Raw genomic sequence first — 115,343 nt, 5'->3', positions numbered from 1 at the left:
CTTTTCCCGTCTACAATTTAAAAAAGCTGCCTAACGCACACGATAACTTACTTGCGCAAGACAGCTTTTTCTTATGAATATTTTTTCTCGTCTACAAGTTTAAAAAGCATGTGTGCCAAATGTTGGCGTTCCTCTTCATTACCCACATTCCATAGCTCTTGAAGCAGTTTTTCCTCCCGGTTCCTGGGTTCCACTTTGTCTGAAAGATAGTCTGCGACCTTCTGCGCGATTTTTGTGAGCTGTTCTTCATTTAAACCAATGTTCTGGGCTACATCCAGCCTTCTGTGTAAATACTTTTTAAAGATTTCAAAATTCGATACAATATCCTCTACTCTTCCAGGATCGATTTTGCTTAGAGCTTCATCAACATTCCCGATATTTACATGCCCGTCTTTATGGACAACATGCTCTCTTTCAGCCATGATGGATCCTCCTTTTTATTGATAAGAATCTCCGCCACTTTTCTTAAACAGGAGTTGTTACAATAAATCCTTCCACTTCTGCGGATAGCTAAACCTGTTTGTAGAAAAAATGAGATATTATTATTTCTTACCCAAAGATGGGGAACCATTCGTCGCGAAATGATATTTATGCGTTCAAGGTAAATATATACCACCATCTGCTATATATTAGAATCTCATAGAAAAATGATTGGAAACGAAGAAGCATTTTGCCTGATAACAAATCCTAACCTACCTATTAAGCAAGAACAGAACAACAAAAAAAACATCCCTGCCGCTCTGTTGTGGGTCGGCAAGGATTAGTTATTGGTTATCATCTTGCATGGTTTACATTTTTAATTAACACCCGTGAGGCAGCCGAGTATAGAAGTATCACTACAACTGAGGATAGAACGAAGCTTGCTAACATATATGTTCCATTATATAAAAGAGAAAAAATGGCTACATGCTGCCCTTTCGGCGCTGATGAAGCGAAAAAAACGATGCCCGAAGCATAATGGCAAATAAAACGCAGGAAGCTTCCAACAAACATGCCAAGAATCCCGTAAACCGCTCCTTTACCTTTATTTCCTTCGCTATAGCTTTCTATTACCCGTTTTGCGAATAGCCCGGCAAATCCAACAACTGTAAAGGCTAGGAAATAATCAATAAATCCTTGTACAGGATGCCCAATCCAAGCTGTGCCACTTACTACCTGCAGCAGTCCAAGCAAAAATCCCGTTGCAAGGCCACCTTTGATTCCCCAGCGATAAGCCATCAGAAACACAGGGACCATGGCAATCGATACAGAGCCTCCCTGCGGCCAGATTCTCGAAAAGATGAAATTAGAAACAAGGTCAAGCAGAAAAGCAAGGGCCGCAAAAATGGCTACCTCTACTACAAATAATGTCTTCTTATTCATTTGTCCTTCTCCCTTCTCCACATTCGGGGAAAGCAATTAAGAGAACACCCGTGATTTGCCTTTTAACGAAAAAAGCAATGCCAGGGCGGTAATGGATACACCCTGGCATTGCATAATCCAAAACCACATCCCTACGCTAGCATTAACTAACAGGTTCATAGGGTCAGAACTCAATTCGTTCACTCTCAGCCAATGATATGGCTCCCCTTGTGGACGTATTTTTTTTTATTCCTCGGTTAGAATATACTACTAGTTTAACGGTAATTCAAGCAGAAAAAAAACATAAAGAACGACCTTCATACAAAAAAAGTACCCGTTTTTTAGCTTGAACCAACTTCTTTACCTTAACACAATAACAGTGAAAATGCCCAATAAACATGCAGTTATACGACATTTTTTCTGTAGACTTACCCAACTTTGGTTTGTTATCTTTATTTAGTCTTACTATTCAACGGAGGTAAAAGAATGTTGCGGGAAAATAAAATCAGCCCTGCTGAAAAGGGTGCTTATCTCAGCATAGCTGCTTACATATTCATGGCGACTTTAAAATTATCTATCGGCCATTTTGGTAATTCAAGAGGGTTATGGGCCGATGGTTTAAATAATGCCACGGATATCATTGCCTCAGTAGCTGTTTTGATCGGATTAAAGATTTCCAAGAGACCTCCGGATGAAAATCACTTATATGGCCATATGCGTGCCGAAACTATTTCCTCGCTCGTTGCTGCTTTCATTATGATTACAGTCGGTGTACAGGTTATCTTCAGCGCATTTGAAGCATTTATTGGCGGCACCCAGGAAGATCCGAGCATGCTTACAGCCTATACTGCTTTGTTTTCAGCGCTATTTATGTTTGGGGTTTACCGGTATAACCTGCGGCTAAGCAAACGTCTTAACAGCGCATCTGTGAATGCAGTCGCACAGGACAATAAATCCGATGCCCTGGTCAGTATTGGCGCGTTTGTAGGAATTATTGGGACAAAGTTCGGAGCAGGCTGGCTTGATTCTATTGCCGCCATAGTAGTGGGCCTTATCATCTGCAGAACGGCATGGGAAATTTTCCGGGACGCTTCTCATACGCTTACGGATGGGTTTGATGAAGAATTGCTGCAGCAAATCCACGAGACTATCGGATCTGCACTCCGAGTCAAGGATACAAGTGACTTAAAAGCGCGGATGCATGGAAATGAAATTTTCCTGGAAGCGACCATCCATGTGGATCCTCTTTTAACGGTGAATGAAGGGCATGATATCACAGAGGAAATTGAAAGACTTCTTCATAATAAACATGATATAAAAAATGCGATTATCCATGTTGAGCCATATTATCCCTCCAAGGAATCATGACAACAGCAAAAAAATACAGAAACAACGCCTGGATCAAAAAAATCCAGGCGTTGTTTTTAACTCCTTCCCGAGGTTTACAATCTTCGTTGCCGCCTTCTCTCCTGTTCTGCCACAATTACTGCACAGGCCGCGTCCTCGGTAATATTCATTGCTGTTCTAGCCATGTCAAGAATACGGTCGATCCCCAGAATCAGCCCGATTCCTTCAACCGGCAACCCGACAGATGAAAGGACCATCGCCAGCATAATCAAGCCTACTCCAGGAACACCGGCTGTGCCTATAGAAGCCAATTCAGCAGTTAGAACAACGGTTGCCATTTTACCTATAGCCTGAAATCAACCGAATGATAATTTTTTTAGTTAGCTTCATGACTTGTCTCCCAGAATTAAAAAATTCTAACTTGCTAACTTATTTAGCCTATTAACACCCTTTCGTAAACATGTGCTCAACATAAACACCCTTCTAATAAATTAACATCAAAAAAGCCTTGCCGCCTCTTGCAGCAAAGCCAATTCACCAGAAAACTGGTTATTTCGTTTTTATTTTCGTATGTACAGTGACAATTGGCGGTGTATGCTTCCTTCGCCAAATATAATAAAGAACGGCCATAACAAAAGCTAGGATTACAACCGGGATAATATATGGCTCTGAAATGCCCTTGATCTCCCTCCAGTTACCTCCTAACATCTTCCCTAAAACAAGGAAAAAAATGGTCCATGGAACGATGGCTGCGATTGTGAACATGGTAAATTTAACAACTGACATTTTCGCAATTCCGGCGGGTATCGATATCGCATGACGGACAACCGGGATAAATCTGGCCGTAAAAATGACCCCGGTTCCGTACTTTTGAAACCATTGTTCCGCGACATCTATATGCCTCTCTGTAATGAAAATATATTTTCCATACTTTATTAAGAACGGCCGCCCTCCATAGTAGCCTGCCCAATAAAGAATTAATTGAGCAAGTGTCCCACCGACGACACCCGCTAAAAAGGCACCAAAAAAATGAATCCTGCCGCTCGAGATTAAAAAACCGCCATAGCCAAGCACAAGCTCGCTTGGAATAATTTCAATCATCAATCCAAGGGCAATCCCAGCATAACCTAAATTTGCTAATAATTCGAGAATATTTATTATATAATCCATCTTCGTCGTTCTCCTTAAAAATATTTTGCCTGTCTTTCATCTCTATATCTTATTAAGGAGAATTGTTTTATATTACGGTTTGTCCGGCCACCCCGACCGCATAAAAAAAGCACACCAACAAAGGGGTATGCCATATGTATATTAAAACTCATTCATTTTTTGTTCATCGATTTGCATCATTAACCTATCTGTTTTAGCTACAGTCTGGAGGCCAAGTAACGAAGGATCGGACTCATACAGGCTTGAAAAAACCTCATGCCGTGACTTTGTTTTTTCAATCTTGATTCCTTTATTTCTAAACTTTATAATCGCCTCATTATCCAACTTACTCACCTCTGAAAAATTAATTTGTTCATACATTATATTCCCAATATTTTACGATTCAAAACACCAAAGCAAAGTTTTTGTTACATGGTTTTGACTGAAGTAAGCGACGTAAGTACCCCTACAATAATAATGGTCATACTTGAATAAAAGAAAACAGGCAACCCTACGATTCCAATCCCTGAAAGGATGATACATCCATCAATTATGAAGATTAGAATTCCTACGTTAATGGTAGTATTCCTGGAAATTATCTGGGCGATTAGATCGGTCCCCCCTGTACTTGTATCATATCTCAGCATCAGCCCCACTCCTAAACCGATGATGATTCCGCCAAGAATAGCGCTTGCAAGAACTGGCAATTCCCAATCTGTCTCGATATTTGCAAAAAGGTCGATGCAAAACGAGGAAAAAAGCAAACCGTGTATGCTATGGAAGAAAAACTTTCTTTCAAAAAACCATACATATATGTAAAGTGGAATACTGATCAACATTGTGGTCAGACCGATGGGGAACCCAAAGTAATAATGTATGAGAAGTGCAATTCCTATCAGCCCCCCGTCCAAAAGCTGATATGGTGCCAAAAAGAAATTTACCCCGATGCCGACCGATAAGCTGCCAATCAAGATTGCCATCATTTTTTCAAAAATTTCGGTGCACCCCCTTGTCCCATTCCATAGTAATAACCTATGGGAATATTCCTTTTTTAGTATCGAAATTTTAACAATTTATATGTTTTAGAAAATTCAGTAAATTTATTGCCAGTTTTAGTTTGAAATTCGCTACTATTCGGGAATTATCAACCATATACTTGTAATAATCAACGCTTTTGGCACCATAAACGGATTTGACTGAATTATTTACTTTTTCTATAATGAACTTATTTACTTATTTTTTATCAAGAGGTGATAGCATGGGGTATTGAATTTGGTCCGTATAAGTGAACATAAACTTCCGGCCCGGGCTTTGTGCTATAAACATATATCATTAGTTCCGCTAACCATACATGAGGGAAACCGGCTGCTCCAGAAGTTTATGACCTGATGCGAATATAGATTTATAGAATAAAAGGATTATGCATGATAGACTTTATTACCTTAGGAGGTGGACTCCTTATTTGCCATTCAGGTGAGTAAGGATGATATTTGGACATAATAAACTTGGTTTTTATAGCCATTTTAATTGCTTTGACAGCATTTTTTGTAGCTTCGGAGTTTGCGATCGTCAAAGTGAGGAGTTCAAGGATTGACCAATTAATCGAAGAGGGACGCTCGAATGCAGTCTCGGCAAAAAGTGTGATCTCAGCTCTGGATGAGTACCTTTCAGCCTGCCAGCTTGGAATTACAATTACGGCACTAGGCCTTGGGTGGCTGGGGGAACCGACTATTGACCGGATACTTCACCCATTGCTGCTTGATTTAAATATCCCGGAGGCTGCTTCGAGCATCTTGTCCTTCGGTTTGGCATTCGCGTTCATCACCTTCATTCATGTGGTGATCGGAGAATTGGCACCAAAGACACTTGCCATTCAAAAAGCCGAAACGGTTACCCTTTTGGTGGCCAAACCGCTGATTTTCTTCTATAAGATTATGTTTCCTTTTATTTGGGTATTAAATGGTTCGGCGCGTCTCCTTACCAGAATGGTCGGGTTGAAGCCTGCTTCCGAGCATGAATTAGCCCATACGGAGGAAGAACTTCGCATTATTTTATCCGAAAGCTATAAAAGTGGTGAAATAAACCAGTCCGAGTTTAAATATGTAAATAAAATTTTCGAATTTGACGACCGTATTGCCAAGGAAATCATGGTTCCCCGTACAGAAATCGTAACCCTTAGCCAAGAGGATACGGTAGAAGATTTCCTTGCGGTAGTGACAGAAGAAAAATTCACCCGATATCCGGTGATTGACGGGGATAAGGACCATGTAATTGGGATGGTAAACGTCAAAGAACTTTTTACAGAAATGGTTTCTAACGAAACAAAATCCGGGCAGTCCATCGCAAGTTATATCCGCCCCATCATTCGTGTGATCGACAACATTCCCATTCACGACCTGCTGCTGAAAATGCAAAAGGAACGGATTCATATGGCCATCCTGATGGATGAGTATGGCGGAACCAGCGGGCTAGTGACAGTCGAAGATATCCTTGAAGAAATCGTGGGCGATATTCGTGATGAATTCGATATGGATGAAGTCCCAATGGTCCAAAAAGTGAAAGAAGACCATTTCGTCGTCGAATCAAAAGTGCTTGTAAGCGAAGTCAACGATTTGTTAGATATTGAAATATCCGATGAAGATATCGATACAATCGGGGGATGGATTCTTACTGAAAATTACGAAGCACAAGAAGGAGATGTGCTGCGGCATGGATCCTACTGCTTCAAAATCATTGAAATGGAAGATCACCATATCCGATATATTGAAATTTATAAAACCGTCCAGGAAGTGGAAGATGTGAAACAAGTCCCTCTTCCACAGACTGAAATTGTCTCTTAATACAGCACAGACTTCTGAACTGCAGCATCAAAAACAGCCGGCACTTTTGAGTCGGCTGTTTTTATCCACAAAAGAAAAAGTTATTTATACACGTAGAATGTGTCGTATCGTCATTTTATGCATGATTGCATATAATAAATTGATAGAGATACACTTTCCTATTCAACTGATCGTGTCCCCAAAGGATCACCGCAATGCCAAGCAGGCAAGATAAACATCCAAATCCAATTGAAAAAATGGGATCATTTTTTCTTAACTTACCCATCCCCAATGAAGCGATAATACGTAAACCACCCCTCAAATGCAGTAAAGACTCTTACAAACGAAGGAAACAAATAAAAACTAGGAATTATTCCATAGTCGTTCAAGAAATCTTAGCCCCTGTCATAGTAAACCAGAATGTCAAATATCCGTTCAACATTCGTGCTACTTTTATAGCAATCCATTGAAAACAATAATGTAATCGAGTGAACCGTTTTAGTCACTTCTTGTCCTGCAACTAACGAGAAGCACCCTCTAAGACTTTTTGTTTAGTGTTTGGTACAGTAAAGTAAGAAACAATCAGAATTTTCAGGTCAAGGATTTTACTACTTTCCGACAGCAGTCTCTTTCCTCTCTATTCTCCAACTTAATAAAATACTCGTTTGATCAAAACGTATCTTCTCTGGCATGTCAGGGAACTCTTATAAAAAGGAGGCGATTTATAGTGAAGGTGGTCAATATATGCAGGCATTGCAAAGGAAGAGGGCGAGTGCCCTTCCTCCAATTTTTCTCCCGCTTCTGCACACAATGTAATGGGCTTGGTAAAACAACAAGACATATAAAAGAAATGAAAAAAGGCGAAGGAACATTTTTATAAGATGCCCTTTGCCTTTTTCATTTATATTTGAATATTTCTTTTAATGACGCCCGCTTTTTTTAAAGTTTCATAAATAATCACCAATGCTGGGCCTAAAAATAGTCCAACAAAGCCAAGAATTTTAAAGCCCAGGTACAAGCTGACTAAAGCCGCTAATGGAGTCAAACCAAGGCTTGCCGAATAAACCTTTGGCTCGACGATCCTCCTGATGATCGTGATGACTATGAACATGATAATTAAACCGATGCCTAGATGCTGGTTCCCTTGCAGCATGGCGACAATCGCCCATGGAACCAAAACTGAACCGGTTCCTAAAATCGGCAGAATATCAACAACTACAATTAAAATGGACAATAACAACGTATATGGGACATTAAGAATCCATAGACCTATGTAGGCCATCGTGAATGTTATCAGGCTTAAGAAAAGCTGTGCTCTTAAGAAGCCGATTCCTGCTTTGTTTAAATCCTCGAATACCAAAGATAGCTTCTGATAGGTTGACTCCTGCAGGAAATTCCGCACTTTCCGTTTTATGCGCGGGAACTCGAGGCAAAATAAGAACAAAGCGATCAAGTAAATTAAAAATTCAATTAAAAATCCCGGCACGATCGCAACAAGCTGCACAGAACCTTCAACCAGATTCCTAGCAAAGGTCTCCAACGAGGAAATTCCTCTTTCGAGCGCATTTTCGACAGAGCTAATCACATCTGTAGGAAGAGACTGGGAATAATTTTCCCACTTCCTGATAAAAGGCAACACTGCAGTATTGTATAAATCCTTAACCACTCCCGGGAGTTTTTGGGAAAGGGTAATGACCTGCTTGGTCAAAACAGAAACGATAATGAATACCGCACCCAGTAAACCTCCAACATACACAATAAAAGCAATCAAAACGGACCAGAGCCGGTTAAGTTTGAACGTTTTGCTGATGGAATGGATAAATCCCTCAAGCAGCATCGCCGTCACAAACGCGAAAATCAATGTCCACGAATACGGGACTATGTATAATAATGCAAGTAGGAGGACAACCCTCCAAAACCACCGTAAAAGCATAAAGCCTGTTCATTCCCATCCATTCGCGATTTTATCCACGGCGGCTCTTTAGAAAAAGGCCTGCCAATTTATTAGGTGTAAACCTCCCTTACATCAAACTGTAAGTATCAAAAAAAATGTATCTTTACAGCCGAAGTTTACATTTTAGCAATAAAGTTTCCTTTAGAGCTTATGTAAACCCAAACTACATAGGACGAGGAAAAATAAGCTTCTCTAGCCCTGTGCAGTTTGACCAACCTTACGTGCTGCAATATTGTCCTCATTTCAATTTAATATAATATATATCATAGCTTATTTATACAATCTATTTCAAATTGATTTTTTGCGATTTTCAGCAATTAATCTTTTCGGTTGGCCACCGTTCTTTTCAGTTCTTTTTAGGAAGGAAGCATATACTTATCGGCTTGTGTCTATTTTCCCCTATAGAAGAGTTATACGTGTGGTTCCCCATCTTCTTCCATTTGTCTCTTCTTTTCCAATTCATTCTTAAATTTATCTTCTATTTCCTTTCCATTGCCATACAGGAAAATCTGATCCCCCGCGCGAATGACACTGTCATACAATTCTCGCCGAATCTGCATCTTCCCGCGTTTTATAAAAAGAATGCTTATGTCATCCTTTTTCGAAATGACATCCTCTATTTGCTTGCCAGCTAGATTAGACCCTTCAGTAACGACAATATCAGTAACCAAATCGTCTTTTCCTAAATAAAGGACATCTTTAATAGGCCGCTCATACATTTGGTAATGCTGCTCCATTTCCTCCTCCATTTCTTTTGTGGCACGATTCTTTACCCATGGTGTATATAGAACCCCGATACAAAGTATAAGACCTGCACAAATAAACGACAGCTCCTTGATACGCAGATCATCTGCAAGTATGTTACTTATGGAAGAGATAATCACAGCCAGTGAAAATGCCCCGAATAAAATGAGGAATGCCGCAATTTTTCGGCGGACGGGGTGGTCAATGATTACCTTTGATTCATCTGTAGTGAACCCTGTACCCGTTAACATTGAAATAACCTGGAATCTCGAAACTTTGTTTTTCATACCTGTAAAATTAAAAAGAATGACAGATATTTCAATGACGAGAGCAATGATTAAAAAATATAAGAAAATAAACAAGAAATCCACTGTAAATCCCACCTTTTCATGAACACCTCACTTTAAATTACCCTTTTGAGAGGGTGATAAAAACCATCATAATCTGTCAGTTTTAGTATTCCTTTTTCAGTTTCCGCTAAAAAGAGTGTCATGATTAACACCCTGTTGCAAATACAAGGCATACTAAACACACGTTTTACTTTAGTCCCCAAAGGGAAAGTAGGTAAAAAAGGAAAACGGAGGGATTATCATGAAAAACTCTGAAAAGGATCAGATCCTGAGAGAAAGAAACGACAATTCTAAAGCATTCAGGGAAAACTGGAAGGATCAAAAGGAGAGGGACCAGGTTGTTATGCCAGTTGATGATCTGCCACTTGAAGACATAGATATGGAGTACGAGGAAGAAAGAGATAAGGATGATACAAAAGATCGGTCTTCCAGCGAAAGGCTATAATTGAAAGAATAATCGCCCTGCATAAAGGAATCATAACTTAATTCAGCTCATCCTGTGGCAATACCAATACAGTATGTCAATTACTTTGAAAATTAAGGCATCAATCATACGTTGATTTTCTTAATTTTAACAAACAAAATGCCCTCTCAGAGAGCAGGGCATTTTTATGTCATTTAACAATCATTACAGGACAATGAACACGCTTCGCCACTTTATGGCTGACACTTCCAAGTACCATTTCTTGAAGGGAATTCAATCCTCTGCTGCCGACCACTACAAGGTCATACCCATTTTGGTTCGCATATTCGACAATGGCAGGACCGGGATCACCTTTTAATATCTTAATATCGTATTCTACATCTTCTTCTGCTAATAGATTTTCAATGGGAGATAACCTCTGCTTCCGTCTCTCATTAACCGCTCCCCTATCCCCTTCTAAAAGCACATCGTTTTTGGATGTGGAACTATCGACAACGTACAGCACTGTAATCCTGGCTTTCTTCCAAGTTGCCATTTCAGCAGCCTTTTCCGCGGCACGAAAGGCATGCTCTGACCCGTCGGCAGCCAATAAAATTTTCCGGAACATAAAATCAGTCCCCCTTTCTCATCATTTTTACTCCAATAGTACCACTAAAAGGCAAGTATTATTGATCAAATTTCTGCATTTCCAGCTAGAAAATAATCTATATAAGATATTTGGAGTAAAACAAAGATTAATTTAGAAACAGTGAGTTTTATACGCTTTCATGAAGAGTACAATTTCATAGAGAAACATGTTATAATCGATAGCATTGAAAACGGCCCCGGCTTTCATGAGAGTTGAAAGCCATCTTAAAAAACGATGACTCTGCGATCGTTAAGAAAAAAACTAGAAGGGGTGTTCTATTGAATTTACAAACAATAAAACAGGATTGGTTTGGCAATGTTAGAGGAGATATATTATCTGGCATTGTTGTTGCTTTAGCTTTGATTCCCGAGGCAATTGCTTTTTCCATTATTGCAGGTGTGGATCCGATGGTCGGCTTGTACGCTTCTTTTTGTATTGCCGTTGTGATTTCCTTTGTTGGCGGAAGACCGGGAATGATCTCTGCTGCTACCGGGGCGATGGCATTGGTAATGGCTGACCTGGTGAAAGGCCACGGGTTGCAATATTTATTGGCGGCCACTATTTTGACAGGTGTTATCCAAATCATTCTCGGTGTTCTTCAGATCGGGCGGCTCATGAAATTCATTCCACGCTCCGTTATGATTGGGTTCGTCAACTCGCTGGCAATTTTAATATTTACAGCCCAACTGCCGCATTTTATCGGCGAATCATGGGAAATGTATGCAATGACTGCAGGGGCTTTGGCAATTATTTATCTTTTTCCACGGGTAACGAAAGCAATCCCCTCCCCGTTGGTTGCAATTATTATCATCACAATCATTTCAATTGCAGCGGGAGCTTCCGTCCGTACAGTCGGTGACATGGGAGAGCTAAAACAGGCACTGCCAATGTTCATGCTGCCGAATATCCCTCTCAATTGGGAGACGCTATCGATTATTTTGCCATATTCGATTGCCTTGGCATTTGTAGGACTGCTTGAATCATTATTAACAGCACAAATTGTAGATGATTTAACAGATACCGATAGCAATAAGAATAAAGAGGCACGTGGTCAGGGAATTGCGAATATCGTGGCCGGCTTCTTTGGCGGAATGGCTGGATGTGCCATGATCGGCCAATCTGGTATCAATATTAAATCCGGGGGCCGTGGAAGGTTATCAACATTGGTAGCCGGTGTTTTCCTGATGATTTTGATTGTTGTTTTAAATGATTTGCTGATTAAAATCCCAATGGCTGCGCTCGTTGGCGTAATGATCATGGTTTCAGTTGGAACGTTTGACTGGTCATCCCTTACCAAACTGCATTTGGTGCCAAAAACAGATACGATCGTGATGCTTGTAACCGTAGCAACTGTAGTCTACACACATGACTTATCAAAAGGTGTATTTGCAGGTGTTTTCCTTAGCATGATTTTCTTTGCAGTTAAAATGTCCAAAGTGTATGTTCAAAAGACTGAGAACGGAAAAACAAGCACATATCATATAAAAGGACAATTATTTTTTGCCTCGGTAAATGACTTTATCTCAAGGTTTGACTTCAAAGAAAAAGCTGAAACGATCGTTATTGATTTTTCTAACTCCCATGTTTGGGACGATTCTGCTGTAGGCGCAATCGATAAAGTAGTCTTAAAATACAATGAAAATGGAAAGACCGTGCAGATATTTGGACTTAACAAGGACAGCTCGGCACTTATTGAAAAACTTGCAGTTTATAATAAACCAGGGGATAAAATGGTGAACCATTAAGAGTTAGGAAGTCTGTTTTATTAAGGACTATTCTAATCATTTAATCAGGAAAGCTCACCACTGGATAACATATATAAAAAAGCGTGGACTCATTAGCTGAGCCACGCTTTTTTATATAAATTGTAAGAATAACCATCTCCGAAAAGGAAAAAGTATAACAAAGGAGTGATGAATATGAAAACTGACAACTCATACACCTCTGCGGACTTGTCAGCTAGCTTAGTAAATGAGATTAAATCTCTTGAAAATAAGCTAAGCGAGCAAACCGATAAAGATGTTGTAGTGATTGCTTATGAAAAAGATAGCGATAATGCTTGAAAACAAATAAATCCAATTATCAAAATAATGAACTGCAACAGTAATATTATTTAGATGATAGATGCCTTTTTTGACATACTCTTTCTTACTGCCATTGATGCCAATGTGTTCCACATCGTTATTAGCCGAATACAATTTATCTGAGTGATGAGCATCAGAAATAAGCACCCGATTTCTTTGAGCAGAAATCGCGGCAATATACGAAGGTCAATCATACCGATAATGGATTTGATGATTTATAAACAGATCAGCTAACTCATTCATTAATTAAGTTAAAGTTATAAGCTTAAACCAGACTCAGTTTATTTTAGCCAAATAGAAATGTAAAAAAGGCTGCCTGTAAGGAGGAATCTCCTTGAGGGCAGCCTTTTTTACTGAATAAATTTTAAAATAAGAAAATATCCGGCTGCCGCAGCCAAAATCCCTGTAATTACGGTGGATACTATATAAAATAATGCAATCTTATATTTTTTCTTTTCAATCAACGCCATATTTTCTGTACCAAAAGTAGAGAAAGTGGTATAAGCTCCACAGAACCCAATTCCAAACAAATTCCACAACCATGGTGCCAACGACTGCGACACATACAGCCCGGTAAGCATTCCTAAAAGCAGTGAACCTGTGATATTAATCAGCCATGTACCGGCAGGAAACTCCCCTTTCCCTCTTGACTTTAAGAAAGCACCTAATAAGTATCTGGCAGCTGCGCCAATTGCTCCCCCTGCCCCGATTAACCAGATCATGCGGAATCACCATGTTTTGTAAGTAATAAGTCAGCCAATGCTTTCCCTGCGAATGCAAAGCTAAGCCCCAAGAGGACACTTAAAAGGACATATGAAGCAGCCAATATAACATGCCCCCTCTCTACAAGAATGAATGTTTCCACAGAGAAGGTAGAAAATGTTGTAAAAGAACCCGTAAACCCGGTTCCTAAAAATAATACGATTTGTTGATTCATGTGTTTTTTCTTAGCAAAATAGGTTAACAGCCATCCGAGAAAGAAACAGCCCACCACATTGATAAGGAACGTGCCAATAGGAAATCCTGCATTCTGATGCTTGACCCATTCCCCGGTGTAAAAACGGAATATGCTACCTAGGAATCCCCCAAGGATTATTGACACAATGTTGATAATAACACCCCTCTTTATCACTTACATGAACGCTTATGTACCAAGTATGTTCTTATTCAATAAAAAAAGACCCCCTGAGGAGTCTTTTTCAGCGTTCAATTATTTTTGAACGTTAGCTGCTTGTGGTCCACGAGCACCTTGCTCGATTTCGAAAGTAACTTCTTGACCTTCTTCAAGAGTTTTGAAGCCGTCACCTTGGATAGCAGAGAAGTGTACGAATACGTCGTCTTGACCTTCTACTTCGATGAAACCGAAACCTTTTTCAGCGTTGAACCATTTAACTTTACCTTGAACCATGTATAGTTCCTCCTGTTTGGAAAAAAATCCTTTTTATTACTATTCTTGATTTAGGATAATGTTTCAAGAGGAAACCTAAGATGGATCGCTCTTTTAAACTTATTCCGCACAAAAATAATTGTCTTTAGTATAACTGTTCTACTTTAAAAAAACAAGATTACCGCCAAAAAAATTAACGACAAGTTTTACCACAATTCTACATTTTTCTTCGGAACCCTTCCTCTCTCAAATAGCGCGTCGCTTCTACTGGTGATTCAAAGCACTCCTCAAGGTTTATACCGGAATATACGTTCCAAAGCAAATCCTCATTGGCTACGATGAGCTCCTGTCTACCCGGTCCGACCCATATGCCCTCTACATCTTGGTAAGTATTTTCTTCCCCGCCTGTTTCCTGCACGGGGAGGATAGAAAGATACGAAATGCTATCCTTCACTATTTGTCGAAGTTTACTCTCAGAGTATTCCCTGATATTAACGAACCCCTTGTTATACTTTTCCTTTTTAGGCAAATGGCCTGCGTAGACAAACCCATTCCCATTGGGATGCAAATGCTGGACTACAAGCTTTTTCTCGTGAACACTCCCTGCAAAATGAAAGTTGACCCTTCCAAGAGAAACATCTTTTCGTTCAAGTTCCGGGAATGATTCAATAATTTTTATTTTTTCTTCAAAAGTCAGCACAAAAAGCCCTCTTTTCTTCGTATAATTTTATTGAAAGGAATATAAAACAGAGCTGCCGAATTCAATCCTTTATAAGATGCACCAGCATTAGCATGGCAAAGGAGATCAACACCATCATTCCAACCCACATCCAGGCGGTTTCCATGTCCCCTGAATCCATCGCAACATATATTGCTGTGGGTATTGTTTGCGTTTTCTCCGGAATATTGCCCGCAAACATCAGGGTGGCCCCGAATTCCCCAAGAGCTCTCGCAAAGCTTAGAATGGCCCCGGCAACGATTGATTTAGCAGCCAAAGGAAGCGCTACTCCTATAAACACTTTCCATTCATTCGCCCCATCTACTCGGGCCGCATTCTCAATATCACTGTCAATCCCCTCAAATCCTGTTTTTGCGGATTGATACATCAAAGGGAAAGCAACCACTACCGAGGCAATGACTGCAGCCCACCACGTAAACATGACAGGCTGATGGAACAACCATTCAATACTGCGGCCTCCAGGACTATTTTTACCAAAGATTACAATCAACAAAAAACCAACCACTGATGGCGGCAGGACAAGCGGCAATATGATTAACGTCTCAATAAAAAGCTGTCCTCTGAATTTCTTTCGTGCCAGCAGCCTTGCTATGAGCGTGCCAAATATGAAAACGATAATCCCGGATAAAATTGCCACCCTGACCGACAAGCCAACCGGCGACCAAAAATCTTCAGCCATGTCAATCTAAGACCTTAAATCCGTATTTTTCGAAAATATCCATTGCCTTTTCTCCTTGCAAATATTGATAAAATTCTTGGCTTTCCGTAAGATGGTTGGAATTTTTTATAATACCCATTGGATAAATAATTTCTTGATGACTTCCTGGAGGGGCCTCTGCCACAATCTCAGCTTTTTTAGATCGTATTGCATCCGTCCGATAAACAATGCCGGCATCAGCATTTCCAGTTTCAACATAGGTCAAGACCTGCCTCACATCTTTTGCATAAACAATGTTTGGTTCTACCTTATCCCACAGCGCAATGGTCTTTAACGTTTCGCGCGCATACTCCCCTGCAGGTACGACTTCGGGAGTGCCGATTGCTATTTTTGAAACATTCCTAAGATCATCAAAGGAATGAGTCTTTAACTTTGATTGTTTTGGGATAACCAAAACAATCTCATTCCCTAATAGATTCCGCTCGGTTTCTATTATTCCATCTTTTACTAATGCATTGAATTTGTCCTGTGCAGCTGAGAAAAATAAATCCACAGGCGCCCCCTGACTGATTTGCTGCTGCAAAGTACCTGAAGCCCCGAAGTTAAAGTGGATGTCAATTCGTTCGTTTTCTTTTTCATATTCATCCCTGATTTCCTCTAGGGCATCTTTTAAACTAGCTGCTGCGGAGACGGTGAGTTCTATATCTTTTGTTGCAGCACCCCGTGTGCCAGCGTTACATCCGCTTATTACAAAAAATAGCATCAGTGTACATAAAAGCATGTGATACTTCTTCATCAAAGCACTTCCTTTTTTCATCCCGCCTATGAAGTTTGGTATAACCTGATTATTCGCAAGGTATAGCTTGGAAAAATGAAAATGTCTAGAAAAAAATACTTTCCTGACATTTAGCTGACACATTTTAAAGATAAAGTAAGAGTATCACAAAAAACAAATAAAATAACAAACTAAAATCTCTAAAATAATAGCATTTAAAACAAAAGGAGTCGATTCGATTGGTTACCATTTATACAACTCCAAGCAGCCTCGCTTGCAGAAAAGCAAAAGCATGGCTTCAAAAAAACGACATCCCATACAACGAAAGAAATATATATGCAGAGCCTCTGTCAGTGGACGAGATAAAGGAAATACTGAGGAAAACAGAAGGCGGAACAGATGAGATCATTTCGACACGCTCCAAAAAATTCAAAAACCTAAAACTGGACATTAATAACACACCGTTAAATGAGTTATGCAAAATCATCCAGGAAAATCCTGACCTGCTGCGGCGCCCCATTGTCTTTGACCATAAAAATTTACACGCCGGTTACAATGAAGAAGAAATGGGCCGGTTCCTTCCCAGAAGGGTTCGCAATATCCAATTGTGGAGAGCAATTAGCCTGATCAATTAATTTTATTCTTTAAATAAGGTTGTCCCTAACCCGGGACAACCTTATTTAGTTTAGCTTTTCAACTGATTATATGGAGTTTCCGCCTTGTGGACCAAGGATATAGTAAACGTGGTCCCGGAATCACTGCTTTCCTTAAGGACGAGGTCCCCTTTTTGCGCTTTAGCCAACATTCTGCTAAAAGGAAGCCCGAGTCCGAGCCCTCGAACTTGGAGCTTTTTCTTTTCTCCCCTGTAGAACGGTTCAAAAATATACCCTTGTTCTTCCGCCGGTATTCCTCTGCCGCGGTCAGTTACATCAATATTTATTCGATTGTTAAAGCTTTTGTAAAGGGATATTTCGATTTTTCTGTCCTCTGCCAGTGCTTGCTTCGCATTATTCAATAAATTAATGAGTATTTCCTGCAATCGCAAGGAATCTACCATACCAAAGAGCAGCTTCTCTGGTACATTGATATTTAATTCGAAATTCTGGTCCTCCTGTGTTACCTTCCATTGATAAGCGATTTCTTTAATGAGCTCATTTAAATTCTCCTGCTTTACCTTAATTGTAAATGCTCCCGATGAAATGGCATTGAAGTCAAGAAGGTCTTCAATCATTCTTTGCAGCCTTTTTATTTCTTTTAACGAAATATCGAGGAATTCCTTGCTTTCTTCCCCTGTCACCACATCATCCTTAACAGCTTGCACCAGACCGCTGATTGAGGTAACCGGTGTCTTTAAATCATGGGTTACGCCAGCAAACAGTTCGGCCCTTAACTTTTCAAGTTGAGTCAGCCGGTTCGTCATCTGCTTAAAGGATTGAACCAGTTCGTATATTTCTTCCTCCCGGGCATCTTCGTGCAAATCGATATCATAGTTACCCTCCCGAATTTGTGCTGCAGCCCTGGCCACTTTTTGAATTGGCCGGGACACCCGCCGGGAAAGTACATAAATTACTGCTAAACCTAAAATCCCCAGGCTCACCAGCATGAATGCAAGCAATCCATGGTCTTGGTTAACCTCTTTTAGCGAGCTTTCATCCTGGACGATAAAGACCCAGCCATATAGTTTTTCCGAAAATTCTATTGGGGACTTTACCACAAATACCTTGTTCCCATTATTCAATTTCACCTTTTGAACGCTATTCTTACTATGGAGAATCGGTTTTTGAATTCGATCTTCTCCTTCTTTTATATAGATTTGCGGATTTGTGAAGATAATCAGTCCATCCGGATCCGTTATATAAATGATTGGCTCTTTATTCAGATGCAGAATTTTTTCCCGTTCATTGATAATGCCGGATAAAATAGGCCCACTGACTACTTTGCCATTATCCTTAATCGCCCGATCGGCCGTCTCATCCGATAAATATTTCAATAAATTGAGACGGTATTCAAGGGCAGTCTGCTGCATCCACCACATCGAAAAGACCCCTAAAAATAGCAAGCCTACAAAAAGGGTCAGGACATATCTTGTTGTCCAATACCTTAGAAGCGTTGTCCGTTTCTTAGTTCTCATTAACACACAGCTGATACCCCAATCCTCGTAGAGTTTTAATTTCTCCGTCCCTGTCAGGCCAATTTTCTAAGGCTTTTCGAATGCGTTTAATGGCCAGGTCCACGGCACGGTCGCTGCCGTCATAATCCAATCCCCATACCTGTTCAATCAACTGTTCCCTCGTAAAGATTTGGTTCGGGTTTTTTGCAAAAAAAACAAAAAGTGATAGATCCCTTGGTGTCAAACTCACTTCATTCCCATTCACCTGGATGCTGTAGGAATCCAAATCGACCTTGAGGCTTCCAAACTGCCTTACATTTTCCTCAGCAAGGATACCCGGAGAACGCCTCAACACCGCATGCACACGCGCTACCACTTCCTCTGCCACAAAAGGCTTTGAGATATAATCATCCGCACCGGTCTTGAACCCTTCTAATTTATAATCAATATCCCCAAGGGCTGTTAGCATAATAACAGGGCACGTGCCTTTGTGGCGGATTTCCTTCAAAATCTCCCACCCGTCTTTTCCTGGGAGCATCACATCAAGCAAAACAAGGTCCGGGCTATTATCAGCAAAAACATTCATAGCTTCTTCACCATCAAACACTTGAAGGACCTGGAAGCCTTCCCGCTGGAGATATGCTTTCAGAACCATTGAAATGGGTTTTTCATCCTCCGCTATCATAATGGTTTTCACGGGAACTCCCTCCCTCTATTTCCGTTATATAAGTCACAATCTAATAATAAAGTCGTAGTCAAATAAGAGTATAGCACATGAATATGTCAGGAAGATGTTAGGCAACGCATGCCAAAATAAGGATAAATTGAAACAGTAAAAATCGTCTATTTTCATATTTTTGTTTCAGATTTTTCCGAGCTTTGTTTTTCCAATCTGCTCTCCTGTTATAAATGCTGAATGATTTATGATGGAAGAATTGCCTGATTATGAAAAACAGCGAACCTTCGATGGTTCGCCTTTTTTGTTCTATTTATAATAGGGGAAGCATGAGTTTCGTTTAACTGCATGACATGATCTTATATATGAATGAATCTCCCATTTAATCATGAATAAGGCCCATATATATTGCAACATGAGTTTAATAGAATGTGTGCTAAAACACCATTTGCTGGCCTCATCAACGTTAGAGAATTAATTACAAGAATCATGAGGATTTGGACAGCCATCCTCTTCTCGTTCCACTTGTATGGTACTATGCTCAATACCAAATTTGTCATGAAGCAAGGTTTGCGCTTCTGATAGAACCAGGTCATGGGTTGCCTGGGGGCCGATTACAACATGACAGCTAAGTGTCGGGAAGCCTGAAGTAATCGTCCAGATGTGCAAATCATGTACACCGGTTACTTTCGGTAATTCGAGCAAGGAAGCCTTTACTTCCTTCATATCTATTTGCTCAGGCACTCCCTCCATCAAAATATGGAACGATTCCTTTGTTACCCTCCAGCCGCTTATAACAATCAAAACCGCCACAATTACGCTAGCGACGGGGTCAGCTATCTCCCAGTTAAAGAAATATATCAATAACGCTGCAACAATGGCACCTGCAGACCCAAGCATATCCCCGATCACATGTAAAAACGCGCTTCTAACATTCAGGTTTTCATCCTTATCGCCTCGCATTAATATCCAGGCAGCGACGATATTAACTACAAGCCCAATAATAGAGATTGAAAGCATTCCCATGCTCTCAACTTCAGGCGGATTCATAAATCTTTGTACCGCCTCAAATACGATATAGATGGAAATAACAAGCAGCGTAACCCCATTAATGGATGCGGCGATTATTTCAAAACGCTTGTAGCCAAAAGTCTTGGCATTGGTTGCCTTCCGCTCGCCAAGGCGTATCGCCAAATAACTTAACCCCAGTGCAGCTGCGTCACTTAACATATGTCCCGCATCAGAAATGAGTGCCAGGCTGTTTGTAAGAACCCCCCCTATTACTTCAACGACCATAAAAAGAGAGATTAATATAAACGCAGAAAGAAGTGCCTTTTTATTGGATGAGTGATGATGGTGATGATGGCCATGTCCATGCGAGTGTCCGTGATGGTGACCCATTCTGAGCCCTCCTCGTTAAACAATAATAGAAGCTACAAATATAGTATGGAATAGATCTTTACATGTTTCAATATTTTTGTTGCTATCCTTGATATTTCAGGCCTTCTATTAATATTGGCAGGGTGGCTACTGCACCGCGGAAAGAAAAAGCCCACTCCCATGGAATATTCAAATACAAGAACAAAAGCTGACAGGTAATATAGTGCCCGTCAGCTTTCTCTTTGTATATACTTTAATATATATTGGCCATGTGAAATACCTGGTGTAATCATGCAATGGTTGAAATCTATATAAAGTACATTTAGGAGAAAAGCTTCTTATTCCTCCCGGGATGTATCATCCACAATAGCCCATAATTCCTTATTGAAAAGCTCATTGTTGCAGACTAGGCTATGGTTGCCTTCTTGATCTCTTAGGTTTTGGGTATCACTGGAAGCATGAACATCGTCTACTAAATAGTCTGCTTGTCCATTAACCTGCTTTTCCTGGTCTTTCATATTCATTCCTCCCTTTTTCTTCTATGTTCCCCTAAAAGGGGTTATTTAACCTCTTTTACGAACCATTGAAAATATAAAAAAATCAGCCTGCAAGATTTTACAGGCTGTTTGATCAAGCTACTATTTAACCAACAATGTTAAAGGCCAACATAAATGCCATATAAAGGGCAATGATTAAACAACAGCCCAAAACGACTGCTAAAAGCGGGAGCTTCCGCCTATGGCTGATAATCATAAATAGTAGGATTATTATAGAAATTAACAGAAACATGAACGAAAGGATCGATGGCGAAAGACCGGCCTGGAATGGAGATGTTACTTCTTTATTTAAAAGCAGTTCCACCCATTTCGCCGATCCTTCTGTACGGACTGTAAGGTCTACCTCATGTGGAGGAGAAAGAGTTCCCATTACTCCGGTGAAAAAAAACACGAACATTAGTAGAATAGTTTCAGCCTTAATCCAAGGAAGCGGATCATAGGAAGAATCCTTCACCTTTTTTGCAAGAATGCCGTTAATACACGCAAACACAATGACCGGAATGATGCTTATGTGCTTGAGTAATAGCATTTGTCCATATGGCAGAACCCAAGCCTTTAGGTATTCATCCGGTTCAACTATTAGAAACATAACAAGTAAGCCGCTTATGATGATCATAACTACAGAAACCACTGCAAACGGTGTAAACCACTTTAAAAAGCGCTCCCAGTTGTTGCTGTTGCTTGAAAACCAACCAACATTGAGAAGGATCCCCACCCAGATTACCGCCACTGCAAAGTGAATGCTATGATTAATAAGGCCATACCAAAACGAAAGACTAGAGATATGGCTTGCGTATCCGATTGCGAGGATCATGAGAAGTAACCAAAACGACAACATATATTTTGATCCTTGTACGTATATTGTCAAGTATAAAAAAGTAGCCATAAACCCAATAAAAATCCACGCTTTTCCAACTTGAAATTCTGTCAGGAAAGATAATGCCGCTGGACCCAGTGCAAGGCTTCCTTCAAAGTACAAGATGACTTGCAAAACAGGGATAAATGTAAAAAATATAATCCCAAGACAGGAAAGCAATAAAACTGGTTTCGGTATAAACACTCCCGGCTTACTTTTTTCCGGTACAAACTGAAGCACAACATGGCCAACAAGAACGGAAAACGACAAATATGTGAAAAATTCAGCAACCGGAGTCAGAACGACCATCCTTTTAACGCTTCTTTCTCAGTATTAAAAATAAACCGGCTACCAAAATAAGAACGAGAATGGAAGCAACAACAGTGATTAGTGTACTTCGGGTAGTATCAGATTCTTTTGGAGATGCACTTTTCTCATGCTCAATTCCAGTAGGCTGTTTTTTTTCCGTTGCCTCACTTTTGTCTGGTTCCTCAATACTTTCCTGTTCATTTTCCATATTATCTTGCAACTGAACTGTAAAAGATATATTCCCCGTTATCGGATGTCCGTCGGCTCCAACAATTTTCCATTCGACTACGTAAGGTCCGTTTCTTAAAGATTCAGATAATGTCCCAATCAAGCGGTTTTCCTCGACCTTAATTTGTTGGAATGGGATTTCAGTTCCGTCCTTTATTAGTTTCATCGTACTTAATGTTTCTATTTTTGTCTCATATGTAAGAGTTATTTCTTTTAAATCTTCGATAACCACCTGTCCATCTTTTGGATTGGACGATGACAGTCCAGTATGAGCGCTGGTAATGCCAGGTACCAAAAAGAACACCGCAAAAAATAACAATAGTTTCTTCAAGTTGCTGCTCCTTTCTTTGTGCAATGTTTTTTTCAAATTAACCACTTTATATTAACATTTCACCCGATAGTTCGCACTTTTACCTTTTAATTTAGAAAAAGAGAGAGCCAACGGGCCCTCCCTTTTTCTATTCTTCCAAAGAGGCAATGTCTAACCTTTCTTAACCGTTTTCTTAACCAATTCTGTTATTTCAGACCAATTGGTAAAACGGGGCAGTCCAAGATTTTGATTGTAGGATTGGTCTTTTACGAATAATTGAGCACGTTCGTTCGAAAGTGTTTCTAGCACCGCAGGTTTATCGTCAAAATAAAAATCTAAATCCAGATTCTGAATGATTTTTACTTTTTCTTCATCTTTCATTCCGAAAAAAAACCGGCCTTCCTGAACTGGGAATCCGTTTTCTATTAACCATTTTTTCGTGCGCTCGCCATGCTCCTTTGGCCTAGCGGTTATATAATATATTTCATGACCTTGTTCATCCAGCTCGTGCAGAAATTCTACAGCACCCGGATATAAGGGACATGTCGTATAATAGATTTCTTCCAGGGAACTGTTCCACATCTCTTTCCCTTGTTCATCCGATAGCCCAAATGCCTCATGGATTTCAACCCTTTTCAGGGCATGGAATACATCAAGAGCAACATTTTGGTTCAGCTTGTTATTGTAAATGTGAAACGCATGCTGCCTTAGGTTGATTAAGGTATCATCTATATCAAAACCAAATTTCATTTCTTTGTCCCTCTTGTAATTGTTTAGTTTTGTACTTTGGATAGCCAACGAACTTAAAGTCTTTCCCTATGCTTTCTACCGTCATATCGGCAAGTTCAACCGCATCAGCCATTTTATCGATGCCCATGCCTTCCAGGAAAGTAGGAGCAGCTTTGCCGCCAGCCAATTTAGGCGCTATATAAATCATCACTTTATCAACCAATTGATTTTCAAGAAAAGAGGCGTTGATGGTTCCGCCGCCCTCCACCAAAACAGAGGAAATGGAATATTTCCCGAGGACCTGCAACACCTCAAATGGATTTACTCTCTTAGGGTCCTTCGTTACAAAGACCTTCACACCCACTTCCTCTAACCGTTCCTTCTTGTCAGGATCATGTGATCCGCTCGTAAAAATCCACGTATCAGCTAAGTTATCTGTAACTACTTTTGACTCCAGGGGAATTTTTAAAGTAGAATCCAGAACTACGCGGATTGGATTGCGTCCATTAGGAATTCTTGCGGTGAGCTCTGGATTATCGTGAATTACGGTACCTGCCCCGACAAGGATTGCCTGGTTCGTACTTCTTTCCTTGTGGACATCATATCTAGCGTCTTCAGACGTAATCCATTTGCTGTCTGATGAAGCAGTCGCAATTTTCCCATCAAGTGTAATCCCCGCCTTCACCGTAACAAACGGCATCTGACTTACGATAAATTTATTAAATACTTCATTCATTTTCCGTGATTCTTCTTCCAGGACGCCAACGATGACCTCAATTCCTGCATCTTCGAGAATTTTCACGCCTCTTCCTGATACAAGCGGGTTTGGATCTAAAGTCGCAATTACCACTCGCTTAATGCCTGCTTCTACAATCGCTACCGCACATGGCCCCGTTCGGCCGTGATGTGAACATGGTTCAAGCGTAACGTAAATCGTTCCTCCCTTTGCTTTTTCGCCAGCTATCCGGAGAGCATGAATTTCCGCATGAGGTTCCCCTGCTTTTAAGTGCGCACCAATACCTACTACCCTGTTGTCATTTACTATAACCGAACCAACTAATGGATTTGGGTCTGTTTGCCCTTTCATTGCCTGCGCATTTTTCAGGGCCAGGTCCATATAAAATTCATGGTTAGTCATGTACAGGCATTCCTTCCTGTTCCAGATGGCCGGAGCGGTTTATCTTCGTCTGCAAATATTTTTCATTAAATTCTGAGATGTCACCCCATAAAGGTGTTCTGCCTTCCACGAGCATGCCTGCGTCTTCGAGGGCACGCAATTTCTTTGGATTATTTGTGATAAGTGTAACAGGCTTTGTACGCAATGCTTTTAGAACTTTAATTGCGTCATCATAGTTTCGGGAATCATCCACAAAACCTAAATTTATATTAGCATCAACCGTATCATAGCCATTTTCCTGTAGGACATAGGCCATCGCCTTGCTGAATAGCCCGATTCCCCGGCCTTCATGGTTGGCTAAATAAAATAAAGCCCCTGTTCCATGCTCTTTAATCATTCTCATGGATTGCTTTAGCTGGAAACCGCAATCGCAGCGCTTGCTTCCGAAAATGTCACCTGTATGGCAAATGGAATGCATACGGATCAAGGCATGATCGGCAAATTCAAAATCTCCATAAACAAGTACACTAGATTGTTGGTATTGCGCCAGATTTTCAGATGCTAACTTCTCGATAATCCGTTCATAGTCCGCTGTTGCCTCATCACAATTCAGCCAGCAATACCACTTAAATGTAACCGTTTCTCCATCAAGATTTACGGGCAGTCGTATAGGCCCAACCAGATAAATGGCACCGGAATCTTTTTTGATTAACTGGATTTTATCTTCTAATACAGATATAATTTCTTTTTGTATTTTTGTATCGTTCATTGTTTTATTCACCTTTTTGTTTTATTTTGCAATTCAGTTAGAGTCTTTATCCGAACTTCAAACTTACTTTATGTAAGTAAGTTTAAATACGTAACAAAAAGTCGTCAAGCTTTTTGTCTGCCTTTAGTACTAGCAAAGAAGGAGTTCGTCAAAGCGATTTTATTTATTATGTGGTTTAAGTAATCCGTTTAACCTACTCCCTCATGTCATTATGCAAATTTGCAATTATAGTCTGCAATCAATATTGTATAAAGCATATTGCTAAGTACACAAGTAAAACCTTATATAAAGAAAAAAAAGACTCTCAGTAAGTTTCTAACACCCAAACCTGAAACCGTGCATACATTTTTAAGGAAGTTGGTTTTAGGATTTCGGATGTCACTTATTCGGTACACTCTCATCTCAGAAATGTTGCTTTCCATATCAGTATTTTTGGAACAATCCAGGTTGTTACTTGCGCGATCAGTAAAATACACAGTAACATACACGTTTACTTGGGTAGTATACTAAAATTTACAGCAATACTTCCCAGCTTTTAAGTTAACATCGGGTACATGATGGACACAATTTCTGTATGTCTTTCATTTCATGCGGGACATGATGGACAAAACTTCAAAAATCAGGCAAGTAAAATGTCCTTCCTCCTGGACATGAAAGACAAATTTCGAATAGTAGGCAAGTAAATGTCCCTCCTGGGAATTAAAAAAGACTGCCAAAATACAGCAGCCTCCTCACAAATATTTTCGATGAATTCCTTTCCCATCATACGAGAACAGAATTTCCTTATTTTCCATCATTGATTCAAGATGAATGGGTCGGCCCCATAACTGAAAAATGTACGGCAGTACTTTTTCCAAATATTTCACATCCAGTTCAATACCTTCAAACCAATGTTTTAAATATAATTCACCATTTCGGAGATAATCACCATCATTTACAGTTAGATAAGGGAAGCCTCCATTTACACGCATGCTGACGAGTTGATCCCGTACTTGTTCCCAGTCCTTGTCGACGATCTTGTAATCCTTGCCCTGCTTCTGGAATAGATACATATCCTCACGGGTAACCAGATCCTTTGTTAGGTAATTTCGCAGAAAAGAGATGTCGCTCTCGATTTCGCGCACTTCGAACATTTTCTCCCTGCCAGTTCCAGGTTGAACGCCGTACTGTTTCATTTCATCATTCGGATTATCATACCGCTCTTCAATATCTTCAAATATTTTCAAGCCCAAGTAATAAGGATTGATGCTGGTTCGCGATGGCTGTACAACTCCAGCATTTAGCTTTGCGAATTCAATCGCTTCATCTGAAGTTAAATCCAGCTCACGGAGAATCCGTTGATGCCAGTATGAAGCCCAGCCTTCGTTCATAATTTTTGTCTCAAGCTGCGGCCAGAAATAAAGCATTTCCTCCCTCATCATTGTGAGAATATCTCGCTGCCATGCTGTGAGCTCTCTGCTGTATTGCTCAATGAACAGAAGAAGATCTTTTTCAGGCTGCGGAGGGAATTTCTTTTTCTTTTTCACAGTATTTGGACGGGGTTTCTCCTTCTTATCAAGTCCCCATAAATCGTCATATGGAGTGGCAGAAGGTTTTGGAGTATCCTCTTCTTCTTCCGTATCATCCAACGTCCAGGACAGTTTCGGGCGGAGAAGCGAGGGATCGATATGCTCTTCTATCGACAATACGGCATCCAGGAAGGTCTCGACCTCCTTCTTTCCGTATTGGATCTCATATCGCCGGATCCGTTCGGCGGTGGCCGCCATGCTCTCTACCATATCGCGCTTCGTATTTTGGAATCGAACATTGTTTTTAAAAAAGTCGCAGTGGGCCAGTACATGCGCTACGATAAGTTTATTTTGGATTAATGTGTTGGAATCAAGCAAAAATGCATAACACGGATCAGAGTTAATCACCAATTCATAAATCTTGCTAAGCCCAAAATCGTAATGCAGCTTCATTTTATGGAATTGTTTCCCAAAGCTCCAGTGGGAAAAACGAGTAGGCATACCGTAAGCACCAAATGTATAAATGATTTCAGAAGGGCAGATTTCATAGCGCATAGGATAAAAGTCGAGGCCGAATCCTTTTGCAATCTCCGTTATCTCATCGATGGATTTTTCCAGGGCTTTTTGTTCGGCAATATTCATAAGCGTCCCCCCATTTTCCTCTCTTACCACAATGTATGATTAAATTAGGGGAAAATGACGGCTAGGTAGATATTTTCAACTAGCGTAAAGAATAGAAAAACGCCTGGGAATGAACTGCACCCCAAGCGTTTCTTTTCTACTGACTTCAGCCGTAATTTATCGTGGTATTTGGCCACTTGTTTCTTCCACAGTCAGATTTAACAATTTATTATTGATTGTGCTATGTTTCACCTTAACGAGTGGCTTTACCCTTTTTCCGTTTTCATTTACCGTAAAAAGAAATGAATCCTCTACAAGTCCGGTTCCAACATTTTTACGGCCCATGTATTGATAATCTGTGACAGCTTCTCCAGGATAGTCTGCCTGTACCGCGGCAATTGCAATTTTTCCATACTTTTCATAATCCGGTTGTTGTGCGCTGACCATGCCTGAATGGCAAATAAATATCAGAGCGAAGAGAATTGCAGGCACTTTTTTCATAGGTGCTCCTCCCATACTTATTTATATACCTTTAATATGTGCTATGTTCCTTCGCTTATACTTTTTAACGGTTCGTATGGCAAGCAAGTTAATAAGCAAGAACATTTAATATTTTTCCTATATTTCCTTCAAATCCGAATCCATTTTTTCATATGTATAAGTATGCTTGGTGTAGAAAGAGCTCAAAATTTATTCATCTTTCTGGTTTGTCCAGCTAACTTCTATCCAGGTAAATTAAAACAGACACGAATTCGCCGTATCTCCACTTTTTGCATGAGATTTTTCTGAGATTTGAGAGAAAAATACAAGTAACTCCTTTAAGGAGGAGAGATGCCAATGAATAAAACAGATTATGATCGCGCCCTGTTTTACACACATCGGTCAGAATGGGATAACCTGCTCATCTTAATGGTGCGGACAAAAGACAATATTTTATCCAAGAGGATTGAACATTTTCTTCACGCTTACAATTTTGAAGATGACTACAGCATTATCGAATCAAAGCTTTATGGCCTCCTCCGTTACCTTGACCATGCCGCAGAAATGTCTTTACATGACATACGCTTATATGGCTAAGGGGATGGAAAAAATAAAAAGTATATTTTGGCACAGAATCTAATACCGAGGGATACTTGGCTGGTACCCGATTAGCGAAGCAAAAAGAGGCTGATGTCAATCATCAGCCTCTTCTTTTCATACAGAAAAGGTCATTTACGCATGCTTATTTCATACCTGTTTTGTATTCTATCCTATAAACGTCATTGCGCCTGTCCTTTAGCTGGCGGACGGTCCCCGATTGCCGCTGCCGGCGCAAAATCTCAAGGTCAACATCCCCGATCACAACCATTTCAATATTGGGGTTAGTTTCCCCCACAATCCCATCCCGGGCAAATTCAAAATCAGAAGGCGCAAAAATCGCTGATTGGGCATATTGGATATCCATGTTTTCCGTTTGTGGCAAATTCCCAACCGTACCGGATATCACGGTGTAAATTTGGTTTTCTACAGCGCGTGCCTGGGCGCAATAACGTACCCTTAAGTACCCCTGTCTGTCTTCCGTATTAAAAGGCGTGAAAATAATTTTGGCACCCATCTCCGTAGCAATTCGCGCCAGCTCCGGAAATTCAATATCGTAACAAATCTGGATGGCAATGCGCCCGCAGTCCGTATCAAAAACCTGCACCCGATCTCCCGGACTTAATCCCCACCATTTACGTTCATTAGGTGTGATATGGATTTTATACTGCTTTTCGATCGTTCCATCTCTTCGGAATAAGTAGGCAATATTATAGATATTATCATCGTCTTCCTTTACAACATGGGACCCGCCGATGATATTCACGTTATAACGGATTGCAAGTGTCGTAAACAGCTCGATATATTGCTCGGTGAAATCAGTCAGCTTTCTTATAGCCAGGCTCGGAGATTTCTCATTCAAAAAGGACATTAGCTGGGTTGTAAAAAGTTCCGGAAAAACTGCAAAGTCTGCGTGGGCATCTGAGGCCACATCGGTGAAATATTCTACCTGGTTTGCAAAATCCTCAAATGTGTTGATTTGCCGCATCATATATTGTACAACACATATCCGTACGGGCTCAGACGTTTTATAATGCCTTCTTGTTTTTGGATGATAATCGACATTATTCCACTCCATTAAAGTCGCATATTTATTGGACGCCTTATCATCCGGAAGATAATTCGGATTGATGCGCATCAGGCTAAACCCATTCAGCAGCTGGAAGGAAAGAACAGGATCATAAATTTTGTGAAGCTGCACTTCCCTGACATATTCCCTTGGCGATAGTTCATCAGCGTATTTATGGTAGTTCGGGATCCGGCCCCCTATAATGATACTTTTTAAATTTAATTGGGCCGCAAGTTCTTTTCGCGCTTCATATAATCGCTGTCCTATTTTCATCCTGCGGAAATCCGGGTGAACCATTACTTCTATTCCGTATAAATTATAGCCATTCGGGTCGTGATTGGTGATATATCCATTATCTGTAACATCGTCCCATGAATGGCGGTCATCATATTCATCAAAATTGATGATTAAGCTCGAACACGAACCGATGACTTTTCCGTCGTATTCTGCACAGAATTGACCTTCCGGAAAAATTTCAAGATGGCTTTCAAGCTGTTCCCGCTTCCAGGGAATCATGCCAGGAAAACAGACTGCCTGCATGGATATAATCCCATCTATATCACTATGTTTCATGTTCCGTATTTCCATTTTCTTTTCAAACTTATGCAAATCAAGTTTTGTCATGGTAGCCTTGCACTCCTTTTAACACATATAACCGCACAGGAAATTCTTCCCGGTATCAATTATCCGGTTATGTATTTCCTGTATTTTTACCCTTTTAAAGAAATACTCAAACGGATTCAACCCTGTTGCCTCCCATCAGGTTCTTTCTTGTTCATATATATTTATCAGTCCCTTTTCTTAGGCCGTTTATTACTAGTAATTTTGGAAATAGAAAAATTGCTTTCCAAAAATGCCCGTCCTCGGAACTATATATTTTACAGCCTAAAGGAATACATAATATAATTTGATAGAAATTATAAATAGGTGGAGTTCGGATGAAGAAAACGAAAGGCAATCAGGAAAACATTCTTTTTATCGCATGGGCCGCTGCCATTGTTGCGATGTCGGGGAGCTTGTTCTTCTCTGAAATTAAGCAATATGAACCGTGCGAGCTTTGCTGGTACCAAAGGATCATCATGTATCCTTTCACTGTGATACTGGGTGTTGCCATCGTCAAAAAAGATTACGGAATAAGCCTTTACACTATGGTTCTTTCAGCAATCGGGGCTAGTATATCTATATACCATTATTTAATTCAAAAGGTATCGTTTTTATCGGAACATGCCCCTGCGTGCGGAAGGGTTCCTTGCACAGGGCAATATATCAACTGGGCTGGCTTTATAACGATTCCTTTCCTGGCGTTGACCGCCTTTGCCATTATTTTCATCTGCAGTTATATCGTTTGGAAAAATACCAGGGAGGCAACATCATGAAGAAGATAGTTATATTCTTAGCCATTATCATTGTTTTATTTGCCGTTATTGCCATCATTACCAATGTTCAAAAAGAAGAGCAGTCCCAGGGAAATCCTTATGGGAAGGACAACCTCAAGCCTTCGACGATTGATCAGCTTGATGATCCAAATTACCAAAACTTAATCCTTCCTGAGGAGCTTGAAAAGAAGCTCACAGAAAACGAGGAAGTAACAGTCTATTTCTACAGCCCTGAATGTCCTCACTGTCAAAAGACCACACCGATTGTAGCCCCATTGGCTGAAAAAATGGGCATCGATTTGGTCCAGTACAACCTGTTAGAATTCGAACAGGGGTGGGATAAATACAAGCTTGAGTCTACACCAACCATCGTCCATTATAAAGATGGTAAAGAGCAGGCTCGTATCGTAGGATATAATGAAGAAGCCACTTTCAAAAAATGGTTTGAGACACATGGTGTTAACTAGAAATGCAAAGGCAGCTCCTAATGGCTGTTTTACTTAACAATCAAAACGAGGCAGCCTCTATATAGGGTGCCTCGTTTTGATTGTTAAGTTTGAAGATATGTAGGATATCTTAGACAAGGTATTGATTAGCAGCTTCCACATACAAAAGATATGAATTTTCACTTTTTTCTTTTTTTATAGAGGTGAAGTGCTCAAAATTAAGAGGGAAGAATATCCCATAATCATTAAGAATCCTTATGTTGTTTTCAAATAAATCTTCAAATTTTTGTTCAAGGGGTTGGTTGCTATTTTCTTTCTTCTCTAATATTGAGATGATAACCTGTAGGCAAGTCATGACCTGATAGGCATCCTTAAGTGTCCCAAAATATGGAATGTTGTTAGCCGGAGTTTGCAATACCCCAATCTGCTCAAATTGAAGAATTTCTTCATTAGTAAAATACCGGGGAAAAATGGACCCGTAAAAGATCGAGACTAGATTTCCGATTTCCTGCTCCTGTTCAGATGTTGAAGAAAAGACAATCTTCACCGAAATAACCCACCTTTTAAGTCACAAAGACCGTTCTATCTTTGATTTTGCATACTTTTGTTTAGAATAACATATGAACCACAAAAAAAGGGTGGTAATTATACCCACTCACCATTATTCTTATAGGAATATAGTTACTGATTTTTTCCTATTGATGTCATTTTATAGCAAAATTTATATCGTTTCAACACTGACTATGTCGAAAGTAGGGAGAAAATTGATTGAATCTGTCAAACAAGGTAAATTCTTGGTCGTGACCATACCTGATGATTGGAAGCATTATACTATCGAAGGCATTTTTAAGGATTATTGGAAAGTTCCGAAAAAAATGATCCACGAATGGCGAATGGGGAAAGCGGTAACCGTCAATGATCAAAAAATCCCCTGGACCTCCCTGTTAAAACCCGGTGACAGGCTCGCGGTACCGGTATTTGAAGATACTGATGATTTAGTAGCCGCTACCGATTTACAAATATCCATTTTATATGAAGATGAACATCTATTGATTGTAAATAAGCCGCCAGGAATGGACACCCACCCCAATTCTGCCGGTCAGGCTGATACGTTAATGAATGGTGTCGCTCACTATCTGCTTTCCACGGAACAGCCTACAATGGCAAAACATATTCACCGGTTGGATAAGGACACCTCCGGAGCAGTCCTTTTTGCAAAGAATCGCCTATCCGGCGTCATGCTTGATAAAATGCTCGAGGAAAGAAAAATCCATCGGACATATTTAGCTATTGTGCACGGCTTACTATCAAAAGCAAAAGGGACAATCAATGAAAAAATCGGCCGGGATAGACATCACCCAACTAGAAGAAGGGTTTCACCGACGGGGCAGACTGCTATCACTCATTTTCGGGTGCTAGAGCGTGACCCTAAAAAAAAGTTAACGATTGTAAAGTGTTCTCTTGAAAGCGGCCGTACGCATCAAATTCGTGTACACTTCAGCCATATCGGACATCCGCTTGCTGGTGACGTTTTGTATGGAGGCAAAGCTGTTTTTCCGCGTCAAGCGCTACATGCATATAAAATCAGTTTCATCCATCCGGTAACAGAGGAACCCATTGAATGCATTGCTCCGTTTTTAGATTCTGTGCCTATTTTTCCTGATTTCCCACTTCCATAAAAAGCTGGGCCTATTCCAAACACTATCGTTTATTTTTTGTATGCTTAATTCGGCTATAATATGCCACTTAATCCATCCGTGACTGCAAAAAAACCTTCCCGATAAGGGAAGGTTTGCGGCTCTTGAAAACCATTTTTATTAAGATGTTTTACGCATGCCTTTGAAGATAAGGCTTAGTACAAAGACTAATACAATGGCTCCGATTAGAGCAGGGATAATGGCAAAGTCACCAACAACAGGACCCCAGTCTCCAAGGATTAGAGAACCTAACCAAGCCCCAATGAAACCAGCAATAATGTTACCGATAATACCAAATGGTACATCTCGTCCAACAATCATGCCAGCTAACCAACCAATAATCCCTCCAATAATTAATGACCATAGAAATTCCATGTTTAATTTCCTCCTTAGTTTGTGATATTCTGAATTCTACAATTTAGAGTTAAAGAAGAAGGCTTTATAACCTTACTTCTGCTCTTACGGCATTACATACGGCTTGCTTTTTGATAAACAACCATCAATGGCCTTTTTAAATTATTTTATATAATTCCTGATCCAAACCTAGGCTTATTCTTGGTTGTTATGAAAAGGCTACAACATATGGGTTATTATCTGTCAGTGATCCATTTTTCATACATATATGTTTTTCAAATCATTGGCGAACCTTTTCACCCATAATACCCTGCAGCCAGTAAGCAAAGCCTTATCGGACCAACAGCTTTTACTTCCAAAGCTTCACCTCCCGTACGCTTTTTACTTAGCTGTGTATCCTTGCCGCTGTACTCAATGTTTTCCCCGCTGACAAAATTCCAAACCTAAATAACGAATAAAAAAACGTATAAAAAATGACGATTATCTTATAAAAAACAGGGTAAATTAATAATTTATAAATCCCCATTTAAATAAATATACATAAATATACATCTTTGATTCAAAAAAAGGAAAAGGCACTGTGGCCTTTTCCCTTGTAGAGAAGGATTTAAAAATTAAAATTATCTGGGTCTGCCCCATATCTTTCATTAAGATTCAGAGCATCAATTTTACTCATTTCATCCAGGCTTAATTCAAAATCAAAGACCTGTGCATTTTCTTCAATGCGTGATGGTGTGACGGATTTTGGAATGACAACGATTCCATGCTGCAAGTGCCATCTGATTAGTACTTGGGCTGTTGTCTTTCCGTGCTTTTCGGCTATGTGTTTCAAGGTAGGCTCATCAATCAGATTCCCTTGCCCAAGAGGGCCCCAAGCTTCGACTTTGATATCGTGCTTTTCGCAGAACTCCCTAAGTTCTGGTTGGGCTAATCTAGGGTGCAGTTCCACCTGGTCAATCACAGGTTTAAGTTCACTGTTTGCAAATAAATCTTCCAGGTGATGGATATGGAAATTGCTCACCCCGATGGACCGTACCCTTCCGTCCTTGTAAAGCTTCTCTAATGCCTTCCATGTTTCATTGTACTTTCCTTTTACAGGCCAATGAATCAAATAAAGATCCAAGTACTCCAATCCCAGCCGTTTTAAACTGTCATCATATGCTTTTAATGTAGATTCATAGCCCTGGTCGCTATTCCATACCTTCGATGTGATAAACAATTCCGCACGGGGTATGCCACTTTCCCTTATTGCCTTACCTACGCCTTCTTCGTTTTTATAAACGGCTGCCGTGTCAATGGAACGATATCCGATTTCCAATGCTTTTTTTACGGATTCCACTGTTTGGCTTCCCTCTTCAACCTTAAACACCCCAAACCCAAGCTGGGGCATACTGACTCCGTTATGTAAAGTTATGGTGTCCTTGATATTTTTGATCATGGAAAAACCTCCTTTTCTTTTTTACTAATTGTAGCATTTTACCAATTGTACTTCCTAATGATTAGTCTTTTACCAATTTAAAAACTTAATCATATATTTTCACTAACAGGTTTTTATTTATTCGATGCGTAGTGCCCAACCTGTAGGGTATAAAAGAGGGAGAAATATTTTGTTAAGTTCGTTTAGGACTTTTCTAAAAATTTCGTATTTACAATGTTAAGATTTTGTAAATTTTATTCGAAAGGACTTTCGCAATTTGTCGAATTTCGGATACAATTGTTTAGCTTATACTATGCGTAAGTTATATTCCTGGATGAAGTAATCATGCATAAATAATGCAAAAAATTGGGGGTTTTTTTATATGGTTTTCAAGAAAAAGGATAAGTTTGCAATTCTTCTTACAAGCATCGCCCAAAATTTAAAAGAGGCCGCAGATGCGTTCGCTGATTACAAGCTGAACAATGTCAGCGATTTAAAAGTATTCGCGGACAATATGAAGGATTTTGAGCATAAAGGCGATGACATGGTCCACGAAGTTATTAAAGAGCTTAATAATGCCTTTATCACTCCTATTGAGCGCGAAGATATCCTCGCGCTGACCATGAGCATGGATGATGTTCTTGACGGCCTTGAGCATACGGCAGCATTGTTTGAAATGTACTCTATCATGAATGCGGATGAATATATGCTGAAGTTTGTAGACGCAATCAAAGAATGTACTTATGAAATTGTTAAGTCAGTTGAACTACTGTCATCAAAGAGTAAATTGCCAAGCATTCGCCAGCATGCAATAAAAATAAAGGATCTTGAATCAGTTTGTGATGGCATCCAGCGTCAATCGATCAAGAACTTGTTTGCAGTTGAGAAGGATCCGATCCGAATCATTCAATATAAAGAGATTTATGAAGATCTCGAGGAAATTGCAGACAGCTGCCAAACAGTCGCCAATACGCTTGAAACTATCATCATGAAAAATGCTTAAGGAGTCCTCCATACATGGATACTTTATTTATTATAACAATTCTTATAGTAATCGGAGCATTGGCATTTGACTTCATCAATGGGTTTCATGATACAGCAAATGCGATTGCCACATCCGTTTCAACAAAGGCATTGAAACCAAGGCATGCGATTATTTTGGCCGCCGTCATGAACTTTCTCGGTGCCATGACATTCACCGGAGTTGCAAAAACCATCACAAAGGATATCGTAGATCCATTCACCTTAAACAATGGTGCCCTAGTGATTCTTGCCGCCTTGATAGCCGCTATTGCCTGGAACTTAATCACTTGGTACTACGGGATACCAAGCAGTTCCTCCCACGCAATTATCGGTTCAATAGCTGGAGCAGCTATTGGCGCAGCCGGGTTCGGGGCTTTGAACTGGACCGGATTTCTTAAAATCCTTCAAGCGTTGATCATTTCCCCGCTATTGGCTTTTGGTGTGGGTTACCTGGTTTACAGCCTTTTTAAAATCATATTTAAAAATAATAACCTAACGAAAACAAATAGGGGTTTTCGTTATTTCCAAATACTCACAGCAGCACTTCAAGCCTATACACATGGTACGAATGATGCCCAGAAAGCCATGGGAATCATCGTAATGGCGTTAATTGCCAACGGCCAACTTTCAACCACTGATATCCCGTTCTGGGTACAGGTTTCCTGTGCCCTGGCAATGGGACTCGGAACATCTGTCGGCGGTTGGAAAATCATTAAAACTGTCGGCGGTGGAATCATGAAAATCCGTCCAGTAAATGGTGTTGCAGCTGACTTGACGGGTGCGTCTATTATTTTCGGCGCTACTTTTATCCACTTGCCAGTCAGCACGACACATGTTATTTCATCCTCAATCCTTGGAGTGGGTGCCGCCCACCGTGTTAAGGGGGTAAAATGGGGAACTGCACAGCGTATGATCATTACTTGGTTCATTACGTTGCCAATTTCAGGTACGCTCGCGGCCCTCATTTACTTCTTATTAAACCTATTGTTCTAAGGGTTCCGCTGGTTGGTCCATAAAAAAAATCCTTTCCGTCCGGAAAGGATTTTTTTATAGAACTGCATGATCTGCATGCCTCTTTTTCGCTTGGTCCTGAGCTGGATTATAATTTTACTGCTGATATTTTGTTAAGATTATAATAATATTTGATTAAAGACACTATGGAACTTTCAAGGGGTTTTTGTATGGATGTATCCGGCGGAAAAAAAGACATTTTTAAAGGTATTTTCGGGGATCTGATGGAATTTGCGGATCGTGTCAGTTCCGTATTGGGCTGCCCGGTTACGATTGAGGACGGCAATCATCGCGTACTCGCATACAGTATGCACGATGACACCACCGACCAGGCCAGAATTTCAACAATCATAAGCCGCAGGGTTCCCGAAAAAGTGATTAACAGTCTTTGGAGAGAAGGAATACTGCCAGCTATCATAAGCAGCGATAAGCCTGTTCAAGTGCCGTCTATCAATGAAGTGGGCCTAGGAAAGCGTGCAGCGATTTCCATCCGCAAAAACAATGAAGTCCTTGGGTTCATATGGGCTTTAGAAGTGAATAAACCATTTTCCAAAGAAGACATGGACTTTTTGGAACTCGCAGCCAAAGAAGCAAAAAACCAGCTTTTGCAGCTGCAGATCCGAAAAAAAAGAAAAGAAGAAAGCCATCAGGAATTCTTTTGGCAGCTTCTGACAGCCCATTTCCAGGATGAGCAGGACATCGCCAGAAGGCTTGCACAATTTTCCTTGCCTAAACCCGCATGTTTCACAGTACTGGTCTTCGAATTTCCAGAGGAAATAACACAGGAAGTTGAACGTAATATATCCTATATGCTAACAACCACCCAAAAAGTTAAGCCCTTTTTTTTCACGACAGATCAAAGGAAATTGATATTACTTGTTGGTTCTAAACAAAAAGATGGGTTCGAGACCTCGATTAAAGAGTTCATTCCTTATTTCATCAATCAGATGTCGACGAGGTTCAGTGTCAACGACATATTAGGCACATGCGGCGGCATCTATCGTTCTTTAATTCAAGGAACCGATAGCTATGAGGAAGCTTTGTTCACTTTAAAAATAAAACGGGCATTTCCAAAGGAGACAAAGGACCTGACTGAATATCAGGAACTTGGGATCTTCCAATCACTCGATACCCTTGTAAAAAGCCGATATTCCTTGACGGAGCATATACCCATTCAAGCCTTAAATTCATATGATAATAAAAACCAAACAAACCTGATACATACGTTACAGGTATATTTAGAAAAAGACTGCAACCCTGCTGAGACGGCAAAGCAGCTTCATATCCATATAAATACATTAACCTACCGGTTAAAGCGAATAGCGGATATAGGAAGAATCAACTTAAAAGACCCCTTACAAAAAGTTACTTTATACCTTGATTTTAAAATGAAGCAGTACCAAGAGTTTTTACAAAAAAAATGAACATGTCAGCTATTCCTCTATGGAGATTACTGAAAAGGGATGAAGGAATTGATTATGCTAGAATCTAAAGAAACATTGCGGATGTACTTGGAACAGGTAGAGAAGTGGGAAAAGGACCAAAAGGGGTTATGGTTCTGGGAAAAGATCGGCAGGCTGCCTTTTAAATTGCTGGATAAAATCACACCTGCATTCATCCAAAAGAAAATAGGTGCCCTTCTAGATGAGCTGGGCAGCTTTGTACAGTCAGGAGGCAGCTATTTATCGAAAGAGAAAAATATACTGAATAAATTGCAGGTACAGGCTCCTGAATTAATTGTTTCCAAAATTGAGGATGTTGAAAATGTTCCTTTAGCAATCATGGATGCTGTGTGTGAAGAAATACAAAAGACGAACAGCCAGATAGCAACACTCCAGGGTGCCACAACTGGTGTTGGAGGTATTTTTACACTGGCTGTGGACATTCCTGCCCTGCTGGGTCTTTCCTTAAAGACGCTTCAGGATATAGCGGTGGTATATGGATACGATCCGAGCAATAAGGAAGAACGGATTTTCATTATTAAATGCCTTCAATTTGCAACTTCCGATATCGTAGGAAAAGAGGCTATCCTGAATGAATTGTCTTCCTTTTACACAAGACAGGGAGACAATTCAAAAGAAGTGATGTCCCAATTACAGGGCTGGCGCGAGGTTATTTATACGTACCGTGACCAATTCGGCTGGAAGAAGCTCCTACAATTGGTGCCGGTCGCGGGGATGATTTTTGGGGCATTTACGAACCGTTCCATGATACAGGACATAGCAGAAGCGGGCCATATGCTCTACAGAAAACGGCGGATTCTTCAAAGAATGAACCAGCTAGAACGGCCGCCTGTTCAAACTGAACTTATATAAATTCTTTTGGGGTCTTACCCCTATTGCTTTAATCGTTAATAAGCAATGGAGACTAGTCCTCAGGAAGGAGCGTTTGTGAAATTACACAAACGCTCCTTTTTATTTTTTCTTTTTTTCACAATTATCTTTTTTTCTATTAAGACTATAATTTTCTTAAGAAGGTAAAGTTTTCTGTGGGAGGTATTTGATATGAGAATCGGTGTACCGAAGGAAATCAAAAACAATGAAAATCGTGTAGCCATCACTCCTGCCGGTGTAGTAGCGTTAGTAAATGCAGGCCATGAGGTATTCATAGAAAATGACGCAGGTACCGGAAGCGGCTTCCCAAATGACTCCTATCTGACAGCAGGGGCTATTATCGTTGAAAGTGCTTCGGATGTTTGGTCAGAAGCTGAAATGATTTTAAAAGTAAAAGAACCAATTCAAGCAGAATATAAATTTTTCCGCAAAGGGTTGATTTTATTTACTTACCTCCACCTTGCAGCAGATCCTGAATTAACAAAGGCCTTAAAAGATAGCGGCGTATTGGCTATTGCGTACGAAACCGTGGCCTTGAACAATACACTTCCACTTTTGACTCCGATGAGCGAAGTCGCAGGGCGAATGGCGGCTCAAATCGGTGCACAGATCCTGGAAAAGCCAAAAGGCGGAAAAGGAATCCTCCTTGGCGGGGTACCTGGCGTAAAACGAGGAAAGGTTACAATCATCGGCGGTGGCGTTGTCGGAACTAATGCAGCCAAAATTGCGGTCGGACTTGGAGCAGATGTAACAATCATCGACTTAAATCCTGACCGGTTACGGCAATTGGATGACATTTTCGGAAAACAAATTACGACGCTGATTTCAAATCCATATAATGTTGCCCAAGCTGTTGCTGAATCTGACCTCGTCATCGGTGCTGTGTTGATTCCAGGGGCTAAAGCTCCTAAACTGGTTACAGAAGAAATGGTCAAGTCTATGCCATCTGGCTCTGTCATTGTTGATGTTGCCATTGATCAAGGCGGAATTTTCGAAACAGTTGACAAAATTACCACACATGATAATCCTACTTATCTAAAGCATGGCGTCGTCCATTATGCGGTAGCGAATATGCCTGGAGCTGTTCCGCAAACCTCCACGATTGCGTTGACGAATGTTACCATACCTTATGCATTGCAAATAGCAAATTTTGGAGCTGTCCAAACAATCCGCCAGAATTCCGCACTTGCAAAAGGCGTAAATGTTGCGGGTGGCGAAATTACCTTTGAAGCAGTGGCTCGGGACCTTGGATATACCTATGTAAATGTAGAAACAGCTTTAAACAATGAGAATGTTAGTGCTTAATCATAGAATAGAATTTGCTCTAGCTAAGACCTGTTCACAAAGCTGAATAGGTCTGTTTACTTGTAGAGCTTTTCAATTGACGTGTTTCTAGTTCCATTAGCGATATAAAAATTCCCGGGCTAACCTCTATCTCCTTCACATGGGTGAATCCAAAGCTGTGATACAAAGACTTTGCCGGAAAATTTTTGGAACCAGTACTAACCATTACTTTATGATTGTAGTTGGCTACATGGCCAACTATAAAGCCTAACAGTTTTTTCGCGATGCCTTTTCTGAAATGACCGGGGTGCACCACAAGCCTGCAAATCTCTATTTCTGAATCCTGCACAATATACGATATAAAGCCTGCCAATTCTCCTTCAACCATATAACCAATGAATGTTTCATCACTTTTCATGATTTCGTCTATGGTATCTTTCAATTGTGGGATTCCATCAAAGTTAATAAGCTTGGCTTCGACTTTATATGCCGGAATTTGTATTTTTAATATATTTTCAGCATCTTCCTTTTCAGTGGGACTTAATTTTACTATCACTGATTTTCCCCCGGAAAAATATTTTTTGTTTCTCCCTTTAATGCAAGAGATAGAGAAACAGATATTCTCTTATCTCCCTCTCCTTCTAGTTAACCAGCGATATTTTTTGTTAGCATTACAAAGACCATTCATGTGGCCGTTGCCACTGCTCGCTGTTTAGCTGTCTTTTTTGGAGAGCATTTTGTTTTTATTAGTGCATGCTTTCATAGCTTGTAGTACTGCCGACCGAAATTGATTTGCTTCCAATTCAGCAACCGCTTCTATGGTAGAACCGCCGGGAGTACAGACAGCATCCTTCAATTCCCCTGGATGGGTGCCTGTTTCTAGCACCATTTTTGCTGCACCAAGCACAGCCTGTGCTGCCATTTTGTATGCCTTGTCCCTTGGAATGCCATCCCTGACGCCTCCGTCGGCTAAAGCTTCTATGAACATATATACATAAGCTGGCGATGAACCACTGATGGCCGGAACGGCAGCCATTAGCTCCTCCCCGACTAATTCAGTCTTCCCAAAGCTATTCAGCAATGTTAAGATCTCTTGTAAGTCTTCCCTAGAAACAGCTGAATTCACCGAAACTGCAGTCATGCCTTCTCTAACCAAAGATGGTGTATTCGGCATCGTCCTCACTACCTTGACTGGTATTCCAAAATCCTGTTCAACGGCCTGTGCTGTAATTCCAGCAGCGATAGTGACAATCACTACATCCTCTTTTATATCATCCTTGATTTCCTTTATCACTTGGCTATGCAAATTCGGCTTAACTGCCAAAAAAAGAAAATCGGCAAATCGGGCTACATCTTTGTTGTTTAATGTTCCTTTAACCTCCAGCTTCTTTTCGATCGCAGCCAAAGTTTCCGATCGGCTTGTGCTAAATATGATTTGGTCACGCTGTACCGTTTCGGAACCAAGCATTCCTTCAATCATTGCCTGTCCCATTTTCCCGCAGCCGATAAATCCAATATTTTTCATTCTCTTTTCACATCCCGAGCTTATTTTTCACGATTATAGAGGAAAAGTAAAAAAGTACAAAACCAGCAACGTTTGTAGACGTTTTAATTGGGATATACGATTATTGTAATATCGTTATAGTTATTTCCAATAGATAAAAAGGACAAACAGCTTATTTATTTTATCTCGGAGAATCGATTAATTAATTTTTATCAGAAAATACCTATATCTTGGAAACGGCTAAATCATATTGATTAGGACTCACAATCAGCGATTGGACAAATTTATCCCTAGTTTAACACATTCGTCACACCCGGAGGTTTATGCTAATGATAAACGAGAGCGCTAATATCGGTATGCCTCAACCAAAAGAATTTTACCAGGTGCCAACATTGGACCTTGCACGTGCTCTTCTCGGATGCATCCTCGTAAAAGAAACTCCAGAAGGGATAGCTTCGGGTTATATTGTGGAAACTGAAGCCTACATCGGTCCAGGAGACAAAGCGGCCCACAGCTTTGGCAATCGACGCACTAAGCGGACAGAGGTGATGTTTGGGGAAGCCGGCCTGATCTATACATATGTTATGCATACACATACACTGGTAAATGTAGTAAGCGCAGAAAAAGAAAAACCCGAAGCGATACTCATTAGGGCTGTTGAGCCTTGCCATGGCATACCACTCATGCAGGAAAGAAGGGGCACTCTTGATCTACGAAAACTGACAAGTGGTCCTGGCAAGCTTACGAAAGCGCTTGGTATCTCGATGGCTGATTATGGACATTCATTTACTGAGCCGCCGCTGTGGATTACAAAGGGGAAAAAGCCGGAGAAAATAGTTTCCGGCCCCCGTATCGGCATACATAATTCCGGAGAAGCAAGAGACTACCCATGGAGGTTTTGGGTGCCGGACAACCCTTTTGTCTCCCGTTAGTAACATGAACTGGGACACTACAAAGGGTTCAGGATTTCCTTTCCTTCATTTCTAGCATTATTAACGAATGTAGAAATAGGGTATGCAAGCATTTCTGTTGGTTTATACGGAACCAATAACCCGTTTAACTCAGGTACTGACAACTCAGCTTCATCCAACCAAGCTTCCTCAGATTCTCTTGTTAGGATAACCGGCATCCGATGGTGAATATCCTTCATCAGCTCATTGGCCTGTGTCGTAATAATGGTACATGTTTGAACGATTTGCCCTTGATGTTCCCATTCATCCCATAGCCCTGCAAAACCGAAGGGCTCCTGATTCTTCAAGTGAATATGATACGGCTGTTTGCCCTTCTCCTCTTTTTTCCATTCGTAAAAACCGTCTGCTACGATAAGGCATCGTTTTCGATTTAAAAGTCTCTTAAAGGTGGACTTTTCGTGTAAAGTTTCTGCCCGTGCATTAATCATTTTATAACCAATTTTAGAATCCTTTGCCCAGGCAGGAATCAATCCCCAACGAAGCAAGGATGCATAATTCCCATTTTCACCACACCGGACGGCCATAATATCCTCGCCTGGGGCAATGTTGTAGCGAGGGACCAATTCTAGAACTTCACTGTTCATCACCTGGAATCTTTCAGCTATCGTCTTTAATTCGGAAAAAAGATTATACCTTCCACACATTTCATTCCCTCCACTCTTTTTAGCCAATTCTACATAATTTCCTACAAGATTTCATGGATTAGCATTATTTGAAAAACTAATCGAGTGAAAATCACCGTTAAATAATCGAATCATTTGTAAAAGAAAGTAAAACGTGTAAAATTTAATAGTCAAGAAAATTTATTAGAAAGAGATGAGAAAATAGTGCGAAAAAAAATTATGGTATTTTTTAGCCTTTTGGTTATTATTGCGCTTGTTACCGGATGTGCCGGTAATGAAGAGCCAAAAGAAGAAGGAAGCACAGGCAAAAAAACCGATGAAGTTTTTAAAATTGGTGCGTTGCCTGACCAGAATGCAGCTGATTTAAGCAGAAGCATGGACGTGCTTGCAAAACACTTAGAAAAAGAAACAGGGCTCAAAGTTGAATATGTACCGTCAGTCGATTACGCTGCGCTTGTAACCGCATTTGAACGCGGTGAAATGGACATGGCATGGTTTGGAGGATTAACCGGCGTCCAGGCTCGCAATCTGGTTCCTGAAGCAGAAGCATTTGCCCAACGCCCGCGTGACAAGGAATTCCATTCAATCTTTATCGCGCAATCCGATGTGAAAGCAGAAAAATTAGAGGACTTAAAAGGCGTCAATTTTACATTTGGAAGTGAAAGCTCTACATCCGGCCATCTAATGCCGCGCTATTTTTTAAATCAGGCCGGTGTTGACCCTGAAAAGGACTTCGACGGAAAGCCGAACTATTCCGGTTCGCACGATAAAACCTATAAGCTTGTAGAATCAGGTGCTTTTAAGGCCGGCGTCTTGAATGAAGCCGTCTGGGAAGCAGCCGTCGCTGAGAAAAAAGTTGATGTAAACAAAGTTAAAGTAGTCTATGAGACACCTTCCTACTATGATTACCATTGGCTCATTAATGACGTGGATAACAAGTTTGGACAAGGGACTAAGGACAGTATGAAAAAGGCAATTCTTGATATAAATAAAGATGATGCAGATCTTAAAGAATTCCTAAGCTTGTTCCAGACAGATTCTTTCATCGAAACAAAAAATGAGAATTATGATACGATCGAACAAGTTGCCAAAGATCTGGGCATCATCAAATAGCAGGTGATAGCTAGATGGAGATTATAAAAGTAAATCAAATATCAAAAGAATTCGACCGGAAGATAGCATTATCTTCCCTTTCTTTTGGTATAAAGAAAGGCGAAACAGTCGCTCTTATCGGCCCGAGCGGTGCAGGAAAATCCACGCTCCTGAATATACTGGCAGGATCAACTAGCCCTGAAAAAGGAAACTACCTTTTGGACGGAATGCCGATCCAGCAATATAGAAGCCGTAAAGAGCTGGCCAAAAAAATCGGTGTCATCCGCCAGCAATTTGACCTGGTTCCTGCTCTTCCCGCTATCCATAACGTGCTGGCAGGCAGATTGGGAGATTGGAACTTTTTCAAATCCATGCTCTCTTTATTTATACCGCAGGATAAACATATTGCTGCTAAAGCGTTACAGCGAGTCGGACTTCTCGACAAGATGTATGACCAAACATCAAGGCTGTCAGGTGGTGAACAGCAGCGAGTCGCCATGGCCCGTCTTCTTGTACAAAATCCGGAAGTGATTCTGGCTGATGAACCTGTAGCTTCATTGGACCCTGCCCGAGCAGAGGACATATTAGCAATGCTCATCAAGCTTGTTGCGGAGGAAAAACAAACCTTGGTAATGAGCCTCCATTCGGTGGAATATGCGAAAAAGTATTTTTCAAGAATTATTGCAGTCCGAAATGGAGAAATCTTTTTTGATTTGCCTACAAAGGAAATCACAGAAGAGCATCTTTCCGGACTCTATTCATTAAAGGGGTTGAATGGGGAATGAAACAACTCCTTGCTCCGCTTTATGCACATAATAGATCTATTCTTACTCTCCTGTTGCTGGCCGCATTTATATGGAGCCTGTTTTCTGTATCCTGGAGCAAAGACCTGATCCACGCAGGTGGATGGGCCACAACCGTTCAAATATTTGAGGGATTAATAAAACCAGATCTCTCCCCCGAGATCCTTGCGCTTGCAATCGAATCATCATGGGTTACGGTAGCTTACGCAGTAACAGGCATGACCGTTGCGCTTATCATTGCATTGATTTTTGGCATTTTAGGTTCTGGCGTGTTATTTTCTTCACCATCTTTACGAATCTTTGCTGTTGGCATTTTTAGAGGGATTTTGGCGACTATTAGGGCCATCCATGAGCTTGTTTGGGCTCTGTTGTTTGTTGCAGTGATCGGGTTATCCCCTTATGCGGCCATTTTTGCCCTCGGTATTCCATATGGAGGGATTCTCGGCAGGATACTTGCTGATATGATCAATGATGTTCCTGAAGAACCTATCAATGCGTTGCGGGCTGCCGGTGCCTCAAGGCTCCAATGCTTGATTTATGGCTACCTGCCACTGGTGCGTGCCAATATGATCAGCTATACGATGTACCGTTTTGAGTGCTCGGTCCGCTCATCAGCGATCATGAGCTTCGTTGGCCTTGGAGGGCTCGGTTACCAAATTCAGCTTTCGCTCTCAGACCTTAATTATGATGAGGTTTGGACCTTTCTGTTCTTCCTGATTGCAATTGTCGTGTTGATTGATGCCTGGAGCAATTCTTTACGAAAGCGGCTGGTGCTGTGATGAAAAATGATATCCAAATCCCGCGTAAAAAACGAAGACTTTCATTTATTACCTTTTCGATCCTATTGTTAATTGCCCTTCTTGCTGGATCCTGGGGACATATTTTCTACGGAGAAAGAGCGGGATTTTTTGATCTGTTCAACGAACGAAATCTTGAATATGGCAAGAAGTTTTTCTCGGGCCTTTTCGGGCTGCAAGAGGAACATCCAGCTTTTACTGATAAGGAGAGCTGGAAGAATGCCTTGCTGCTCACGTATGAAACATTGCAGATGAGTGTGATGGCACTGGGATTTGCAACAATTGTCGCAATGTTGACCGTAATCCCAGCCTCCAGGACGATCGCCGATGGAACGTTAACTGTTTCTAAACGATGGTATCGCTGGATTTTGTTCGGAATTATTCGTGGACTCTATATTTTTTCCCGTGCGGTTCCAGAGCTAGTGTTCGCAATGGTCATCGTTTTTATTTTCAAACCTGGCATTTTACCCGGTGCGATTGCTCTTGCCCTTCATAATTTCGGGATCATCGGAAAGCTTTGTGCGGAAGTAATCGAGGATACAGATGCCAGACCGATCCGGAATCTTGTTTCTGCAGGAGCTTCAAACGCCCAGATTCTGTTCTATGGAATCATTCCAGCCGTGATGCCAAAATTCCTCACATACATTCTCTACCGTGGTGAGGTGATCATGAGAACCTCCATTGTTGTAGGGTTTGTAGGTGCAGGAGGGCTTGGGCAGCAATTCAAGCTGAGCATGAGTTATTTTCATTACACAGAAATCACCCTTCTGCTGATTTGTTATATCATATTAGTATTCATTGCGGATTTTATCTCGGAAGGCTTCCGAAAAGCGGCGCGTTAAGAGAGCGTTTAGTAAACTCGAAAACAGGATCTGCGTGTGCCTTCCAACTAAGAGGCACACGGGAAGACCTAATGACGAGCCTCTCTCATCTTGTGTTCTGCTTAAAAAAAATTCATATAATCGGTTAAAACAGCACCGGATTGGTGCTGTTTTCATATTAAATGAAACCATCTGACATTTGTTATACCCGGCTTACGGTAGCAAAGTACCCACTTCTGCTAAATTACATTCCCTAGTAATCTTACAATTTTATGGAATATAATTTCTACACTCATTATGAAAAAGTTACTTACGAAAAAGTTGAAGCTGGGACCTTTCTATTATTAAATAGGAGATAGCAAGGAGGGAAAGTTATGATTTCTAATAACAAAATCATGCTTTTGAATGTACAAATTTACTCAGAAAAGGGCATTCTTGATAAGGGTTTTTTACGAATAGAAAACGGTCGAATAAAAGACTTTGGCCCGATGGAAAATATGTCAGCAGAAAGTGGGTACAAGGAAATTTCCGTTCCTTCTACACATAAAGTGATTCCCGGCTTCATCGATATCCATGTACATGGGGTTAGTGGTGCGGATACAATGGACGCATCGGTTGATGCACTTGATACAATGGCTTCTAGTCTCCTAAAAGAAGGTATTACAAGCTTCCTGGCAACAACCATTACCCAGGACAGCGAGACAATTGAGAAGGCGCTCTTGAATGCGGGCATTTATATCAGCCAAAGACAATCTCCAGGAAAAGCAGAAATCATTGGGATTCATCTTGAAGGCCCCTTTATAAATCGTAAGAAGGCCGGAGCGCAGCCAGTCGAGCATATTACTGACCCTAATATTGAGATATTCCAAAAGTGGGAAACACTGTCGGGGAATTCAATCAAACTGGTTACATTAGCTCCGGAACTGCCTGGCGGAATGGAAATGATCCGCTATCTAAAGAAGAAAGGGATCATTGCCTCCATCGGGCACTCCGCAGCGTCCTATGGACAGGTTGCCACAGCGATAAAAGCGGGAGCCTCGCATATAACCCATCTTTACAATGGCATGACAGGACTCCACCACCGTGAACCGGGAGTCGCCGGAGCAGCGCTTTTGATAGATGAAGTGAAAGCGGAAATCATTGTGGATGGCCTCCATGTTAGTCCGAAAATGGTTAAGCTTGCGTATAGACAAAAAGGCAAGCACGGTTTGGTATTGATTACAGATGCCATGCGGGCTAAATGCTTGCCAGAATCATGTTACAAGTTTGGCGGACAAGACGTGACCGTAAAGGATGGTAAAGCCCTCCTTAATGATGGTACACTGGCCGGCAGCCTCTTACCAATGGATCAGGCTGTAAGGAATATGATGGCCTATACGAATTGTTCACTGGAAGAGGCCATTCTAATGGCTTCGGAAAACCCTGCAAGACAATTAAATATTTTCCATAGAAAGGGAAGCATTGGGATAGGAAAAGACGCGGATCTTGTCATTTTAGATAAGAATAACCAAGTATATATGACCATTTGCAAAGGGCATATCGTTTAAAAAGAACTGTTCCCGCTGTTTTTTATTTGGTTACCGCTGCCTGTGACTGTCCCCCCATGATATGGTCCAAGATTTCCTCCACATAATGAGCAAACGCCGGATGTGTCCGTTGCCTTGGACGCGAAAGGTGGATGGCCTTATTCAAAACAATCTTTCCATCCTCAATTAGTATGACCCTGTCAGCGATTGCGACTGCTTCCTCGACGTCATGGGTAACTAAAAGGGAAGTGAATTTTTTTTCCTCCCATATCCTTTCAATCAATGCCTGCATTTCAATTCTTGTTAGGGCATCAAGGGCCCCTAATGGTTCATCCAATAGAAGGATATCCGGCTTATGGACCAGGGCGCGTGCTAAAGCAACCCGCTGTTTCTGCCCTCCTGAAAGTTTTCCTGGCCAATCATTGCAGCGTTCCTTAAGACCCACATTCTCTAACGCCTGCAAAGCCTCTGTTTTCCACTTTCCCTTTAGCCCGAGCCCCACATTATCTAGCACCCGCTTCCAGGGCAGCAGCCTTCCATCCTGAAACATGATCCTTGCCTCTTTATTCAATTCGTTTAGCTGTTTAGAGTTTACTGATATGGAGCCACCATCATAAGGTTCAAGACCTGCAACCAGCCGGAGAAGCGTACTTTTACCACAGCCGCTTTTGCCGACAATCGCTACGAATTCACCAAACCTGATATTCAGGTCGATCCCTTTCAAAACTACCCGGCCATTATAACTCTTTTGAACACCGTCCAGCAAAATATGAACCTTTGGAATATGAGATATCATCTAATTCGGTCTCTCCTTCCATAAAACTTCATGAATTCCATTGAAGCCATTTTCCTTCAATCATCCTTGCAATAACATCGGACAGCTTTCCGAATAACGCATAAAGCACAATACTTAGGACAATTACATCCATTTGCATGAACTCTCGTGCATTCATTGCCATGTATCCAATCCCTGAATGGGCAGAAATCGTTTCAGCCACAATTAAAGTCATCCACATCACCCCTAAGGAGAATCGAATCCCCACCAGGATCGATGAAAATGCGCCAGGAAAAATGATCATCCAAAATAACGAAATTCCTGAAAGGCCGTAAGCCCTCCCCATCTCAATCAGCCCTTTATCTACTGATTTAATCCCATGATAGGTATTTATATATACCGGAAACAAAACACCAAGTGCCACAAGAAAGATCTTCGATGTTTCATCAATTCCAAACCATAAAATCACTAGTGGAATCAACGCGAGATGCGGGATATTGCGCAGCATTTGAATGGATGTATCAAACAGCAATTCCGAGATTCGAGAGATGCCGTTAAATAATCCAAGTAAGAATCCTATAATCCCTCCAATCAAAAATCCTGTTACGGCCCTGCCCAGACTAACAGAAATATGGTCAAGCAATTCCCCGGTTTTCAATAGCTCCACTGCAGCAAGAAGCACATCGAACGGGGAAGGGAGAACACGGGCTGGAATTGCTCCTAATGATGAAAACACTTGCCAGCTGACCAGGAGAAGGAGCGGGAACGCCCATGGAATGAAATGTTTTACACCTCGACTTATGCTCGATTTCAAGAGTGTCAGTCCCCTCTTTTTACTTTTTCACCATTCGTTCTTTATCCATCGCATTCAGCACATTGATTTTTTTCGGAATGATCTTCATTTCGAAGTATGTGTCCGCAATTTCTTGTTGTTCTTTCACAATGTCCTCTGTCAATGGGTCTACCCCATACAACCGTCGTTGAGCAGACATTAATAGGGATTGCTCATCAATTTTTAATAGCGGCGACATCATCTTTACTAAATCCTGGTGATTGGAATTTGCCCAATCGGATGACTTCTTTATTTCTTCTACAATAATATCCACTGCCTCACCGTGATTCTTTGTAAATTCAATGTTCGCCAAAAAAAAATCTCGATCAGTGGTCAGCCCTTCTCCGTTTACAAGCATACGGGCCTTTGAATGAATTTGTGTATCAGCAGTGAACGGATCCCATATAACCCACGCATCGATATTCCCTTTTTCAAATGCAACCCGTGCATCCCCAGGCTGTAAAAAAGATGGTTTGATATCCTCATAAGATATGCTGGCTTTTTTAAGTGCCTTCACCAACAGGAAATGTGAACTCGACCCTTTCGCAAAACCAATTTTTTTCCCTCGTAAATCTTCTAGCGATTTAATTTCAGAATCCTTGGGAACTAAAATCCCACTACCCTCGACTTTTGTTTTTCCGGCTGCTACATACACAAATGGAGCGTCAGCCGCCTGGGCAAAAATAGGTGGAGAATCACCTGTTCTTCCAAAATCGATGCTTCCCACATTCAGGGCCTCCAAAAGAGCCGGACCCGCAGTGAATTCCTTCCATTCTACATGATATCCCATTGGTTCGAGGCGTTTCTCCAACGATCCAAGGGATTTTAAAATGACAAGCGGCCCATTTTTTTGATAGCCAATCTTGATCGTTTTATCCTCTGAAATGCTTTTTTTCTGTGCCGATTCGTCTTCTTTTTTGTTTACCGTTCCCTCGCTACAGCCAGCAAGCAGAAAGCACGTTATGCAAATAAAACTGAAAATCGAAAACAATAGGGAAACACATTTTTTTCTCCTCATAAGTTTCATTCCTTATCGTTTAGTCTTTTGCTTTTCTAGCCTATGTTTGAAAAAAATCCTAGGTTCCTGTCCGGGAAAAAAAAACCTGTACATAAATTAATGTACAAGAGCAAAAATAGAAAAAGACAAATTAAGGAGGGATGAAAGTTATGGGCATTTTAAGTGGCAACCCAAAAGAAGAACCATTACATTCAGGGGAAGTATTTCATTTGTGGACCCATTTACATGGAACGAAGGAACTCTTGGTTACCCTCGAAGTATTAATCAACCATACAGGAGACAATGATTTAAAGATTTTGTTAGGAGATCTAAAAGATAACTGTATTAAGCAGGAAGAACAGCAAGTAGAGGCTTTATTAAAAGAAAGTGGAATACGCCTACCTCCAGCGCCGCCTGAGCGTCCAAATGTGGAGGTACAGGATATTCCTGCCGGGGCAAGGTTTAACGACCCAGAGATAGCGAGCATGGTCTCTAAAGAAATCACTGCTGGAATGGTAGTAGCCACCACAATAATGGGCATGTCCATCCGGGAAGATATCGCGGAAATGTTTGGAGAATTCCATACACAAAAGGCAGAATATGCAGGGAAATTATTGCGGATCAATAAGGAAAAAGGCTGGATCGTTCCACCACCATTAATGGCCAAGTAAGCCCTTCGGCGTCAGTCATGGGAAAAAATTTTATATAAAGGATGTGTACAGATAAGTGGCGTCCCAAAATAAAGGTATGACGATAGCAGCCATCGGATCAATCCCGCTGATTATGACACTTGGGAATTCGATGTTGATTCCAATCCTGCCTGCGATGCAATCGGAATTGAAGCTGTCACCGTTGCAGGTTAGTTTAACGATTACAGTATTTTCATTCGCAGCTGCCATTTTAATCCCCGTTCTCGGTTACCTTTCCGACCGTTATTCAAGAAAAGCGGTTATCATTCCAGCACTGATTTTATATGCAGTCGGCGGGGTATTGGCTGGTTTTGCCGCTTCCTCATTATCCTCACCATATCCTTGGATATTGGTTGGGCGCGTTCTCCAGGGGATAGGCGCAGCGGGCACAGCACCAATTGCAATGGCCCTAGCAGGCGATCTATTCAAAGGTGGTGAACAAAGCCGGGTCCTTGGGGTGGTAGAAGCATCTAATGGATTAGGAAAAGTATTATCACCTATTCTAGGTTCCCTGCTAGCAATCATGGTGTGGTATGCACCTTTTTATGCGTTCCCTATTTTTTGTATTATTTCCATTTTGTTAACATGGTTTTTTGTTAAAGAAAAAAGCCATAAGCAGGCTCCGCCTCCGTTTAAAAAATATGTATTGGGTATTAAGCATGCGTTTAGACAAAATGGCCGATGGCTTGCAGCTACCTATTTAGCAGGCGCCACTTGTTTATTTGCATTGTTTGGCATCCTCTTTTATTTATCAGATGTATTAGAGAAGCAGTACAAAATTGATGGGGTTCAGAAAGGGCTCATCTTGGCTATTCCATTGCTGGTGATGTGTACAACATCTTACATCACAGGAGCAAAGATAGGAAAAAACCTGGAATTAATGAAGAAATTGATTATCATTGGCTTCGCCGCAATGACTGTATCTTATGCTTTATTGGCTTTCTTTGAAAAACTTGTTCCTTTTTTGTTTATATTGGTCATCAGCAGTTTTGGTACCGGACTTGTACTGCCATGCGTAAATACATTGATTACAGGCTCAGTAGGCAAAGAAATTCGAGGCTTTATCACCTCTTTATACAGCTCGGTACGTTTTTTAGGAGTCGCGATTGGCCCCCCTGTGTTTACAAGACTGATCGCTTGGTCTCGCCCAGGCATGTTTATTTCCATCGCTACTTTAACCCTTATGGTCGGATTGTTTGCTTTCACAATGATTCACGTAAAAGGAAAAGATGGGGAGAAAAAGAAGAACACACCAGTAAGGTATCGATATATCTAAAAGATTGTTAATCGAGCATTCCCTCTTGGTGAATGACACTAAGTACAGGGATATTTCAAAAGCGGTAATTTCACCCGTTATTTTTTCCTCCAACCAATGGAGTAGCTTTGATAGAAGCCAACTTTACAAATGAAATCGACAATGATCGTGGATATCCATTGGCTGATAACAGCTTGAACGATGATTTCCCATTTTATAATGGAAGCTGTCAGGATAAAGATACAACCATTTATGAAAAAAAGCGGTTTACCAGGTAAAATACTTCTTGTATTAGAGATAATCAAGGCAATTACTCCTACTCCCCCATTGGAGACGCCTTCCCTGAGCAAAAGGCCCACACCGGCACCCAAAAATACGGAGCCAAGGAATAAGTCAACCCAAACGTTTCCTTTAGGGATAAGAAACGTTGCTTGAAAGGCAAATATAGCGAAAGAAGTAACGGTCATGGACATCATTGTCCACAAAGTCGCCCGGTTCCCGAGATACTTCATCGCGAGCATCAGCATTGAAAAGTTCACAAGCCATAGGGCAAGTCCGATATTTATATAAAAAAAATGGTTCAGTAGAACAGCGAGGCCACCTGCTCCGCCTGAAGGGACGGCATGGGGAAATAAAAACATCCCCATCCCGAATCCCTGAATGCTCCCCCCGGCCATCACCAGACTACATTTCCTCCAAAATCTCCACATATAACCCTTCCTATCTAGTAAAAATCCAGTGTAATATCCATTGATGGGGTCCAAGCCTTCCATCATAAGCATATTCAAAATTGTACTGCTATATGATTTATAAAAATGCACCCCAAAGGTTATTAGTCTAAATTATCGGGTACAGTTACTCTCCTGTTTCTCTTCAATTACACTGTGGTTTCCGGAAATTCAATATATGCAAAAATTTTTTTCTTCAACGAAAATAACCTTACACTTCAGTAACTCAATACTTGTTTTCCTTTTAGAAACGTTTTAGGTTTAGCAAAATAAAATAAGAAGCTTTTAAAAAGGAAAAAACGGGTATTAGAATGATGATCGATAAAAATTAAACGGAGGGATAAGGCTATGAACATGAACAAATCCACAATGAGACTTATATTGGGCTCCCTACTTTCCGTCGGCGGTACCGCATTAGCGATTTCAGGTTATAAAACAAGACAGAAACAGTCATTTAGTGTGCTGGCAGATACCGATATGAGGAATACCGTAAAACTGGACCACAAAGAAAGTGTAGATGCGGAAAAAGATCCCGCAGAAAGAGGGCTTACGCAATATGATTCCACTTTAAGATCTGAGTGGGTAGCAAATGGTTTTCCGCAGACAAATGAGGATATACCAGTATCAGAAAAAAAACCAGAAATAGAATCTGTATCTGTACGAACTTAATTTTTATGCCAACTAATTTGTCCGGAATGAATACTTAATTCAAAACAGGCCGAGTATTATCGGTCTGTTTCTTTAGGTTATAATTATTACTAACAAATACAAATAGGATTAAAGTACAAAATATAGTTACGTAAAAATTCCCGACAGGTATAGGTCCTGTCGGGGTAATTTCAGGCATATTGCTTTTTCTCCTCATTTTTAAAAAAGCTTTTCATTGCATGGAATACATCAGCTTTTTGCTTTAAGATATAGTAACGGAATTTCTCATTGGTGATGTTTTTATAGGCGCTCATGAGTGTGGAATGTCGATTATACTGATTGACTTGTTAACCCTATACACATAATGTGATATATGTTAGCCCCCTTCTAAATTTAGTGGTTACTCCATTAATTCTTCAAATACAACTTCGTAAGCTTTGTTTTCTGCTAGATCAGCTTTGGATGTAACAATTACATAACGTGAACCAGTTTCATAAGTAACTGTAGCACAACTACGTTACCAGTAGCTTTTTCTTTTAATTTTACCGTTTCACCAATAATTTTTGAAGCATCTACATTTGCACTAAATTGAACTTCGAATTTAAATGCAAAGTTTCCCACCAGAAGCAGTGATTTTAGGATATACATTAGTACCACCGTTTGCAGGAGAGAACGTCACAGTAACCGGAGTAAGTCCGTAGAAGAATTTAGCAAACGTGGCAGTAAATTTGTTACCTGCCAAGTCAGCAATCTCGTTAATCTCAGTTCCTAGCTCTAAACGGAATTCATGATTAGCAACCAAAGTTGGTGTTCCTACAGTGAATTCACTAACTGTCACAGATGATAATGTAACAGGTACATACTTACTGTCAGTATCATCGAATAATTTAACATTCGATGTATTAATTGTGTTCACATCGATATCTTTGTTAAATGTAGAAACAATCGATTCTGTTGAACTATCTACAACAGCACCATTTACATCAGTAGTACCATTTATACTGTCTGTATACTTGGCAGCACAACGATAGGATTATTAGCAACAGTAAATGTTGTTGTTGATTTGGTAACAGCTGTTTCTTCAGCGTTCTGTTAAAACATAGTCTTTGCCAGCTTCAAAAAGACCAGAATTTAGCTTCACTGTAGCTACTTTCTTAGTAACATCGTAAGAAACTGTCGCTAATTGTTTAACGTCATTCTTAGTTAAAGATACTGTACCAGTAGTAACAGTGGTTTTATCAACTTCGCCAGAGAATTTAACCGCGAAAGAAGAGTTTGCAGGAACATTATATTTAGCTGCCGCAACGCCATCAACGTTAATCGCACTTACACTTAATCAACAATCCTTTTATCCATGTGATTTTTCCCCCTATACTGCTAAGCTCTGATATGACTTACCTTTCCCCTAAGTAAAAATTATGATTAATCTCATTAGACTTGTTAAAATAAAGATAAATTAAAACAAGTAACTTTAAAGAGAGTTTACACAAAAAAAGACCTAACAGGCACGTTAGGAACTTGAGAGATAAATCTTTTATAATAAAAAACTGACCTAATACAAAATTTGATTAGTTCAGTCTTAACTATATCTTTTTTATTAGTAAACTTTAAAAACATTATTCTATGTATTTTATTTTAAACGAGGATATTTGGAGATTCTGGAATCTCCTCTGGAATCCAACCTTTTGTTAATATCTCTTGTAATGAAACAATAGCAGTCTCATAATCCACATACTTCGACAAGAACTCTCTTGTGTTTGTTTTATAATCAAATTCAAAAACCGCACTGTTAATAATATCCTCCAGCGCTTCTATAGGCTTATAGCCAGTTTGACAAGAATGCGTTTTATGTCCAGCTCTTCGTGTTTCAATAATTTTGCCAACAAGAGAAGATAATTCTTCTTCGTTTAAAAGACCACTTTGATAAATCTTATGTATATCGTAAATATGCCGTGACTTTCGATCATAGTCCTTATCATGATGGTAGTCACATAAAGCAAATAACTTGTCCACGAAAGTTCTATCAATAGATTGAATATTCATATAAAAAGGCTGCAAGTCAAATTCTTTAATCAATTCTGGCTGTTCTTTTTCTAGGAACTTTGTTATGTAATTACTGACAAGTTTTTTCTCGCAAGGATAGGGTTTATATGTAAGGGTTGTTTCGACAAGAATATGATCAAGCATGTGTATTTCACCCTCACCTTGATAGATTCGATTGTACCCAGCCTTATATTTATTAAAACTCCTTTTAGAATATACAGGTTCTGTTTGTTCGTCATTTAAGAAACTAAAGTCTAACTTTACGATTGTATCTTTAATCGCTGCAATCAATGGTTCTTGGCTTTTCCTTAAAGCCCCAGTGGTCAACTTATCTTCTTCAAAGTAAATTGTTAAATCAATATCTTCTGAAAAGCGATCAATCACGTTATAGCATTTAGAAAGAGAGGTTCCACCTTTAAATATGATATTAGATGCAACCTCTTGTAAGTTCTTTAAAAATAATGAAACATAATAATCTTTTTCAACTTGGAACGGTTGTAAGTTGAATTCAGAGGACGCTGCTTCAACTATTTCTTGAAATACATCTTTATTATTATGCAAATTCACTATATAGCTCCGTTTCTAGTACACGTACCATTGTTTTTTGTGGATAGCTACTTATATATTCGTTAAATTCTTGTTTAGTTATATTAACATCAACTAGATACTTCTTAATTAGATTAACAGCATTGATTAAAGGAATCTCACTTAAACGATCATATTCATTCAATAAATCTAATATTTGTAAGAGTTTATAGTTTCTCTCAGTAATGCGAGTTTTCGGCTTTTTTAGCTTAACAACTTTTTTACCAAATGTTACTTCACGTTCAGGTCTTTTAGTCTCATTAGTAACAATCGTTGTGACACTAGCCGTTTGAGATGTTATGCCAAGTTGATTTGCAAAATTAATCCCAGCAGTATAGCCTATTACATCTTTAGAGTTTGGTCTAATATACCTTCTTGTTACAACTTTATCAATATTTACACGCGGCTTCTTTAAAACACTGTTGGCTCTTGGTACATAATAAATACCTTGTTTCACCTTAATTAAAATTCCTTTATCAGCTAATCGTTTCAAATTTTGGCGTAACGCTTCATCGGACATATCTACTCGATTTTTTAAATCTTTAGTAAATACAGGTTCATCATACCCAAATTCATTTATAATGACCTCGTAAACCTTATTCACCTTATATCCCTCCTAACTTTATTATATCATCGAACACGATAAAGTGTAACGAATTTAAACTACATTATTCCCCAAACGTGACATTTTTAAAAGTAGTAAATAAAACAGCGATATATTGTAACATATTTAATTCAATTATATGCAATAAAAAAGTCCAGTATAATTATGTTTAGATTTAATTCCTACATTTCACGTAGCATTATCATATTCCACCTTTTTAAAAAAAGACTGCTAGTTCAAACTAACAGTCTTTTAGCTCAATCCCAATTTCTATATACCTGTTTTTGGCAAGCTAAATTCTACAGGATCTCTCTTCATCACATTTTAAATAAGCTGCGATTTAGTAGAAAGTTCTAAAGACATTATTTACCACTATCAGTTAATACCAGAGAAAAAGTTCATATACCTCAGTCCTTCCCTTGATACAATCATGGGAAAAGGTTGGGTAAAAAAATGCTATGGTGATGCCCGTACTATTTTAGAAAAAGTTCATCCAGAAGACTTAGAAATTCTATATAAAAACTTTTGGTGTTGCAGATTACAATAAACCTATTCTTCAACGCCTGTTGTATTCGAGGGGGAATACTGTCTGGTTTGAAGAATATTCTACCCCCGTCTATCGAGATGGCGTGTTCGTAGCTATTGAAGGGATTATGAGAAATATTAGTGAAAAGGTAACCTGACAGAAAAAGTTAGAATATCAGATTTCACATGATGCGTTAACAGATATCTTCAATCGAGAATATTTTGAACAAAATAAGGATAAATATAACCGGTGTATCGACGTACCGATTGGTATTATTTTATGTGACTTAGATGAACTTAAATATAATAATGATAATTTTGGTCATGAAAGAGGTGACTTGTTAATAATAGAAACCGCTAAACTATTAAACCGCTATCCTCCGAACATGTAATTGTGACGAGAATTGGTGGAGATGAATTTGCTATTTTGATGACAAATGTAAGTAACGTTGATGTTATGAACCTTTTTAATAAATCTCAGAAGACTTTTCGCAATTTAATAAAGACAGTAAGGATATAAAAATTAAATTGTCTAAAGGATATGCATACCGTGATTCCTCGATTGGAATGATGGACGAATTATTTAACGAAGCTGACCAGAAAATGTATACGGAAAAAAATTCAGGAGGAATAAAAATTTAAATTAGCGATCTTATTAACCACGGTGCCAAAAACACTCAGAGCCTGATAATCTGAGTGTTTTTATTTTTGTTTCTCAATTATAGTGTCGTTAGATTGGTGTATTATTAATTTTATTATACTTCGTCGTGCATCTCCTTAAATCTTTTACTAGGTTTTATTCCAGTATATTTATAGTAATTAGGAAGTACTACAGATGTCGAATCAAAAGGAAAGAAGGCAGCCTCTTTTCGTTCAACACAAGATGCCTCCTACTCCTTCCACTAAGTCGAGAATATTATTTCCTTTGAATTATCCCAACCACTAAACCGCTTTTGGTAAATAGTTGGGTGTGGTATCACAATTTTTCCTTCTTCTTCATTAACCAGTTTACCAAATGATAACCACTTGTCCATTGTTGTATAATGTTGTGAATATTTTTTAGCTATATTTATCAGTTCCTCGTACGGCCAATTCACCCTTGTATTTCTTTCAACAATTGGAATACCGACCTTCTCCTTAGCAGCATCCATTGATCCAAAGTTTCTAATATAAACATGCTGGCTTGGTAATCCATTTTTTCGAGCAAATTGATCATATTTTGAACTATTCTTAAATAATACTTTGTTTTCCATAGCAATTTGGACTAATTCTTGCTCTGAATACGTTTTTGATTTTTCATATGTAGATATACCAAGTTCTTTCTTGAACTCATTCCATGTACCAAATATATTTACTATCGCAGTTGCTGAAATATATCTATCCATATCAATCGTTTGAAGATATGATTTATACGAAGAATAACTGATAACATGATCTATGGTTTCTAGCCCTTGTTTGATTGCAACTTGCTTCTTTAACTCCCATGCCGGATTTTGTCCTACATGCTCTAGCGCTTCTTTCCAAGTATTGAAATAATGAACATAATAATGAGATTTATATGTTTTTCTTATTTCGGCAAACTTATCCCACTGCCTTGTTGTTGTAAAGTTATCTATATTTGCTTTAGCCAAATTAATTAAATCCCTTTTCATATCTTCAACTGCTTTAAGTCTTTCCTCTTTGTTTTTTTGGGGAACGATCGTATCAATAATATGGCGATCTCTTATAGTATTGATCATTTGATTAGGTTCAATTTCTTGTTTCATTAAAATAAGTTTCCGTATTTCTTGAGCATCTAAAATAGACTCTTGCAGAACCTTCTTTAAAACCCAGTTAATTGCTTGGGAAATTCGTAAATTCAATTCTCTCAATGATTTAACCCTTGTTCTTTGTATTAAATCAATACTAGGATCAATCATTTCCGGACAATTTTTCTCTCTAATTCTTAACATATTCACCTTTTCATTAACGGCATACGCATTCTTTCGAAGATCTTTTTCAAGGTCTTGGTGCCACCAAGCACCATCATATTCTATAACAAGAACCTTTTTTGAAACACCTATGGTAAGTGTTACATCAAATTCCTTACCAAACGTTTTGTCCCTATATTTAATTTCTATTAAGGAATTATCTTTGAAAAATTGGAGTAGATAATAATAAATAGCTCGTTGGGGAAATGATGATCCATCAAAAAATGATTTGAGATTTTTAATTTTTCTGGTCTTCAATCCACGATCTCCTTCATAGTTAATCGTGAATAGTATTTCCCTTTTTTATTCTAAGAATACAAAAAAGTAGCTAGATTATTATAATCTAACCACTCACTCCAACTAACGATACGGTAATGAAATTGTTCTACTTGCAACTATATATACTCAATCTATATCCTTTAAAGGCAGTCTCATATCCTCTGGTAAGCATTCAGTTAAAAAATTAAATAATATTCTTCCATCGACTTTATCACTAAGATAATTCATGTAAACTTTTTCTTCATCCTCAATGGGAATATCTTTAAAGTACCCCTTATACTTTTCCCAAAGTTCAGGGTCTTCCTTTTTAATGGCTTTAAAATTAAAGCTTACACCGTTTTTCAGATAGTCCATTAACCTTCCCTCCATCAAGATCTCTCAATTAAAAACACTAAATCTTTTTAGTACATTATTCGTTTCTTCTTCTGTAATTCCTATGTACCTTAAAGGAATAGAAGGATGTGAGTGGTTTAAGATACCTTGAAGCATCGCGATATCTTTTGTTGCTTTATAGAACCAATAATCAAACGTCTTTCTTAGAGTGTGATTTCCTACACTATTTACACCGGCAAATTCGGCAGCTTTATTTAACTGTCTATATGCCTGAGTTGGAGTAATGGGATCCTTGCCTTTTCTAGAAGGAAATAAAAACTCATGAATTAATTCCAAAGCATATTCGTATACTTCTGTAAAAAAATTACCAATATAAATTTCTGTCCTCTTTTGAGTTTTTCCTTCTTTGACCTTGAGTATTTTCTCCTTCTGAGATTTAAGCTTAGTGATTTGGTGATTTTTTAGACGGAGTAAAGCCCATTTATGTCCTCTAATTCCTGCTTACTGCGAATTGTTGAACATCCTTAACCTGATTGGAAAAGGATATCAATGTATGATTTTATGTGTTTCCGTACATTCCATAAAACGGTAATAGATTTTAACTTTTATCTATAAGATTTTTCCTCAATATATTACCATTTAATCACCAACGCAAATCGCAAATACTTTCGTAAACGCAGGTCCTCGTGGGTCCCAATATGCCAAATACATCACGTTCCAGTTTGCTTTAAGTTTCTTTGCCATCATTTTAACCCATTTAAGAGGATTGCTTTTTTCATTCGCTTTAGTGTCATTTATCAAACCATCCTTTTTGATAGAGCAAGTCTAATTTCCACATAGAGACTTAACAGAACCTTTTAAATAAATCAACAATCAAGAATAACAGAGCAAATTCCAAAAAGCAGAAAGGAGCATTATTTTGATGTGATGATCCGTTTTTTTTGTTTCAGTTTATAAGTATGTATTACCAAAATATTGCCTGTTCGATCACTTCACGCCAACTAAATTGTCTTTTGGTGATTAAAGCAATAGACCTTACCCTGAAACTTCTTATTAGAAAGACAAAAAGCAGCAACCTTCTCAGACACAGGTTGATTACAGGTAGCACACTTGGGGCTGCTTTGGTTACTGTTATGCTGATGTTCTTTATTGTTTTGAATGGCTACAGTATGTGTTTCCCTTAGTTCAGGATCTGTTATGTTAGCCTTTTGGATTATCGCAAAGATGCTTTCAATTTCTTGTTCAGTAATGAGTGGAGTAATATTTTGTAATTTAACAACAGAAACCTTTCTGTGAAGGAAATCGGATAACTCCACATCGTAAACAATCAACTCATTGGATGAAATCTTCCTCATTTCTAAATCCACTTTAAAGGTACATCTTTTCGTAAAGGATACGATTGATACGAAATGGTCGCTAAATTTACCATCGACCAAGCTCAACAACGATTTGATATGGCCATGATTTTGCATAAACGGATTCATCATTTTAAACTTACCGTTCACTGACCACTCTTTCCGATTCTTTGCTCCGTAAATAGTACCCTGATAATTTTTAGTTTCGATAACAAAGATGCCATATGGAGTAATAACGATATGATCAATCTGAGAATATCCTGATACGGATTTCGGGTTACGCACCATTATATCCGATAAGTGCCTGAACTCTTTTGGCAATTGATCCAATTGAATATCTATCTTGTATTCTCCTAATTCCCCTTTTCTTACTGCTACCTTCTCACGTTGAGCTTTACTTGAAACTGAAGTTTTCACTTCTTTAGTGCCTTCATTAGTTGATGTCTTATTCTTTTTGAATAATTGAAAGAACATGACCTTTATCTCCTTCTCCCAAAAATTTGTACTTTCTTCTAATATAGGTTATTGCCGTTAAAGTGTGAATTTTATGAATGCAACATGAAAATCACTATAAAAAAAGATGCCATTCCGTTGCTGGCACCCAGTATCCTTGCTCCTACCCTTTACTTTATTAACATAACATCTGGCCACGTACTCATACTCCGTGCTAACACTCCAAAAAATTACGATTTACATATCCAATTAGCATAAGCGATTTTAGAATCATTCCTGCCCGGGATATTTTTTCGGTAAAGATCGACGAGAATGTTTTGATAACCGAACAAGAATGGAGGTAATCTATTTGGACATTAGTAAGTACTCACACATAGCAGAGTTCTTTAAAGCAACGTCTTCTAAAAATCACAGGTTATCTCTGATGGGAAATCAAAAATATTCATATTAAAAATGAACTTGGAATAGCATCTCCAAGCTTATTTGTTTTACTGTCCTTTTTTTTTGAAGAGGTAAGTTCCGAAAAATATTCTATTGCCAAACTCCATTTAATCAACACGAAATACCTATTAGCATAATGACTATTTCAAGTAAGTATGGGGTAGATGGTAAAGCACTAATACAGTGAACCTTTATTTAAGAAGATAAAATAAGGCGGAGCATTTCTCTCTCGTTTCATGTGAGGACGTTTATCCAATATTGTTTTTGGAGTTATACCTTTCCTTTAGACTTACAATGTTATCATTAAAAGGCACATCTTCTGTTTTTAAATACCCACTGTCCAATCCAAGTAATTCTTCAACTTCTTCTCGGTTTAAACTTAACCCATAATGATGAGATAATTTTTGCACCAATTCTTCACCAGTGGCATAATCATTTTCAATTAGTAACTCTACGGCTTGTTTCATCGAAACCGGGTCACTAATTTCTTTGATGTCATCTAAGGGTTCACTAGTTCTCCATCCCTTTTGACTTATTTGCCGTTGCATATAATGATAAGTGCCTTCAGTAATAGCACCCAACTTGTATGCTCTCATAACCATAGCTCCTACTGATACACTCCAACGTTTTTTTAAAGATATGTAATACATAAGATCATTCGGGTGTATCAATACGTCTTTTAAGAAGGCATTTGCTGGCAGTAGAAATGCTGCAGCAAAGTCATTAGCCTCTTGTTCCATTAGCTTGAACTCTTCCTTACTTAAATCATCAATATTTAAATAAGGGTCGTGTAAGATTTTATGTCCTAATTCATGAGCAACATCAAATTGTCGTCTATAAAAGGACCTTTTTTCATTACCTAATACAATTGAGTAATATGGCTTCCCATCCAGTTCGTGGTGTGACCCAAATGCATCAATATTTTTTTTCCCTAATCTCATTGAACTAAGTACAAACCCTTTTGTTTCGAGCAAATAAACAATATTTTTTATGGGCTTATTCCCTAAATTCCAATATTCCCTCAACTTATTTGCTGCTGCTTCTATATCAGTTGCATATGATTCTGGAAATTCAGGTACTTCTAATTCTGGGAAATCAACGTATTCCTCTAACATGGCACGTATTATAGTTAAATATTTTACTCGATCATACTGCATTTCTCTTTCCTTTTTACCAGTAGATAATAAAGAACGGAAATACGTATTTCCCGTTTTTACAGACAGAGGATCTTCATAAAAATATTCTTTTGGAAAGTTTAAGACACGAATAATTTGCAATAATGCCTCAAACGTCGGGGTTGCTTTATTATTTTCGTATTTCGAAATCATCTGTTTACTAACATCTAATTCAACTGCTAAATCACTTATAGTATAACCTCGATAAATTCTCCCCTCTTTCAGTCTTGCTCCATTGAAATTTCTCTCAAACACTATAGTTCCTCCTTAATAATTGAGGTCTACATATTCTGTCCCTCTATATCCTGCTGTTTATTCTTTACTCTAGTAATTCTTCTTTCAGAGTTTCTACGGTCCTTGATTGATTGTTTAACTTTTGGAATGATTTCTCTCTTCTCTGTTTCTCCACTGATTTGTGCGTTAGGAACAAAAATCTCATCATACTGATCACTTGCGACATATGTTGACCAGTCTTCCACATCTATTAATTCAAAAAATTGATTATACAATTTTGCTTCTACATTAACTATTTTATTGTTCTCTTCTTTTCCAATAACAAAAATAACTTTATTTACACGTGGATAGTCTTCAGCTAATATTTTTCGAACTTCTTCAATTCGTCTTTCCTCATATTCATCTGTAAAACGAGGAAAAAACTCTAGTTGGTGATTATCCAGATTAACTGGTTGATTATTTAGGGATACGAATGCATGGAAATAGTGAATACTTTTTTTTCCAAGCTTCTTGATGACAACATCAAAGTTCTTTTCCTTTGAGAAGGCATAAAGTGTTCTCGTATCAATATCGAGAACCAATATGTATTCCCAGATGCCTCTTTTTCGTTGAAGTACTACCAAGTTCTTATGTAAGGCAGCTTTTCTAATTCGTCCGAAACGAGTATCCCAAGAACCACCATTTTCAAAATTCCCCGTATGCCATCCTTGTTCAAGTTTAACCTCATTGGTGATACCCTTAGTACTACCCGAAAAAGCTTTAACAAGACTTTCTATTGTCGCCTTCTCCATCCCTAAGCTTAAAGCCATTAGCAACACCAACCTTTTTATATTTTATCTTATTGTACTACATTTTTATAAAAAAAGTAAACCAAATTAACATTTTTTTCGAATAAATCAACAGGATGTTTGTAATTATGATAAAGTGATATGCGAGCAGATAATACACAGAAAAATGTACTTACAAGGGTTTACACTAGAAAATGCGAGATTTACAGTCATACATGTGTATCCATTTTTCCGTAGCTTGTTCTTTCTTTGTTATTTAACGGTTTACCTAAAACCAAAAGGACCAAATGGCCCTTTTTTGGTACTTCATAATTTTTGAATTATTTTTCTTTTTCGTTGATTGTAAATAATTATTTTTTCTTACTCCATAAGACATTAAATTGAACACTTTCAAATAATTCAAGCGGTATAAGTTCAGGTACTGTGATCTTGGCCCACTCATTAGGTGGATTTTTAACAGTACTTACGGTTCCATTTTTATAATTAGTACTGGTCTTGTTATAATAAAGTTCTCCAATATAAATGCGTGATTTTGCAATCCATCTTATTCTAACCGGATTCCACAGCAGATCATTTTTGTAAAAATATCCTTCTTTATTGAGCAAAACAGAAACATCTGTGTAAGATTTACCTATTTTAAGATAGTTGAAGATTTTCATAACTACTTCACTTTCTTCTTGCTGGATTAATAATTTCCCATTTTCACATCGATAACCATATGGGACTCTCCCAAGAATCACTTTCCCTTGTTCCCTTGCCCTTTTCAAACCCCGGGCTGTTCTTTTAGTCATATATTCTCTTTCCTTCTCATGAATTAAATTTATTAGAAACTCTGCATTCCCTTCGTTAATCCCACGAACCAAAATATCCTCAATACTTGTCAAAAATATCACTCTCTTTTCATTTTTTCTTAATAAAAGACAAAAAACCCCAACGAATAAACATACGAATAATGAGCTTCGTACATTTATTAGTTGGGGTTTTCCCTTTTCGTTTATTAAGTTATTAAGATAGTAACACCACAGTTATTTTTTTGCAATAGCCTATTTTAAACTTAATTGGATTTTATATAGGATGAATTTGATTGCCTTATTTGTGTTTCTCAAGGGAAGAATTTTTTTATACTGAATTCCCCTCTCATTTAAAACATCTTCAAGATAAAATTGAGCATCACAGTCTGTTAAGGATATCTTTACTTCACCTTTCTCGATTATCTCTTCTATGAGGCTAGCATATAAAGAAATTGACATGGGAGAACACCTAGATCCTACTGCGAAATTACGTTTATCATTTATTTTAAGGTCCAGTTAAATATTTCTCTACTTGTTAGCAATTAGAATTCGTTAATACTGAATTCAATCAAATCTATATCATCATCTGATAAAATAAACTTCTTTTGAATTGCTTTCATTGGAATCCCTTTTTTAGCAAACTCAATTGCTATGATTAAAATTTCATCATCGATATATCTATGCTCAATTTTATCTTTATTTATCTTTATTCATCTATAACACCTCTAAACTGAAACAATAGGATTTAGAGCCTCTTTAAAAAAGTCTCACAGTTCTTAGGGATAACAAAAGCAGTGAACTCCTTACCCATTCCTTCATTCGGTTGACCCTTAATTGCCTGTATCAAAGATGGATTAGAAAAGCCAAGAGGCAACGCAAATTCCCCGGTATATTCGGCAAGCTGCTGATTTATATATTTCCCCTTACTTCTTCCGCAGCTGCAGCTCTTTTCAGACAGGTCTAGATTAAATATATCATTACATTTAAGGCACATAAGAAGCTTCATTTGCATCCCTCAATCTAAATTACCGTTCTTTTCCTTATCAATCGTTTCCTAAATGTAAGCTATTACTGTGGCATCGTTCCTGTACTCTGTTATTTTTTCAGTGATTAGCTTGTTTTCAAACATGCCCCTTAACAGTTAAAGTTGCCCGCTTTCATTTTTTAATTATAAATCACCCAAATAAAAAGGTTATCTCGCCATTAGTAAGATAACCTTTTAGTTGCTTTGACAGAATTGCCTGCACAGCCCATAACCTATCTAGAACTATAGAAAAGTTGCTAGCCTGTTTTTTATTAAATCCTGTTACTCAATTCTAAAAGTTGCTGTGTTAGCTTTGTTATATACTTGATGAACATCTTTCTTGGATTGTTTTACATATGACTTAATCATTGAATAATCGCTCGCGTTAACATCTTCTACTTTCTCTAACGTTGCTCCTACACTTCCAGCCAAATATCCAGCTGCCCCGAGTATCACTCTCACTTCGTGCATCAATTCTGAAGTTAATGCTTCATGAGCATTATTTTTCATGATATTTTCTTCTGCGTCTTCAACAATTGTTGCCAGATCAATTATTAATTTGCCAGAATATATTTGCATATTGCTTATCCCCTTCATATAGTGATTTTTTGAAACCCTACATAAAATTTAAAAATTCATTACCATCACATCACTGCTTCATTCTCTATTAGTTTTATTCTAACAATTGATTTTCCTTTTCAATTTGCATTCCTGCCTTTATCAAAGACAGATGTAAATTATCTCTCTGTTCGCATTTCTCATTTCTGGAAAAATCAAAAATATAACGATTAGTTACCAATTCATGTTTTGCCATAAGGGTTATTAAATCGATTAAAAGTTTTTCAGCTATATCTGTACGAGGGTCTTCATTAATTTTTGTAATTCTATGTAGCTCGATTTGTAGAAATCCTAAATGTTTAATATATTCCACACTCAACTCTCCCACTAAAACATTTTCTGTGGATTGACTAAGGTGTTTATGGCAAACACAAGGGCATCATTAAAAGCCGTACCATACGCTAACTTCGTTTGTATATGTACCTGTTCAAAAATGTTTGCTCTAATGTCATCAATGAATTCAAGCTTTTTTGCTTCATCCTCAAACTTCCCAAATTGGGCTTTCATCTAGATCCTTATTAAAGCAATTCAGAGTACATAACATACTCTTCACTGGTGATAATTTGTTCGAGCCTTTCTTCAATTAACCTGTTCACGACCTTTTGAAATCCATCGATCATTAGTACCGCCTCTCTTTATTCCAAATATGAATATATTCTTAAGTGGAATATAACACAATATATATTGATTGTAAAATTCAATAACGATACGATTACTAATAATAATATTTAGAGGGTTGATTTATGAGCGATTTATTAATTGGAAGACTAATCAAGGAACTTAGAAAAAAAAATAATATGACAATGGTTGACTTCTCAAAAAAAATTAAAATATCTCAGCCGTCCCTATCTAAGATTGAATCAGGAAGACAAGAGGTATCGTTTTCCCTGTTGGAATCTATATGTCATGAATTTGAAATTTCAAGGAGTCAATTTTTTCAAATGCTGGAAAGGGACAGTATATATCACCAAACTTCTTCGGCTTTAAACGTTGAGGAATCCGTGGATGCGAACAAAGAAATTGAAAATAAAATCGGAGAACTAGTTTCAAAGATGACATTTGAACAAAAAAAAGCATTGTACATTTTTTTATTCTCCAATAGCAAAGAATAAAATCCATAAAAATTAAGATACTTAGGGATTTTTAATGAGATTACTCAAAATAAAAAACGCAGTCCGACTCTTTTATGAATTGGACTGCTAAACTTTTTGCTCAATTAGTTTTTCCTATAGCTCTAAACCTCGTTAAGTTTTTTTACTCAAATTTTTAAAAATGCTAGTCTTCATTTTCAAAATGATGAAATTTGCTTTGTTCTATTTATGTTCCGAACAGGTTCCGAATCATATATCCCATTCGGAACATTGATCCTTAATCGGTTTTCCTTTTACAAAAAGGTTTTTCATGAATAAATCAGTACTTTGTTCCGAAATACTGAATTTTTTACTGTTTGGAAAGAATGTATAACCGTACAGGTATATTTTATATACCAACATACTCTCAAAAGTAGTGGAACGTTGGAACAACCTGCTATTAAACCTTGATGTTACTGGCTTTTAACCGTTCCATCTTTTCCATTAATTGCGGAACGAAATTTGGAACTTTCCTCTACCTTATTTTATTTATAGAAGTAAATCATTGTATCGGGCAACTCTGGATGAACAATGCCATCCTTAATTGATTCAGGATTACCCGGATCAGATAATTGTATTAACCACGCAGTAGGATTACTAGCACCAATTCTGTGTTTAACTTTTTTAATAAAAAATGAATAAGTTTGTAAGTCTTTAACGACTTTATTGCTTGATGGGTAGAATGGGATTCTTTCCGACATATTATAAGCTTCATAAATATTAGATGGAGCCAAGTATAAATAGGTGGAACCATCTTCTTTTACACACTTATAATCACTATTATTCTGTAATTGATCTTTTTTAGCCAATAAACCAATCTTGCGCAAAAAATCCATAGCAGGATGGTCTTCGATTGTTAGTTGTTGCGTTTCTTTCATCTCCTGATATACAAATTGATAAATTTCCTTTCTTTCCTCTGGATCAGAAAAAAATATTTCATCCTCCAAAAAATCATTTAACTGGGCAAAAGCTGCAAAAGCTGAAGCAAGAAACATGGCATAATGGGACCGAATTCGAATGTGAATATTACCCCATCCCCTACTACTAAAATAATCAAGGATTTCATGATAAAGTCGTAAAAAGTTATGCTTCCATCTATAAGATGTTCTCATTAAATACTGTCCTACCCAATATGGTACTTCTTTGAGAGCTTTGACTTTTCTAATAGCCTCTTCATTAAAATTAATTTTTGAAGCATCAAATAAAACTGATCTTTGAATAATTGATGGCACGCTGGTCAATACTTCTCCACTTAACATTAAAGTCGCTTTTACAGGAAATCGAATAATAGCAGATTCATCTTTATGCCCTCTAATAAAATCCTGCCTCATATAAACATTATTTTTAAGTGAATCTGAACAGGCCTTAAAGAAATCTATCCCCTTGCTATTCTCATTCTTATTTTCAGCTTCGTCTACGACAAAAGGCATAGAGGATTTTCGACTCATACCCTTTCTTAAACTATCCAACGATGGCGGGGTATTCAACGATACATTAATACCGGCCATTTTTGTATACTCTTTAACGGCTGTACTCTTGCCTTGACCATGTTTTGCATATAGGTATAGAAACGGAAAATAATCCGTTTCCTTTACAATGGCATCTACATTCATTGTTCCAGCAATATAACCGAAAGCTAGATTTGAATATTGACCATAGAGTAATTTAAGGCACTTAAAGTAAGTAACCAAATCCTCCTTAGAGGGAGTAGTATCAATATGTGGATGTATTCTATATTCGTCATCTTTATCAACATCCACTTTAAAATTCTTACCTTTTACTGCTATAATTCCATCTTCATCTGCAAGAACCACCTTATCACGATAATACGCATGTGATGGATAAATCCAGATACCCTCCTTTTCATTCCACCCCATATATGGTATAAACTCAAGTTCTTTCATAGGGCTGGTTAAAATCATGTTTATCAGACTATCTAAGTTTGTTTGCTTCCCATACCAATTGAATCTCCCGTTATTCATGCAATGTTTTTTAAAAGCTGTTTGAATTGCTAATGTCTCACCATCAAATTCGACCACTTTTGTCTGATTGTTAGAGATTAGTTTTAACATATAAACCTGTTTGCCATTTTGTCTTACAGTCGTATAGAGTGGCACAACAATAAAGTTTGAAATTGGACTTTCTTTATACTTTGAGATTGGACTTTCTTTATCCTTATTTTCCTCTGTCTTTACTCGTACGTAATAATATTTTTTTTCTTTATTGATTCGAAGATGATTACTATTAAAAATGTTTTCTCCTGTTGGATACAGATCAGACGGGATATTTTTATCCTTTTGCTTATTATTATCTGGTTCCTTACGCGCAGGAGAATCTTCAATTCCCACCATCACATCATTGTATAAGCCTATACTTCTTCCTACACTGGATTTTTTTCGATTTTTAGTTTCCATTTCAACTTTGTTTTTATGATTCATACTTTTTCCTCCATAATAAAAACCCCAAACAAGTAAAGATGGTCAAGTCATAAGGCCATTCTTAAACAAGTTTGGGGTTCTCCCTTTTTTATTATTTATTTTTTAGCAAGAAACTTATTATTTAACTTACTTTTATAAGGGACCTCCTTCTTTTGTACTTTGTTAATTAATTTCAAGCTAAAATCTTAAAATATTATAATTATTATTTTTGATATGCGAACCCCTTTTCAAATAAAATTTTAATATTTTCTTGATTTAATTAATAATATTGTAAAATTTAAATAGTACGGTATTTCCCAGAATAAAATTAAAGGAGCAATACAATGAGATTTAAGTTCTATAACGATACTGGCAGAATAGTTACTATACATCCAGCTACATATAAATATGGCTGCAGTGTCGATAATAAAGAAGCGATTATACCATTAGAAGAAAGACTATTCATCTTGCCAGAAGGTACCTACCCGTATGTCAAGATGTGGGACTATGGATTAAACAATGGACTTCAGTTACTGGTTTCACCTACTAAAGATTAAAAAACTTAATTTTGGTCAGTAGCCCCTATGTGAGTAGTTTATTTAAAAGCTACTCTTTTTTTATTTGTCGGTTGTTTATAGATGTAAATGAGTAAATAGATGTTGGATATAGAAAAAATGCTCATTGTCACGCCATTGATTTAAATTTCATTAAAGTCTACTTTAAGTTAAATGAAATTTAGCAAAAACTTAATCAGATTCATTAGAAAAAATTAACTTATATTGGATTTAACTCCATTAAAAGAAAAAAACAATAAGAATTAAGTATTACGTACATATTTTTTTATTTTTCTATTCGAATTGCATAAAGTTCAAGCTAATATGTTTTTACCTTTAAATGAAAGGAGAGGAAATAAAGATGGACAAAGACATTAAGAAAGCATCCTTGAGAGAAGTTATTTCACTCATAAAAGCCGGGAAGACGGATCAAGAAATTGGAGCAATGTTTAACTTATCTTCAGGATCCGCTATTTATAGTCGTTTAAAGATTGTTGGAGCTGATAAATCGACCAAAAAGTGGGATTTTACCAACATTGATCAATCCATGTTAGACGATATTTTTTGGGACATTCGTCAAGAAAAGAAACTAGTAATAGAAAAAAACTTTGATAACCCGTCATTTTCGGAAGAGCAAATCAATGCGCTCAAGGTTATTGCAGATGAATATATCAACCGGAGTTCTAAGAATGAAGATGATGAAACCAAATATAAAATGTTTGGCAGACTACTATTTGAACACGCCAATTATAAAAATAAAGATATTGCCGCCAAACAGTTAAATGTCCCCATTCCTGACCCTGTTATGCAACGATTAGATGATTTTACTAATAGAAGTGGACTTGAAAAAAGATTTATCGTAAACAAAGCACTCGAAGTTTTTTTAGATTTATATCAAAATGATTTGAAATAAGTGTAACTATGCACGTTGAAGTATACCCGTTAGAGGGGTCCGTTCAACGCGTATACTATGTCCTTCTTTAAAACCAGATTTATCAATGGTTTATGTACTATATGGGCGCTCCCTTTAAATGCCGACTATATAGGAAGAGAACTACTTATTTATTATGAAATATAGGTCTATACAACCATTCGCTTTCAAATAACCTTTATTAAATTGTAACTGGGGAAGTTATTGAATTATAATCAAAATATGGTGATATTTAGAAATTTATTTAAGGGAGGACAGCTCATGGACTTCAACAAACTAATGCTTTACGCCAACATACTAGGTATCTGTTTTTCTGTGGCTCTAACATATATAATTGTTGTTAACATTCTCGTTGGACTCCCTGTTCAGCCTGTCGCTATTGCTATGCTTGCAATCGGATATGTTGTCATGATTAAGAGAAATACACTTTTTCAAGAACTTTGGAATAGATGGTTCTCCGGCAGAGGAAAATAAAACTTTTATAAAGACATTTTATATTTTCCTTTAAGTGATATGTTATTTAATTTAACCATTCATAAAATCGTAGTTTACTTGTAATTTAAATAAATTTAAATCGAAATAAGGGAAAACCCCATTATTGAGTTTAAACGCACATACTATTGCGTTTAATCCTCATTATGGGGTTTTTATTTTTGCTTAAATTTTACTGGAGGAATCTATGTGATATTAAATAAAAACGATTATGAAGCGCTTTACGAAGAGTTAAAGCTTGTTAATGAGGAGAATTATCAAGGAAAGTTTTTTGTAACTAGATTCGAGGATTTAGAACAACAAGCTATGCAATTTTTGATAGAAGAGAATTACATTGATGACAGAACGAAGATAATGATCAAAATGTTTCCTTAAATATTTCTTGGAAAGGAGAAGGATTGTACTGCTTTTCTGGACTTGGATTTATCAATGAGTATTCACTTAATCATATTGTTGATCTTTTCGAAGCTGAAACCGAGGTAAGCCACAAAATTTATTTAGGTGACCATAATGAAATTGAAAAGGCAAAAAACAATTTCACAAATGTACATGTGGTATGGAATATAGATGTTGTTACCAAAACCTATTCACTTGAAGAAATCATTGAAAGTGAAAAACCCACCGATACTTCAGTAATCCTTCGTGAGCTTTGTAAACATAAAGGAAATAGACAATGGCGAAATCACGAAATAGAAATTATTAAGGATATGAATAATGAGACTTTTTACGAATTTTTGAAGCAGTATAACAAGCTATTGCTAATGTCTTAGCAATTTCAAATAAAGCAAGGAAAATATAAAGGCACCTTTTCTTCTTGGAGAAAGTGCTTTTTTCCTTTAGAAAAACTAACAGGAGAAAAGAAAATGAAAATATACTATTATTTATCGAAATCCAAAAAACGCCGTGTTCAATTAGAAAGCAAGGATATCCATGCGCTGCTTTTCTTGAACGAACAGAGTATCTTATCGCAACCTCAATTCCATGAGTTTTACTCTCTGTTAAAGCATATAAGTGAAGCTGCTTTCCGAAGAAAAATGAGTCGTTGGAACAATGCAAATATCATAAACAAAAGAAAAGTAAAAATGAAAAACGGATATGAGATGGGAATTATTGAATTGACCAATGCTGGTCAATCCATTCTAAAAAAGCTGGGTTACTTAAAAGAGAATGAAAAACTCAAATACCATGCAACAAGCAATTTAGACCATACTCTTGCCATTAAACAATGTGTCATCGAATTCTTAAAAAATGTCAGTCATATAGATCCGTTCTATATAGCTGATGGAGGCAAATATATCATTCCGTTTGGAGAAGAAGATAAAAATGATGAACTAGAGCAACCTATAATAATCTTTAAGAAGCAAAACTTCGGCAATGATTTTATTCCTCCTTTAAAATCGTTAGCTAAGTACAGTCCAGATTTTATTGAGAAGTACAAAAAATCAGGGGTAGTTCAATCATTTGTGCCGCAGGACTTCATTCATATTAAAGAGCAGCTTGGCGATAAAACGGGATTAACTCCAGATTGGATTTTTAAAGTGAAGGACACATTCATCTATGTTGAAGTGGATAGTGGTAGCGAAAAAATCAAAACGAAGCGGGACCATGCCAATACCATCATTGAAAAACACGATGTTAAATCTATCGAGGGCAAATTATATCGTTATCAAGAGTTGGCTAAAAATGATACCGAGCATAAACATAAAGTTATCTTTACTTTAATGGATGATAGTGATGGTTTCATAACTACAAATATCCATTCCAATAAAGACACGCGCATTGCTAACTTAAAACATGAAATCGCCCACATGGATGACTACAAAGATTGGGGAATAGATGTCTACGTTACTGGAATGAAAAGATTTTTCCCCATAACAGAAGGAATCTATTTGGAACTATTCGATGATGAAGAATCGGACATCACCAACAAATACAGAGACACCTTTATCGCTTTAATTAAGGCTGGATTGAAACCCAATTGGAGAAACACTAAGTATGCCCTTGTTCATGATTATAAAGCCCACAATATTTCAGTAAACGGTTTAAACTATATACCACACTTTGTTTATAAGTTTCATCAAGAAGAGGGAAATAAGTATGAACAATACTTTATCCCTGTATTTATTAGAGCAGGAAATGTGAAAGATATGGAAATCTTAGCATATTACACAGTCCCTATCGAAAGACGTGTATTCAAATACAACGCAAAGATCTTGGCGATATACGAAACGGAAGAACAACTATTTAATGATGTTCTTCGGAAAACAAGGAAAGTAACCTCCAATAAGATATCGAAAGAAAAAGTTGATAATAACGGAATGGATACGGACAATATCGTTTTTGTTGCTTTAGATGAAATATCCGAAGGTGAACTTCGCATGTACAATTTTTATAAAAAAGTTATTGATAAAAGTCAAATATTCCTATGAACATTGTTACCGGCTTATAAAAATACCCCCGTAGCAGCGGGGGTTTCGTGAGTAATTGCAGTTCTCTACTTTGGTATACTCAACTTGGAGTTCTCCATTTAAGTGTTCTCTAAAAAGCCTTATTCTAAAGCTCTTGACACTGTTTTGCTGAAAAGTGTTCCATTTCAGTGTACTCGACTTAAAAAGTCTCCTTTTTGGTGTACTCTTTAACCTTAAAAAGCCTTATTCTAAAGCTCTTTACACTTTTTTGCTGAAAAGTGTTCCATTTCGGTGTACTCGACTTAAAAAAGTTCTCCTTGTACGTGTCCTCTTTAACTTTTAAAAGTCTTATTCTAAAGCTCTTCACACTTTTTTGCTGAAAAGTGTTCCATTTCGATGTACTCGACTTAAAAAGTTCTCCTTTTTGGTGTACTCTCTTTGTGACACAAACATTGTACTAGTTTTATTGCATAACTGATGTTTACATAACCAATTAATAAAAGAGTGCGATAATATCTATTTTGGCACTCAGTTCTAAGGTAAAGTTTAACTAAAATTCATTATCAAGTGAATTATTATCCTTAACCCTGTAAATAACATTTTCCCCACTTCCAATAGGGTTTGCTAGGTATTTTATTTTTTGAAAAAAATATCAAAGGATTAACCCACACTCTTTAATAAGTTGTTTTTTAATTTCTTTAAATGATAGTTAAAATTTTCAATTGCTCTCTCTGTACGGTAACAGCCATTAATTAAGGACAAAAAAATAATCCCGTCTCATAATTGGAAGAGGGAGTTAGTTCAATTTATTCAACAAAAAAACACACACTATTCAAAAAAATAAATATAGGGCTAACAAGAGTAAACCTATAAAAACCATAACACTTTAGCAACTCATGACTACTTTAATCTAGTAGTTGGCCATGTAAAATTATTTTTATAATATGCTAGTTTTAGTTTAGCAAGATCATACTCCCATTCCCCGATTGCATAACTGAATTTCTTCTCTCCATTCTTTTGTCCTTTTCTCAGTTTTACGTTTTGAGCAATGGTGTATGCTACTTTTTTTAATCCTAGTTGCCTCACTGCAATTTCTAGTATTTTCCACCTTTTTTCTTTTGTTGATCCTGTAATTTGATACCCTAATTTCTTTAACTCACTTTCTTCATTGAAAGAAATGATTTCTTCTATCTTTTCCCCCTTCAGTTCGGTGCTTGGCCATACAAACACATTTTGATTTAAATCAGTTTTAGTTAAAGTTTTTTCTATTTTGTCTTCTCCTTGATATGCACGAATATCTACCCATTTTTCACCAACCTTCTTTCTTAGTTCTTCAATAAGTCCCGGTGTAATATAGGCTTTACCTTGCTTTTGATCAGATAAAGCTTGAATAAGAACATAACCTTGTTCTTTTTTTAGATAGACATCTTTAAAAACGGCTAAATAAATCCATTCAGGCTGAAGCATTTTTCGTGTATCTGGAAGAATTCGTTCGTTACTATTTAATTTTGTAAGATACCAAATTTTTCTGAGGTTGTCACTATTATTGGAATTATTAATAGACTTTTTGTCAGATCCTTTAACTACCGATTTTACTCCCAGTTTGCGAATCCTCTTATTCAAAGATTTATACAATTTATCTATTTCTATTGAATCAAGGAATGTAACCTTTTCTTTTGCTTTTTGTATATTGTCATTATCACTCTTATTTATTTTCCCCTTACTAAATACTTCTGCAATAATGTTATACAATCTGATGTCAGGGTCAGGTTCCTTTAGATATAGAGAAGCTGTTTTCAACTTATGTAATAACTTTTTATCTTTGCTTAAATAAAAACTTAACCATATTAGTCGAATAAAGTCTTTTTTATCAATCGTTGAGTCAAAAGCTGACCATCTATCTATAACTTTATCTAAATATCTCATAAGAATCTCATTTAAGTTGAAAACAAAGTAGATTCGAGCTAAATTAGTTACAAGTTGAGGAACACCTGAATCTAATATTTTTTCATTCAATAAGTTCTCATTCTTCCGTAGGAAATTAGTCAATTCATGAGATTGAATATATCGTTTTATAAAAGATAATACGGCATTGTAAGTATGATTCATTTCATTTGGATTAGATGGATTATATAGAAACATGTCCAAAAAGTAGTGTTTAATAAGTCCTATTCTTGTTTCATCTAACAAGCTGCTTTCATAATTATTTAGCTTCTCTATTTCGACGTAGCTGTTCACAAAAGATTGATGGTTCCTATGATAGTCTAATTGGCATAGAAGCCCACTTATTTCTTCAGACGGATTAGATGTATTAACAATATTCCCACCAGCCACTACTACTTTTTGAGCTTTTTCTTCCATTTCCAATAAACTATTAGATAGTAACTCAATTTGATTCCGAGACTCTAATAACTGTGTTTTCAGACTAGCATTCTCTTCCAACAACCCTTTTATTCTTTGTTCATATTCAATTGCTAATTTATTTATCTGGGTGTTTAAACTGTGCAGAATACTATCTTTTGAAATTGAAGTGGTCATGCAGCTTCCCCTTTACCCTTTACTTGATATATTACTCTTGTGAATGCTATGTTTTAAAAAACGATATACCAGAAACTAATAGTGCAACAAAATATATTTATTCCAGCTATCTACTAGTTCAAAAGATATGTATATTAAATGTACGATAAATTTAGTTACTTTGCTTTTTCCTCTTTGGAGTTTCTACTCTTCTTACAGCCATTTCCTCAATTTTACTAGCAATTTTCCCTATATAATCTATAGAAATGCCGGCGGCGATATTCTGCCCAGTTAGATATGATGACAAATATGATATGCTGCTACCTTGTAAACCTAATCTTTGAGTAACTATGTAAGCAACTGCTTCAGCTTCTATTTCTACAGACTGATGATCTAAATTTTGACGACTTGGCCACCATCGATCATGATCCGACCCTAAATGTCCTAAAAAGATATGAGCTAACTCATGGCATAGCACACCAAATCTACTAGGTTCATCCAGTTTATTATGAATTGATATTCTCATTTTATTTGAAAGATTTTCCCTATCCAATGTTGCAAACCCAGCACTTGTACTACTATGCTTTTTAAAATCTATCCTAATTAAATATTTATTTGCATTTTGTATAAGATTAGTTAATAATGAAGGTCGCCACTCTCCCTCAAAATGGGCAAAATCTGTTAACTCCTTTGGTAATTCTTTTCCCTCTGTTTCATCAAGATCGTAAACCAGCATAACTGGATGCATGGGCGCTAAAATTAGCATTGGTTTAGCATCCTCTTTAAGATTTCTCTCAAAACGATTAAGCCAATCATATTGTGTGGCATAGAAGGTACAGTGTGGATTTTGGATTTTAACCAACATATTATTATACGGGGAATATCGACGAAACTTTCCCATGAACTCAATCATTTCTAAAAATTCAGTCGACTTTCTATACCGTTGACCTTCCCCTAGCAAATTATCCAACGTTGATTTAAGGTTCTTTTTGTCGTTATGCTGGCCACCAAGAGCGCAAATGAAGCTGTTTTCACTTTCCGTGTCTATTAAATCTATAAAATAGCTTTTTTCAATTTTAGTAAGAGTTTTGCTCTTTATAAGATCGTTAATTATTTTACGGACATCCCATCTTACTTTCCAACCAAAAAACAATTCTATTTCATCTAGCAACTCCGCTCCTGATGGTTGACGATTATTTCTAATCATTTCCAACAAGTAAATCTTAACATCTTTTTTATACTGCTCAGCGTTTGATTCCAGTAGAATCAACTCCCTTTTAAAGACGTACTTTTTAACCCTTGTACCTTTGCTTTGAACTCTTAATAGTAACAGACCTGTTCTTTTCTCAAAGGAATAAGATTTGTCATAATATTTCTTTGCATTTTTACCTCACAGCGAGGAATGTTCTTTTTGATTAAAAATAGTTTAATAAAACCTTCTTAGAACAGTCTAACTTCCACTTACATTTTGATCGCCACGAAAATCTCATTAGCACCAATCAATAATGACTTGTATCATATTCTGATTTGTTTTTTCTCCAATCATTTCTTTAGGTACATATATACTTGTAATCGGACAATCATAACCACTAATGTCAAAACGAACTGTTTTTGTGTGTTCACTAACTTTATGTACATTTTGAATAATGGATTCATTTTTTAAATCAGGAAACTTCTTAAAAATAGCAGAAGTATTCATATTTTCTGGTAGAAATTCACCACGGAAACGAATACTTACATCAATGGTTGAGGGAACTGGATCTGGTACGCGCCATTTTTGAATATACAAAGAGGATGGTACCCCCCGTTTATTTAATTTCCAACAGTAGTAAGATGACTTTTCCTCAGCGTAAATGAACTTTTCTGTATAACTAGGCATACATTTCACTCTCCATACTGCAAAATGCTAATTATGAAATTGTAATATATCTTTATAAGTAAATAATTACCTTTTAAGTAATATCGTCCACTTTTATATTTAATTTAGTAAGACTATTCATTTTGAGTACACTTTGATTGAAAAGAATAAAATCTAATGATTGCACAGTTTCAGTTGTTCAAAGCCCCATTTAGATTCCCTCAAATATCCATTTTGGGATAAAATTAAACCAGTAATTTAACTATCGATAAACCGCGTTATCAATAATTAGAAATGGAGGAAATTGGATGAATGTAGAATTAAAAATTCAGAAAAACAAGCCCCTTTCCACCGAGATGTTGGAGCTGCAGGATGAAGCCAAACAACACTTGGCCAATTCAAAGGCTGAAAACACAAAACGAGCGTATCGAAACGATTGGACCCAATTTTCCGAATGGTGTAAAACAAACGGACTGCAGGATCTCCCGGCTGCCCCGGAAACGCTCGTCTACTACATCACCTTTTTAGGAAAAACATTGAAAGCTTCCTCCATCAAACGAAAAATGACAGCGATCTCGCAGCGTCACGAAACGGCTGGGTACCCTAGTCCAACCAAAACAGCACTTGTCAAAGGAGTATGGGACGGAATTCAACGAAAGATTGGGATTAAAGAGGAAGGAAAAGATGCCCTTTGGCTCGATGACTTACGCCAAGTGATCCAAGCTCTTCCTCAGAATACCTTAAATGGGGTTCGGAACCGATCTTTATTAGTTTTGGGATGGGCCGGAGCGCTAAGACGGAGTGAATTGAAGGCTGAGCATCAAATTATGAAGCAGACGAGGCATAAGCGCAGTGATTCGTTGCAGCGTTATATAAAGAAATCTAATTTGTTTGATGATAATGCTGCATCGGGAATTGGACTTTAATTAAAAAACAAAAAACCGGCTGCTTGCCGGTTTTTTGTTTTAAATGAACATTTGTTGCATGTAACTTTTCTTTTGCTCAGTTAATATAGTTAGTTTTTCTTCTTCCTTTTCTATCTTGTTATCAATACTTGATAGCAAGGATATGATTTTCTTTTGTTCATTTAAAGAAGGAATTTCAACGTTCATTTTTAACAGTTCGGTCTTTGACAAATTATATCTAGTAGACCCTTGTGCTAATATTGTTATGTGTCTTCTATATCCTTCTGAACGCAACATATATGCAAGAAATTCAGGTATAACTTCTTTAGTATTAAGCCTGTAGCCAAAACAGAAACTGTTTAAATAAACGTTCTGTTCTTCTGACTCCCAATAAGAAACCATACCAACTTCTTCAGGAATTTCAGAAGAAGTTGTAAATAATAGGTCACCTTTTAGAACTTGATTTTGCTTCTTACCGTCACTAAGGTCTACTTTTTCTACTCCTGTTGATTTAGCTTTAACATTTGCAAATACATTCATATAGGTAATATATTTGGCTTCACCAACACCAAAGTCCTCACTAGTCTTTCCACTCAATCCTGTATATGTTGTACCTATTGATTTTAGAGGTTTTAGCTTCCACTGTGGATACACTTTTCCATCTTCCTCTTGGAATCGTAGCTTTTGTGAAAATATTTTTTGCATCATACCTTTTTTAAGAAGTTTAAGTTGCTCAATCTTCTCTTTTTGTTTTACTACTTTTCGATCAATAAGAGTAAAAAAGGATGCAATTTTTTCCTGTTCTTTAATTTCGGGGAGAAATACAGTAATTGCTTTAAGACCGCTATGATATAGATGTACTACTGTAGCACCTTGAGCTATTCTAACTAACTCTTTTTTTCTTGCGGAATTCAATTCATAGCTTAAAAAAACACTGTTAACATCTTTTATTGGCCTTATAATATTTAAGTCTCCACCAAGATAAACCTCATCTACCTCTAATGCTGATGCACATGCTATATCTATCGCCGTTTCTCCAGAAGAAGGAATCAATACGTCACCTTTATAACCCATAACTAATTTTGTATCTTTAGATTTAGTTCGACTATGAATCTCCGTTATTACCTCTTTATATTTTGTGTAAAGTTCACCATACAAAACACATGGATGACCATCTTCAGTTAAGTCGGATTTTGATAAAGAACTACCTTTTGAAAAAGTAGCTATATCTTCTAACTTTCGGGGAGACCAATCAGTAGTAAACTCAGGAAAGCGTAGTTTGGGTATACTACTACTTTTTTCAGCAATAATCATTATTTTACTCCTAATTCATCAAAGTATAGTGAAAGTTGTTGATCAATTGTTTCGATTTCTGAATCAATCTCTTTTAATCTTGACTGAACAGAAAGAATATCGACAGGTTCTTCTTCTTCAAAAGTATCCACATATCGTGGAATGTTTAAATTATAATCATTTTCTTTAATCTCATCTATGGTTGCTGCATAAGAGTACTTTTCAACAGTTTCACGCATGATATACGTTTCAACAATTCTTTCAACATCTTCATTACGCAACAAATTTTGATTCTTTCCTTTTTCAAAGTAAGCTGAAGCATCAATAAATATTACATTATCAGAGACTTCTCTGCATTTTTTAAAGACTAAAATACAAGTAGGGATTGATGTGCCAAAAAAGATGTTAGCCGGCAACCCGATGACTGCATCCAGATAATTCTTTTCTTCAATTAAATATTTACGAATCGCTCCTTCAGCTGCCCCCCTAAAAAGTACCCCATGAGGTAATACAACAGCCATTGTTCCATTATCGTCTAACTGATGAATCATATGTTGAATAAATGCATAGTCTGCCTTGGATTTAGGAGCAAGTTTTCCGTAAGCGCTGAAACGTTCCTCATTTAAAAACTTAGGATCTGCGCTCCAATTCGCAGAGTAAGGCGGATTTGCAACGACAGCCTCAAAACGCATATTAATATGCTCAGGGTCTTCTAAAGTATCACCAAGTTTAATATCAAAATTTTGGTAAGAAACATCATGTAGAAGCATATTCATTCGTGCTAAATTATAAGTAGTGGCAGTTTGTTCTTGACCATAAAACTTCCGTACTTTAGCTTCTTTGGCTACTCGAAGCAATAATGAACCTGAACCACAAGCTGGGTCATATACAGACTTTAAATCTTTTTTTCCTACAGTTACAATTTTAGCTAATATTTTAGATACCTGTTGAGGCGAATAAAACTCTCCGGCTTTTTTTCCAGCACTTGCAGCAAACTGAGAAATCATGTATTCATAAGCATCGCCAAGGACATCGATATCTACATCATCATGAAGGAATGGAATGTCATTAATGCTAACCATAATTTTCGCAATAAGACGCGAGCGAGATTTTACATCACGGCCTAGCTTTGATGAAGCTAAATCCATATCGTCAAATAAATTTTGGAAATCCTCTTGGCTATCAGCTCCAAGTGTGGATTCTGTAATTGCATTGACAGCTTTCTGTAGCATTTCTGTATCAAATTCACCTTGATCGCCTTTAGTAATTTCACTAATCATGTTAGAGAAAAGATACTTAGGTTTGATAACATAACCGATTTGCTGAATGAGTTCCTCAGATAATGCTTCACGCATTTCAAGATCTTTCCAAGCATCTGTATACGAAATATCATCTTCCTCAAGCAGTTTCGCAACTCGGTCTTCAGTTTTCTCAGACAGATAGCGATAAAAAATTAAGCTGAGAATGTAATTTTTAAACTCATATGCTTCCATCTGGCCTCGAAGCTCATTGGCCATATTCCATAATTTTTTGTGAAGCTCTGCTTGTTGTAATCGTTGCTTTTCTGTACTAGTCATTAAATAGTTTCCCTCCAGTATTCTTTCGTTCCTGAATATTTCGTAAAAATAGCAATGGCATAATTGCCTCTTGATAATTTTTTGTTCCCACTTCATGGCGGAGTTGGTCTGCAATAAAATACAACCTTTTCGCAAATTCTTCGGAAATGAGATTTTTCTCGTACTTCCTAGTCAATTAGGTTCCTCCTTGAGAAAACGTAATAATAAGTAATTTGTTAATTGTTCTTCCAACTGCAATCGTTCATTTGTTAAACGTTTTTTATCGTATGTAAGACGATAAATATTCCCCATTAGTTCTTGCTCCTTTAGAGATGGTAACTTCAGCTGTATGCTTCGGAGCATTTGAATAGAAAGTGCTGACACGATTGACCCTTGAATAGCAATTCGTAATTGTTTATGACAATCCGGATGTTCATTAAAAAACCATTCAAAGTAAAGGGGATTTAAATTTGATTTGGGACTAATAATCACAAAGTTTGATGTGATAATCTTACCCGTATGTTCTGAACGAACTAAAACAGCTTTATGCGCTGTCAAGTTGATCAACACCATTCCTTCCTTCGCAACCGGTAAATCCTCTATCTTTTCCTTCAATACATGAATCTCTTGAAGTTTTTCAGTACGCCCGTGATAACTCAAGCCGAGACTTTCGTTAAATTCTTTCATTGTATAAAGAGGAATACTTTTGGCATCCGGTCCGGGTAAAGTCTGAATGCGTGATAAAATGACTCCTTGCGATACGGTTGCGCAATTTTCAAGAAACAACGCCGCACCTCCTTTGTTGCTATTTTTAAAAATAGCTGTTGAAATTCCTTGTTTTAATAATAATTCAATCGCATAATAAAAGCAAGTTTTATTTTGTTATTTTTAAAAATAACATGATTATTCTTTTAAAAATGAGGTAGCAGAATCTCCCGAATCCTGCTACCTCCAAAAAAACTATTAAGAAAACCGTTTCGTATGCTCCAAAATAAAAGTGAAAATGCGAGGCAACACTTTTTTCTTCTTTAGTAGGGGAAGCTTTATTGTGTCGCTGATTTCCTGATGGTTTATAATTCCACTAAATTCATACTCTTCAATAAACCCTTGAAGTTTATCTTTAGGAACACCAACTTCTTCAGCAAATGACTCCATTTCCCTCATTCGTTCCTGTTGTTCGAAGTCATTAAACGTATCATCAACGGAGTCAGCGTTTGTTAGGGTTGGAACCACCTGCGCCAAGAAGTTCTTAATGAGATCCACTTTCAATCGCAATTCCTCGTTATCAGCCCGATTCAATTCAGAGTTGATTTTCCTTACTGCCTCATCACGCTCAGCTTCATCATCAAAATTAATATTGCGAATTAAGTTCATAATATAGCTAACGTTAATTCGATCTGTATGCATTAATTCAATGGAGAAATCCACATCGGCTAAAATGGATTCCTTATTTACAGTCTTTTTCGTCTCATCATAAATTCGTAAATACTTACTCTTATAATCTTGATATGTCTGCTCTTCGATACCTAATTTGTCTGCATTAAATTCAAATTCATTAAAGGTCTGGAGACGAACTAAATATTTCGTTAAATCTCGGAAGGCAATAATGAATTGGTGTTTTTCCTCTTCACGCTCTAATGCATCCACTGAAGCCGGAGTTGCAGCGAGACGTTGGACTTGACCCAAAGCAGTTTTAAAAAGCTTTAGATATTCTTCGTAACTTTGCATCAATACATCATCCACGCCATCAGTCCTTGAAAACAAACGAATAGCCTCATCAGTATTTTCCTTTAGATTACGGAAACAGACAATGTTACCATATGGCTTGGTTGCTTTTTCGACCCTATTAGTACGTGAAAACGCTTGTAGCAAGGTGTGGTACTTCAAGTTCCGATCCACATAGAGAGTATTTAAAGTCTTGCTGTCGAAGCCCGTTAAAAACATATCGACAACAATCAAAATATCAATTTGCGCATTTTTAACCCCTTTAGAAACATGAGCAAAATAGGAGGCGAATTTATCGGTCGTAAAGTTTGTACCGTACATGGCATTATAATCCTTCATGAATCGCTCTAGACTATCACGTGAATGCTCGTCTCGACCTTCGCTTTCTTCATTAGCTCCAAAGGTGAAGATTGCTGCAATTTTTAAATTGTGATCCAACCTTTTAAAAATGTCATAGTATTTGACCAACATAGGAATACTTTGAACCGTAAATAGTGCTGTATAACCCTTGCTTTTTGCCCTGCGGTCATGATGCTCAATAATATTATTAGCAACCAATTCTAGTCGCTCTTCATCCATCAACACTTCATCGGTTAAAATTCCCTGTACTTTTGTTTGGTCTTTCTCATCGAAAATGATATTAACTGTCTTAATATACTCAACTGAGAAACCTAGCACATTCTCATCATGAATTGCGTCTTTAATTAGATATGTGTGTAAGGACTTTTCGAAAATGTCTGCAGTCACACGCCCATCCTGACTTTTATTTTCCTCAAAACGAGGGGTCCCCGTAAATCCAAAATATTGTGCGTGTTTAAAGTGCTTTGAAATTTCTCTATGCATCTTACCAAATTGGCTGCGATGACACTCATCAATGATAAAAATAACTCTTTGATCACGATATTGATCCATAAATTCTTTATACTTTGGATTCTTCACCGCATTTGCCATTTTTTGAACAGTTGTTAATATTAACGGCTTGGTAAGATCCTTTATCTGTTCAACAAGTGTATCGGTTCTATCCGTCTGGTCAACAGATTCGGGTTCAAACTTATTGAATTCCTCCATTGTTTGAGTATCTAAATCCTTCCGGTCTACAAGAAAGAAAACCTTTTTTATATCCGGCACATTGGCTAAAATCTGACTTGCTTTAAAGGAGGTGAGTGTCTTGCCCGATCCAGTCGTATGCCAAATATAACCATTATTTCTAGTTTCTGTAGCCCTTTTAATCAAAGCTTCAACAGCAAAGACCTGATAAGGTCTCATAACCATAAGTCTCTTTTCGGTTTCATTCAGGACCATATAACGTGCGACCATCTTTGCCATATGGCATTTTTCTAAAAAGGTCTCTGTAAATTCATGTAAAGCTGTAATTCTATTATTCTCAGTATCAGACCAATAGAAAGTGTGGCCAAACAGAATTTCCCCATCACTGTTGGCAAAGTACTTTGTGTCCACTCCATTACTAATCACAAACAATTGTAAAAAACGGAATAGTCCTCGGAATGAATGTTTTCTATAGCGTTGTATTTGATTAAATGCTTCCTTGAAATCCAAACCACGACGCTTCAATTCCACCTGTACAATGGGTAAGCCGTTGATAAGTAAGGTGACATCATAGCGATTTTTATACTTACCTTCCATTGTTGTTTGGTGAGTAACTTGGCAATAGTTTTTACACCATTCCCTTGTGTTAAATAACTCTAAATATACCTCTGTTCCATCATCTCGCTGAAAAACCAGCTTATCACGTAGTATCTTCCCTGTATCGAAGATACTTTTTCCGTCAATCATTGTTAATAAACGGCTAAATTCGGTATCGGTTAACGGCTGTCCTTCTAATTTTTTTTCATTAAAACGGTTAAGTTGAATCCTAAAATTCTGAATAAGAGCTACTTCATCATTAATAACTACTTCCTCGTATCCTTGATCAACAAGCTGCTTAATCATATTTTTTTCAAGCTGCGCCTCCGATTGATAACCCACTAATACCCCTCCACATTTTAAATTACTATACCTGACATCTTTTTCTTTTCGAACCCTGAAAACAAATAAGTTATACGGTACACCAAAATGGGACACTGTTAGAGTTAAAAATTGTTCTCCATTTTGGTGTAATCAGTTACATTTTTTTGAGCTGTAAATTAATTTTTTCTACAATTCTTTGTTGTCCTTCCATGTTTGGCAAAGGAAATATTAATTCTTTTATCGAGTTTTGTGATATAAACCTTCCCGTTGACAGATCGGATGAAAGAGCGTTTATCTGTCGTCGCGCCCATCCTGTTTTTAAAAAATACGCCAAATACTCTGGGATGATTAAATTATCATTCACATGAAGAATCATTAAAAGATGATTTGCTAATGCATTTTCAAGTGAGTTCGTAATTAATGCACTTACCCCCAGATTATTAATCCCCTGCCTAACAAGAACAATTGAATTTCGTTCCACTGTCCCACTCTTTGTAGGGATGTTATCAATGTCCAAAAAGACCATTTCCTCTTCTTGGATGTCTATAGAGTTTTCACTCAAGTTTTTTGCAGTTAAATACCTAACAGAATCAGAAGTTGGTACTGTTTTCTTTAGATTTGAAGGAATTGATCGCCCAACCCGAACTTCGTTTACCACAACACCTAACTTTTCCTCATGCTCTGTCCATTTTATTTGATAGTTTAGGCGGTCTATATAAAAACCAGCATCAAACCGGTCATTTGAAATGAGTTCCGAGTAAGGGATTACACTATGTCTCTCATTTAGTTCTTTCTCAGAAAGCAATAGTGGTCGGTAGGCTGCTTCAACAATATCATGGAAACTAAGTTGTTCATTTTTAGTGTTTATTTGATAATCTGCTGTGGATTCAGCGATATAAGCCCTATCGTTCACTGTAAAATTAGATACTGGTATTTCATATTCCTTTATTTGTTTTAAAGAAAGACTTGGTATCGTAGTTCCTGAAGTCATCATTTTCAATTCATTTGTGACTTCTTCAGCTTTTAACATTGAAAATAATGCTTTGGTGTCCACATCACCTTTAGGACTAAGTACAACAAGTGAACTAGACACAATAAATTCCGGGTAATTATCGGGAATCATTGCTACAATTGACCTTTCTGGTCTAATCAAAGATAAAAGTACATCGCCCGGCTTCGCTTTAAGCTTTGCTCTGGCTGGTAATTCACTCCCCTTTACAAAAGTTGGGCTTACCTCACCAGTTTCAACACTAATTGATTTAATTTCTATATATGGGTAAAAAACGTCCCCTTGTATATTAGCGGACCTTAACCTATTAGGATTAATCTCAGCTAATTGTTCAAGAGGGGTTCTCTCGGCATCTGATTGTTGCCCTAGAAGGATAAGGCCATCCACAGTCAGTGTGTTGGATGAAAGGAGTTTTTCGTAAGAATAAGTTAAAAACTCACCCATGCAGCCCTCTCTCCTTCCTGAACAACCGAAATGCCTCTGTTAATTCATCAATCTCTTCGACCGATTCTAATTTACCTAAGAAAACTTCATTTGCGGTTTCATCCCTCGATTGTTTCTTTTTAAGCACTAATACACTCACCTTAGCCATTGTCCAAGGCTTCAAAATATGTGGTGGTAAACTGACTATTGCTTCAATAATCGTGTCATCCTTAATTATGTCTCGTACTTCCTTACTCGCACCAGAAGCAGATAATGTTATTTCTGGAACAATTGCAACAATATAACCACCTTTTCGAGCCAAACGAATCGACTGTTCTAACATTAGATCCGAGACACGAGCGTTACTTGATTTAGATGTTACTCGAAACTTTTCCATATAGGATTTGTTATTTAGAGGCATTCCCAATGGAGGATCCATAATGACTAAATTGTATTGACCAAAGTGTTCCTCCCCCAAAAGCAAGGAATCCCCAGACTCAATTCGAACGTTTTCTATCCCACTGATAATAAAAAGGATTTGAGAAAGTATGCTCACGTCTTTATTTATTTCAAAACCAATACTCTCGACACCGTTAATGGCTTGCTGTGTATACAAGTCAGATAAAATAGTACCAAACCCTGCAGAAACATCTGCCATTTTTCCATCAGCTTTAATGTCCAAAGAAGACACAAAACCTAGAAATACCTTTCGTATATGCTCTGTTGTAATAAAAAGACCTTCACGTCTTCCGGCATTTTCCATTATAGAAGAAATCACTTGTAAAAAAGCCGAACCTAACGATACATGTTTAGGGGATAAGCTCCCAATATCTCTTACAATTTGATTCCGATTTAAATTTGAAACCCTGACAATCCAACCATCATCTCCTACCGGCAAATTGTAATGCTTATAAGCTGCTACACGTAACATCATGTATTTTTGATAATCATCAGCAATCACTATCCATTTTTCTAATCCGTCTGTATCATGTAAATACGCTCTAATGAGTAAAATGTCACCTAAAAACTGCACAGTCTCCCATGGATTATATAGAATCTCGCGAGCTGCATTTGCCACTTTATATATTTGTTGCTCGATTTCCGTTTGATTCTCCAAAAATCTACCATTATCAAATCTTGGCTCCTTTGATAAAGGAAGCGATGTTCCAACATCATACCAATAATAACCCCAGCTATGCGGTTCTTCCTGTATAACAAGCAGTGCATACAAGGCCCCTAATTCCTTTGCTGCCACTAACAATTGTTGTTGAGATTCAAATGACGGCCGTTTCTTTATCTCGGCGACCACTGCTGTCTTCTTTTTACCATCAGAATCTATAACGTAGCCAATTAAATCGACTCGCTTTTTTCGACTCCATACCACATCTATATCTAAAATAGGACAACCCAATTTATTTATATAATCTCCTACTTGCTCGTTAACCAAGGTAAATTCATTAAGCATACAGTTTTTCCTCTATTTCCTTAGATGTGAAATTCTTTAACTTTTGCAAATAAAAATTGCTGTCTTCTTCCTTTTTTCCTAATTCATATGCTTCCTGATTAATGGGCTGGATTTGGATAACTCCATGTGACTTAACACCCGGCATATCAGCAGCCAACGAATAAACATCCAAAATACTACTCCCAGAATCAGTTACTAAAAACCGTGCAACTGCAACCTCTCGACGCAGTCCTACATGACCATAGCGACAAACAGCTCTCCAATATTTGAATCCCATTAATCTTGCCCTCCTTTTATTTTTGTTAGGTGTCGTGTTTTTATAACATCATATTACCCTGAATTTTTTATAAAGTCAAATGTTATTTGTCGTGTTTTTTAAAAATAAAATATACGGAGTCGTGTTAAAAAATCCTCCTTTATTCAAAGGAGGATTTTCAGTACTATAATAACGAATAATCAGTAATTAAATTCTTATAGGAGCGTTTGACATGAAACGAAAACTAAAACACAATAAAGTTCGATGTGAAAATGTACTGCTATAATTGAATCTCTCCATACCCATGATCTTAAATATTGTATTTGCCAAAGTGTAGGTATCGATGGAGGGTTAGAGTACGCAAAACGCCTTCTTCCTTCTAGAGCTAACTGGGAAGACTATATTGAAGAACTATCAGAATGGGAAAAACGTAAATGGCTACATTATATCGAAATTTATGTCTATGTCGATTACATATATTAAAGCCCCTTTGCAAAAATTCTTATATTACTGTCCTTTCTAAAAGCAACATCAATAAAATAATAATATCCCTTTGAATCCGAAACATCACATGCCTTTACAAATTTCCTAATAAACTCAAGTTCTTCTCCATCAAACATAGGTTTTTCTTTAGGATGATAACCATACTGCGAACCATTTGATCTATTATAAATATCTGAATAGATATATCCAGAGGGCTTTAAACCAAACTCATTTGCTATCTTTTTAATCAACTTCTTATTTGGATTATCATTAGTTTTATTTAAAACCCCACACATATCTGCAATTTCAGAGCAAGTATATCCATCCCCTGTTTCCCATGTATTGCTTTCAGTTTCTAAAGAATGAAAATAACGCTTTTTTTAACCTTCTTATTCATAATCAATTCCCTCCAGCAGTTAAGTTTTGATTATTATATAAAAGCTCTACCAAAGAAACAAAGTTCAAAATACGCCATTTTTAAGTATTTTACTCACCATGTTTTTCCCTACATTACAGAATTCCGATACGCTCATGATACACTTAAAGTACAAGCTCCATTTTTCTTAGTTTTTCATCTAGACCATACTACCCCTATCTGCTTAAAACAATCCCCTGCAATAAAAATCCTTCATTTTGCTAGGGAGCAAGTACTATAAACTTATTAAACGACGCACTATCACGCCATATATTGAGAACTTATACTATTTGTGTTTACACAAAGCATTTTAAAACCACTCACGGCATTTCAATGTCAAAAAGAAACGTAGAATTGTTTAAATCCTCTAAGGAATCTGAAGTTAACTATAATTGAATTTTGTGGATAAACTTTTTCTCATTGTTTAGATGTAGTTATGAAGAAAAGTATTAATTAATGTTAACACCTACTTTATATGAAACTATTAAACCATATTCAATACTTTGAATTTATGGCTATATTAAATGCATGGGGATCTAATAGAATAATGCTAAAAATCCCTCTTCGTAATGTAAAGAGGGATTTTATGTATTAAACAAACCTAGTTTATTAGCTAATCTTCATGTCTCTGTGGAGATACAAGAAATTTAAGTTCAAAAACAGTCGAGCAAGTTCATAAATACCTTCGCAAATCAAGATTTCTGCTCTTGCCACCTCTACAACATTAGAGGCTATAATTCGGTATAAGGGGGATTGTACAAAGGCTGAGTTTATCTCGCTTTATTCTAACCCATCCTTTGATTTGATATGGATTTCAGGACATGGAAATGCAGATTGGTTGGTTGGGATTTTCCTTATATCAAAGAGACGTTCCAAAATTAATTTAAAGCTCTTTGTTACTACAACTGAAACGACTCTCATGCTTTCCATTACCTTTTCCTGTATAGTGTACCCACGTTATTAACCTGCGTATAGAGCAACTAGACTTGAAAATATTGTTTCACTCAAGAACTTCATAAAAAGTTCTTCCACTTTATTTGACACATGACAGAGAAACGCCTTGAAAAGCAAATAAGCCATCCCCTACGCTGTGAACCGTCAGGATGGATTATTTTCGTGTCCCACAATGGCCATAGTATTTATAAAACTGAAGTGCTACCTCACTTCATACCTGATTTTAACATTTTGGCCACTACCATGCATCTTTAAAAGAGTTTCTGGAGAAGTAGGCTAATCATTGGTCCTGACAAGAATTGTTTGATTGATTTTCCCTTAAAGCAAACAACCTTCACATAGCAACCAATTTAAACCACAGTCTTCTAATGCCATACAGCAAATAAGATTAATCAGTTTTATCTAATAGCATTAATGCCACACCGCTGTCCTTATTTCTCATCAACAAAGTTTAACCCATCAGAAGATTCACTTGGTCATTTATAATTTCTCTGAAATTATGGTATTCTGTAACATTCCCCTACCGCTGCAACTATTTGTTTTAAAACTTTATTGCCTTTTTCCACTTCATCTTGAAACCATTTCTTTTTTTCATCTGTATTCATATGCACAAGTGGCGAATGGATAACTACAGTAGTGTTACCAAATTTAAATTCCTTCATATCTGAATTCCCCCTTGATACATCTGTATGCTGATGATCAAGTTGGACAACCCTGCTTTCTAACACTCAAAACCCCTCCGGCTAAATAATTTGAAACATTTTAGCAGGCACTTTTCAAAATTCTTAGTCTTATATAAAAAAGTTTGTAATTTTGTGGTTTTTTTGTGTAATGGTCATTGTATAATTGGTTAGAGGTGATTTGTATTGCAGAGACCTAATGAACTAGATGTATTTATCTACTTACGTAAAAGCAGAAAGGATATTGAGGAAGAACGAAAAGCGGTTGGCGATAACAAAATTCATGACACACTTAGCCGCCATAGAGATACCCTTATGGCAGTGGTGAAAAAGGAAAATCACAACGTAGTTGGCATATTTGAAGAAGTTATATCAGGAGAGTCAATATATGAACGTCCTGAAATGCAAAAACTTTTACGCTTAATAGAAGAAATGGAATGTGATGCAGTGTTAGTAATGGATATGGACCGACTCGGACGGGGAGATATGTACGACCAAGGGACACTGGATAGAGCTTTTCGTTATTCCGGGACAAAGATCATCACGCCAACAGAGATTTATGACCCGGAGGATGAATCATGGGAACTGATTTTCAGTATAAAATCTCTACTCTCCCGCCAAGAATTAAAATCAATAACCAAACGTCTTCAAGGAGGAAGACATACTTCTGCAGCGGCAGGAAAATCTATCTCAAAAATACCTCCATATGGTTACAAAAGAACGGAAAACTTAAAATTAGAACCTAATCCTGAAACTGATTGGGTTGTAAAAAAAATGTATGAGATGATGCGAGATGGACACGGAAGACAAGCAATAGCAGCTGAATTAGATAAATTAGGTGTTCACCCTCCAGACAAAAAGTCAGATTTTTGGTCGCCCTCTAGTATTACCGCGATTATAAAAAATGAAGTCTATATGGGACATATAATATGGGGTAAATTTAAGTCTGCGAAAAGAAATGGAAAACGAATACGTAAAAAGATGCCGCAGGATAAATGGACCATAACAGAAAATGCTCATCCACCAATAGTTTCTCCAGAACTCTGGGAAACGGCCAATAACGCACATACAGGCAGATGGAGACCGTCTACCGTTGAAACTAAATCCCTCTCTAATCCACTAGCAGGAATTCTTAAATGTCAGGTATGTGGGTATACAATGTGGTATCAACCCAGAAAAGACAGGCCTAATCACATGATCCGTTGCCCTAATCCTAAATGTAAAGGTGTGCAAAAAGGAGCTATATTATCTCTTGTGGAGGAACGCATTATTCAGGGCTTGGAGGAAATCGTAGGACATTTCGACATTCAAGAAAGCATGATTGAAAAAAAAGAAGAAAGCTCAGCTATAACCATAAAAGAGAAAGCAAAAGAAAACAAAGAAAAAGAGTTAGAAAAATTATACCTTCGAAAAGATAATATTCATACCTATCGAGAAACTGGTGAATATACTATGGAAGTATTTATGGAACGTTCGCAAAAAGTTGTAAACCTTATAAAACAGACACAATATGAAATTAGCATTCTAGAAGAAGAAATAGAGAGAGCAAAATTCCATGAACAAAACGTAAATCAATATATCCCAACCGTAAAAAAAGTATTAGATGTATATAAAGAGACTGATGATATTGAAAAGAAAAATCGCTTATTAAAAACCGTACTTGAGAAAGTAACTTATCTCCGGGAAAAAGAGTGGACCAAAAAAGACCAGTTTAAGATTGAACTGTATCCTAAGATTTAAGTTTTTTTATAATTAGACGATAAAAGAGGGACAATATTGTTGCCCCTCTTATCGGATTTATACTTTGCTTACTTGAGTACGGGGCATTATTGTGTCCATAATTTAACTACTTAATATTCCGTGTTCGCCTTACTCCCCCTTGCTCTGAACCAAAAACCGGGAAGAGATCTGCAAAATAAACTTTACCTTGTTTTATCAGAGACATAATTACACGCTAAACCGTTACAATTAGATTTTAAATATGATCGTGATAAACCCAGAGGTTATCAATTGTACCTAGGAAACATTTCTCTCTTTTTTAAGGAAGGTAGTATAGAAAAAATTCTTGCAGACTTCGAAAATATTTATAAAAATTACAAAAAACAAGAAAGATGGCAACATGAATTAAGAAGGGAAGCCGATATGCGGTTGTCTAAGGAAACTTGGGGAAATATCGATAATATGATTGAAAAATAAGTATAGAAAAAACCTTATTAAGATAAGCAGAACTTTAACCCAATTGAGTGTACTTTTCCCAACCAATTCCTTTAAGAATGTTCGCTCCAATCTTTTGTGTACCAATTTCCTTTTTAGAGTAAATACCTTAACTCAATTTTACAACGTAAAAAGCAACTGCTAATCCGCAGTTGCTGTTCAACTATACACTTATGATAAGTCCTCAGTCTTTTTCCTTCAAATTTTTGATAATATATTCGAGAAACATATCAAAGGATTCAACGAAGGATTCTTTTTCAAAAGTCCATGCTCCTGAGCCATGAACAGCTATAAATACTTTGCCATCATTAATTACAATTGGATCTCCTTCAAGTGTGGCAAATATAAATCCCTGTATAATTTTGTATTCTTTTTGAAGGTCCCTCAATTGATGTAGTGGATATAGTCTGATAGATGTGAGATTCTCTAAAATAATTTCAACATCCTCTGGATTCGCTTCCATATAAAATTCCCGTAAAGGATTTGGCAAAAAATCAACAGCTTCTTCAGAAACTGTACTAAATTGATTTCTTTCATCTTGATGTTCTATCTGTACAATAAAAGAACCATATCTCATCCTACTTCTCCTTTATAAATAGAATAGGACGACTCTTCTCAATTGAATAGTTAGTTATATTATCAAGAAGCTTGTGATTTAAGTTATGCTTCACATATTGGAAGATAACCATCGATAAACCGATGGATAGAGATACAATTAGTCCTGCATACCCTCCCCACACTCCTTGGGCTATAATTGAGATGAAAAGAATCGCTAATGAGGTACCTAAGCTTTTAACAGCCGATGCAAATGCAAATCTGGAACTATGACCTTTCCATCTAAGTTTTACAAACAACCATGTACTAAATACAATCGATCCAACAATACCAATTGTTGCCATATTACACATTTTTATTAGATTTTCCGTAAGGGTAAATCCGTACTGCTGGATCGCAAATTGACTTAATGATTGAGTAATTGTTTCCCCAATCCCCCTGACAATTACGTGATTTATTGTCGCTAGCATTGACGATTCTAAACCAGCCCTCAAACCGACTCCCATCGCTGCTTTAACACCATCAATAGCAATCCCTTTCTGAGCCAGCGTGGTTACAAAACCAATGGTAAAACCAACACCTAAGCCAATAGCAGCAGCTAATCCAATACCGGTTAATTCATTTTTAATTACTCGTTGACGGTTAACTTCTTCCAATCTCCCATTCCTATCAATCAAGTCTCCTTCTGTTGGATTCCGGAAGTCACCTCCATGCTTTTGAAGATGTTCATTTCGGTCCTTTGCAAACTCGATATTATCAGGATTTGCTTGTTGATCAGGATGGTTTTTAACACTATTAATATGGTGACCTTCTGCACCACGAACCTTGCCATTGTTTAATATTTCTTGTCTTTGCGCGTCAGACCAATTCGTAGATCCTTTTCCGCCCATTTCAATCTCCGCTTGTTCATAGCGCCACCCAAGACCTACTCCATCATTCCTCAAACTTGTGTTTCCATTAGGTAGCTGGCTCACTTTATCCTGTAAAAGTTGTCTTCTTGCGTTTAGGTCACTAAAAATGTTCTCAAATTGATCATTATAACCATTAGTTGTTTGGATAGTTCCAAACGTATTAGAAGAATGAAGACCTATACCTAACATGTTGTGGTTAAAAGTATTGGATCCATGTGTGGCTTTTGTAATACTTCGCCGGTTTGTAAACATTTCACCGCTCCATTCTAATAACTCTTCTTTTCGGTATCAATCGCGAGTTCAGTTAAACGATATTTACCTTCATCATCTAGTTTGCTAAAAATATAAGAATATACATTGTTGTAATAAATCATTGTTTCTGAATACAGTTGGTTTGCATCATAACAAAATAACCTTCTACCCACTAATCTCTTTAATTCAACAAAATTATTTTTATGCTTTTCCTCATCTCTTTTAAACTCTTGAAAAACATAATAATAGTCTTGAACAGCTTTCTTATTATAAGCCTTCACTTTTAAACGCTCAAATTCATTAAGTTTTTGGCTTATAATTTGCTGGTAATCCTTAGTTAGCTCTTCATATAACTTTTGCTGAGATTCTTCTAATAAATCTTTTTGGATATTATTTTCAGTAAATTCTATCCTCTTCAAAAGCTCTTGAAAACTGTTTTGATTATTGCACTTTTGAAGTTTAAACTTATATTCTGTTAGCTTTAAAAGACATTCTTTGTTTTTTTCAATCAACTCATCTACTATCTTATCTTCTTGAATATAATGGACACTTGAGATTTCTTTTTTTACTTCTGTAATTTCAGCCTGACACTTTTGAATAATCTCAAGTGTCTCTCTAGTTATATCCGTATTTTCACTAAAAAAGATAAGAGCAGAATCGGCTTGGTCTAAGAACATTGTTCTAGATGGAAGGTCAATATTCCATCTAGAAATTTTCATACAAAATTCAAAGAACTTATTAAAAACAAGTGGATCTGAGACGTTTTTACTGAAAATATTTTTAAGTAAGATATTTGCAGAATAAATATCATTATTGTTTATCAGTTCCTCTAAGAATGTATTCTGGCTTTCTGTAATCATCAGCAGTCAAACTCCTTCTTATGCCATTGTTAGCTCATTCAATGGCACGGACTCAAAAAAATCAGTCATCTTTTTCCCCTTAAAAATGTTTGCCTCTAACTCTTCAACACTGTAAGAAGCAATTTCATCAACTAATTCTTTTAATTTTTGTTGCCATTCCTCTTCAAGATGATCTGCGGCCGTTTCAAATTCCATTTGTGTGTCATTCCAGAATTTATCTATTTCACTTACAAATTTTTGTAGCGTATTTTGTTTCCCGTACTCTTTGACCATTTTTTTTGCAATACTCTTCTGCCACCCACCTGATACGAAGGCAAAGACTGATAAACTAACAATTACCGCTAAAGCAATACCAAGAGTAATTGGTCCACCTAGAGCTGCAACTACTGATGCTGCTCCTGCAGTTCCACCAGCTACACTGATGCCAACCGCCGATAATACACTAACACCCTTTGCAACTAAAATATAAGCACCTAGATTTCCTAAAGTAGAAGCCCAAATCGCTAACCCACCGAAGGTAGCAAGTCCTGCTAAACCACTTGCGAACACCTTAACACTATCAAACGGAATAACATAGGTATCTAAATCTAAATTACTTGGCTTTTTAATTGATTCATCAAAATCCTTAATAAACCGATCAATAACATCATTTAAATCCGATGACTTCTTTTTAAGAATATCTTGAAGCTTTGCTTGAATTTTACTACTTATAAATCCACCTAAGCGTTCAATATCATCTTTCTTTTTCTTATAGCCTTGTTTTTTAATAATCTCTACTATATTATCTACTGATATAATTTCTGCATATACATCTTCAAATGTATTAATGGTTTCTTGACGGAAAGATTGAATTTTCTCCAAGACATTCATTCTTGACTGATAGTTATCGTTCATTCGTTGGGGTTCATTGTCCTTCAACTCATTAAAGTACTGAATTAATTGTTCCCTTTTTTTTAACATTCCATAGTAAGAATTTATTTCAATCTGAAGTTCCTTCTTTTGAGATGCTATAAATTCTTGTATAGATGTCTTTGATTTGTCATTTATCATTACTGGTAAAACTTCTAACAATTGCTTTAGGTCTTGCTCAAAATCTTCTCTCAAATATGGTTTATCCGTTGTATAAGTGAAAAACCTCTCCCTGAGATGTATTTCTTGATAAGAATAACCAGATGCTTCAGCACGATTCTCCCAAATTTCTTCAGGTATTTCATTATATAAACGTTTTGACCCTGCATCTAGAATATCAAGTAAATCATTTTTACTTCCACCGTTTACTGTATGTGCTTGAGAAGCTAAGACAAACAGATTATTTAATGGTTTTAAGTCATTTCCCCTATTCTCTAAAACTGGTAAAGAGTTTATTGAATTTTTAATGAATTCGATATCCGTCCCACGTAAGAAACCATTCGCAATTGATAGATATATAACAATGTCAGCAAATTCTTTAGACTTTTGTGCTAATTTATCATCATTCACTCGGTCACCTGTGCCAAATCCCGGTAAGTCTACAATGTCACAAATTTGAAGAATAGGACTTTCAACAAATATAATAGCAGCACTTGCATCCTCTAAATATTTAGAACCCTGTCGTGTTCCGTAATCCGATAATATATGTGCCTCACCTGCTGCAATCTTGTACTTTTCACAATAAGCTTGATCATGAAGCTTATGTACATCAAAGCCCTTCTTCCCACCTTTAAAGATCCAAGCTTCTTCTTTTATAAAAGAAGGCCGATCTTCTACATGCTTAATATGAACACTAATTGATGTTGTAGGTGTCCAAGATGTAGGCATCTTATCTTGTCCGATTAATGAGTTAATCAGCCTACTTTTCCCTGCATCTGACATTCCAACAATTGCAACAGTAGGTTTACGAAGAGTAGAATCTATCATTTTTTTCAATTCCACTACCATATTAGAATGAGATGTATCTTCAAGATTTAAGTCTTTCATTCTAACCTTTATATATTCAAGCATAGTCTTCTTGATATAGCTTGAAGTTTCCCAAGTATTATCTACTGACAGTGCCTTTGGTAAATCCTTTTTATATCCAACTAACTCATCCAAGGTAGTACCTGTTGCAGAGGCAATTTTTAAAAGAAGACTTAAATCAATTGCTTCTGGATTTTTTTCCATTCTTGATACATAATCCTGTCTGCTATCTATTAATTTAGCAAACTCTTCCTGAGTCATTTTCAGTACATTTTGCCTAAAATCTTGTAAATCAAACATACTTTCACCTCTTAAAATAGTAAATTTTTCCCTTGTATCGAATTATAGAGTATTTTTATTGGTAACTCAACCATTAATTGCATTTTTTTAAATAAAATATGCAATTTAGCATAAAGTTATCAAAATTATGTCATCGTTAAAATCTCAAATCCCAATGGCTAGATAGCTATAAGAAAAAAACGTCCACCATTTCCGTGAACCGATAACATGATCTATTTAGTCTTTTCGATAATGTCCAAATGACATCTTTAACCCAGTATATTGGAACTAGACATCCATTCCTCATCAGATCCTCCTGAGAAAACGAGTATTATTTATAAAAAATTTAAGTGGTATACCATATACCTTTTCTGGTTTAAATGTTCCAGCAGTCAATTTTAGCTGTCCATCTTCTTCAGCGATTACCAATAAATCTCTCAACTCGCTTACAATAATGACAGACTTAGAATCTCCAGTAGGGATTGGTGGGAAAATTCTTCGAAAGTGTAAGTTTGCTAAAAGTAATTCTGCTGCGGGACATTAGTATTCACTGCCATTGATAACATCATTCGTGCTTCTATTAGAATACTGCTTAAATGCTGATCTATTTCTCCCGGAAGCCCTAGCTCAGCAAGTATTCCAGCGATAAATATTAAATCATTATCTAGTTTCTTGTTTCTACACCTTTTTTTAAATCGTTCCCTTCCAGTTCAGGTAAATCAGGAATACCTTCTGGATAATAAAAAAATAAATACTCTGACATTTTTTCTCCTTAGCTCTTTTATTATTAAGAAGTGTTCTTATTAATTATCTTCAACATGTAGTTAGGTGTTTAGATATATATGGTAAATCTAATGCAGGGACACAGAGAGCTGACGCTAAGAAAAAGGATTTTTACAAAGATTGAAATATATCTCTAATCAATATATATGTATAAGTAATAGAAAAGACACTAGGAGTCCAATGTCCTAGTGTCTCTTTGATTTTAGATTGTATAATTAACTTTAAACATCTTTATTGTTCTTTGATGTTTTACTTGTTGGGTACAGTAACTGTAATTTGATTAACTTTGTTCTCTTTTCTAAAAAACGTTTCTAAAGCAGAAAATACATCTTTTTTCTGTTTTAAGATATAGTACCTAAACTTTTCATCTTCAATGTTTTTATAAGCCGAAAAAAGGGTAGAGGGTATACGATTGTATTGGTTCACTTCTCCATACCCAAACATATTGCAAGTTTTCATAAGCTCCTCGACGAGCTTCACGCATCGTGCGTTATCTGACGTCAGGTTATCTCCATCCGAAAAATGAAAGGGATAAATATTATATCTCATGGGATCGTATTTATAATCGATCAGCTCCAAAGCTTTTCGGTATACGGATGAGCATATGGTGCCGCCGCTTTCCCCTTTTGTAAAAAAGTCCTCTTCCGGGACGACTTTTGCTTCAGTATGGTGGGCGATGAATTCAATTTCCACAGTCTCATATTTAGTCCTCAAAAAACGGGTCATCCAAAAGAAAAAGCTGCGCGCCATGTATTTTTCCCAGATTCCCATTGAGCCCGAAGTATCCATCATGGCCAAAACTACCGCTTTAGAATCAGGCTTGATGACTTCATTCCATGTTTTAAACTTCAAATCTTCCTGGTAAATCGGATGGAATCCCGGGTTTCCGGTTAAAGCGTTTCGTTTGAACGCAGCCATCATTGTCTTCTTTTTATCAATGTTACCCATCAGTCCTGTTTTTCGGATATCATTGAATTCAATATGTTCTACCCTGTTTTCAGCCCGTTCCTTTTGTTGAAGGTTAGGAAGTTCCAATTGGCTGAATAATGCCTCTTCAATTTCCATCATCGAAACTTCGGCTTCGTAATAGTCTTCCCCTGCCTGGTCTCCGGCACCCTGCCCTTTCCCAGGGCCCTGCTGCTGTGACGGTGAACCGTCCCTGGCCACTACATCCCCCACCTGGCTTTCGCCGTCTCCCTGCCCTACATGCTTATTTTTGTCATAGTTATAACGTATTTTATATTCATCCAAGGAGCGAATCGGGATTTTGACAACATCGCGTCCATTTGACATGATAATGCTTTCCTCTGAAATTAAATCCGGCAGATTATTCTTGATCGCTTCTTGTACCTTTTCCTGGTGACGTTGCTGGTCATCATATCCTTTTCGGTGGAGGGACCAATCTTCCTTCGAAATCACAAACTGATGATTGTCCGCTTCTGTCATATTTATTCCCCTCCTAATTTTTCTTGCACATACTTCCATAATCATGCATAAGATAATGTAGTGTGAAAAAATTTTTTCAATCATCATTTTTAGGTGTAAACAGTCCCGTTGGTAAAACAGTTAAAGAATGGGATTACTCTATCATATGCGCGGACAGCAAATAATTTACAAAAAATTTTGACAAAAGGTCTTTACCTAAAAAAATGGACAGGCTTCCATCAGGAATTTTGAAAGCACAAAAAAAAGCCCCCTCAACGTGGAGACCTTGTCTATTCTTGATTAACTTCTACTTCTTCGTGCTGCACAGTACCGGGACGTTTATTCCATTCTTTCAGTTCTTCGTTGGTCCTTAAATTCTCCATTTGCTTTCCTAGGTCTTTCATTTCGTCGAAATCTTTCGCCATAGAGCTGTTTTCAGGTACGTTTTCCCTTTTAAGATTATTCTCCATCAAAATCACCTCTGGTATCTTTTACCCTATAGTGCACTAGAAGAAACTTTCATACCTTGTGTTCCTATGTCATATCTTCCGTGGAAAAGGGTATAGATAAGGTAGGTTAGTCATTCGTGGAAAGGAGACTCATGATGGAGAACGCTACAATTTATGTAAAACAGGCAACTTCCAACAGCAATATTCAGGATGTAGAATCCCTTTTGCTTAAAAGCGATGGGATTGAAAGAGCACTATTCGATACCAATGACGGTGAAATAAAAGTCGAGTTCGACCACCAAAAGATTTCACTCCAGCAAATCATAGGGACACTTGAAGCTCATGGATTACATGTGACTATTTAATAGTAAGAAAAACCCACTTTGGAGAGTATGCTAAGACTTCCAGGAGTGGGTTTTCATTTAAAAAGAAAGGTTTTTATATTTGTTTTTTCATGGCCTCCTTCCAAAATTCCCACCTGGGCATGCTTTGAATAATCTGTTCACCCACTTCTGCTGTCCTCCACTGTTGGGCCAATGTGTGCCAGGTGTAATCCGGAGAAAAAATCGTGTCTGTAATAAAAAGACTGAACAGATTATCACTAGATTAATGGCTTGATTTAAAGGTGAAAACTTAAAAAACATAAAAAACCCTGCCATCCGGCAGGATTCAGATTGGATCCACCTCGTCAAGGGACAATGTGGTTACATTCGTATATTCACCTTTTTCCACTTCCTCTGGAGTTGCACTTTCGTTCAATTCATCATCATAATCAAACCCGGGGGCAATTGTCTGTTCGGTTTCCTGGTTCGGATTTTTCTTTTTCAACAAATACCATCTCCTTTTATCCTTACCTTTCCCGCAAGGAGGAGATGTATTCTACCAGGCTGCAGGCCGTTGAAAAAGGTATACGACTTCCTGAAATTTCAGCCCGAATCCATAAAAATAAAACCTGCCAAATTTGGCAGGCCATTTGCAAATGCTATCTGTTCAATAAACTACCAACATACTTTAACAATTCATTTGCAGATGTGGAATTATATCCATGCTCCTCAATAAGCCTTGCAACGACTTCGTTTACTTTCTTAAGCTGGTTTTCATCCGGTGTCTTTGAGGATGTAGTGATTTTCACCACATCCTTCAAATCTGCAAACAATTTCTTTTGGATCGCTTCCCGCAAACGGTCATGTGAATTGTAGTCGAACCTTTTCCCTTTACGCGCATATGCCGAAATACGTATGAGAATTTCTTCACGGAATGCTTTTTTTGCATTTTCAGAAATACCGATTTGCTCCTCAATAGAACGCATCAGTTTTTCATCCGGCGAAATTTCTTCTCCGGTAAGCGGATCGCGCAGCTTGGATTTGTTGCAGTAAGCCTCCACATTATCAAGATAATTATCCATCAATGTTTTCGCAGATTCTTCATAGGAATAAACAAATGCCTTTTGTACTTCATTTTTTGCAATGGTATCGTACTCCTTCCGTGCGAGCGAAATAAAATTCAGGTACCGCTCTCGGAGCTCATTCGTTATGGATGGGTGCTGGTCTAATCCCTCCTTCAATGAGCGGAGTACATCAAGGGCATTAATGGACGGATTGTCTTCTTTGCGAATGATGGTTGATGAAATACGGTTAATGACATAGCGCGGATCGATGCCGCTCATCCCTTCGTCAGGGTATTCCTTCTTTAGCTCTGCAATATCTGCGGAATTGTAACCTTCCACATTTTCACCGTCATATAGCCTCAATTTCTTCACCAGGTCAATGTCACCCTTCTTGGGATCCTTTAACCTCGTCAGGATGGTAAACATCGCCGCTACCTTAAGGGTGTGCGGGGCGATATGGACATCAGATACATCGCTTTCCCGAATCATTTTCTCATAAATTTTTTCTTCTTCGCTCACTTTCAGGTTATACGGGATTGGCATTACAATAATCCTTGAATGAAGAGCCTCATTCTTTTTATTGGCGATGAACGATTTATATTCGGTTTCGTTTGTATGCGCGACGATTAACTCATCTGCACTAATCAAAGCGAACCGGCCGGCCTTGAAGTTCCCTTCCTGCGTGAGAGAAAGCAGATGCCATAAAAATTTCTCGTCACATTTAAGCATTTCCTGGAATTCCATCATGCCCCGGTTTGCCTTGTTAAGCTCACCATCAAACCGATAGGCGCGCGGGTCTGATTCCGACCCATATTGGGCAATCGTCGAAAAGTCAATACTCCCTGTCAAATCTGCGATATCCTGTGATTTCGGGTCAGAAGGACTGAATGTTCCGATTCCGACACGCTTATCCTCCGATAGGAAAACCCTCTCGACGAGTACGTCTTCTATCCGGCCGCCGTAATCCTTTTCCAGCCTCATCACATTGAGCGGTGATAAATTCCCTTCGATCCGGATACCGTATTCCTCGTTGAAATCTTCGCGCAAGTGCTGAGGGATTAGGTGCAACGGATCTTCATGCATTGGGCAGCCTTTAATAGCGTATATCGCACCCTGGCCCTTAAGGGAATAAGCTTCAAGCCCCCTTTTTAACATTGCCACAAGTGTTGACTTCCCTCCAGATACAGGTCCCATCAAAAGCAAAATCCGCTTTCTGACATCAAGCCTTTTGGCGGCAGGATGAAAATATTCCTCCACCAGTCTTTCAAGAGCTTCCTCAAGGCCGAAAAGCTGGCCGCTAAAGAAATTGTATTTACGTACCCCATTCACTTCTTCTATACCTGCATCTCTAATCATGTTATAAACTCGTGAATGAGCAGACTGTGCAACCCATGGCTTTTCCTTTACAATCTCCAAATATTCCGCGAAGGTGCCTTCCCACTTCAGCCTCTGTTCATCTTCTCTGTACTTTTCAATTTTCTTTAAAATATCCATTAAGGAACCTCCCCTTGTTACTTTCAGAGATGATACTCTACTCTATGCTCTGAATTAGCGAAACATGTATAGGGTTAGTGAAAAGGGGGAAACAAAGGCTGGTGAAAATGGCACCATACAACGAGAGCACGGTATTCAAAAAGTTGAAAAAATAGTGAATAGTTGTTCAATAGGTGAAAAAATACAACCGTTTTCATTCACAGTCCTATTAAGATGAGGTATAATATTTCCATACTAATTGAGTTTTGGACAGAAGAACAATACTAACACTGCTGTTTCGTCATGCTACAGTCACACCATCAATGCCAAAAGGGGGCTACATAATGGGTACAATATTAATAATAGCCGTTTCAGTGTCATTTTTAGCAGCAATATTCACAGCCGGCTACAATGACAAACCCGGTGTGAAATAAACCAATAATAAAAGCTGCCTCACTTGGCAGCTTTTTATCTTTTATTCAACCCCTGCTGTTCTACAAACCCTTTCATGTACATCCGGCTCTTCTTTTCCAGCATTCCAGCCATTTGGCCTGTCCATGTGTCAGACCGTGTTCCATCCGTTCTTTCTAAGTAATATCGGGAAATACTATCATTGTATTCTTTTAATTCATCAGAAAAGACATCTGTTTTTTGCTGGTAGCCGTTTAAATGATAGACGTTTGAAAGCGGAAGCCTTGGTTTCTTATCCGTAATGTTACTAGGGTAGCCCACTGTCAAACCGAAAAGCGGGATCACCCTTGACGGAATATTTAAGATGTCCGCTACCGCCGGAAGATTATTTCGTATCCCACCAATATAGCAGATTCCCAGACCCATCGATTCTGCTGCAAGTGCGGCATTTTGCGCAGCAAGGGCTGCATCTATGCAGGCGACCATAAATTTTTCCGTACTCTCAAGCGGCTCACTAAGATCCTTATTTTCCATATCGGAAATGACGTCATGCCTATGTAAATCCGCGCAGAACACCAATAAGTGCCCATTCTTCTCCACATATTCCTGCGAGCCGGCAATTTGGGCGAGGGCCGCTTTCTTCTTCGGTTCTGTAACACCAATGATGGTATATGCCTGCATAAAACTCGAAGTTGAAGCGGCCTGTGCACATTCAATAATCGTAAGAATTTGTTCTTCCGTTAACGGCTTGTCCTCAAAGGATCGAATAGAGCGATGGTTTAATATCCGTTCTATTACTTCATTCATCATTCTTCACCTCATTATATATGTTTCACTCTCATGAGAAAGATAAAATAAGAAGACAGGGGTGGGTGACAGAATGTTTTAGCTCTATCACGTCCCTAAGCCTTCATTAAGTACAGTCTAAAGCTTGCCCTCCATGTCCAGATCACGGTAATCCTGCTGGCGGAGAGCCTCATAAACAAGGATGGCTGCAGTGTTTGAAAGGTTCAGTGAACGTACCTTATCCGTCATTGGAAGGCGCAGGCAGCGGTCCATTTGCTCACGGATCAGTTCTTTTGGCAGTCCGGTTGTCTCTCGGCCGAATACAAAGAAATATTCCTTGCCTTTCTCGCTGTAATCAAAACTTGAATGAGGCTTCTTGCCGAATTTAGTTAGATAGAAAAATTCCCCGCCTTCATTTTTTTCGAAGAATTCTTCCAACGAGTCATAATAATTGATCTTTACATGCTCCCAATAATCCAGTCCAGCCCGCTTCAGCATTTTATCATCCGTGGAGAATCCAAGCGGACGAATCAAGTGCAGCGTTGTATCCGTTGCTGCACATGTACGGGCTATGTTTCCTGTATTGGAGGGTATTTGGGGCTGATATAACACTACATGTATGGCCAATGTTGTCACCTCTAAAATATTCTCTACCAGATATTATATCATTATTTGCCTTTGCATTAAAAACTTCAGTCCCCATCAAGGATAATGAAATATTTATATTCGATGTTCGGTGTATATGCAGTTGAATCTTCATACGCCCAATAACGGCGCCGGCTATTCGTGGTATGAGCGTTAACGAGCGGCATCCCGCTCCAATCCTTTGCTGTAACGATTGTGTTATGGTCATACCGCCCATTCCCCTGGAAATCATAACAAATGATATCTCCGAGCTGAAGCTCCATTGGGGAGGCAACCTCTTTTGTTCGGATGCCTTTCCCATTTGCGAGCAATAACATTAAGGAATGGGCAACTGTCCAGGAATAGCTCCAATTGTTCCCTCTCATCCACCAACCCTTTGTTTTATTTGAACTGCCCCACATAGGAATCCCTCCGGCGTGTAAGCATTGTGAAATATAATTCGTACAATCGTCGGTAAATTGTCTGTACGCAGGGTTAAACTCATTCCACCATCTTTCAGCATATTGTACGGCCTTCAACCGGTCGTAGGAATAAGACAGCCTTTCATCGAATAAATCTCGTTCAGTTCCTAAAACAATATCAGGTATTTCTGACTTTTGTTCTTTTTCTTGGTCTTCAACTAGTTCTCTACCAACAAATCTTGCTGTCCGATACTCGGTTCCTTCTTCATCTATAAAAAAATCATGTTGTTTAATTAGAAAACGGAAGTGGACCATATAATCAACCATTGTTTCCTGATACCCTTTGCACTCCGAAATAATGTTTCCCGAAGCCCTTACCTGGACAATTTCTGCGTCTCGCTTCTTTAATGATCCTAGTTTCCGCTCTATTTTTTCTTCTGCATGACCGCTTGGATTTTTTTCATTTTGGACAAATTGGTTAACCCGCTGCTGTAATAATGTTTCCAGTTGTTGTTTCAAGGCCAGCCCTCCCATTTGTGAATATACTGTATATCTATGAAAAGGAGGGCTACATTATTAGAAGAGCGAAAACAACAAAAGGGTTTAGGATCGAAACAAATCCAAGGCCGAATATCCAGGTTTATATGTAAAACCCAAGGTTATGAGTGAAATTTCAGTTTTTATTAGGGAAAGTCCAAGTGTCTTACTCCTGTTCCCTTCAAGTGAAAGAAAAGGCGAGGATAGCGAGAGGTGTAGCTGTTAAAGAAAAATCTTTATCAATCAAATGGTACCTCCATGTTCCTGATTAATGTAAAAAACCCGGCAATGCCGGGTTTTACTGTGCTGTTTCAAGGAACCGCATACCTTTTTTTATTTCAATTAATACTTCTTCATCCGTTTCCCTTTCAAGAGCGTGACGCAATTGTATTTCAGCTTCCGGCCCGCCAATCTTGCCAATGGCCCATGCAGCCGTTCCCCTAATGACAGGTCTTGTATCTTCTCTCAATACCTTAATAAGGTCAGGGAGCGCCGTTTCATCTTTATAATGGGCCAGGGCGATAATGGCATTCCGCTGAATCGGCTTTTTACCTCTCCAAGAACCGGAAACATGTCCGAATTTTTCTTTGAAGTCACGGTTGCTGATAGAAAGGAGCGGCTTTAATAAGGGCTTGGCAATCTCCGGATCAGGCTCTGTTTCTGGGTGTAAGTGAAAATCCTTTCCCTTGTTCTCCGGACACACGGTCTGGCAAGTGTCACAGCCATAAAGCCTGTTCCCAATCTTCGTACGAAATTCATCCGGCAGGAATCCTTTCGTCTGGGTCAGAAACGCGATACAACGTTGGGCGTTCAATTGGCCTCCTGCAACAAGTGCTCCTGTTGGACATACATCGATGCATTTATTGCAATTACCGCAACGATCTTCCATCGGCTGATCTGGCTCGAAGGGTAAATTCGTGATCATTTCTCCCAAGTAAACGTAAGAACCGAATTCCGGTGTGATGATGGAACAATTTTTTCCGCTCCAGCCAATTCCTGCGCGTTCCGCAACTGCCCGGTCCACGAGCTCTCCAGTATCAACCATTGATTTTGTTACCGCTTCAGGAACCTTTCTTTGAATAAATTCTTCTAACTGCTTCAACTTGTCCCGAAGGATCACATGATAATCCGTTCCCCAAGACGCACGGGCAAAAATTCCTCGTCTTTCCCCCTTTTTGCTTTTCGGGGCGTCTTTCATTTTGGAAGGATAAGCTATCGCAATGGAAATGATTGAACGTGGTTCAGGAAAAATCAAATCCGGGTGAACCCTTTTATCTATATCCGGCTCTTCAAAACCCGATTGATATCCCAACTCGGCCTGACAAATCAGCCTGTTTTTCATTTCCCCAAATGTATTGGCAGTCGTAAAACCAATTTTATTGATGCCAATTTCCTGGCTATATATTATAATTTCTTCTTTCAGTTTTTGATAGTTCATTCAGATTCCTCCTTTCCTCTTTAAAATGAAAGAAGATTCGCTTATAGTTGTATTAAAACCACTCTATCTATAATAAACGATATTCCGTAGTTTTTGGAGGTGAAACGATTGGAAACCTATATTGATCATACACTGACTGGAAAAATACCAGATTTTAAAGCCGGGATCATTACATATCGTGGTCTAAAAGTGGGAGATTCCCCGCAAATGGTAAAAGGAAGATTGCAATTATTCCAAGAGTCAATCTTTTTTGACCTGCAGGAAAAAGATTTGACCGATTTTAAAGGGATTAAGGAATGGCGCCAGATATTTAAATTGGCGGGGACCGATCCTTCGCGCTATCGCCCATCTGCTGAGGCCCTTTATCGCCGCATCAAAAAACAGAACTACCTGACCCCAGTAAACTCGGCCATCGATTTGAATAATTTCTTTTCCCTGCAATATGAAGTGCCGATTGGCATTTATAACAGCGATCAAATCAGTGGGGATGTTACGATCAAGATCGGAGAAGCTGGCGAAGAGTATACCGGCATCAATGGCAGGATAAATTCGATGCAAAATATGATCGTCTCTGCAGATGATTTAGGTCCTTTTGGGAGTCCCTTCGTCGATTCAAATCGGACAATGGTTACTGAACAAACCCACAATGCCCTTCAAATCATTTATTTGCGGCCCTCCATGTCAAAGGAAGAGGGTTATAAACTAACAAAGTCTCTAATGGACATGTTCCTGCAAATCCATGGCGGTGAAGCTTCTTGCCGTGTAATTTAAATTCCAACTGACAAATGCAGCCGCGGAAGGCTGCATTTTTGTTATTTTTACAGAAATGTCTTCCCATATTTATTTTTTGCACCACCAACCATTGACAGCTTTTCACCGCCAATTACTGTAATTTATTAGGAGCATTTGTTAAACAAGCCTTTGAAAGCAAGCCAGTGGGATATATATAAGAAATGTACCTTTTTAAGATGAATTTAATATACTTGATTATTTGTCCCAATGCATAAAATCATTAGCCGAATGGACAAAGGAAAGGGTCGAAAGATCGTATATTTTGTCTAAAGACGATTGGACATTTTCCAATATCTGTTTGTATAATAAACAGGTTAAAAAGCTGAATAATTATTTGATTACGCTAGTTTTCTATATGGCGGCAAACTATTAGCATCTGTCAAATATTAACCATTGGGAATACGGATTCAAGTGATTTGTTGAGACAGTAAAAAGCTGAAAGGATAATCTTTTTGAAATGTTGGTTATAGAAGATTTTTTCGTTAATTTTTGTATTTTATGCACAGGCATTTTCCTGATACATCAGTATTTCCTAAGAGAACACGTATCATTAAAATACTCTATTCGATATCGGATTATTGGCGGCATCTTTCACGGTATTTTTGGTGTAATTCTTATGCATTTTGGTATTCAACTGAACGATGGGCTCCTTATTGATCTTAGAATTATACCGATAATGATAGCTGCGTATGTTGGTGGTTCGATTTCTACTTTTACAGCTACAGGAATCATTATCGTTTCCCGGTTATTGTTGTATCCAATCTCCTTTTCATCCCTCAACAATATTTACGTTCTTGGTATGTCCGCACTAGCTTTTACTGTAATTGGTAATTCACGGTTGAGTGGAGAAAAAAAGTGGGTTTTCATGCCTTTGTCGTTTATTATGATTCTTGCTTCTACGTTTCACTTAGTTATACCCAATTTAAAAACCGAAATTATTATTTTTATCCAATACGCCGGTGCTATTGCTTTAGCATCTTTCGCAGCTTATATTATTAAATCTTACCTGCGGCGAAATGACGTAAACTATGAAATGCTAAAGAAAGCATCCCAAAAAGACCACCTCACAGGCTTAAATAATGTTCGTTCGTTTGACCAAAAGATTGATGCCATGTATTCCTATGCAAAAGAGAAAGAAAATGAATTATCCTTGTTGGTTATAGATATTGATCATTTTAAACAAATAAACGACACCTTTGGGCATCCCGCCGGAGATAAGGTGATTAGGAAAGTGGCCCAAATACTTTTACTTTCATGCAGATCAATAGACTTTGTTTCTCGTAACGGCGGTGAAGAGTTTAGTATTATTATGCCGGATTGCGATGCTAACTCAAGTCAGGCAATTGCAGAAAGAATACGTAAAGCAGTTGAAAAGAGCACCTTCAGAATCAATGAAAATGCAGAATTACATGTTACTGTTTCTATTGGTTGGGCTACCACTATGCAAAGTGGCATTAATTCGGTTACAACCCTAATCACCAAAGCAGATCAGGGGTTATACAATGCTAAACAAAGGGGAAGAAACCGGGTAATGATAGGGGTTTAGCGCCAAAAACAAGGATAATGTACCCTAAAAATGCAGCCAGCTCGGCTGCATTTTTTAGTTTAATTTTAACTGCTGCTTTGCTAGTTTTTGATATAACTTATGGTTCTGGAGAAGTTCGTTGTGCGTCCCTTTCCCAGTAATTCTTCCCTCTTCAAGAACAAGCAATTGATCTGCATCAATTACTGTAGAAAGACGGTGTGCGATAATTAGTGTTGTCCTGCCTTTCATCAGATTTTTTATGGCCTGCTGAACCAACTGCTCAGATTCGCTGTCGAGATTGGATGTTGCTTCATCAAGCAGAAGGATTTTCGGGTTTCTAAGGATGGCTCTTGCAATGGCGATACGCTGCCTTTGCCCTCCTGATAGCTTGATGCCCCGCTCCCCGACCTGTGTTTCATACCCGTCCCCAAGGCTTATGATAAAATCATGGGCATTTGCCATTTTTGCTGCAGCATATACCTCATCATTGGTAACCTCGTGCTGAAGCCCATAACAAATATTCTCTTTGATTGTCCCTGTCATCACAGGGCTATCCTGTGACACATAACCGATTTGTGACCTCCAAACCGAGAGATCTAACTCCTCTATGGAAATTCCGCCAATAGTTATGGAACCTTGGCCAGGTTGATAAAACCGTTCTATCAACGAAAAGACAGTTGTTTTTCCGCTTCCACTCGGACCAACCAAAGCGACCGTTTTATTGGAGGGAACAGTAAAGCTGACACGGTCTAAAACCAATCTGGATTCATTATAAAAAAACGCAACTTCATGAAATGACAAATCTCCATTTAATAATGTTTCCCGCATACCTTCATATCGTTCAACCTGAAGAGCAATCAGTCCCTGAATCCGTTCTGTCGCACCCATCGCCTTCTGGAATGCTGTAAAGAAAGAAGCTAGCTGGCTAAAAGGCACAACTACTTGAAACATATAAATGATAATCGCTACCAGAGTACCAGCCGTTAATTGCCCTGAAGCGACCCGCACCCCGCCATAACCAATGAGAATGACCAGGACTACCATCAAAATTGTTGTCATAAAGGGGGAAATTACCGCCTGGATTTTGGCTTCCTTTAATCCGAAAAGGAATAATTGCTGAACACCGTGAAATCCTTTCTGTCTTTCTATGTCCTCCCCATTATAAGATTTCACAAGCCGGATCTCACTGAGCACCCTGCCAAGATTGCCGCTGAATTGTGCCATTTCATCTTGCGTTTTTCTTGAAACCTTGTACATTTTCCGGCCAAGCGGCATGATAATAAGAAGTGAGACTGGGATGATACCTAACATAATGACAGTCATTTGCCAATCCAAACTAACAAGAATGATGATAGATCCGATAATGGAAATAACCCCTGAAATAAATGTAACTAAATGATTAGTAAGGACCGTTTTGATTGTGTTTGTATCTTGCGTAATTCTGCTAAGTGTTTCCCCGGATTGGTTTGCATCAAAAAATGATACCGGCAATTGCAAGATATGTTTCCAAAGCCTGCGGCGAACTCCCTCAATCACTTTTTCCCCGATATATGTTAATAGATAAAAAGAAAATCCCCCGGCTACCGTTTGTGCAATAAAAGCTCCTATAAGAAGCAAAATGACACTAGTTTGAACTTCCCCACCAGCCATTAAATCAACCAACCTCTTTGTGAAAAGTGGGACCACTAGGCTAGCTGCAGTTTCCAGCAGACTAAACACCAATACCGTAGATATCAATAAGACTGGAGGTTTTTCAGTGATGATCAATTGCAAGAATGGTTTCCATTGATTTTGTTCCCTCTTTTGTTTTATTTCCTCCATACACAACCTCCTACCACTAAAGTCAGTGTACCCAACATAAAAAGCATACCAAAAAGGTATGCCCTAAAAATATAAAAACGCAATACTTCGTTCTCATTGTAACGAAATACTGCGTTGTGATCATATGTATGGAGCGGGTGATGAGAATCGAACTCACGACATCAGCTTGGAAGGCTGAGGTTTTACCATTAAACTACACCCGCATTTTTTGTCGAATCATGTTCCCTTCAACAAAACCTATTATATACCCTTATCTACATATAATCAAGCACATTTATTAAAAAAGTCTTAATAAAATTTTCAAAACCCTTACTAAAGAGATTTGAAGCTGTATATTTATTTTTACCATAAATAAACAATATTATGCATTTATCGGAACCTAATATTTTGGTAAATTTAAAAAGGATTCTTAATAGTAATGTATAAAGCAGGAACAAGTCGATTCTATACAAGAAACTTCAACCTTTATAGAAGAAATTCAAGATATGTCAAACCGGCTTAACCACTACGCCAAGAACTTATAGAACATTACTTCAAGTTCCTCTCGCGGATTTGAAGAAGAATGCGGGCTTTTTTTACCTTTGAGTATTCTAATAAGAATAGTTCATCTCTTTATACAGTAGAATGAAACAAAATCAAAAAAGGGGATGGGCTTATTGACCAATGAAAAATTACCGCATGAACGATATTTGGAGCTAATAAAACAACTCGATCAATTAACGGATGAGCTGTACGACGAAATATCGAAGCGGGAATTTAAATTTCTGGTATCGAGAGATGTAGAGAAGGAGCTGTCAGCACTGACTGAGGAATACGGAGAGGAATTTGTTACGCTAATGGTTAATGATTTTATCTCAATTGGATTGCGTAAATTCAAAAATTCAGAAAAACAAACTCAATAGACTTTCCAATTATAATAGCGGGCGGGAGAAATTTTATGCAACAACTATCAAAAGCGCAATAAACTTTCTATATACACAAAAAACCCATGCTCTAAGCATAGGTTTTTTGTGTTTTCGATCAGATTTGATACCGGTGGTCGGGGTCGAACCGACACTCCAGAGGAACACGATTTTGAGTCGTGCGCGTC

General features: G+C 37.9%; 118 protein-coding genes, 1 tRNA gene, 2 pseudogenes and 1 riboswitch. Of the genes and pseudogenes, 39 read left to right on the top strand and 82 right to left on the bottom strand.

What is annotated here, in order from left to right; translation table 11 throughout:
• Window positions 1-71: 71 nt before the first annotated feature.
• Window positions 72-422 carry a DUF3243 domain-containing protein gene (locus CUU64_RS11390; protein WP_101633745.1) on the bottom strand — a complete coding sequence of 117 codons (351 nt, stop codon included), beginning with the start codon at window positions 420-422 and terminating at the stop codon, window positions 72-74.
• A gap of 352 nt (window positions 423-774) precedes the next feature.
• A complete protein-coding gene (gene thiT, locus CUU64_RS11385; protein ID WP_101633960.1) occupies window positions 775-1,362 on the bottom strand; it encodes an energy-coupled thiamine transporter ThiT in 588 nt (195 codons plus the stop codon).
• Between the two features lie 111 nt (window positions 1,363-1,473).
• A riboswitch (TPP riboswitch) is annotated at window positions 1,474-1,580 on the bottom strand.
• 247 nt (window positions 1,581-1,827) lie between these two features.
• On the opposite strand from thiT, the gene CUU64_RS11380 reads away from it, so the two are divergent.
• Window positions 1,828-2,709, top strand: coding sequence for a cation diffusion facilitator family transporter (locus tag CUU64_RS11380; protein WP_101633744.1), 882 nt, complete (start codon window positions 1,828-1,830; stop codon window positions 2,707-2,709).
• Window positions 2,710-2,783: 74 nt separating this feature from the next.
• Here the strand turns inward: CUU64_RS11380 and CUU64_RS11375 are convergent.
• The 4 genes and pseudogenes from CUU64_RS11375 to CUU64_RS11360 all read right to left on the bottom strand — a co-directional run.
• Window positions 2,784-3,029: pseudogene (locus CUU64_RS11375) on the bottom strand (cation:dicarboxylate symporter family transporter); the annotation flags it as partial.
• A gap of 208 nt (window positions 3,030-3,237) precedes the next feature.
• Complete coding sequence (uptA, locus tag CUU64_RS11370) at window positions 3,238-3,858, bottom strand: undecaprenyl phosphate transporter UptA (protein ID WP_101633743.1); 621 nt, start codon at window positions 3,856-3,858, stop codon at window positions 3,238-3,240.
• A gap of 141 nt (window positions 3,859-3,999) precedes the next feature.
• Window positions 4,000-4,182 (bottom strand): Lmo0850 family protein, encoded by a 183-nt coding sequence (locus tag CUU64_RS11365; protein ID WP_101633742.1) that lies wholly within the window; start codon window positions 4,180-4,182, stop codon window positions 4,000-4,002.
• Window positions 4,183-4,265: 83 nt separating this feature from the next.
• Entirely contained in the window at window positions 4,266-4,817 is a 552-nt protein-coding gene (locus CUU64_RS11360) for a YitT family protein (protein WP_257985509.1), read from the bottom strand.
• Between the two features lie 510 nt (window positions 4,818-5,327).
• Here CUU64_RS11360 and CUU64_RS11355 point away from each other — a divergent pair.
• Window positions 5,328-6,677, top strand: a complete 1,350-nt coding sequence (locus CUU64_RS11355; RefSeq protein ID WP_101633740.1) for a hemolysin family protein — start codon at window positions 5,328-5,330, stop codon at window positions 6,675-6,677.
• Window positions 6,678-7,557: 880 nt separating this feature from the next.
• Here the strand turns inward: CUU64_RS11355 and ytvI are convergent.
• Together ytvI and CUU64_RS11340 are read right to left on the bottom strand one after the other, a co-directional pair.
• The gene (gene ytvI / locus CUU64_RS11345; RefSeq protein ID WP_101633738.1) at window positions 7,558-8,589 is read right to left on the bottom strand and encodes a sporulation integral membrane protein YtvI; all 1,032 of its coding nucleotides are present in this window, start codon (window positions 8,587-8,589) and stop codon (window positions 7,558-7,560) included.
• Window positions 8,590-9,020: 431 nt separating this feature from the next.
• Window positions 9,021-9,725 carry a TrkA C-terminal domain-containing protein gene (locus tag CUU64_RS11340; protein ID WP_101633737.1) on the bottom strand — a complete coding sequence of 235 codons (705 nt, stop codon included), beginning with the start codon at window positions 9,723-9,725 and terminating at the stop codon, window positions 9,021-9,023.
• A gap of 220 nt (window positions 9,726-9,945) precedes the next feature.
• On the opposite strand from CUU64_RS11340, the gene CUU64_RS11335 reads away from it, so the two are divergent.
• Window positions 9,946-10,149: a hypothetical protein gene (locus tag CUU64_RS11335; RefSeq protein WP_101633736.1), complete on the top strand. Its 204-nt coding sequence runs from the start codon at window positions 9,946-9,948 to the stop codon at window positions 10,147-10,149.
• Between the two features lie 169 nt (window positions 10,150-10,318).
• On the opposite strand, the gene CUU64_RS11330 is transcribed toward CUU64_RS11335, so the two are convergent.
• Complete coding sequence (locus CUU64_RS11330) at window positions 10,319-10,735, bottom strand: universal stress protein (RefSeq protein ID WP_101633735.1); 417 nt, start codon at window positions 10,733-10,735, stop codon at window positions 10,319-10,321.
• Between the two features lie 299 nt (window positions 10,736-11,034).
• Between CUU64_RS11330 and CUU64_RS11325 the strand changes: the two genes are divergently transcribed.
• Window positions 11,035-12,501: a SulP family inorganic anion transporter gene (locus CUU64_RS11325; protein WP_101633734.1), complete on the top strand. Its 1,467-nt coding sequence runs from the start codon at window positions 11,035-11,037 to the stop codon at window positions 12,499-12,501.
• Window positions 12,502-12,675: 174 nt separating this feature from the next.
• Window positions 12,676-12,819: a hypothetical protein gene (locus CUU64_RS22010; protein ID WP_180954560.1), complete on the top strand. Its 144-nt coding sequence runs from the start codon at window positions 12,676-12,678 to the stop codon at window positions 12,817-12,819.
• Window positions 12,820-13,190: 371 nt separating this feature from the next.
• On the opposite strand, the gene crcB (CUU64_RS11315) is transcribed toward CUU64_RS22010, so the two are convergent.
• The 6 genes from crcB (CUU64_RS11315) to modA all read right to left on the bottom strand — a co-directional run bounded on the left by crcB (CUU64_RS11315) (window position 13,191) and on the right by modA (window position 16,423).
• The gene (gene crcB / locus CUU64_RS11315; RefSeq protein WP_101633733.1) at window positions 13,191-13,562 is read right to left on the bottom strand and encodes a fluoride efflux transporter CrcB; all 372 of its coding nucleotides are present in this window, start codon (window positions 13,560-13,562) and stop codon (window positions 13,191-13,193) included.
• A complete protein-coding gene (gene crcB / locus CUU64_RS11310) occupies window positions 13,559-13,942 on the bottom strand; it encodes a fluoride efflux transporter CrcB (protein WP_308302369.1) in 384 nt (127 codons plus the stop codon). The genes crcB (CUU64_RS11315) and crcB (CUU64_RS11310) overlap by 4 nt, the downstream gene beginning before the upstream one ends.
• Before the next feature lie 108 nt (window positions 13,943-14,050).
• Window positions 14,051-14,248 (bottom strand): cold-shock protein, encoded by a 198-nt coding sequence (locus tag CUU64_RS11305; RefSeq protein WP_101633732.1) that lies wholly within the window; start codon window positions 14,246-14,248, stop codon window positions 14,051-14,053.
• 196 nt (window positions 14,249-14,444) lie between these two features.
• Window positions 14,445-14,927, bottom strand: a complete 483-nt coding sequence (locus CUU64_RS11300; RefSeq protein ID WP_101633731.1) for a hypothetical protein — start codon at window positions 14,925-14,927, stop codon at window positions 14,445-14,447.
• A gap of 61 nt (window positions 14,928-14,988) precedes the next feature.
• Complete coding sequence (gene modB, locus CUU64_RS11295) at window positions 14,989-15,645, bottom strand: molybdate ABC transporter permease subunit (RefSeq protein WP_101633730.1); 657 nt, start codon at window positions 15,643-15,645, stop codon at window positions 14,989-14,991.
• A gap of 1 nt (window position 15,646) precedes the next feature.
• Window positions 15,647-16,423 carry a molybdate ABC transporter substrate-binding protein gene (gene modA, locus CUU64_RS11290; RefSeq protein ID WP_257985508.1) on the bottom strand — a complete coding sequence of 259 codons (777 nt, stop codon included), beginning with the start codon at window positions 16,421-16,423 and terminating at the stop codon, window positions 15,647-15,649.
• Between the two features lie 215 nt (window positions 16,424-16,638).
• Here modA and spx point away from each other — a divergent pair, with 215 nt between their 5' ends.
• Window positions 16,639-17,034 carry a transcriptional regulator Spx gene (gene spx, locus CUU64_RS11285; protein WP_101633728.1) on the top strand — a complete coding sequence of 132 codons (396 nt, stop codon included), beginning with the start codon at window positions 16,639-16,641 and terminating at the stop codon, window positions 17,032-17,034.
• 50 nt (window positions 17,035-17,084) lie between these two features.
• Here the strand turns inward: spx and CUU64_RS11280 are convergent, their stop codons facing one another.
• The 11 genes from CUU64_RS11280 to CUU64_RS11230 all read right to left on the bottom strand — a co-directional run bounded on the left by CUU64_RS11280 (window position 17,085) and on the right by CUU64_RS11230 (window position 28,070).
• The gene (locus CUU64_RS11280) at window positions 17,085-18,530 is read right to left on the bottom strand and encodes a HAMP domain-containing sensor histidine kinase (protein WP_257985507.1); all 1,446 of its coding nucleotides are present in this window, start codon (window positions 18,528-18,530) and stop codon (window positions 17,085-17,087) included.
• On the bottom strand, window positions 18,520-19,206 hold the full coding sequence (locus CUU64_RS11275) for a response regulator transcription factor (protein ID WP_101633726.1): 687 nt from the start codon (window positions 19,204-19,206) through the stop codon (window positions 18,520-18,522). The genes CUU64_RS11280 and CUU64_RS11275 overlap by 11 nt, the downstream gene beginning before the upstream one ends.
• Before the next feature lie 453 nt (window positions 19,207-19,659).
• Window positions 19,660-20,586 (bottom strand): cation diffusion facilitator family transporter, encoded by a 927-nt coding sequence (locus tag CUU64_RS11270; RefSeq protein WP_101633725.1) that lies wholly within the window; start codon window positions 20,584-20,586, stop codon window positions 19,660-19,662.
• Window positions 20,587-20,903: 317 nt separating this feature from the next.
• Complete coding sequence (locus CUU64_RS11265; protein ID WP_101633724.1) at window positions 20,904-21,083, bottom strand: hypothetical protein; 180 nt, start codon at window positions 21,081-21,083, stop codon at window positions 20,904-20,906.
• 124 nt (window positions 21,084-21,207) lie between these two features.
• Complete coding sequence (locus CUU64_RS11260) at window positions 21,208-22,287, bottom strand: copper resistance D family protein (RefSeq protein ID WP_101633723.1); 1,080 nt, start codon at window positions 22,285-22,287, stop codon at window positions 21,208-21,210.
• A 4-nt stretch (window positions 22,288-22,291) separates the two neighbouring features.
• Window positions 22,292-22,846, bottom strand: a complete 555-nt coding sequence (locus tag CUU64_RS11255) for a copper resistance CopC family protein (RefSeq protein WP_101633958.1) — start codon at window positions 22,844-22,846, stop codon at window positions 22,292-22,294.
• A gap of 150 nt (window positions 22,847-22,996) precedes the next feature.
• Window positions 22,997-23,575, bottom strand: a complete 579-nt coding sequence (locus CUU64_RS11250) for a 5' nucleotidase, NT5C type (RefSeq protein WP_257985493.1) — start codon at window positions 23,573-23,575, stop codon at window positions 22,997-22,999.
• Window positions 23,559-24,692 carry a bifunctional diaminohydroxyphosphoribosylaminopyrimidine deaminase/5-amino-6-(5-phosphoribosylamino)uracil reductase RibD gene (gene ribD, locus CUU64_RS11245; RefSeq protein ID WP_101633722.1) on the bottom strand — a complete coding sequence of 378 codons (1,134 nt, stop codon included), beginning with the start codon at window positions 24,690-24,692 and terminating at the stop codon, window positions 23,559-23,561. The genes CUU64_RS11250 and ribD overlap by 17 nt, the downstream gene beginning before the upstream one ends.
• Window positions 24,685-25,440 carry a GTP cyclohydrolase II gene (locus CUU64_RS11240; RefSeq protein ID WP_101633721.1) on the bottom strand — a complete coding sequence of 252 codons (756 nt, stop codon included), beginning with the start codon at window positions 25,438-25,440 and terminating at the stop codon, window positions 24,685-24,687. The genes ribD and CUU64_RS11240 overlap by 8 nt, the downstream gene beginning before the upstream one ends.
• A 731-nt stretch (window positions 25,441-26,171) precedes the next feature.
• Window positions 26,172-27,590 carry a SpoVR family protein gene (locus CUU64_RS11235; protein WP_101633720.1) on the bottom strand — a complete coding sequence of 473 codons (1,419 nt, stop codon included), beginning with the start codon at window positions 27,588-27,590 and terminating at the stop codon, window positions 26,172-26,174.
• A gap of 156 nt (window positions 27,591-27,746) precedes the next feature.
• The gene (locus CUU64_RS11230) at window positions 27,747-28,070 is read right to left on the bottom strand and encodes a DUF3889 domain-containing protein (protein WP_180954559.1); all 324 of its coding nucleotides are present in this window, start codon (window positions 28,068-28,070) and stop codon (window positions 27,747-27,749) included.
• Window positions 28,071-28,406: 336 nt separating this feature from the next.
• On the opposite strand from CUU64_RS11230, the gene CUU64_RS11225 reads away from it, so the two are divergent.
• Window positions 28,407-28,646, top strand: a complete 240-nt coding sequence (locus CUU64_RS11225; RefSeq protein ID WP_101633718.1) for a YhdB family protein — start codon at window positions 28,407-28,409, stop codon at window positions 28,644-28,646.
• 145 nt (window positions 28,647-28,791) lie between these two features.
• Here CUU64_RS11225 and CUU64_RS11220 read toward each other — a convergent pair whose 3' ends face one another.
• Complete coding sequence (locus tag CUU64_RS11220) at window positions 28,792-30,339, bottom strand: bifunctional GNAT family N-acetyltransferase/carbon-nitrogen hydrolase family protein (protein ID WP_101633717.1); 1,548 nt, start codon at window positions 30,337-30,339, stop codon at window positions 28,792-28,794.
• Window positions 30,340-30,653: 314 nt separating this feature from the next.
• Here CUU64_RS11220 and CUU64_RS11215 point away from each other — a divergent pair, with 314 nt between their 5' ends.
• Together CUU64_RS11215 and CUU64_RS11210 are read left to right on the top strand one after the other, a co-directional pair.
• The gene (locus tag CUU64_RS11215) at window positions 30,654-31,091 is read left to right on the top strand and encodes a disulfide oxidoreductase (protein WP_101633716.1); all 438 of its coding nucleotides are present in this window, start codon (window positions 30,654-30,656) and stop codon (window positions 31,089-31,091) included.
• Entirely contained in the window at window positions 31,088-31,558 is a 471-nt protein-coding gene (locus CUU64_RS11210) for a thioredoxin family protein (protein ID WP_101633715.1), read from the top strand. The genes CUU64_RS11215 and CUU64_RS11210 overlap by 4 nt, the downstream gene beginning before the upstream one ends.
• Before the next feature lie 109 nt (window positions 31,559-31,667).
• Here CUU64_RS11210 and CUU64_RS11205 read toward each other — a convergent pair whose 3' ends face one another.
• A complete protein-coding gene (locus CUU64_RS11205) occupies window positions 31,668-32,084 on the bottom strand; it encodes a DUF5365 family protein (protein ID WP_101633714.1) in 417 nt (138 codons plus the stop codon).
• Between the two features lie 217 nt (window positions 32,085-32,301).
• Here CUU64_RS11205 and CUU64_RS11200 point away from each other — a divergent pair, with 217 nt between their 5' ends.
• Window positions 32,302-33,216: an RluA family pseudouridine synthase gene (locus CUU64_RS11200; protein WP_308302368.1), complete on the top strand. Its 915-nt coding sequence runs from the start codon at window positions 32,302-32,304 to the stop codon at window positions 33,214-33,216.
• Between the two features lie 138 nt (window positions 33,217-33,354).
• Here CUU64_RS11200 and CUU64_RS11195 read toward each other — a convergent pair whose 3' ends face one another.
• On the bottom strand, window positions 33,355-33,609 hold the full coding sequence (locus tag CUU64_RS11195; protein WP_101633713.1) for a GlsB/YeaQ/YmgE family stress response membrane protein: 255 nt from the start codon (window positions 33,607-33,609) through the stop codon (window positions 33,355-33,357).
• A 586-nt stretch (window positions 33,610-34,195) separates the two neighbouring features.
• Window positions 34,196-35,026, bottom strand: coding sequence for an aldo/keto reductase (locus CUU64_RS11190; protein ID WP_101633712.1), 831 nt, complete (start codon window positions 35,024-35,026; stop codon window positions 34,196-34,198).
• Window positions 35,027-35,387: 361 nt separating this feature from the next.
• Between CUU64_RS11190 and CUU64_RS11185 the strand changes: the two genes are divergently transcribed.
• The 5 genes from CUU64_RS11185 to ald all read left to right on the top strand — a co-directional run bounded on the left by CUU64_RS11185 (window position 35,388) and on the right by ald (window position 40,677).
• Entirely contained in the window at window positions 35,388-36,008 is a 621-nt protein-coding gene (locus CUU64_RS11185; protein ID WP_101633711.1) for a DUF47 domain-containing protein, read from the top strand.
• Window positions 36,009-36,022: 14 nt separating this feature from the next.
• Window positions 36,023-37,021 carry an inorganic phosphate transporter gene (locus CUU64_RS11180; protein ID WP_101633710.1) on the top strand — a complete coding sequence of 333 codons (999 nt, stop codon included), beginning with the start codon at window positions 36,023-36,025 and terminating at the stop codon, window positions 37,019-37,021.
• Window positions 37,022-37,209: 188 nt separating this feature from the next.
• Window positions 37,210-38,463 carry a PucR family transcriptional regulator gene (locus CUU64_RS11175; RefSeq protein WP_101633709.1) on the top strand — a complete coding sequence of 418 codons (1,254 nt, stop codon included), beginning with the start codon at window positions 37,210-37,212 and terminating at the stop codon, window positions 38,461-38,463.
• Window positions 38,464-38,514: 51 nt separating this feature from the next.
• Window positions 38,515-39,354, top strand: a complete 840-nt coding sequence (locus CUU64_RS11170; protein WP_374702716.1) for an EcsC family protein — start codon at window positions 38,515-38,517, stop codon at window positions 39,352-39,354.
• Window positions 39,355-39,543: 189 nt separating this feature from the next.
• The gene (gene ald / locus CUU64_RS11165) at window positions 39,544-40,677 is read left to right on the top strand and encodes an alanine dehydrogenase (protein ID WP_101633708.1); all 1,134 of its coding nucleotides are present in this window, start codon (window positions 39,544-39,546) and stop codon (window positions 40,675-40,677) included.
• Between the two features lie 34 nt (window positions 40,678-40,711).
• Here ald and CUU64_RS11160 read toward each other — a convergent pair whose 3' ends face one another.
• Window positions 40,712-41,212: a GNAT family N-acetyltransferase gene (locus tag CUU64_RS11160; protein ID WP_101633707.1), complete on the bottom strand. Its 501-nt coding sequence runs from the start codon at window positions 41,210-41,212 to the stop codon at window positions 40,712-40,714.
• A 156-nt stretch (window positions 41,213-41,368) separates the two neighbouring features.
• Window positions 41,369-42,181, bottom strand: coding sequence for a pyrroline-5-carboxylate reductase (proC, locus tag CUU64_RS11155; RefSeq protein ID WP_101633706.1), 813 nt, complete (start codon window positions 42,179-42,181; stop codon window positions 41,369-41,371).
• A 308-nt stretch (window positions 42,182-42,489) separates the two neighbouring features.
• On the opposite strand from proC, the gene CUU64_RS11150 reads away from it, so the two are divergent.
• Window positions 42,490-43,092 carry a DNA-3-methyladenine glycosylase gene (locus tag CUU64_RS11150; protein WP_101633705.1) on the top strand — a complete coding sequence of 201 codons (603 nt, stop codon included), beginning with the start codon at window positions 42,490-42,492 and terminating at the stop codon, window positions 43,090-43,092.
• A gap of 17 nt (window positions 43,093-43,109) precedes the next feature.
• Here CUU64_RS11150 and CUU64_RS11145 read toward each other — a convergent pair whose 3' ends face one another.
• Window positions 43,110-43,775 carry an SOS response-associated peptidase gene (locus CUU64_RS11145; RefSeq protein WP_101633704.1) on the bottom strand — a complete coding sequence of 222 codons (666 nt, stop codon included), beginning with the start codon at window positions 43,773-43,775 and terminating at the stop codon, window positions 43,110-43,112.
• 183 nt (window positions 43,776-43,958) lie between these two features.
• Here CUU64_RS11145 and CUU64_RS11140 point away from each other — a divergent pair, with 183 nt between their 5' ends.
• The 5 genes from CUU64_RS11140 (at window position 43,959) to nagA (ending at window position 48,814) form a co-directional block, all read left to right on the top strand.
• Window positions 43,959-44,867: a putative selenate ABC transporter substrate-binding protein gene (locus tag CUU64_RS11140; protein ID WP_257985491.1), complete on the top strand. Its 909-nt coding sequence runs from the start codon at window positions 43,959-43,961 to the stop codon at window positions 44,865-44,867.
• Window positions 44,868-44,881: 14 nt separating this feature from the next.
• Complete coding sequence (locus CUU64_RS11135) at window positions 44,882-45,631, top strand: phosphonate ABC transporter ATP-binding protein (RefSeq protein ID WP_101633703.1); 750 nt, start codon at window positions 44,882-44,884, stop codon at window positions 45,629-45,631.
• Complete coding sequence (locus tag CUU64_RS22595) at window positions 45,628-46,428, top strand: PhnE/PtxC family ABC transporter permease (RefSeq protein ID WP_101633702.1); 801 nt, start codon at window positions 45,628-45,630, stop codon at window positions 46,426-46,428. The genes CUU64_RS11135 and CUU64_RS22595 overlap by 4 nt, the downstream gene beginning before the upstream one ends.
• Window positions 46,428-47,288: a PhnE/PtxC family ABC transporter permease gene (locus tag CUU64_RS22590; protein WP_101633701.1), complete on the top strand. Its 861-nt coding sequence runs from the start codon at window positions 46,428-46,430 to the stop codon at window positions 47,286-47,288. The genes CUU64_RS22595 and CUU64_RS22590 overlap by 1 nt, the downstream gene beginning before the upstream one ends.
• Window positions 47,289-47,641: 353 nt before the next feature.
• A complete protein-coding gene (nagA, locus tag CUU64_RS11120; RefSeq protein ID WP_101633700.1) occupies window positions 47,642-48,814 on the top strand; it encodes an N-acetylglucosamine-6-phosphate deacetylase in 1,173 nt (390 codons plus the stop codon).
• Between the two features lie 22 nt (window positions 48,815-48,836).
• Here the strand turns inward: nagA and CUU64_RS11115 are convergent, their stop codons facing one another.
• Genes CUU64_RS11115 through CUU64_RS11105 form a run of 3 tightly spaced genes read right to left on the bottom strand, consistent with a single transcriptional unit; the run spans window position 48,837 to window position 51,418 of the window.
• On the bottom strand, window positions 48,837-49,589 hold the full coding sequence (locus CUU64_RS11115; RefSeq protein ID WP_101633699.1) for an ATP-binding cassette domain-containing protein: 753 nt from the start codon (window positions 49,587-49,589) through the stop codon (window positions 48,837-48,839).
• 28 nt (window positions 49,590-49,617) lie between these two features.
• Window positions 49,618-50,382, bottom strand: coding sequence for an aliphatic sulfonate ABC transporter permease SsuC (gene ssuC / locus CUU64_RS11110; protein WP_101633698.1), 765 nt, complete (start codon window positions 50,380-50,382; stop codon window positions 49,618-49,620).
• 19 nt (window positions 50,383-50,401) lie between these two features.
• The gene (locus CUU64_RS11105; RefSeq protein WP_101633697.1) at window positions 50,402-51,418 is read right to left on the bottom strand and encodes a sulfonate ABC transporter substrate-binding protein; all 1,017 of its coding nucleotides are present in this window, start codon (window positions 51,416-51,418) and stop codon (window positions 50,402-50,404) included.
• Between the two features lie 149 nt (window positions 51,419-51,567).
• Between CUU64_RS11105 and CUU64_RS11100 the strand changes: the two genes are divergently transcribed.
• A complete protein-coding gene (locus CUU64_RS11100; protein WP_101633696.1) occupies window positions 51,568-52,068 on the top strand; it encodes a DUF3231 family protein in 501 nt (166 codons plus the stop codon).
• A gap of 76 nt (window positions 52,069-52,144) precedes the next feature.
• Window positions 52,145-53,362: an MFS transporter gene (locus CUU64_RS11095; RefSeq protein WP_101633953.1), complete on the top strand. Its 1,218-nt coding sequence runs from the start codon at window positions 52,145-52,147 to the stop codon at window positions 53,360-53,362.
• Between the two features lie 77 nt (window positions 53,363-53,439).
• Here the strand turns inward: CUU64_RS11095 and CUU64_RS11090 are convergent, their stop codons facing one another.
• Complete coding sequence (locus tag CUU64_RS11090; RefSeq protein ID WP_101633695.1) at window positions 53,440-54,051, bottom strand: YitT family protein; 612 nt, start codon at window positions 54,049-54,051, stop codon at window positions 53,440-53,442.
• A gap of 366 nt (window positions 54,052-54,417) precedes the next feature.
• Between CUU64_RS11090 and CUU64_RS11085 the strand changes: the two genes are divergently transcribed.
• Window positions 54,418-54,738: a hypothetical protein gene (locus tag CUU64_RS11085; RefSeq protein WP_308302367.1), complete on the top strand. Its 321-nt coding sequence runs from the start codon at window positions 54,418-54,420 to the stop codon at window positions 54,736-54,738.
• A gap of 170 nt (window positions 54,739-54,908) precedes the next feature.
• Here the strand turns inward: CUU64_RS11085 and CUU64_RS11080 are convergent.
• The 5 genes and pseudogenes from CUU64_RS11080 to CUU64_RS11070 all read right to left on the bottom strand — a co-directional run.
• Window positions 54,909-55,064, bottom strand: a pseudogene (locus CUU64_RS11080) (sporulation protein YhbH); the annotation flags it as partial.
• A gap of 254 nt (window positions 55,065-55,318) precedes the next feature.
• Window positions 55,319-55,663 carry a hypothetical protein gene (locus CUU64_RS22005; RefSeq protein ID WP_257985505.1) on the bottom strand — a complete coding sequence of 115 codons (345 nt, stop codon included), beginning with the start codon at window positions 55,661-55,663 and terminating at the stop codon, window positions 55,319-55,321.
• 135 nt (window positions 55,664-55,798) lie between these two features.
• Window positions 55,799-56,038, bottom strand: a complete 240-nt coding sequence (locus CUU64_RS23125; protein ID WP_142383625.1) for an Ig-like domain-containing domain — start codon at window positions 56,036-56,038, stop codon at window positions 55,799-55,801.
• Window positions 56,039-56,352: 314 nt separating this feature from the next.
• Window positions 56,353-57,327 carry a nucleotidyl transferase AbiEii/AbiGii toxin family protein gene (locus tag CUU64_RS11075; RefSeq protein ID WP_180954558.1) on the bottom strand — a complete coding sequence of 325 codons (975 nt, stop codon included), beginning with the start codon at window positions 57,325-57,327 and terminating at the stop codon, window positions 56,353-56,355.
• A complete protein-coding gene (locus CUU64_RS11070; protein ID WP_101633693.1) occupies window positions 57,314-57,949 on the bottom strand; it encodes a DUF6088 family protein in 636 nt (211 codons plus the stop codon). The genes CUU64_RS11075 and CUU64_RS11070 overlap by 14 nt, the downstream gene beginning before the upstream one ends.
• A 704-nt stretch (window positions 57,950-58,653) precedes the next feature.
• On the opposite strand from CUU64_RS11070, the gene CUU64_RS23120 reads away from it, so the two are divergent.
• Window positions 58,654-58,866 carry a diguanylate cyclase domain-containing protein gene (locus tag CUU64_RS23120; protein WP_101633951.1) on the top strand — a complete coding sequence of 71 codons (213 nt, stop codon included), beginning with the start codon at window positions 58,654-58,656 and terminating at the stop codon, window positions 58,864-58,866.
• 510 nt (window positions 58,867-59,376) lie between these two features.
• Here CUU64_RS23120 and CUU64_RS11060 read toward each other — a convergent pair.
• The 12 genes from CUU64_RS11060 to CUU64_RS22585 form a co-directional block, all read right to left on the bottom strand.
• Window positions 59,377-60,702, bottom strand: coding sequence for a hypothetical protein (locus CUU64_RS11060; RefSeq protein WP_101633692.1), 1,326 nt, complete (start codon window positions 60,700-60,702; stop codon window positions 59,377-59,379).
• A gap of 147 nt (window positions 60,703-60,849) precedes the next feature.
• Window positions 60,850-61,077: a hypothetical protein gene (locus CUU64_RS11055; RefSeq protein ID WP_101633691.1), complete on the bottom strand. Its 228-nt coding sequence runs from the start codon at window positions 61,075-61,077 to the stop codon at window positions 60,850-60,852.
• Window positions 61,078-61,101: 24 nt separating this feature from the next.
• A complete protein-coding gene (locus CUU64_RS11050) occupies window positions 61,102-61,476 on the bottom strand; it encodes a tyrosine-type recombinase/integrase (protein WP_257985504.1) in 375 nt (124 codons plus the stop codon).
• Between the two features lie 581 nt (window positions 61,477-62,057).
• Window positions 62,058-62,885, bottom strand: coding sequence for a nuclease-related domain-containing protein (locus CUU64_RS11045; RefSeq protein ID WP_101633689.1), 828 nt, complete (start codon window positions 62,883-62,885; stop codon window positions 62,058-62,060).
• A gap of 668 nt (window positions 62,886-63,553) precedes the next feature.
• Window positions 63,554-64,735 carry a helix-turn-helix domain-containing protein gene (locus tag CUU64_RS11040; protein WP_257985490.1) on the bottom strand — a complete coding sequence of 394 codons (1,182 nt, stop codon included), beginning with the start codon at window positions 64,733-64,735 and terminating at the stop codon, window positions 63,554-63,556.
• 26 nt (window positions 64,736-64,761) lie between these two features.
• Window positions 64,762-65,523 carry a DUF5986 family protein gene (locus CUU64_RS11035; RefSeq protein WP_101633687.1) on the bottom strand — a complete coding sequence of 254 codons (762 nt, stop codon included), beginning with the start codon at window positions 65,521-65,523 and terminating at the stop codon, window positions 64,762-64,764.
• Window positions 65,524-65,852: 329 nt separating this feature from the next.
• A complete protein-coding gene (locus CUU64_RS11030; protein WP_101633686.1) occupies window positions 65,853-66,386 on the bottom strand; it encodes a recombinase family protein in 534 nt (177 codons plus the stop codon).
• Between the two features lie 159 nt (window positions 66,387-66,545).
• Entirely contained in the window at window positions 66,546-66,752 is a 207-nt protein-coding gene (locus tag CUU64_RS11025; RefSeq protein ID WP_101633685.1) for a hypothetical protein, read from the bottom strand.
• A gap of 286 nt (window positions 66,753-67,038) precedes the next feature.
• A complete protein-coding gene (locus tag CUU64_RS11020) occupies window positions 67,039-67,299 on the bottom strand; it encodes a hypothetical protein (protein ID WP_101633684.1) in 261 nt (86 codons plus the stop codon).
• A gap of 300 nt (window positions 67,300-67,599) precedes the next feature.
• Window positions 67,600-67,896, bottom strand: coding sequence for a hypothetical protein (locus CUU64_RS11015; RefSeq protein ID WP_101633683.1), 297 nt, complete (start codon window positions 67,894-67,896; stop codon window positions 67,600-67,602).
• A gap of 94 nt (window positions 67,897-67,990) precedes the next feature.
• A complete protein-coding gene (locus tag CUU64_RS11010) occupies window positions 67,991-68,248 on the bottom strand; it encodes a hypothetical protein (protein WP_101633682.1) in 258 nt (85 codons plus the stop codon).
• Window positions 68,249-68,262: 14 nt separating this feature from the next.
• The gene (locus CUU64_RS22585; protein WP_257985489.1) at window positions 68,263-68,442 is read right to left on the bottom strand and encodes a hypothetical protein; all 180 of its coding nucleotides are present in this window, start codon (window positions 68,440-68,442) and stop codon (window positions 68,263-68,265) included.
• Window positions 68,443-68,678: 236 nt separating this feature from the next.
• On the opposite strand from CUU64_RS22585, the gene CUU64_RS11000 reads away from it, so the two are divergent.
• Window positions 68,679-69,047 (top strand): helix-turn-helix domain-containing protein, encoded by a 369-nt coding sequence (locus CUU64_RS11000; protein WP_101633681.1) that lies wholly within the window; start codon window positions 68,679-68,681, stop codon window positions 69,045-69,047.
• A 503-nt stretch (window positions 69,048-69,550) separates the two neighbouring features.
• On the opposite strand, the gene CUU64_RS10995 is transcribed toward CUU64_RS11000, so the two are convergent.
• Window positions 69,551-71,503, bottom strand: coding sequence for a hypothetical protein (locus CUU64_RS10995; RefSeq protein ID WP_101633680.1), 1,953 nt, complete (start codon window positions 71,501-71,503; stop codon window positions 69,551-69,553).
• 894 nt (window positions 71,504-72,397) lie between these two features.
• Between CUU64_RS10995 and CUU64_RS10985 the strand changes: the two genes are divergently transcribed.
• The 5 genes from CUU64_RS10985 (at window position 72,398) to CUU64_RS10965 (ending at window position 75,888) form a co-directional block, all read left to right on the top strand.
• Entirely contained in the window at window positions 72,398-72,949 is a 552-nt protein-coding gene (locus CUU64_RS10985) for a hypothetical protein (protein WP_101633678.1), read from the top strand.
• Between the two features lie 279 nt (window positions 72,950-73,228).
• A complete protein-coding gene (locus CUU64_RS10980) occupies window positions 73,229-73,441 on the top strand; it encodes a hypothetical protein (RefSeq protein ID WP_101633677.1) in 213 nt (70 codons plus the stop codon).
• Between the two features lie 207 nt (window positions 73,442-73,648).
• Window positions 73,649-73,834 carry a hypothetical protein gene (locus CUU64_RS10975; protein WP_101633676.1) on the top strand — a complete coding sequence of 62 codons (186 nt, stop codon included), beginning with the start codon at window positions 73,649-73,651 and terminating at the stop codon, window positions 73,832-73,834.
• Window positions 73,835-73,857: 23 nt separating this feature from the next.
• A complete protein-coding gene (locus tag CUU64_RS10970) occupies window positions 73,858-74,229 on the top strand; it encodes a hypothetical protein (RefSeq protein WP_101633675.1) in 372 nt (123 codons plus the stop codon).
• A gap of 93 nt (window positions 74,230-74,322) precedes the next feature.
• Window positions 74,323-75,888, top strand: a complete 1,566-nt coding sequence (locus CUU64_RS10965; RefSeq protein WP_101633674.1) for a hypothetical protein — start codon at window positions 74,323-74,325, stop codon at window positions 75,886-75,888.
• An 879-nt stretch (window positions 75,889-76,767) separates the two neighbouring features.
• Here the strand turns inward: CUU64_RS10965 and CUU64_RS10960 are convergent.
• The 3 genes from CUU64_RS10960 to CUU64_RS10950 form a co-directional block, all read right to left on the bottom strand.
• Window positions 76,768-78,405, bottom strand: a complete 1,638-nt coding sequence (locus CUU64_RS10960) for a hypothetical protein (protein WP_101633673.1) — start codon at window positions 78,403-78,405, stop codon at window positions 76,768-76,770.
• Window positions 78,406-78,556: 151 nt separating this feature from the next.
• Entirely contained in the window at window positions 78,557-79,654 is a 1,098-nt protein-coding gene (locus CUU64_RS10955; RefSeq protein ID WP_101633672.1) for a hypothetical protein, read from the bottom strand.
• Window positions 79,655-79,873: 219 nt separating this feature from the next.
• Window positions 79,874-80,263: a hypothetical protein gene (locus tag CUU64_RS10950; protein WP_101633671.1), complete on the bottom strand. Its 390-nt coding sequence runs from the start codon at window positions 80,261-80,263 to the stop codon at window positions 79,874-79,876.
• 287 nt (window positions 80,264-80,550) lie between these two features.
• Here CUU64_RS10950 and CUU64_RS10945 point away from each other — a divergent pair, with 287 nt between their 5' ends.
• Entirely contained in the window at window positions 80,551-81,168 is a 618-nt protein-coding gene (locus CUU64_RS10945) for a hypothetical protein (RefSeq protein WP_101633670.1), read from the top strand.
• Between the two features lie 39 nt (window positions 81,169-81,207).
• On the opposite strand, the gene CUU64_RS10940 is transcribed toward CUU64_RS10945, so the two are convergent.
• The 8 genes from CUU64_RS10940 to CUU64_RS10905 all read right to left on the bottom strand — a co-directional run bounded on the left by CUU64_RS10940 (window position 81,208) and on the right by CUU64_RS10905 (window position 90,863).
• Window positions 81,208-82,461 (bottom strand): restriction endonuclease subunit S, encoded by a 1,254-nt coding sequence (locus CUU64_RS10940; RefSeq protein WP_101633669.1) that lies wholly within the window; start codon window positions 82,459-82,461, stop codon window positions 81,208-81,210.
• Window positions 82,461-84,017, bottom strand: a complete 1,557-nt coding sequence (locus CUU64_RS10935) for a type I restriction-modification system subunit M (RefSeq protein ID WP_101633668.1) — start codon at window positions 84,015-84,017, stop codon at window positions 82,461-82,463. The genes CUU64_RS10940 and CUU64_RS10935 overlap by 1 nt, the downstream gene beginning before the upstream one ends.
• A complete protein-coding gene (locus CUU64_RS10930; RefSeq protein WP_101633667.1) occupies window positions 84,010-84,192 on the bottom strand; it encodes a hypothetical protein in 183 nt (60 codons plus the stop codon). Before CUU64_RS10930 ends, CUU64_RS10935 begins: the two co-directional genes overlap by 8 nt.
• Complete coding sequence (locus CUU64_RS10925) at window positions 84,189-84,782, bottom strand: restriction endonuclease subunit S (RefSeq protein WP_101633666.1); 594 nt, start codon at window positions 84,780-84,782, stop codon at window positions 84,189-84,191. Before CUU64_RS10925 ends, CUU64_RS10930 begins: the two co-directional genes overlap by 4 nt.
• Window positions 84,783-84,959: 177 nt before the next feature.
• Window positions 84,960-87,707: a type I restriction endonuclease subunit R gene (locus CUU64_RS10920; RefSeq protein WP_101633665.1), complete on the bottom strand. Its 2,748-nt coding sequence runs from the start codon at window positions 87,705-87,707 to the stop codon at window positions 84,960-84,962.
• A 136-nt stretch (window positions 87,708-87,843) separates the two neighbouring features.
• A complete protein-coding gene (locus CUU64_RS10915) occupies window positions 87,844-89,142 on the bottom strand; it encodes a restriction endonuclease subunit S (RefSeq protein WP_101633664.1) in 1,299 nt (432 codons plus the stop codon).
• A complete protein-coding gene (locus tag CUU64_RS10910) occupies window positions 89,135-90,586 on the bottom strand; it encodes an N-6 DNA methylase (protein ID WP_101633663.1) in 1,452 nt (483 codons plus the stop codon). The genes CUU64_RS10915 and CUU64_RS10910 overlap by 8 nt, the downstream gene beginning before the upstream one ends.
• On the bottom strand, window positions 90,579-90,863 hold the full coding sequence (locus CUU64_RS10905; RefSeq protein WP_101633662.1) for a hypothetical protein: 285 nt from the start codon (window positions 90,861-90,863) through the stop codon (window positions 90,579-90,581). The genes CUU64_RS10910 and CUU64_RS10905 overlap by 8 nt, the downstream gene beginning before the upstream one ends.
• 261 nt (window positions 90,864-91,124) lie before the next feature.
• Between CUU64_RS10905 and CUU64_RS23345 the strand changes: the two genes are divergently transcribed.
• Window positions 91,125-91,325, top strand: a complete 201-nt coding sequence (locus CUU64_RS23345) for a DUF7695 domain-containing protein (RefSeq protein ID WP_483861836.1) — start codon at window positions 91,125-91,127, stop codon at window positions 91,323-91,325.
• Here CUU64_RS23345 and CUU64_RS10895 read toward each other — a convergent pair.
• Complete coding sequence (locus CUU64_RS10895; RefSeq protein ID WP_101633661.1) at window positions 91,322-91,621, bottom strand: hypothetical protein; 300 nt, start codon at window positions 91,619-91,621, stop codon at window positions 91,322-91,324. The two genes, CUU64_RS23345 and CUU64_RS10895, sit on opposite strands and share 4 nt — an antisense overlap.
• A gap of 1,570 nt (window positions 91,622-93,191) precedes the next feature.
• Window positions 93,192-93,356, bottom strand: coding sequence for a hypothetical protein (locus CUU64_RS22000; RefSeq protein ID WP_180954557.1), 165 nt, complete (start codon window positions 93,354-93,356; stop codon window positions 93,192-93,194).
• A gap of 204 nt (window positions 93,357-93,560) precedes the next feature.
• Between CUU64_RS22000 and CUU64_RS10885 the strand changes: the two genes are divergently transcribed.
• On the top strand, window positions 93,561-95,114 hold the full coding sequence (locus CUU64_RS10885) for a recombinase family protein (RefSeq protein WP_101633659.1): 1,554 nt from the start codon (window positions 93,561-93,563) through the stop codon (window positions 95,112-95,114).
• 270 nt (window positions 95,115-95,384) lie between these two features.
• Window positions 95,385-95,570, top strand: coding sequence for a hypothetical protein (locus tag CUU64_RS10880; protein WP_101633658.1), 186 nt, complete (start codon window positions 95,385-95,387; stop codon window positions 95,568-95,570).
• A 202-nt stretch (window positions 95,571-95,772) separates the two neighbouring features.
• Here the strand turns inward: CUU64_RS10880 and CUU64_RS10875 are convergent, their stop codons facing one another.
• The 6 genes from CUU64_RS10875 to CUU64_RS10850 form a co-directional block, all read right to left on the bottom strand.
• Entirely contained in the window at window positions 95,773-96,165 is a 393-nt protein-coding gene (locus tag CUU64_RS10875; protein ID WP_101633657.1) for a hypothetical protein, read from the bottom strand.
• A gap of 1 nt (window position 96,166) precedes the next feature.
• Entirely contained in the window at window positions 96,167-97,306 is a 1,140-nt protein-coding gene (locus CUU64_RS10870; RefSeq protein WP_101633656.1) for a hypothetical protein, read from the bottom strand.
• A gap of 14 nt (window positions 97,307-97,320) precedes the next feature.
• Window positions 97,321-98,166: a hypothetical protein gene (locus CUU64_RS10865; protein ID WP_101633655.1), complete on the bottom strand. Its 846-nt coding sequence runs from the start codon at window positions 98,164-98,166 to the stop codon at window positions 97,321-97,323.
• An 18-nt stretch (window positions 98,167-98,184) separates the two neighbouring features.
• Complete coding sequence (locus CUU64_RS10860) at window positions 98,185-100,401, bottom strand: dynamin family protein (RefSeq protein WP_101633654.1); 2,217 nt, start codon at window positions 100,399-100,401, stop codon at window positions 98,185-98,187.
• 1,011 nt (window positions 100,402-101,412) lie between these two features.
• Window positions 101,413-102,609, bottom strand: coding sequence for a sporulation protein YhbH (yhbH, locus tag CUU64_RS10855; RefSeq protein WP_101633653.1), 1,197 nt, complete (start codon window positions 102,607-102,609; stop codon window positions 101,413-101,415).
• Between the two features lie 269 nt (window positions 102,610-102,878).
• Window positions 102,879-103,058, bottom strand: coding sequence for a hypothetical protein (locus CUU64_RS10850; RefSeq protein WP_101633652.1), 180 nt, complete (start codon window positions 103,056-103,058; stop codon window positions 102,879-102,881).
• A gap of 134 nt (window positions 103,059-103,192) precedes the next feature.
• On the opposite strand from CUU64_RS10850, the gene CUU64_RS10845 reads away from it, so the two are divergent.
• Complete coding sequence (locus CUU64_RS10845; RefSeq protein WP_101633651.1) at window positions 103,193-103,402, top strand: heavy-metal-associated domain-containing protein; 210 nt, start codon at window positions 103,193-103,195, stop codon at window positions 103,400-103,402.
• Between the two features lie 304 nt (window positions 103,403-103,706).
• Here the strand turns inward: CUU64_RS10845 and CUU64_RS21995 are convergent, their stop codons facing one another.
• From CUU64_RS21995 to queG, 6 genes are all read right to left on the bottom strand, one after another.
• Window positions 103,707-103,865, bottom strand: a complete 159-nt coding sequence (locus CUU64_RS21995; protein WP_180954556.1) for a hypothetical protein — start codon at window positions 103,863-103,865, stop codon at window positions 103,707-103,709.
• A gap of 154 nt (window positions 103,866-104,019) precedes the next feature.
• Window positions 104,020-105,918 carry a PrkA family serine protein kinase gene (locus tag CUU64_RS10840; protein WP_101633650.1) on the bottom strand — a complete coding sequence of 633 codons (1,899 nt, stop codon included), beginning with the start codon at window positions 105,916-105,918 and terminating at the stop codon, window positions 104,020-104,022.
• A gap of 447 nt (window positions 105,919-106,365) precedes the next feature.
• Complete coding sequence (gene nfsA, locus CUU64_RS10835) at window positions 106,366-107,115, bottom strand: oxygen-insensitive NADPH nitroreductase (protein WP_101633649.1); 750 nt, start codon at window positions 107,113-107,115, stop codon at window positions 106,366-106,368.
• Window positions 107,116-107,232: 117 nt separating this feature from the next.
• On the bottom strand, window positions 107,233-107,721 hold the full coding sequence (gene trmL / locus CUU64_RS10830; RefSeq protein ID WP_101633648.1) for a tRNA (uridine(34)/cytosine(34)/5-carboxymethylaminomethyluridine(34)-2'-O)-methyltransferase TrmL: 489 nt from the start codon (window positions 107,719-107,721) through the stop codon (window positions 107,233-107,235).
• Window positions 107,722-107,786: 65 nt separating this feature from the next.
• Entirely contained in the window at window positions 107,787-108,659 is an 873-nt protein-coding gene (locus CUU64_RS10825; protein ID WP_101633647.1) for an amidase domain-containing protein, read from the bottom strand.
• 316 nt (window positions 108,660-108,975) lie between these two features.
• Window positions 108,976-110,115 (bottom strand): tRNA epoxyqueuosine(34) reductase QueG, encoded by a 1,140-nt coding sequence (gene queG / locus CUU64_RS10820; protein WP_101633646.1) that lies wholly within the window; start codon window positions 110,113-110,115, stop codon window positions 108,976-108,978.
• Window positions 110,116-110,223: 108 nt separating this feature from the next.
• Here queG and CUU64_RS10815 point away from each other — a divergent pair, with 108 nt between their 5' ends.
• The gene (locus tag CUU64_RS10815) at window positions 110,224-110,886 is read left to right on the top strand and encodes a B3/B4 domain-containing protein (protein ID WP_257985488.1); all 663 of its coding nucleotides are present in this window, start codon (window positions 110,224-110,226) and stop codon (window positions 110,884-110,886) included.
• A gap of 478 nt (window positions 110,887-111,364) precedes the next feature.
• On the top strand, window positions 111,365-112,453 hold the full coding sequence (locus tag CUU64_RS10810; RefSeq protein ID WP_101633645.1) for a diguanylate cyclase: 1,089 nt from the start codon (window positions 111,365-111,367) through the stop codon (window positions 112,451-112,453).
• 54 nt (window positions 112,454-112,507) lie between these two features.
• Here CUU64_RS10810 and CUU64_RS10805 read toward each other — a convergent pair whose 3' ends face one another.
• Window positions 112,508-114,253: an ABC transporter ATP-binding protein gene (locus tag CUU64_RS10805; protein ID WP_101633644.1), complete on the bottom strand. Its 1,746-nt coding sequence runs from the start codon at window positions 114,251-114,253 to the stop codon at window positions 112,508-112,510.
• Window positions 114,254-114,382: 129 nt separating this feature from the next.
• A tRNA-Gly gene (locus tag CUU64_RS10800) sits at window positions 114,383-114,456 on the bottom strand.
• Between the two features lie 453 nt (window positions 114,457-114,909).
• Between CUU64_RS10800 and CUU64_RS10795 the strand changes: the two genes are divergently transcribed.
• Window positions 114,910-115,155, top strand: a complete 246-nt coding sequence (locus CUU64_RS10795) for a hypothetical protein (RefSeq protein ID WP_101633643.1) — start codon at window positions 114,910-114,912, stop codon at window positions 115,153-115,155.
• Window positions 115,156-115,343: the final 188 nt, after the last annotated feature.

This window comes from Bacillus sp. V5-8f, assembly GCF_002863565.1.
GTDB lineage: Bacteria > Bacillota > Bacilli > Bacillales > DSM-1321 > Peribacillus.
This window is presented reverse-complemented; position numbering and strand designations above follow the sequence as displayed.

Coding starts and splice junctions, on each gene's coding strand:
- CUU64_RS11390 (WP_101633745.1), bottom strand. CDS start 422: ATGGCTGAAAGAGAGCATGTTGTCCATAAAGACGGGCATGTAAATATC.
- thiT (WP_101633960.1), bottom strand. CDS start 1,362: ATGAATAAGAAGACATTATTTGTAGTAGAGGTAGCCATTTTTGCGGCC.
- CUU64_RS11380 (WP_101633744.1), top strand. CDS start 1,828: ATGTTGCGGGAAAATAAAATCAGCCCTGCTGAAAAGGGTGCTTATCTC.
- uptA (WP_101633743.1), bottom strand. CDS start 3,858: ATGGATTATATAATAAATATTCTCGAATTATTAGCAAATTTAGGTTAT.
- CUU64_RS11360 (WP_257985509.1), bottom strand. CDS start 4,817: ATGGCAATCTTGATTGGCAGCTTATCGGTCGGCATCGGGGTAAATTTC.
- ytvI (WP_101633738.1), bottom strand. CDS start 8,589: ATGCTTTTACGGTGGTTTTGGAGGGTTGTCCTCCTACTTGCATTATTA.
- CUU64_RS11335 (WP_101633736.1), top strand. CDS start 9,946: ATGAAAAACTCTGAAAAGGATCAGATCCTGAGAGAAAGAAACGACAAT.
- CUU64_RS11330 (WP_101633735.1), bottom strand. CDS start 10,735: ATGTTCCGGAAAATTTTATTGGCTGCCGACGGGTCAGAGCATGCCTTT.
- CUU64_RS22010 (WP_180954560.1), top strand. CDS start 12,676: ATGAAAACTGACAACTCATACACCTCTGCGGACTTGTCAGCTAGCTTA.
- crcB (WP_101633733.1), bottom strand. CDS start 13,562: ATGATCTGGTTAATCGGGGCAGGGGGAGCAATTGGCGCAGCTGCCAGA.
- CUU64_RS11305 (WP_101633732.1), bottom strand. CDS start 14,248: ATGGTTCAAGGTAAAGTTAAATGGTTCAACGCTGAAAAAGGTTTCGGT.
- modB (WP_101633730.1), bottom strand. CDS start 15,645: ATGGCTGAAGATTTTTGGTCGCCGGTTGGCTTGTCGGTCAGGGTGGCA.
- CUU64_RS11280 (WP_257985507.1), bottom strand. CDS start 18,530: ATGAGAACTAAGAAACGGACAACGCTTCTAAGGTATTGGACAACAAGA.
- CUU64_RS11270 (WP_101633725.1), bottom strand. CDS start 20,586: ATGGGTCACCATCACGGACACTCGCATGGACATGGCCATCATCACCAT.
- CUU64_RS11265 (WP_101633724.1), bottom strand. CDS start 21,083: ATGAAAGACCAGGAAAAGCAGGTTAATGGACAAGCAGACTATTTAGTA.
- CUU64_RS11260 (WP_101633723.1), bottom strand. CDS start 22,287: ATGGTCGTTCTGACTCCGGTTGCTGAATTTTTCACATATTTGTCGTTT.
- CUU64_RS11250 (WP_257985493.1), bottom strand. CDS start 23,575: ATGAAATTTGGTTTTGATATAGATGATACCTTAATCAACCTAAGGCAG.
- ribD (WP_101633722.1), bottom strand. CDS start 24,692: ATGACTAACCATGAATTTTATATGGACCTGGCCCTGAAAAATGCGCAG.
- CUU64_RS11240 (WP_101633721.1), bottom strand. CDS start 25,440: ATGAACGATACAAAAATACAAAAAGAAATTATATCTGTATTAGAAGAT.
- CUU64_RS11235 (WP_101633720.1), bottom strand. CDS start 27,590: ATGAATATTGCCGAACAAAAAGCCCTGGAAAAATCCATCGATGAGATA.
- CUU64_RS11230 (WP_180954559.1), bottom strand. CDS start 28,070: ATGAAAAAAGTGCCTGCAATTCTCTTCGCTCTGATATTTATTTGCCAT.
- CUU64_RS11225 (WP_101633718.1), top strand. CDS start 28,407: ATGAATAAAACAGATTATGATCGCGCCCTGTTTTACACACATCGGTCA.
- CUU64_RS11220 (WP_101633717.1), bottom strand. CDS start 30,339: ATGACAAAACTTGATTTGCATAAGTTTGAAAAGAAAATGGAAATACGG.
- CUU64_RS11215 (WP_101633716.1), top strand. CDS start 30,654: ATGAAGAAAACGAAAGGCAATCAGGAAAACATTCTTTTTATCGCATGG.
- CUU64_RS11210 (WP_101633715.1), top strand. CDS start 31,088: ATGAAGAAGATAGTTATATTCTTAGCCATTATCATTGTTTTATTTGCC.
- CUU64_RS11195 (WP_101633713.1), bottom strand. CDS start 33,609: ATGGAATTTCTATGGTCATTAATTATTGGAGGGATTATTGGTTGGTTA.
- CUU64_RS11190 (WP_101633712.1), bottom strand. CDS start 35,026: ATGATCAAAAATATCAAGGACACCATAACTTTACATAACGGAGTCAGT.
- CUU64_RS11185 (WP_101633711.1), top strand. CDS start 35,388: ATGGTTTTCAAGAAAAAGGATAAGTTTGCAATTCTTCTTACAAGCATC.
- CUU64_RS11180 (WP_101633710.1), top strand. CDS start 36,023: ATGGATACTTTATTTATTATAACAATTCTTATAGTAATCGGAGCATTG.
- CUU64_RS11175 (WP_101633709.1), top strand. CDS start 37,210: ATGGATGTATCCGGCGGAAAAAAAGACATTTTTAAAGGTATTTTCGGG.
- ald (WP_101633708.1), top strand. CDS start 39,544: ATGAGAATCGGTGTACCGAAGGAAATCAAAAACAATGAAAATCGTGTA.
- proC (WP_101633706.1), bottom strand. CDS start 42,181: ATGAAAAATATTGGATTTATCGGCTGCGGGAAAATGGGACAGGCAATG.
- CUU64_RS11150 (WP_101633705.1), top strand. CDS start 42,490: ATGATAAACGAGAGCGCTAATATCGGTATGCCTCAACCAAAAGAATTT.
- CUU64_RS11145 (WP_101633704.1), bottom strand. CDS start 43,775: ATGTGTGGAAGGTATAATCTTTTTTCCGAATTAAAGACGATAGCTGAA.
- CUU64_RS11135 (WP_101633703.1), top strand. CDS start 44,882: ATGGAGATTATAAAAGTAAATCAAATATCAAAAGAATTCGACCGGAAG.
- CUU64_RS22595 (WP_101633702.1), top strand. CDS start 45,628: ATGAAACAACTCCTTGCTCCGCTTTATGCACATAATAGATCTATTCTT.
- CUU64_RS22590 (WP_101633701.1), top strand. CDS start 46,428: ATGAAAAATGATATCCAAATCCCGCGTAAAAAACGAAGACTTTCATTT.
- nagA (WP_101633700.1), top strand. CDS start 47,642: ATGATTTCTAATAACAAAATCATGCTTTTGAATGTACAAATTTACTCA.
- CUU64_RS11115 (WP_101633699.1), bottom strand. CDS start 49,589: ATGATATCTCATATTCCAAAGGTTCATATTTTGCTGGACGGTGTTCAA.
- CUU64_RS11105 (WP_101633697.1), bottom strand. CDS start 51,418: ATGAGGAGAAAAAAATGTGTTTCCCTATTGTTTTCGATTTTCAGTTTT.
- CUU64_RS11100 (WP_101633696.1), top strand. CDS start 51,568: ATGGGCATTTTAAGTGGCAACCCAAAAGAAGAACCATTACATTCAGGG.
- CUU64_RS11095 (WP_101633953.1), top strand. CDS start 52,145: ATGACGATAGCAGCCATCGGATCAATCCCGCTGATTATGACACTTGGG.
- CUU64_RS11090 (WP_101633695.1), bottom strand. CDS start 54,051: ATGTGGAGATTTTGGAGGAAATGTAGTCTGGTGATGGCCGGGGGGAGC.
- CUU64_RS11085 (WP_308302367.1), top strand. CDS start 54,418: ATGAACATGAACAAATCCACAATGAGACTTATATTGGGCTCCCTACTT.
- CUU64_RS11055 (WP_101633691.1), bottom strand. CDS start 61,077: ATGGACTATCTGAAAAACGGTGTAAGCTTTAATTTTAAAGCCATTAAA.
- CUU64_RS11045 (WP_101633689.1), bottom strand. CDS start 62,885: ATGTTCTTTCAATTATTCAAAAAGAATAAGACATCAACTAATGAAGGC.
- CUU64_RS11035 (WP_101633687.1), bottom strand. CDS start 65,523: ATGGCTTTAAGCTTAGGGATGGAGAAGGCGACAATAGAAAGTCTTGTT.
- CUU64_RS11025 (WP_101633685.1), bottom strand. CDS start 66,752: ATGTCAATTTCTTTATATGCTAGCCTCATAGAAGAGATAATCGAGAAA.
- CUU64_RS11020 (WP_101633684.1), bottom strand. CDS start 67,299: ATGAAGCTTCTTATGTGCCTTAAATGTAATGATATATTTAATCTAGAC.
- CUU64_RS11015 (WP_101633683.1), bottom strand. CDS start 67,896: ATGCAAATATATTCTGGCAAATTAATAATTGATCTGGCAACAATTGTT.
- CUU64_RS22585 (WP_257985489.1), bottom strand. CDS start 68,442: ATGAAAGCCCAATTTGGGAAGTTTGAGGATGAAGCAAAAAAGCTTGAA.
- CUU64_RS11000 (WP_101633681.1), top strand. CDS start 68,679: ATGAGCGATTTATTAATTGGAAGACTAATCAAGGAACTTAGAAAAAAA.
- CUU64_RS10995 (WP_101633680.1), bottom strand. CDS start 71,503: ATGAATCATAAAAACAAAGTTGAAATGGAAACTAAAAATCGAAAAAAA.
- CUU64_RS10985 (WP_101633678.1), top strand. CDS start 72,398: ATGGACAAAGACATTAAGAAAGCATCCTTGAGAGAAGTTATTTCACTC.
- CUU64_RS10980 (WP_101633677.1), top strand. CDS start 73,229: ATGGACTTCAACAAACTAATGCTTTACGCCAACATACTAGGTATCTGT.
- CUU64_RS10965 (WP_101633674.1), top strand. CDS start 74,323: ATGAAAATATACTATTATTTATCGAAATCCAAAAAACGCCGTGTTCAA.
- CUU64_RS10960 (WP_101633673.1), bottom strand. CDS start 78,405: ATGACCACTTCAATTTCAAAAGATAGTATTCTGCACAGTTTAAACACC.
- CUU64_RS10950 (WP_101633671.1), bottom strand. CDS start 80,263: ATGCCTAGTTATACAGAAAAGTTCATTTACGCTGAGGAAAAGTCATCT.
- CUU64_RS10945 (WP_101633670.1), top strand. CDS start 80,551: ATGAATGTAGAATTAAAAATTCAGAAAAACAAGCCCCTTTCCACCGAG.
- CUU64_RS10940 (WP_101633669.1), bottom strand. CDS start 82,461: ATGATTATTGCTGAAAAAAGTAGTAGTATACCCAAACTACGCTTTCCT.
- CUU64_RS10935 (WP_101633668.1), bottom strand. CDS start 84,017: ATGACTAGTACAGAAAAGCAACGATTACAACAAGCAGAGCTTCACAAA.
- CUU64_RS10915 (WP_101633664.1), bottom strand. CDS start 89,142: ATGGGTGAGTTTTTAACTTATTCTTACGAAAAACTCCTTTCATCCAAC.
- CUU64_RS10910 (WP_101633663.1), bottom strand. CDS start 90,586: ATGCTTAATGAATTTACCTTGGTTAACGAGCAAGTAGGAGATTATATA.
- CUU64_RS10905 (WP_101633662.1), bottom strand. CDS start 90,863: ATGGGATTCAAATATTGGAGAGCTGTTTGTCGCTATGGTCATGTAGGA.
- CUU64_RS10895 (WP_101633661.1), bottom strand. CDS start 91,621: ATGTGTGGGGTTTTAAATAAAACTAATGATAATCCAAATAAGAAGTTG.
- CUU64_RS22000 (WP_180954557.1), bottom strand. CDS start 93,356: ATGAAGGAATTTAAATTTGGTAACACTACTGTAGTTATCCATTCGCCA.
- CUU64_RS10875 (WP_101633657.1), bottom strand. CDS start 96,165: ATGAGATATGGTTCTTTTATTGTACAGATAGAACATCAAGATGAAAGA.
- CUU64_RS10870 (WP_101633656.1), bottom strand. CDS start 97,306: ATGTTTACAAACCGGCGAAGTATTACAAAAGCCACACATGGATCCAAT.
- CUU64_RS10865 (WP_101633655.1), bottom strand. CDS start 98,166: ATGATTACAGAAAGCCAGAATACATTCTTAGAGGAACTGATAAACAAT.
- CUU64_RS10860 (WP_101633654.1), bottom strand. CDS start 100,401: ATGTTTGATTTACAAGATTTTAGGCAAAATGTACTGAAAATGACTCAG.
- yhbH (WP_101633653.1), bottom strand. CDS start 102,609: ATGACAGAAGCGGACAATCATCAGTTTGTGATTTCGAAGGAAGATTGG.
- CUU64_RS10850 (WP_101633652.1), bottom strand. CDS start 103,058: ATGGAGAATAATCTTAAAAGGGAAAACGTACCTGAAAACAGCTCTATG.
- CUU64_RS10845 (WP_101633651.1), top strand. CDS start 103,193: ATGGAGAACGCTACAATTTATGTAAAACAGGCAACTTCCAACAGCAAT.
- CUU64_RS10840 (WP_101633650.1), bottom strand. CDS start 105,918: ATGGATATTTTAAAGAAAATTGAAAAGTACAGAGAAGATGAACAGAGG.
- nfsA (WP_101633649.1), bottom strand. CDS start 107,115: ATGAATGAAGTAATAGAACGGATATTAAACCATCGCTCTATTCGATCC.
- queG (WP_101633646.1), bottom strand. CDS start 110,115: ATGAACTATCAAAAACTGAAAGAAGAAATTATAATATATAGCCAGGAA.
- CUU64_RS10810 (WP_101633645.1), top strand. CDS start 111,365: ATGTTGGTTATAGAAGATTTTTTCGTTAATTTTTGTATTTTATGCACA.
- CUU64_RS10805 (WP_101633644.1), bottom strand. CDS start 114,253: ATGGAGGAAATAAAACAAAAGAGGGAACAAAATCAATGGAAACCATTC.